Origin of the sequence: Ascidiaceihabitans sp. (assembly GCF_039986515.1) — a bacterium.
In the GTDB taxonomy this organism is placed as follows: Bacteria; Pseudomonadota; Alphaproteobacteria; order Rhodobacterales; family Rhodobacteraceae; genus Ascidiaceihabitans.
Map to the genome: position 1 here is coordinate 449,455 of NZ_JBDWQO010000007.1, position 113,710 is coordinate 563,164.

At 55.3% G+C, this 113,710-nt stretch carries 110 protein-coding genes, 2 tRNA genes and 1 pseudogene (2 of these 113 running past the window's edge); 69 read left to right on the forward strand and 44 right to left on the reverse strand.

What is annotated here, in order from left to right; all coding sequences use genetic code 11:
- The 11 genes and pseudogenes from soxX to ABJL60_RS04905 all read left to right on the forward strand — a co-directional run.
- Positions 1–155, forward strand: the 3' end of a protein-coding gene (gene soxX / locus ABJL60_RS04855; RefSeq protein ID WP_348289252.1) for a sulfur oxidation c-type cytochrome SoxX. It extends 322 nt beyond the left edge of the window; the window shows 155 of its 477 coding nt (coding positions 323–477); the start codon falls outside the window, past its left edge; the stop codon is at positions 153–155.
- Between the two features lie 33 nt (positions 156–188).
- Complete coding sequence (gene soxY / locus ABJL60_RS04860; RefSeq protein ID WP_348289250.1) at positions 189–611, forward strand: thiosulfate oxidation carrier protein SoxY; 423 nt, start codon at positions 189–191, stop codon at positions 609–611.
- 21 nt (positions 612–632) lie between these two features.
- Complete coding sequence (soxZ, locus tag ABJL60_RS04865) at positions 633–962, forward strand: thiosulfate oxidation carrier complex protein SoxZ (protein ID WP_108828574.1); 330 nt, start codon at positions 633–635, stop codon at positions 960–962.
- 25 nt (positions 963–987) lie between these two features.
- The gene (soxA, locus tag ABJL60_RS04870) at positions 988–1,833 is read left to right on the forward strand and encodes a sulfur oxidation c-type cytochrome SoxA (RefSeq protein ID WP_348375087.1); all 846 of its coding nucleotides are present in this window, start codon (positions 988–990) and stop codon (positions 1,831–1,833) included.
- 95 nt (positions 1,834–1,928) lie between these two features.
- Entirely contained in the window at positions 1,929–3,632 is a 1,704-nt protein-coding gene (gene soxB / locus ABJL60_RS04875) for a thiosulfohydrolase SoxB (protein ID WP_348375089.1), read from the forward strand.
- 27 nt (positions 3,633–3,659) lie between these two features.
- Positions 3,660–4,955, forward strand: a complete 1,296-nt coding sequence (gene soxC, locus ABJL60_RS04880) for a sulfite dehydrogenase (protein WP_348375090.1) — start codon at positions 3,660–3,662, stop codon at positions 4,953–4,955.
- Positions 4,939–5,985 (forward strand): c-type cytochrome, encoded by a 1,047-nt coding sequence (locus ABJL60_RS04885; RefSeq protein WP_348375092.1) that lies wholly within the window; start codon positions 4,939–4,941, stop codon positions 5,983–5,985. Before soxC ends, ABJL60_RS04885 begins: the two co-directional genes overlap by 17 nt.
- Positions 5,986–5,988: 3 nt before the next feature.
- A complete protein-coding gene (locus ABJL60_RS04890; RefSeq protein WP_348375094.1) occupies positions 5,989–6,693 on the forward strand; it encodes a c-type cytochrome in 705 nt (234 codons plus the stop codon).
- A gap of 27 nt (positions 6,694–6,720) precedes the next feature.
- Complete coding sequence (locus tag ABJL60_RS04895; protein WP_348375096.1) at positions 6,721–7,986, forward strand: NAD(P)/FAD-dependent oxidoreductase; 1,266 nt, start codon at positions 6,721–6,723, stop codon at positions 7,984–7,986.
- Positions 7,987–8,063: 77 nt separating this feature from the next.
- Positions 8,064–8,504: a DUF302 domain-containing protein gene (locus ABJL60_RS04900; protein WP_348375098.1), complete on the forward strand. Its 441-nt coding sequence runs from the start codon at positions 8,064–8,066 to the stop codon at positions 8,502–8,504.
- A pseudogene (locus ABJL60_RS04905) lies at positions 8,504–9,339 on the forward strand (aminotransferase class I/II-fold pyridoxal phosphate-dependent enzyme). Before ABJL60_RS04900 ends, ABJL60_RS04905 begins: the two are co-directional and overlap by 1 nt.
- 54 nt (positions 9,340–9,393) lie before the next feature.
- Here the strand turns inward: ABJL60_RS04905 and ABJL60_RS04910 are convergent.
- The 4 genes from ABJL60_RS04910 to ABJL60_RS04925 form a co-directional block, all read right to left on the reverse strand.
- On the reverse strand, positions 9,394–10,338 hold the full coding sequence (locus ABJL60_RS04910) for an MBL fold metallo-hydrolase (RefSeq protein WP_348375100.1): 945 nt from the start codon (positions 10,336–10,338) through the stop codon (positions 9,394–9,396).
- Entirely contained in the window at positions 10,338–11,252 is a 915-nt protein-coding gene (locus ABJL60_RS04915; RefSeq protein ID WP_348375102.1) for an MBL fold metallo-hydrolase, read from the reverse strand. The genes ABJL60_RS04910 and ABJL60_RS04915 overlap by 1 nt, the downstream gene beginning before the upstream one ends.
- A 116-nt stretch (positions 11,253–11,368) precedes the next feature.
- Positions 11,369–12,466 (reverse strand): FAD-dependent oxidoreductase, encoded by a 1,098-nt coding sequence (locus ABJL60_RS04920; protein WP_348375104.1) that lies wholly within the window; start codon positions 12,464–12,466, stop codon positions 11,369–11,371.
- A gap of 198 nt (positions 12,467–12,664) precedes the next feature.
- A tRNA-Ser gene (locus tag ABJL60_RS04925) sits at positions 12,665–12,754 on the reverse strand.
- Between the two features lie 143 nt (positions 12,755–12,897).
- On the opposite strand from ABJL60_RS04925, the gene ABJL60_RS04930 reads away from it, so the two are divergent.
- The 10 genes from ABJL60_RS04930 to ABJL60_RS04975 all read left to right on the forward strand — a co-directional run bounded on the left by ABJL60_RS04930 (position 12,898) and on the right by ABJL60_RS04975 (position 20,972).
- Positions 12,898–13,737, forward strand: a complete 840-nt coding sequence (locus ABJL60_RS04930) for a DUF2059 domain-containing protein (RefSeq protein ID WP_348375106.1) — start codon at positions 12,898–12,900, stop codon at positions 13,735–13,737.
- A complete protein-coding gene (locus ABJL60_RS04935; RefSeq protein WP_348375108.1) occupies positions 13,738–14,550 on the forward strand; it encodes a hypothetical protein in 813 nt (270 codons plus the stop codon). It begins immediately after the preceding gene.
- Between the two features lie 188 nt (positions 14,551–14,738).
- On the forward strand, positions 14,739–15,449 hold the full coding sequence (locus ABJL60_RS04940; RefSeq protein ID WP_348375110.1) for a 50S ribosomal protein L21: 711 nt from the start codon (positions 14,739–14,741) through the stop codon (positions 15,447–15,449).
- 26 nt (positions 15,450–15,475) lie between these two features.
- Positions 15,476–15,745 carry a 50S ribosomal protein L27 gene (rpmA, locus tag ABJL60_RS04945; protein WP_108828559.1) on the forward strand — a complete coding sequence of 90 codons (270 nt, stop codon included), beginning with the start codon at positions 15,476–15,478 and terminating at the stop codon, positions 15,743–15,745.
- A 93-nt stretch (positions 15,746–15,838) separates the two neighbouring features.
- Positions 15,839–16,336: a GNAT family N-acetyltransferase gene (locus ABJL60_RS04950; protein ID WP_348375112.1), complete on the forward strand. Its 498-nt coding sequence runs from the start codon at positions 15,839–15,841 to the stop codon at positions 16,334–16,336.
- Entirely contained in the window at positions 16,333–16,935 is a 603-nt protein-coding gene (locus ABJL60_RS04955; RefSeq protein WP_348375114.1) for a LysE family translocator, read from the forward strand. The genes ABJL60_RS04950 and ABJL60_RS04955 overlap by 4 nt, the downstream gene beginning before the upstream one ends.
- A gap of 2 nt (positions 16,936–16,937) precedes the next feature.
- A complete protein-coding gene (locus ABJL60_RS04960; RefSeq protein ID WP_348375367.1) occupies positions 16,938–17,474 on the forward strand; it encodes a GNAT family N-acetyltransferase in 537 nt (178 codons plus the stop codon).
- Positions 17,475–17,510: 36 nt separating this feature from the next.
- A complete protein-coding gene (obgE, locus tag ABJL60_RS04965; RefSeq protein WP_108828555.1) occupies positions 17,511–18,545 on the forward strand; it encodes a GTPase ObgE in 1,035 nt (344 codons plus the stop codon).
- Positions 18,533–19,639, forward strand: coding sequence for a glutamate 5-kinase (gene proB, locus ABJL60_RS04970; protein WP_348375116.1), 1,107 nt, complete (start codon positions 18,533–18,535; stop codon positions 19,637–19,639). The genes obgE and proB overlap by 13 nt, the downstream gene beginning before the upstream one ends.
- Before the next feature lie 67 nt (positions 19,640–19,706).
- Positions 19,707–20,972 carry a glutamate-5-semialdehyde dehydrogenase gene (locus ABJL60_RS04975; protein ID WP_348375118.1) on the forward strand — a complete coding sequence of 422 codons (1,266 nt, stop codon included), beginning with the start codon at positions 19,707–19,709 and terminating at the stop codon, positions 20,970–20,972.
- Positions 20,973–20,983: 11 nt separating this feature from the next.
- Here the strand turns inward: ABJL60_RS04975 and ABJL60_RS04980 are convergent, their stop codons facing one another.
- The gene (locus ABJL60_RS04980) at positions 20,984–21,586 is read right to left on the reverse strand and encodes a histidine phosphotransferase family protein (protein WP_348289215.1); all 603 of its coding nucleotides are present in this window, start codon (positions 21,584–21,586) and stop codon (positions 20,984–20,986) included.
- A 41-nt stretch (positions 21,587–21,627) separates the two neighbouring features.
- On the opposite strand from ABJL60_RS04980, the gene ABJL60_RS04985 reads away from it, so the two are divergent.
- From ABJL60_RS04985 to ABJL60_RS04995, 3 genes are all read left to right on the forward strand, one after another.
- Positions 21,628–21,816, forward strand: coding sequence for a DUF3553 domain-containing protein (locus tag ABJL60_RS04985; protein WP_108828551.1), 189 nt, complete (start codon positions 21,628–21,630; stop codon positions 21,814–21,816).
- 97 nt (positions 21,817–21,913) lie between these two features.
- The gene (locus ABJL60_RS04990; protein WP_348375120.1) at positions 21,914–22,687 is read left to right on the forward strand and encodes a GNAT family N-acyltransferase; all 774 of its coding nucleotides are present in this window, start codon (positions 21,914–21,916) and stop codon (positions 22,685–22,687) included.
- Positions 22,684–23,544 carry a lysophospholipid acyltransferase family protein gene (locus ABJL60_RS04995; protein ID WP_348289210.1) on the forward strand — a complete coding sequence of 287 codons (861 nt, stop codon included), beginning with the start codon at positions 22,684–22,686 and terminating at the stop codon, positions 23,542–23,544. The genes ABJL60_RS04990 and ABJL60_RS04995 overlap by 4 nt, the downstream gene beginning before the upstream one ends.
- Here the strand turns inward: ABJL60_RS04995 and ABJL60_RS05000 are convergent.
- A complete protein-coding gene (locus tag ABJL60_RS05000) occupies positions 23,520–24,404 on the reverse strand; it encodes an adenylate/guanylate cyclase domain-containing protein (RefSeq protein ID WP_348289208.1) in 885 nt (294 codons plus the stop codon). The genes ABJL60_RS04995 and ABJL60_RS05000 overlap by 25 nt on opposite strands.
- A 451-nt stretch (positions 24,405–24,855) precedes the next feature.
- Here ABJL60_RS05000 and rpsB point away from each other — a divergent pair, with 451 nt between their 5' ends.
- The 4 genes from rpsB (at position 24,856) to ABJL60_RS05020 (ending at position 28,786) form a co-directional block, all read left to right on the forward strand.
- On the forward strand, positions 24,856–25,641 hold the full coding sequence (rpsB, locus tag ABJL60_RS05005) for a 30S ribosomal protein S2 (RefSeq protein ID WP_108828547.1): 786 nt from the start codon (positions 24,856–24,858) through the stop codon (positions 25,639–25,641).
- Between the two features lie 73 nt (positions 25,642–25,714).
- The gene (gene tsf, locus ABJL60_RS05010) at positions 25,715–26,590 is read left to right on the forward strand and encodes a translation elongation factor Ts (protein ID WP_348289206.1); all 876 of its coding nucleotides are present in this window, start codon (positions 25,715–25,717) and stop codon (positions 26,588–26,590) included.
- A gap of 72 nt (positions 26,591–26,662) precedes the next feature.
- Positions 26,663–27,541, forward strand: a complete 879-nt coding sequence (locus tag ABJL60_RS05015; protein WP_348375121.1) for a DMT family transporter — start codon at positions 26,663–26,665, stop codon at positions 27,539–27,541.
- Between the two features lie 414 nt (positions 27,542–27,955).
- Positions 27,956–28,786, forward strand: coding sequence for a class II aldolase/adducin family protein (locus ABJL60_RS05020; RefSeq protein ID WP_348289202.1), 831 nt, complete (start codon positions 27,956–27,958; stop codon positions 28,784–28,786).
- A gap of 215 nt (positions 28,787–29,001) precedes the next feature.
- Here ABJL60_RS05020 and ABJL60_RS05025 read toward each other — a convergent pair whose 3' ends face one another.
- From ABJL60_RS05025 to ABJL60_RS05040, 4 genes are all read right to left on the reverse strand, one after another.
- Entirely contained in the window at positions 29,002–29,772 is a 771-nt protein-coding gene (locus ABJL60_RS05025; RefSeq protein ID WP_348289198.1) for a LuxR family transcriptional regulator, read from the reverse strand.
- A complete protein-coding gene (gene aroQ / locus ABJL60_RS05030; RefSeq protein ID WP_348289275.1) occupies positions 29,769–30,212 on the reverse strand; it encodes a type II 3-dehydroquinate dehydratase in 444 nt (147 codons plus the stop codon). Before aroQ ends, ABJL60_RS05025 begins: the two co-directional genes overlap by 4 nt.
- 89 nt (positions 30,213–30,301) lie before the next feature.
- Positions 30,302–30,772 (reverse strand): MaoC family dehydratase, encoded by a 471-nt coding sequence (locus ABJL60_RS05035; RefSeq protein ID WP_348375125.1) that lies wholly within the window; start codon positions 30,770–30,772, stop codon positions 30,302–30,304.
- 2 nt (positions 30,773–30,774) lie between these two features.
- Positions 30,775–31,785: an NADP-dependent oxidoreductase gene (locus ABJL60_RS05040; protein WP_348375127.1), complete on the reverse strand. Its 1,011-nt coding sequence runs from the start codon at positions 31,783–31,785 to the stop codon at positions 30,775–30,777.
- Positions 31,786–31,829: 44 nt separating this feature from the next.
- Between ABJL60_RS05040 and ABJL60_RS05045 the strand changes: the two genes are divergently transcribed.
- On the forward strand, positions 31,830–32,492 hold the full coding sequence (locus ABJL60_RS05045; protein WP_348375129.1) for a histidine phosphatase family protein: 663 nt from the start codon (positions 31,830–31,832) through the stop codon (positions 32,490–32,492).
- A gap of 5 nt (positions 32,493–32,497) precedes the next feature.
- Here the strand turns inward: ABJL60_RS05045 and ABJL60_RS05050 are convergent, their stop codons facing one another.
- On the reverse strand, positions 32,498–33,490 hold the full coding sequence (locus ABJL60_RS05050; RefSeq protein ID WP_348375131.1) for an NADPH:quinone oxidoreductase family protein: 993 nt from the start codon (positions 33,488–33,490) through the stop codon (positions 32,498–32,500).
- Between the two features lie 163 nt (positions 33,491–33,653).
- Between ABJL60_RS05050 and ABJL60_RS05055 the strand changes: the two genes are divergently transcribed.
- From ABJL60_RS05055 to ABJL60_RS05115, 13 genes are all read left to right on the forward strand, one after another.
- Positions 33,654–34,817, forward strand: a complete 1,164-nt coding sequence (locus ABJL60_RS05055; RefSeq protein WP_348289189.1) for an acyl-CoA dehydrogenase family protein — start codon at positions 33,654–33,656, stop codon at positions 34,815–34,817.
- 6 nt (positions 34,818–34,823) lie between these two features.
- Positions 34,824–35,939 carry an acyl-CoA dehydrogenase family protein gene (locus tag ABJL60_RS05060; protein ID WP_348375133.1) on the forward strand — a complete coding sequence of 372 codons (1,116 nt, stop codon included), beginning with the start codon at positions 34,824–34,826 and terminating at the stop codon, positions 35,937–35,939.
- 12 nt (positions 35,940–35,951) lie between these two features.
- Positions 35,952–36,776, forward strand: coding sequence for an SDR family NAD(P)-dependent oxidoreductase (locus tag ABJL60_RS05065; protein ID WP_348375135.1), 825 nt, complete (start codon positions 35,952–35,954; stop codon positions 36,774–36,776).
- Positions 36,777–36,779: 3 nt separating this feature from the next.
- On the forward strand, positions 36,780–37,697 hold the full coding sequence (locus tag ABJL60_RS05070; RefSeq protein ID WP_348289183.1) for an SDR family NAD(P)-dependent oxidoreductase: 918 nt from the start codon (positions 36,780–36,782) through the stop codon (positions 37,695–37,697).
- Between the two features lie 89 nt (positions 37,698–37,786).
- Complete coding sequence (locus ABJL60_RS05075; RefSeq protein WP_348289181.1) at positions 37,787–38,983, forward strand: acetyl-CoA C-acyltransferase; 1,197 nt, start codon at positions 37,787–37,789, stop codon at positions 38,981–38,983.
- 76 nt (positions 38,984–39,059) lie between these two features.
- Positions 39,060–40,052 carry a nitronate monooxygenase family protein gene (locus ABJL60_RS05080; RefSeq protein WP_348375137.1) on the forward strand — a complete coding sequence of 331 codons (993 nt, stop codon included), beginning with the start codon at positions 39,060–39,062 and terminating at the stop codon, positions 40,050–40,052.
- Positions 40,052–40,702 (forward strand): histidine phosphatase family protein, encoded by a 651-nt coding sequence (locus tag ABJL60_RS05085; RefSeq protein WP_348375139.1) that lies wholly within the window; start codon positions 40,052–40,054, stop codon positions 40,700–40,702. Before ABJL60_RS05080 ends, ABJL60_RS05085 begins: the two co-directional genes overlap by 1 nt.
- A 9-nt stretch (positions 40,703–40,711) precedes the next feature.
- Positions 40,712–41,737, forward strand: a complete 1,026-nt coding sequence (locus ABJL60_RS05090) for a phosphotransferase family protein (RefSeq protein ID WP_348375141.1) — start codon at positions 40,712–40,714, stop codon at positions 41,735–41,737.
- Between the two features lie 490 nt (positions 41,738–42,227).
- Positions 42,228–43,469: a branched-chain amino acid ABC transporter substrate-binding protein gene (locus ABJL60_RS05095; protein WP_108828528.1), complete on the forward strand. Its 1,242-nt coding sequence runs from the start codon at positions 42,228–42,230 to the stop codon at positions 43,467–43,469.
- Positions 43,470–43,562: 93 nt separating this feature from the next.
- Positions 43,563–44,519, forward strand: a complete 957-nt coding sequence (locus tag ABJL60_RS05100; RefSeq protein WP_108828526.1) for a branched-chain amino acid ABC transporter permease — start codon at positions 43,563–43,565, stop codon at positions 44,517–44,519.
- The gene (locus ABJL60_RS05105; protein WP_348375142.1) at positions 44,516–45,805 is read left to right on the forward strand and encodes a branched-chain amino acid ABC transporter permease; all 1,290 of its coding nucleotides are present in this window, start codon (positions 44,516–44,518) and stop codon (positions 45,803–45,805) included. The genes ABJL60_RS05100 and ABJL60_RS05105 overlap by 4 nt, the downstream gene beginning before the upstream one ends.
- A gap of 1 nt (position 45,806) precedes the next feature.
- Positions 45,807–46,565, forward strand: a complete 759-nt coding sequence (locus tag ABJL60_RS05110; RefSeq protein ID WP_108828523.1) for an ABC transporter ATP-binding protein — start codon at positions 45,807–45,809, stop codon at positions 46,563–46,565.
- Positions 46,562–47,266, forward strand: a complete 705-nt coding sequence (locus tag ABJL60_RS05115; RefSeq protein ID WP_348375369.1) for an ABC transporter ATP-binding protein — start codon at positions 46,562–46,564, stop codon at positions 47,264–47,266. Before ABJL60_RS05110 ends, ABJL60_RS05115 begins: the two co-directional genes overlap by 4 nt.
- Positions 47,267–47,335: 69 nt before the next feature.
- On the opposite strand, the gene ABJL60_RS05120 is transcribed toward ABJL60_RS05115, so the two are convergent.
- Positions 47,336–47,941, reverse strand: a complete 606-nt coding sequence (locus ABJL60_RS05120) for a 2-hydroxychromene-2-carboxylate isomerase (RefSeq protein WP_348375144.1) — start codon at positions 47,939–47,941, stop codon at positions 47,336–47,338.
- A gap of 149 nt (positions 47,942–48,090) precedes the next feature.
- On the opposite strand from ABJL60_RS05120, the gene ABJL60_RS05125 reads away from it, so the two are divergent.
- From ABJL60_RS05125 to ABJL60_RS05140, 4 genes are read left to right on the forward strand one after another with little or no spacing between them, the layout of a single operon-like run.
- Positions 48,091–48,834, forward strand: a complete 744-nt coding sequence (locus tag ABJL60_RS05125; protein WP_348375146.1) for an enoyl-CoA hydratase/isomerase family protein — start codon at positions 48,091–48,093, stop codon at positions 48,832–48,834.
- Between the two features lie 3 nt (positions 48,835–48,837).
- On the forward strand, positions 48,838–50,061 hold the full coding sequence (locus ABJL60_RS05130) for a serine hydrolase domain-containing protein (RefSeq protein WP_348375148.1): 1,224 nt from the start codon (positions 48,838–48,840) through the stop codon (positions 50,059–50,061).
- The gene (locus tag ABJL60_RS05135) at positions 50,058–52,016 is read left to right on the forward strand and encodes an acetoacetate--CoA ligase (protein ID WP_348375149.1); all 1,959 of its coding nucleotides are present in this window, start codon (positions 50,058–50,060) and stop codon (positions 52,014–52,016) included. Before ABJL60_RS05130 ends, ABJL60_RS05135 begins: the two co-directional genes overlap by 4 nt.
- Positions 52,013–52,882, forward strand: a complete 870-nt coding sequence (locus ABJL60_RS05140; RefSeq protein WP_348375151.1) for an acyl-CoA thioesterase II — start codon at positions 52,013–52,015, stop codon at positions 52,880–52,882. The genes ABJL60_RS05135 and ABJL60_RS05140 overlap by 4 nt, the downstream gene beginning before the upstream one ends.
- Before the next feature lie 80 nt (positions 52,883–52,962).
- Here ABJL60_RS05140 and ABJL60_RS05145 read toward each other — a convergent pair whose 3' ends face one another.
- The 19 genes from ABJL60_RS05145 to ABJL60_RS05235 all read right to left on the reverse strand — a co-directional run bounded on the left by ABJL60_RS05145 (position 52,963) and on the right by ABJL60_RS05235 (position 72,006).
- Positions 52,963–53,334, reverse strand: a complete 372-nt coding sequence (locus ABJL60_RS05145) for a VOC family protein (RefSeq protein WP_348289162.1) — start codon at positions 53,332–53,334, stop codon at positions 52,963–52,965.
- Between the two features lie 15 nt (positions 53,335–53,349).
- The gene (locus ABJL60_RS05150; protein ID WP_348375153.1) at positions 53,350–54,123 is read right to left on the reverse strand and encodes an SDR family oxidoreductase; all 774 of its coding nucleotides are present in this window, start codon (positions 54,121–54,123) and stop codon (positions 53,350–53,352) included.
- 3 nt (positions 54,124–54,126) lie between these two features.
- Positions 54,127–54,885: an SDR family oxidoreductase gene (locus ABJL60_RS05155; protein WP_348289158.1), complete on the reverse strand. Its 759-nt coding sequence runs from the start codon at positions 54,883–54,885 to the stop codon at positions 54,127–54,129.
- Between the two features lie 2 nt (positions 54,886–54,887).
- Positions 54,888–56,195 (reverse strand): acyl-CoA dehydrogenase family protein, encoded by a 1,308-nt coding sequence (locus ABJL60_RS05160; protein WP_181364465.1) that lies wholly within the window; start codon positions 56,193–56,195, stop codon positions 54,888–54,890.
- 12 nt (positions 56,196–56,207) lie between these two features.
- Complete coding sequence (locus ABJL60_RS05165) at positions 56,208–56,987, reverse strand: enoyl-CoA hydratase-related protein (RefSeq protein WP_348375155.1); 780 nt, start codon at positions 56,985–56,987, stop codon at positions 56,208–56,210.
- Entirely contained in the window at positions 56,984–58,273 is a 1,290-nt protein-coding gene (locus ABJL60_RS05170; protein WP_348289154.1) for a 3-hydroxyacyl-CoA dehydrogenase NAD-binding domain-containing protein, read from the reverse strand. Before ABJL60_RS05170 ends, ABJL60_RS05165 begins: the two co-directional genes overlap by 4 nt.
- Positions 58,270–59,967 (reverse strand): class I adenylate-forming enzyme family protein, encoded by a 1,698-nt coding sequence (locus ABJL60_RS05175; RefSeq protein ID WP_348375156.1) that lies wholly within the window; start codon positions 59,965–59,967, stop codon positions 58,270–58,272. The genes ABJL60_RS05170 and ABJL60_RS05175 overlap by 4 nt, the downstream gene beginning before the upstream one ends.
- Before the next feature lie 292 nt (positions 59,968–60,259).
- Positions 60,260–61,252: an IS30 family transposase gene (locus tag ABJL60_RS05180; RefSeq protein WP_348375371.1), complete on the reverse strand. Its 993-nt coding sequence runs from the start codon at positions 61,250–61,252 to the stop codon at positions 60,260–60,262.
- Positions 61,253–61,387: 135 nt separating this feature from the next.
- A complete protein-coding gene (gene phoB, locus ABJL60_RS05185) occupies positions 61,388–62,077 on the reverse strand; it encodes a phosphate regulon transcriptional regulator PhoB (protein WP_348375158.1) in 690 nt (229 codons plus the stop codon).
- Between the two features lie 12 nt (positions 62,078–62,089).
- Positions 62,090–62,791 (reverse strand): phosphate signaling complex protein PhoU, encoded by a 702-nt coding sequence (phoU, locus tag ABJL60_RS05190; protein WP_348291889.1) that lies wholly within the window; start codon positions 62,789–62,791, stop codon positions 62,090–62,092.
- An 11-nt stretch (positions 62,792–62,802) separates the two neighbouring features.
- Entirely contained in the window at positions 62,803–63,600 is a 798-nt protein-coding gene (gene pstB, locus ABJL60_RS05195; protein WP_348375160.1) for a phosphate ABC transporter ATP-binding protein PstB, read from the reverse strand.
- 11 nt (positions 63,601–63,611) lie between these two features.
- Positions 63,612–64,955 (reverse strand): phosphate ABC transporter permease PstA, encoded by a 1,344-nt coding sequence (gene pstA, locus ABJL60_RS05200; RefSeq protein WP_348375162.1) that lies wholly within the window; start codon positions 64,953–64,955, stop codon positions 63,612–63,614.
- Positions 64,952–66,430 carry a phosphate ABC transporter permease subunit PstC gene (pstC, locus tag ABJL60_RS05205; protein WP_348375164.1) on the reverse strand — a complete coding sequence of 493 codons (1,479 nt, stop codon included), beginning with the start codon at positions 66,428–66,430 and terminating at the stop codon, positions 64,952–64,954. Before pstC ends, pstA begins: the two co-directional genes overlap by 4 nt.
- A gap of 91 nt (positions 66,431–66,521) precedes the next feature.
- Positions 66,522–67,562 carry a substrate-binding domain-containing protein gene (locus ABJL60_RS05210; RefSeq protein ID WP_348375166.1) on the reverse strand — a complete coding sequence of 347 codons (1,041 nt, stop codon included), beginning with the start codon at positions 67,560–67,562 and terminating at the stop codon, positions 66,522–66,524.
- 141 nt (positions 67,563–67,703) lie between these two features.
- Entirely contained in the window at positions 67,704–68,741 is a 1,038-nt protein-coding gene (locus ABJL60_RS05215) for an ATP-binding protein (RefSeq protein WP_348291878.1), read from the reverse strand.
- Between the two features lie 5 nt (positions 68,742–68,746).
- Positions 68,747–69,931: an aminotransferase class I/II-fold pyridoxal phosphate-dependent enzyme gene (locus ABJL60_RS05220; protein WP_348375373.1), complete on the reverse strand. Its 1,185-nt coding sequence runs from the start codon at positions 69,929–69,931 to the stop codon at positions 68,747–68,749.
- A 3-nt stretch (positions 69,932–69,934) separates the two neighbouring features.
- Positions 69,935–70,459 (reverse strand): gamma carbonic anhydrase family protein, encoded by a 525-nt coding sequence (locus ABJL60_RS05225; protein ID WP_348291876.1) that lies wholly within the window; start codon positions 70,457–70,459, stop codon positions 69,935–69,937.
- The gene (gene gmk / locus ABJL60_RS05230) at positions 70,456–71,109 is read right to left on the reverse strand and encodes a guanylate kinase (protein WP_348291874.1); all 654 of its coding nucleotides are present in this window, start codon (positions 71,107–71,109) and stop codon (positions 70,456–70,458) included. The genes ABJL60_RS05225 and gmk overlap by 4 nt, the downstream gene beginning before the upstream one ends.
- A 6-nt stretch (positions 71,110–71,115) precedes the next feature.
- Complete coding sequence (locus ABJL60_RS05235; protein ID WP_348375168.1) at positions 71,116–72,006, reverse strand: YicC/YloC family endoribonuclease; 891 nt, start codon at positions 72,004–72,006, stop codon at positions 71,116–71,118.
- Between the two features lie 272 nt (positions 72,007–72,278).
- Between ABJL60_RS05235 and ABJL60_RS05240 the strand changes: the two genes are divergently transcribed.
- Positions 72,279–72,932 carry a PAS domain-containing protein gene (locus ABJL60_RS05240; protein WP_348291870.1) on the forward strand — a complete coding sequence of 218 codons (654 nt, stop codon included), beginning with the start codon at positions 72,279–72,281 and terminating at the stop codon, positions 72,930–72,932.
- Positions 72,933–73,009: 77 nt separating this feature from the next.
- Here the strand turns inward: ABJL60_RS05240 and ABJL60_RS05245 are convergent, their stop codons facing one another.
- Positions 73,010–74,377 carry a 3-deoxy-7-phosphoheptulonate synthase class II gene (locus ABJL60_RS05245; protein ID WP_348375170.1) on the reverse strand — a complete coding sequence of 456 codons (1,368 nt, stop codon included), beginning with the start codon at positions 74,375–74,377 and terminating at the stop codon, positions 73,010–73,012.
- A 219-nt stretch (positions 74,378–74,596) separates the two neighbouring features.
- Between ABJL60_RS05245 and ABJL60_RS05250 the strand changes: the two genes are divergently transcribed.
- Positions 74,597–75,601 (forward strand): GlxA family transcriptional regulator, encoded by a 1,005-nt coding sequence (locus tag ABJL60_RS05250; protein WP_348291868.1) that lies wholly within the window; start codon positions 74,597–74,599, stop codon positions 75,599–75,601.
- Positions 75,602–75,625: 24 nt separating this feature from the next.
- Positions 75,626–76,480 (forward strand): sulfotransferase, encoded by an 855-nt coding sequence (locus tag ABJL60_RS05255; RefSeq protein WP_348375172.1) that lies wholly within the window; start codon positions 75,626–75,628, stop codon positions 76,478–76,480.
- Here the strand turns inward: ABJL60_RS05255 and ABJL60_RS05260 are convergent.
- On the reverse strand, positions 76,470–77,570 hold the full coding sequence (locus ABJL60_RS05260; protein ID WP_348375174.1) for a PQQ-dependent sugar dehydrogenase: 1,101 nt from the start codon (positions 77,568–77,570) through the stop codon (positions 76,470–76,472). The two genes, ABJL60_RS05255 and ABJL60_RS05260, sit on opposite strands and share 11 nt — an antisense overlap.
- Positions 77,571–77,726: 156 nt before the next feature.
- Between ABJL60_RS05260 and ABJL60_RS05265 the strand changes: the two genes are divergently transcribed.
- From ABJL60_RS05265 to ABJL60_RS05285, 5 genes are all read left to right on the forward strand, one after another.
- Positions 77,727–78,920, forward strand: a complete 1,194-nt coding sequence (locus tag ABJL60_RS05265; RefSeq protein ID WP_108828484.1) for an ABC transporter substrate-binding protein — start codon at positions 77,727–77,729, stop codon at positions 78,918–78,920.
- A 116-nt stretch (positions 78,921–79,036) separates the two neighbouring features.
- Positions 79,037–79,819 carry an ABC transporter ATP-binding protein gene (locus tag ABJL60_RS05270; protein ID WP_348291861.1) on the forward strand — a complete coding sequence of 261 codons (783 nt, stop codon included), beginning with the start codon at positions 79,037–79,039 and terminating at the stop codon, positions 79,817–79,819.
- A gap of 67 nt (positions 79,820–79,886) precedes the next feature.
- A complete protein-coding gene (locus ABJL60_RS05275; RefSeq protein ID WP_348375176.1) occupies positions 79,887–80,600 on the forward strand; it encodes an ABC transporter ATP-binding protein in 714 nt (237 codons plus the stop codon).
- Between the two features lie 4 nt (positions 80,601–80,604).
- A complete protein-coding gene (locus tag ABJL60_RS05280) occupies positions 80,605–81,615 on the forward strand; it encodes a branched-chain amino acid ABC transporter permease (RefSeq protein WP_348291859.1) in 1,011 nt (336 codons plus the stop codon).
- The gene (locus tag ABJL60_RS05285) at positions 81,612–82,916 is read left to right on the forward strand and encodes a branched-chain amino acid ABC transporter permease (RefSeq protein ID WP_108828480.1); all 1,305 of its coding nucleotides are present in this window, start codon (positions 81,612–81,614) and stop codon (positions 82,914–82,916) included. Before ABJL60_RS05280 ends, ABJL60_RS05285 begins: the two co-directional genes overlap by 4 nt.
- 60 nt (positions 82,917–82,976) lie before the next feature.
- On the opposite strand, the gene ABJL60_RS05290 is transcribed toward ABJL60_RS05285, so the two are convergent.
- Positions 82,977–84,521: a helicase HerA-like domain-containing protein gene (locus ABJL60_RS05290; protein WP_348375178.1), complete on the reverse strand. Its 1,545-nt coding sequence runs from the start codon at positions 84,519–84,521 to the stop codon at positions 82,977–82,979.
- Positions 84,522–85,004: 483 nt separating this feature from the next.
- Between ABJL60_RS05290 and ABJL60_RS05295 the strand changes: the two genes are divergently transcribed.
- Positions 85,005–85,613, forward strand: a complete 609-nt coding sequence (locus tag ABJL60_RS05295) for an invasion associated locus B family protein (RefSeq protein WP_348291853.1) — start codon at positions 85,005–85,007, stop codon at positions 85,611–85,613.
- Positions 85,614–85,670: 57 nt separating this feature from the next.
- Here ABJL60_RS05295 and ABJL60_RS05300 read toward each other — a convergent pair whose 3' ends face one another.
- Genes ABJL60_RS05300 through ABJL60_RS05315 form a run of 4 tightly spaced genes read right to left on the reverse strand, consistent with a single transcriptional unit; the run spans position 85,671 to position 89,893 of the window.
- Positions 85,671–86,879, reverse strand: coding sequence for a beta-ketoacyl-[acyl-carrier-protein] synthase family protein (locus ABJL60_RS05300; protein ID WP_348375180.1), 1,209 nt, complete (start codon positions 86,877–86,879; stop codon positions 85,671–85,673).
- 3 nt (positions 86,880–86,882) lie between these two features.
- Positions 86,883–87,143: a phosphopantetheine-binding protein gene (locus ABJL60_RS05305; RefSeq protein WP_348291849.1), complete on the reverse strand. Its 261-nt coding sequence runs from the start codon at positions 87,141–87,143 to the stop codon at positions 86,883–86,885.
- 30 nt (positions 87,144–87,173) lie between these two features.
- Entirely contained in the window at positions 87,174–88,265 is a 1,092-nt protein-coding gene (gene lpxD / locus ABJL60_RS05310) for a UDP-3-O-(3-hydroxymyristoyl)glucosamine N-acyltransferase (RefSeq protein WP_348291847.1), read from the reverse strand.
- A gap of 59 nt (positions 88,266–88,324) precedes the next feature.
- The gene (locus ABJL60_RS05315) at positions 88,325–89,893 is read right to left on the reverse strand and encodes a L,D-transpeptidase family protein (RefSeq protein WP_348291901.1); all 1,569 of its coding nucleotides are present in this window, start codon (positions 89,891–89,893) and stop codon (positions 88,325–88,327) included.
- 366 nt (positions 89,894–90,259) lie between these two features.
- Here ABJL60_RS05315 and ABJL60_RS05320 point away from each other — a divergent pair, with 366 nt between their 5' ends.
- The gene (locus ABJL60_RS05320) at positions 90,260–90,829 is read left to right on the forward strand and encodes a DUF882 domain-containing protein (RefSeq protein ID WP_348291845.1); all 570 of its coding nucleotides are present in this window, start codon (positions 90,260–90,262) and stop codon (positions 90,827–90,829) included.
- 100 nt (positions 90,830–90,929) lie between these two features.
- Positions 90,930–91,006, forward strand: a tRNA-Arg gene (locus ABJL60_RS05325).
- A 21-nt stretch (positions 91,007–91,027) separates the two neighbouring features.
- On the opposite strand, the gene ABJL60_RS05330 is transcribed toward ABJL60_RS05325, so the two are convergent.
- Positions 91,028–91,975, reverse strand: coding sequence for a DMT family transporter (locus ABJL60_RS05330; protein ID WP_348375182.1), 948 nt, complete (start codon positions 91,973–91,975; stop codon positions 91,028–91,030).
- 213 nt (positions 91,976–92,188) lie between these two features.
- Here ABJL60_RS05330 and ABJL60_RS05335 point away from each other — a divergent pair, with 213 nt between their 5' ends.
- From ABJL60_RS05335 to ABJL60_RS05355, 5 genes are all read left to right on the forward strand, one after another.
- A complete protein-coding gene (locus ABJL60_RS05335) occupies positions 92,189–93,907 on the forward strand; it encodes an ATP-binding protein (RefSeq protein ID WP_348375184.1) in 1,719 nt (572 codons plus the stop codon).
- Positions 93,900–95,192: a sigma-54 dependent transcriptional regulator gene (locus tag ABJL60_RS05340; RefSeq protein ID WP_348375186.1), complete on the forward strand. Its 1,293-nt coding sequence runs from the start codon at positions 93,900–93,902 to the stop codon at positions 95,190–95,192. Before ABJL60_RS05335 ends, ABJL60_RS05340 begins: the two co-directional genes overlap by 8 nt.
- A 110-nt stretch (positions 95,193–95,302) precedes the next feature.
- Positions 95,303–96,313, forward strand: a complete 1,011-nt coding sequence (locus ABJL60_RS05345) for a C4-dicarboxylate TRAP transporter substrate-binding protein (protein ID WP_348375188.1) — start codon at positions 95,303–95,305, stop codon at positions 96,311–96,313.
- 71 nt (positions 96,314–96,384) lie between these two features.
- Positions 96,385–97,008 (forward strand): TRAP transporter small permease, encoded by a 624-nt coding sequence (locus ABJL60_RS05350; protein ID WP_348291837.1) that lies wholly within the window; start codon positions 96,385–96,387, stop codon positions 97,006–97,008.
- Positions 97,008–98,408 (forward strand): TRAP transporter large permease, encoded by a 1,401-nt coding sequence (locus ABJL60_RS05355; protein WP_348375190.1) that lies wholly within the window; start codon positions 97,008–97,010, stop codon positions 98,406–98,408. Before ABJL60_RS05350 ends, ABJL60_RS05355 begins: the two co-directional genes overlap by 1 nt.
- Before the next feature lie 24 nt (positions 98,409–98,432).
- Here the strand turns inward: ABJL60_RS05355 and ABJL60_RS05360 are convergent, their stop codons facing one another.
- Positions 98,433–99,797 (reverse strand): MATE family efflux transporter, encoded by a 1,365-nt coding sequence (locus ABJL60_RS05360; protein WP_348375192.1) that lies wholly within the window; start codon positions 99,795–99,797, stop codon positions 98,433–98,435.
- Between the two features lie 89 nt (positions 99,798–99,886).
- Positions 99,887–100,663 (reverse strand): transporter substrate-binding domain-containing protein, encoded by a 777-nt coding sequence (locus ABJL60_RS05365; protein ID WP_348375194.1) that lies wholly within the window; start codon positions 100,661–100,663, stop codon positions 99,887–99,889.
- Positions 100,664–100,780: 117 nt separating this feature from the next.
- Between ABJL60_RS05365 and ABJL60_RS05370 the strand changes: the two genes are divergently transcribed.
- The 5 genes from ABJL60_RS05370 to ABJL60_RS05390 all read left to right on the forward strand — a co-directional run bounded on the left by ABJL60_RS05370 (position 100,781) and on the right by ABJL60_RS05390 (position 105,711).
- Positions 100,781–101,524, forward strand: a complete 744-nt coding sequence (locus tag ABJL60_RS05370; protein WP_348291829.1) for an amino acid ABC transporter ATP-binding protein — start codon at positions 100,781–100,783, stop codon at positions 101,522–101,524.
- A gap of 11 nt (positions 101,525–101,535) precedes the next feature.
- On the forward strand, positions 101,536–102,297 hold the full coding sequence (locus tag ABJL60_RS05375; protein WP_348291899.1) for an amino acid ABC transporter permease: 762 nt from the start codon (positions 101,536–101,538) through the stop codon (positions 102,295–102,297).
- A 26-nt stretch (positions 102,298–102,323) separates the two neighbouring features.
- Positions 102,324–102,659, forward strand: coding sequence for a carboxymuconolactone decarboxylase family protein (locus tag ABJL60_RS05380; protein WP_348375195.1), 336 nt, complete (start codon positions 102,324–102,326; stop codon positions 102,657–102,659).
- 92 nt (positions 102,660–102,751) lie between these two features.
- Positions 102,752–105,043 (forward strand): molybdopterin-dependent oxidoreductase, encoded by a 2,292-nt coding sequence (locus tag ABJL60_RS05385; RefSeq protein ID WP_348375197.1) that lies wholly within the window; start codon positions 102,752–102,754, stop codon positions 105,041–105,043.
- Positions 105,044–105,117: 74 nt separating this feature from the next.
- Complete coding sequence (locus ABJL60_RS05390; protein ID WP_348291823.1) at positions 105,118–105,711, forward strand: gamma-glutamyl kinase; 594 nt, start codon at positions 105,118–105,120, stop codon at positions 105,709–105,711.
- Positions 105,712–105,753: 42 nt separating this feature from the next.
- Here the strand turns inward: ABJL60_RS05390 and ABJL60_RS05395 are convergent, their stop codons facing one another.
- The 3 genes from ABJL60_RS05395 to guaB form a co-directional block, all read right to left on the reverse strand.
- Positions 105,754–108,027 carry an ATP-binding protein gene (locus ABJL60_RS05395; protein WP_348375199.1) on the reverse strand — a complete coding sequence of 758 codons (2,274 nt, stop codon included), beginning with the start codon at positions 108,025–108,027 and terminating at the stop codon, positions 105,754–105,756.
- Between the two features lie 164 nt (positions 108,028–108,191).
- Positions 108,192–109,355 (reverse strand): RsmB/NOP family class I SAM-dependent RNA methyltransferase, encoded by a 1,164-nt coding sequence (locus tag ABJL60_RS05400; protein WP_348375201.1) that lies wholly within the window; start codon positions 109,353–109,355, stop codon positions 108,192–108,194.
- A gap of 40 nt (positions 109,356–109,395) precedes the next feature.
- On the reverse strand, positions 109,396–110,844 hold the full coding sequence (guaB, locus tag ABJL60_RS05405; RefSeq protein WP_348291817.1) for an IMP dehydrogenase: 1,449 nt from the start codon (positions 110,842–110,844) through the stop codon (positions 109,396–109,398).
- Between the two features lie 140 nt (positions 110,845–110,984).
- Between guaB and speB the strand changes: the two genes are divergently transcribed.
- Positions 110,985–111,950, forward strand: a complete 966-nt coding sequence (gene speB, locus ABJL60_RS05410; protein WP_348375203.1) for an agmatinase — start codon at positions 110,985–110,987, stop codon at positions 111,948–111,950.
- A gap of 194 nt (positions 111,951–112,144) precedes the next feature.
- Positions 112,145–113,710: the 5' portion of an ASKHA domain-containing protein gene (locus tag ABJL60_RS05415; RefSeq protein ID WP_348375205.1), read on the forward strand. The gene runs 486 nt beyond the window's last position; 1,566 of the gene's 2,052 nt are visible here — the first part of the coding sequence; the start codon lies at positions 112,145–112,147; the stop codon falls past the right edge of the window.

The following is a 113,710-nucleotide window of genomic DNA, read 5'->3' on the forward strand; positions in this document are numbered from 1 at the left end:
ACAGCATGATGCCGTCTTTCTACAAAACCGAAGGCTTCATCCGGCCCGGCAACGCATACACAGGAAAAGCGGCGGACGACACGTTTGGCCCACTTCTCAGCGCCCAACAGATCGAAGATGTTGTGGCATACCTTGCCACGCTCAAAGAAGAATAAGTCCCCTGATCGGGACAAAAAGGAGACACGTTTATGGAACTCACAAGACGTAGTGCAATCATTCTGGGCGCAAGTGCGCTGTTTGTGGCGGGGCTGCCAAAACAGGGTGCTGCAGCGGCAACAAGCGATGAATTGATCGCGGCCTTCACGGGTGGTGCAGAGGTTGGCGCAGGCGACATCAAACTGACGGCGCCTGAAATTGCCGAAAACGGCAACACAGTGCCAATCGAGGTATCCTCTGGCACGGCCACTGAAATTCTGGTGCTTGCGATGGGCAACCCAACGCCAAGCGTCGCAACATTCAAATTTGGCACATTGGCGGCCTCTCGTGCCGCGTCCACGCGTATCCGCTTGGCAGGCACACAAGATGTCGTTGCCATCGCAAAGCTGGAAGACGGGTCGTTTGTGAAAGCGTCCAGCACTGTCAAAGTAACAATCGGCGGCTGCGGCGGCTAAAAGCATCTAGGAGAAACAATCATGGCATCTGGTGTAAAACCCCGCGTCAAAGTCCCCAAAAAAGCGGCGGCTGGCGAAACGATCACGATCAAGACTTTGATCAGCCACAAAATGGAATCCGGCCAGCGCAAGGACAAAGAAGGCAACGTGATCCCGCGTTCGATCATCAACCGCTTCACCTGCGATTTCAACGGTGAGAACGTTGTCGATGTAAAGCTTGAGCCTGCGATTTCGACCAACCCGTATTTCGAATTCGAAGCGGTCGTTCCTGAAGCCGGTGAATTTGCGTTCACGTGGTACGACGACGACGGCTCTGTCTACGACACAACCAAAAAAATCGCGATCGAATAAGCGAAACAGTCTTGGGAGGGACATCATGAGAAAATTGACGGGCGCCATTCTGGCGACAGTTCTGACAACGACGGTCGCTTCAGCTGATCCAGTTGATGACAACCTTGTCCTGAACGAAGAAACGCAAATTGTGACGCGCACAGCCGCCCCTGCACATGTGTCCGACGCCTTGGACGAAGTGATGTCTGGCTGGTTGTTTCGCGGCACGGAAACCCGCGCGATGCAAGCAGACGATTTTGACAACCCCGGCATGATCTTTGTGGAACAAGCTATGGACGCATGGGCGGTTGCTGATGGATCCGAAGGCAAATCATGTGCGTCTTGCCACAACGACATCGAAAGCATGGCGGGCATCAAGCCAACCTACCCAAAGTGGGACGAGGCGGCAGGCAAGGTTCAAACGCTGCAAATGCAGATGAACGAATGTCGCACCGAACGCATGGGGGCCGAGCCTTGGAAATATGACAAAAGCGACGCCATCAACATGGAAGCTGCTTTGTCTTCTGTGTCACGCGGCATGCCTGTCAATGTCGCCATCGACGGCCCTGCGCAATCCACGTGGGAGCTGGGCAAAGAAATGTACTATACACGCACAGGTCAGCTTGAGCTGTCTTGCGCCAATTGCCACGAAGACAGCTACGGTATGATGATCCGCGCCGACCACCTCAGCCAGGGGCAGATCAACGGCTTTCCTGTGTACCGGTTGAAAAACACCAAACTGAACGGGGCACATTCCCGCTTCAAAGGGTGTGTGCGCGACACGCGTGCAGAAACCTACAGCCCGGGCAGCAACGAATTCACAGCGCTTGAGCTATATGTCGCGTCACGCGGCAACGGCCTAAGCGTCGAGGGTCCGTCTATCCGTAACTAACCTGAAAACGGCCCCGTCACCGGTTTGGTGCGGGGCCGTTTTTACAAGAAAATAATTCACAAATGCGCATACGTGCGCATGATCTGGAGCCTCCCATGATTTCTCGCCGCGACTTTCTACAGACCAGCATGGCCACAGCCGCCCTTTACGGGGCGTCGGGTTTTGGAAACTGGTCCCGTCTGGCCGCACAGCAAAGCCTGACGCAAGACAAGCTGCTTGAATTCGCCACCTTCGGGAACGTGTCCCTGATCCACATCACAGACATCCACGCCCAGTTGGTGCCGCATTACTTCCGTGAACCTTCTGTCAACATCGGCGTCGGGTCAAACACAGGGGCGGTGCCGCATGTAACGGGTGCTGATTTTCGCAAACTGTACGGGATCGACGACGGCAGCCATTCTGCTTATGCGTTGACTTACAACGATTTTTCTTCACTTGCTAAAGGTTACGGCAACATTGGCGGCATGGACCGCGTGTCGATCGTGATCAATGCGATCCGCGCCGATCGCCCCGATGCATTGCTGCTGGATGGCGGTGACACATGGCACGGCAGCTACACCTGTTACCAAAGTCAGGGTCAGGATATGGTCAACGTCATGAACGCGCTGAAACCGGACGCGATGACGTTCCATTGGGAATTCACGCTGGGGTCGGACCGCGTGGCCGAGATCGTCGAAGGATTGCCCTTTGCAGCCCTTGGTCAAAACATCTTTGACGCCGAATGGGACGAACCTGCAGAGCTGTTTCCACCCTACAAATTCTTTGAACGCGGCGGTGTGAAGATTGCCGTTATCGGTCAAGCGTTCCCTTACATGCCCATCGCCAACCCCGGTTGGATGTTCCCTGAATATTCCTTCGGTATCCGCGACGAGCGAATGCAAGAGATGGTGGACGAGGTGCGCAGCAAAGGCGCAGAGCTGGTTGTGTGCCTCAGCCACAACGGCTTTGACGTGGATAAGAAGATGGCAGGCAAAGTGACCGGCATCGACGTTATCTTGTCGGGCCACACACATGACGCGTTGCCAGAACCCGTTTTGATTGGCGAGACAATCATCGTGGCCTCCGGGTCCACAGGCAAATTCGTCAGCCGTGTGGATCTGGACGTGCGCGATGGCCGCATGATGGGGTTCCGGCACAAACTGATCCCGATTTTGTCGGACGTTATTGCGCCTGACCCGATTGTCACCAAAGTCATCGAAGAACAACGCGCACCACATATCGACAAACTGCGGGAAGTCATCGGCAGAACGGCAGACGATCAGCTTTTGTACCGCCGTGGCAATTTCAACGGGACATGGGACGATTTGATTTGCGATGCTTTGATTTCCGAACGCGAGGCCGACATCGCCCTGTCGCCGGGCGTACGTTGGGGGCCGTCTGTTTTGCCGGGCCAGGACATCACCCGCGAAGACATCTGGAACGTCACATCCATGACCTATGGTCAAGCTTATCGCACTGAAATGACTGGTGAATTCCTGCATGTGGTGTTGGAAGACGTGGCCGACAACCTGTTCAATCCGGACCCCTATTATCAGCAAGGTGGCGATATGGTGCGTGTCGGTGGTCTGGGCTACCGCATCGACATCTCCAAACCCCAAGGGGACCGCATCACCGAAATGACCTTGCTGAAAACCGGCGAAGCCATTGACCCTGCTAAGTCTTATCAAGTGGCCGGCTGGGCGTCGGTCAATGAAGACACTGAAGGGCCGCAAATCTGGGACGTGGTTGAGGCGCACATCGCCAAACAGGGGACAATTTCCCTTGATCCAAACAATAGCGTGAAAGTGGTTGGCGCTTAGGCGCACCACGAAAAGGAGGCATAAGCCATGTCAGAGAATGAAACAGGGAACGATTCATCCGCTCATCCGTCGCGGCGTGCTTTTTTGCGTGGTGCGGCTGCGGCAGGCGCAGGGGCGCTGACGGCCACGGGGGCAAACGCCGCAACGCCGGATCCGCTTATCACCGAAGTACAGCCTTGGGCGCAAGCCTTCGGGGAAGGGGTCGACGAGACGCCTTATGGCATGCCGATCAAGTTTGAAGATGACGTGGTACGCCGCAACGTCGAATGGCTGACAGCCGACACAGTAAGCTCTATCAACTTCACGCCCATCCATGCGCTTGATGGCACGATCACGCCCCAAGGCTGCGCGTTTGAGCGTCACCATTCCGGCGCAATCGAGCTGCGCAAGGAAGACTACCGTTTGATGATCAACGGGCTTGTCGACACGCCGTTGGTCTTTTCCTACGCCGATCTGGAACGTTTTCCCCGCGAAAACCACGTCTATTTCTGCGAATGTGCGGCTAACACAGGCATGGAATGGGCAGGCGCACAGTTGAATGGCGCACAGTTCACCCATGGCATGATCCACAACATGGAATACACAGGTGTGCCTTTGCGCACCTTGTTGGAAGAAGCGGGTCTGGATACGGCAGGCGACCTGAAGGACAAATGGGTCTTTGTTGAGGGGGCGGATGCGTCTTCAAACGGGCGCTCTATTCCGATGGAAAAGGCACTGGACGATGTTCTGGTGGCTTTCAAAGCCAACGGCGAGGCCCTGCGCAAGGAACACGGCTATCCTGTGCGTCTGGTTGTGCCGGGCTGGGAAGGCAACATGTGGGTCAAGTGGATCCGGCGCATCGAGGTCACCGACCAAGCCGTTGAAAGTCGAGAAGAAACCAGCAAATACACCGACGTTCTGGACAACGGTATTGCACGCAAATGGACATGGGCGATGGATGCCAAATCCTTGGTCACCAGCCCAAGTCCACAAGCCCCCATCACCCATGGCAAAGGGCCGTTGGTCATCACGGGCCTTGCGTGGTCGGGCCGCGGCGCGATCACCCGCGTTGATGTGTCCAAAGACGGCGGCATGACATGGGAAACCGCGCGTCTGGCCAAACCGGGCGAGAAAATGGCGCTGACGCGCTTCTATCTGGACACGGACTGGGACAGCTCAGAGATGATGCTGCAAAGCCGTGCAATGGACGACACAGGTTATGTGCAACCGACCAAAGCGCAGTTGCGCGAGGTGCGCGGGCTGAACTCAATCTATCACAACAACTGCATTCAAACGTGGTTGGTGCGCTCAAACGGCGAGGCGGAAAATGTCGAAGTTTCTTAGATCAACAGCTTTGGTCGCGGTGTTCGGGCTGGTTTCAAGTCCCGCGATGGCAGAGAAATTCGGACTTGGACGTGCGGCCCTTCCGGCTGAAATCGCGGCATGGGACGGTGACGTCAGCCCGGATGGCACGGGCCTTCCCGTTGGCTCAGGGGATGCGATTGATGGCGAAGAAATCTTTGCTGATCAATGTGCTGCCTGCCACGGTGATTTCGCCGAAGGCATTGATAACTGGCCAAAACTTGCAGGTGGTGCAGGGACATTGGACCATGAAGATCCTTTGAAAACAGTGGGGTCTTACTGGCCGTACCTCAGCACAACATATGACTACATCAAACGGTCCATGCCCTACGGCAACGCGGGCACATTGTCCGACGATGAGGTCTACGCAATCGTGGCCTATATCCTTTATTCCAACGACCTGATTGACGATGATTTTGTTCTGTCGAACGAGACATTCTTTGATGTGGAGATGCCAAACGCAGATGGTTTCATCCTCGATGATCGGGCAGAGGCGGAATACGCACAATGGACAGGTGCGCCGTGCATGGAAAACTGCAAGGACAGCGCAGTCCAAGTGACGATGCGTGCCATGGTTCTGGATGTGACCCCACAAGAAGAAGGGGAGGCCCCCAAAGCCGAACCCGCGGCTGTGGTGGAAGAAGCGGCAGTTGGAGAACCCGCGCCAGAGGTCGTTGAAGCCGCGTTTGATCCTGATTTGGCGGCCAAAGGCGAAAAGGTCTTCAAAAAGTGCAAATCCTGCCACCAAGTCGGTGAAAAGGCCAAAAACCGGTCTGGTCCTGTGTTGAACGGTGTTGTGGGCGGTGCTGCGGGTGTTGTGGGCGGGTTCAAATACTCCAAGCCTATGAAGGCCGCCGCCGAGGGTGGATTGATCTGGACCGAAACAGAACTGGCTGCATTTCTGGCAAAGCCGAAGGCGTACATGAAAGGCACAAAAATGTCCTTTGCCGGATTGAAAAAGGAAGCGGACCAGCGTGCGGTGATTGAATACCTCAAATCGGTGGGGGAATAACCCTTGTTGGGCCGATTTCGATTATTGCTAACCTGCGCAGCCCTTTTGGCTGCGGGGGCGGCTGTTGCAGAGGACCTTGGCGACCCTGAAAAGGGTGAAAAGATCTTCAAGAAATGTACCGGGTGCCACCAAATTGGCAGCGGCGCCGTCGATAAGATCGGGCCGCACCTGAACGGCATCTTTGGTCGTCAGGCCGCAACCCACGACGGGTATCGCTATTCCAAATCCATGAAACGCGCCGGCGACGACGGGTTGATCTGGACGGCAGGAACGCTGGACGCCTACCTTGAAAACCCTCGTGCCCTTGTGTCCAAAACACGTATGAGCTTTCGGGGTTTGAAAGATGCCGAAGACCGCGCCAACGTGCTGGCCTATCTACGCGGTTTCTCTGACAATCCCGCTGACATTCCCGAAGCTGAACCCACGGCGCTTGCGACGGATCACGACATCGATCCTGCGATCCTCGCCTTGGAGGGCGACCCGGAATACGGCGAATACCTCGCCAGTGAATGCCTGACCTGCCACAGGGCGGACGGCAGCGCGGACGGTATTCCATCCATCACGCTATGGGACACGGAAGACTTCGTGATCGCAATGCACGCCTACAAACGCAAACTGCGTCCTCACCCCGTCATGCAAATGATGGCGGGGCGCTTGAACGACGAAGAAATCGCAGCTTTGGCTGCGTATTTTAAGGACCTCGAATAAGAGGCCACACTCTGGGAGGAGAAAACGATGAAACTGAACAGACGCTTATTTTTAGGAACAGGGGCCGCTGCGGCGGCAACACTGTCCGCGCCAAAGGTTTTTGCCGATGGTCACAGTAAACCACGTGTTGTGGTTGTTGGTGGTGGAGCCGGAGGGGCAACCGCCGCCCGCTACATCGCCAAAGACAGCAAAGGCGCGATTGACGTCACCCTGATCGAACCCACGCGCATGTATTACACATGCTTCTTTTCGAACCTGTATCTTGGTGGCGTGAAAGAGATCGACGATCTGGGCCATTCCTACGGCGGTCTGGCCGCAGGCGGTGTGAATGTTGTGCATGATTGGGCCGTTGCGGTGGACCGCGACGCCAAGACTGTGTCGCTGGCCGGTGGTGGCAGCGTACCATACGACAAGCTGATCCTAAGCCCGGGCATCGACTTTGTTGAGGGCGCCGTGGACGGCTGGGACCTCTCTGCCCAAAACGCGATGCCCCATGCCTATAAGGGGGGATCACAGACCGAATTGCTGAAAGCACAGCTTGCCGCGATGCCCGAAGGTGGGACATTTGCGATGGTCGCCCCACCAAACCCCTATCGTTGCCCCCCCGGACCATATGAGCGTGTTTCCATGGTTGCGCATTACCTTAAGGCCAACAACCCGACGGCGAAGATCATCGTCGCAGACCCCAAGCCAAAATTCTCGAAAATGGCGCTGTTTCAGGAAGGTTGGGGCGAACACTACGATGGTATGATCGACTGGATCGGTGAAGACTTTGGCGGCGGCGAAGTGTCCGTTGATCCAAATGCGATGACCGTCACCATCGACGGCGAAGTCACCAAGGTCGATGTCTGCAACGTCATTCCTGCCATGAAAGCGGGCCGCATTGCAGAGCTGGCCGGTGTGACAGACGGCAATTGGGCGCCTGTGAATGCCGCTGATATGTCCACCAAGGCGGACGCGGATGTCTATGTGTTAAGCGATGCATCAAGCCAGGGCGACATGCCGAAATCGGGCTTCTCAGCCAACTCTCAGGCCAAAGTGTGCGCCAACGCGGTGCGTGGTGCTTTGACTGGCTCCAAGGTCTTTCCGGCCAAGTTCTCGAACACTTGCTGGTCTTTGATCGACACAAATGATGGTGTCAAAGTCGGTGCCACCTATGAGGCCACGGACGAAAAAATCGCCAAAGTCGACGGGTTCATCTCGGCCACAGGCGAAAGTGCCGAATTGCGCAAAGCCACCTATGAGGAATCCGAAGGTTGGTATGCAGGTATCACGGCGGACATGTTCGGCTGATACATCAAGGGGCCTTGATCTAGCGCAGGGCCCTTTGTTCCAATCCGACGCAAACTGCTCAACAGGAGGACAGCAGCATGTTGAAATCAATACTTTTGGGCGGAGTAATATCTGCGGCGTCTGTGACGCTGGCAGCCGCGCAAGACACCTCAACGACCTACATCTACGACGGCTCGTTTGATGACGCGGCGTTCAGCGTCGAAAGCGCCATCATCGGCAAAGGGCTGGTGATTGATTACGTCAGCCACACCGGTGAAATGCTGGAACGGACACGCGCGGACATGGGCAGTGACGTGACACTGTTTGAAGCGGCTGACATTTTCATTTTTTGTTCCGCGGCCCTATCCCGCAAAGTGATGGAAGCCGACCCGATGAACATCGCACACTGTCCTTATGGCATCTTTGTCGCAGAGCGCGACGGCAAGGTGATGATCGGCTATCGCAACTACCCCGAAGGCCCCATGCAAGAGGTGCAGGCGCTGTTGGACGACATTGTAAACGAGGCGATAGACTTCTGATGCACTACCAGACTTTCTTCAAAGACGCGCTTAATGACCTGCGTGACCAAGGCAACTACCGGGTTTTTTGCCGATCTTGAACGCCACCGTGGATCTTTTCCACGGGCGACGGCCCGTGGTGACAAGACCGCAGACGTTACGATCTGGTGTTCGAATGATTACCTTAGCATGGGCCAGCATTCGGATGTTTTGAACGCGATGCACGATGCGTTGGATCGCTGTGGGGCGGGGGCTGGCGGCACGCGCAATATCTCTGGAACCACCCATGACCACGTGTTGTTGGAAGGGGAATTGGCTGATCTGCACGCCAAAGAGGCCGCGCTTTTGTTCACGTCCGGTTACGTGTCGAACTGGGCCGCTTTGGCCACGTTGGCGGGGCGTATCCCTGATTGTGTCGTGCTGTCAGACGCGTTGAACCAAGCGTCGATGATTGAAGGTATCCGCCATTCCGCCGGCGGTGGCGGCGGGCGCTGCGGCTTCCATTCGGCATCTCAAGTCAAGCAGCATTGAGCGTGTAGCGCATCAAGCCAAAGTGGCACAGGTCCGTGCAGAGCTGGACCGCATTGGCATCCCGCATGTGGAAAACCCCAACCATATTATTCCGGTGATGGTTGGCGATCCGGTGAAATGTAAATTCATCTCGGATGTGCTGTTGAAGGACCACGGCGTCTATATTCAACCCATCAACGACCCGACCGTGCCCAAAGGCACCGAACGTCTGCGCATCACGCCGTCCCCTGTGCATTCAGACGCTGATATCGCGCATCTGATCGGGGCGTTGGGTGATCTATGGGAACAATGCCAACTGGCCCGTATCCCGATGGCCGCACAATAATCAGGCCAGTGCCCGAACCGCTTTGATGTGCATCAACGTCCTAAGGCAAACCAGCTATTCAAACTCCATTTGCTCATACACGCGGCCTGCGTTTTTCGTCGCCAGCTCTTCGAACGTGTCGAGATGGGCATAGGGCGATTGATCGACGTAATAGGCTTCGGCAAGGTCTCCGTCCGCATCCAGATGGTCCCCGATTTTGCCGCGCAGATAAACCAGATAGTCATGGGTGTACCGGCGCACCTGATCCATATTGGTGGGATGGCCATGACCGGGAATGACATAAGTCGCTTGCAACGGTTCAAAGGCGTCGTTCCACGTTGTGATCCAGTCGGCGGTCATCGTGTGATCGAAGATCGGCAATAACCGCTCGTGAAAGGCCATGTCTCCGGAAATCACTAGACTTTTTTGGGGCAGCCAGACGACAATATCGCCGGGGCTGTGGGCGGGCCCCAAAAACCGTGCTTCGATGTCGATCCCGCCCAATGTCACGGCGTAGGTGCCGTCAAAGGTGGTGGTGGGCAGCACAACATCTGTTTTGTCGGCTTTTTCTTTGACGCGGTTTTGGACGGCTTGCAGGGACCTGTCCCCGTATTCCTCAAATTCGTGAGCGGCGTCGATATGGGCCACAATGTCAACGCCCAGCGTTGCCCAATACGAATTGCCAAGCATGGCATGGCCTTGACCGTTTTCGTTGAACACCAGTTTGACAGGCTGATCTGTGATGGCTTTGATTTCGGCGTGCAGCGCCTCGGCCAGCGCATAGGATGCACCGCTGTTGATCACAACGACGCCTTCGTTTGTGACGATGAAGCTTAGATTGTTGTTGTGGCCCGCATTTTCATAGGTGGGCGGGGCGGTGGCGCCGATGGCGGAAAAGACGCCGGGGATGACTTCTACAGGTTTGGAATAGAGAACCGACGCCGGATATTGATCGGCAATATCTTCGCTGGCGGAACAGGGCAGGGCGGCAAGGCACAAGACAAAGGCAAGCGGTTTCATCACGTATCCTCCGGGACAAAAACATAGCCAGAGGTGGTTTTGTCGACATAGCCCGTGCCATCACCGGGCAAATGGTATCCGATGATGCGGGTCTTTTCCGCAGCCAGTTGATCCATCAGACGCAAACGGGTTTGTGCGGCACCTTCCTGATCCTGATCCGATCCAGAGTTCCATTCGGGCTTTTCGAACGCAACGTGATGATTGCCGATGCAGTCCCCCAAAATCATCACCGCTTCTGTGCCGTTACGCACTTCGATGGCCATGTGGCCAGGTGTGTGACCAAAAGTGGCACGCGCCGCGACGCCCGGCATGATTTCTTCGCCGTCGTTGAAGAAGGTGATGTTGTCTTCGATCATCTCAAGCCGCCGTTTGGCCCCAACCGCAAAAGACGCGCGGGCGTCTCCAATGCTGTCGACCGTGTTGGGGTCCATCCAGTAATCCCATTCCGCTTTGCCGATCTGATAGGACGCTTGCGTGAACAGCGGATCGTCAAAATCATCCAGCAGTCCCCACAGATGGTCGGGGTGCGCATGGGTGAATACAACGTCGGTGACGTCTTCGGGGGCCACACCCAAAGCGTCCAGCGACTTCAGAAGGACACCGGAATTGGGTGTGAAATCCGGCCCGGAGCCCACATCAAACAACACCGTGCGATCACCGTGGCGCATAAGCGTGACGTTGCAGGGTGGTTCAAGCACGTCGGCCGAAAGGCTGAATTTGTTTAAAATAGGGGCCAGTTTGTCCTTTGGCATAGGGTCAAAAATGAATCCGCCCGGCAAGGTCAACGACCCATCGCTGACAACATCCATCCGGATATCCCCCAAGGTCAATTCTGCATGGGCGAACTTTGGGTGCAATCCAAGCAAGGCCGCGGCGCCTCCGCCTGCAAGAAACGCTCTGCGTGAAGGTTTCACTGGCAAATCCACTTATAAATTCTTTTATAGGAATATGACGGATTGTTTTCCGCATCGCAAGCTTTTGGTTAAAGCGGGACGGGTGCGGGTAGATCGCAACCTGCCGTGGCCACCCTTCAGAATTGTTTCATAAAGCTGCGATCAATGTGGTCTTTGATCCGCCAAACAAGGTGTCCTGCAGCGCTCCAACCTCTTTTTTCGCCAAAGGCGCGTTTGCCGCCAAGCGAGACCAGTTTAAGATAGTCAGATTGTGGGTCATATTTCTGCAGCGCATCCCCAAGCAAAGAATTCCGTAGGTTTTGCAACAACACAGGTGCCTGCCGCACGGCGTAAACACCGGCCTTTGGGCGCGGAGCAAACCCCATATGTGCGCAGTCACCGACGGCAAACACGCCGGGTGCGCTGGTTTCAAGTGTGTCTGATACCTCAATAAACCCAGCGTCCAAGATTAGGCCGGTGTCCGTGATCCAATCATGTGGCGTGGCACCGGCAGCACCAACAACAAAGTTGGCCGTTGTTTCAGTCCCATCTGCAAAAACAACGCGGGCAGCTGTGACTTCGGCAACGTCCACACCCTCGCGCACATCCACTCCGTTTACCTTCAATTCCCGCCGGATGCGGTTTTGCGTTTGCGTGCTGTTTGCGGACAAAATTTTGCTGCGGTCCAAAAGTGTCACTGAAACGGTGTCGTCATGCTGCCGCAACGCCCAAGCCATCGCCATGGCAAGTTCCGCACCTGCGATACCACCACCAATAATGGCCACGTCTTTCGGGCCAGATTGGGTGCGAAACCTATCCCATTGGCGTGAAAAACGATCCAGTGGTTTTGCGGGCACGCCGTATTTTTGAAAACCGGGCAGGGCGTCCATCCGCGACGTGATCCCCACATCGACCGATGCCAGATCGTAGTTCACGTCGGTTCCGTCTTCCAGTTGAACAGTCTTGCGGGTCAGGTTCATTGCCACGGCTCTACCGTCAATCAAAGTTGCCCCGACGCGTCGACATAATGCCGCAAGGTCTATGTCCAGTTCTTGGCGCGTGTAGTGCCCCGCCACATATCCCGGCAACATGCCTGAATAAGGCGCCGTCGTGCCCGGATTGATCACCGTGACGTCAGCGTCTGCCAATGGGGCAGTTTTCAAGGCGTTCAGCACCAAAGCATGCGTATGGCCGCCGCCAATAAGAACGATAGATTTGGCAGCTGACCGGGGCATCATTTTTCCTGAGTTGCTTCCAGCATCACACAACATGACGCCAACGGCGCTTGCAATGGTCATTGTTTAGACAACGACACGGTAAAGCGGCGAACGTCGCGGACCACGCGCACTTTAGCAGTCATTGCAGGTTTTTTGTGCGCCCAAAACTGCCGTCTTGCACAGAATGAACAGGGGCAGTTTGCAGGAATAAGAATGTGGCGGAGAGACAGGGATTCGAACCCTGGGAACCCGTGAAGGCTCAACGGTTTTCGAGACCGCCCCGTTCGACCACTCCGGCACCTCTCCGCGGGGGTCTGGTGCGCGTCACTTAGTGCGCAATGCGTCATCACGCAAGCGTCAATGATATCCATCCTTACGAAAGGGGTTTTTAATTGCACATGTGCTACGAACACCTAAGTTGATGTCCAACCTATCAAAGGATTGAACCCATGCATCACGTCCGCCTTACACTTCACCGACTGTTTGCAGCCCTTGTCGCGTCATTGTGTGTTGCAGTTGCGGCCCAAGCTGCCGACCGCGCCCGATTGCAAGACTTTTTAGAGGTGACGGGGTTTGATGTTGCATTGGAAAGCATCAAGCTTTCGGCGGAAAGTGCGCCGCAAATGCTGGGCGCAGATGCGCAGGATTTCGGGTTTCAATGGACCGCTTTGACGGAACAGGTCTTTGACAAAAAGATCATGCATGGGCTTGCACTGGATATTCTTGGCGAAACGTTAAGCGATGATTTGCTGAACCACGCGGCGGCATTCTATGAAACGGATCTGGGCAAACGACTGGTCGCGGTGGAAAACGCATCACACTTGACGCAAGACGATGGATTGAAATCCGAAAGCGGTGAAGACATCGTGGCAGGCCTTTTGCGTATCGGCAGCCCGCGTTTGGAAATCCTGAAACGTATGAACCAGGCCAGCGACAGCGCAGGCACGGCCGTGCGTGCCATTCAAGAGGTGCAGGTGCGCTTTTTGATGGCGGCGGCGGCGGCGGGTGTGGTGGAATTGCGTATGGACGAAGCGGACCTGCGCGAAGCGTTCCGTGCAGATGAAGGCGAAATGCGCCGCAGCTTGCAAGTGTCTGCCTTGTCTGGTGCGGCCTATACCTATCAGGCGTTTTCAGATGCCGAAGTCGAAGCCTATACGCAAGCGTTGGAACATCCCGATATGCGTAAAGTCTATGATTTGATGAACGCCGTGCAATACGAAATCATGGCCAACCGCTTTGAGGCGCTGGCAGCCCGTATGAAGGGTTTGCAGCCCTCACAGGAGCTGTAAATGATGCGTCGTACGCTTCTGTCTGCCGCTATTTTGGTGTGGTCCGCACCTATGGCCTGGGCCGATGCACAGTTGACTGTGGCCCTCGACCGATTGCGTGTGGCGGACATGATCGGCATCATGCGCATCGAAGGGGCGGATTACGCGCAAGCGCTGAACACCGATTTTCTGGGCGGGCAGGGCGGCGGCCTTTGGGACGGGCAAATCCAGGACATCTACGATGCGGACCGTATGTATGAAACAGTACGCGGTGCGTTTGACGAAATGTCGGACCTGCATCTACAACAGATCAACCTGTTCTTCGGGTCTGAACTGGGATCGGAGATCATTGAACTGGAACTGGCGGCCAGACGCGCCATGATGGATGAAACCATCGAGGACATGGCAAAAGACGCGTATGAACAGGCTTTGGATGAGGATCCTATGCAAGTTAACCCGTTGAAAGACCTTGCCAGTGCCGGCGACATGATTGATCGCAATGTGACGGGTGCGCTGACGGCCAACTATCGCTTTTACCGCGGAATGGTCGACGGGGGGGCATTCGATATGACGGACGACGAAATGCTGGCGGAATCCTGGGCGCAAGAAGCAGATATACGCATTGAAACAGAGCTGTGGTTGATGGGGTATCTGATGCTAAGCTACCGGCCCTTGGACGAGCAGGATTTCCAAACGTATTTGGCGTTCACCCAAACGCCGGCAGGGCGGGCGTTGAATGCTGCGGTCTTTGACGGGTTCAACACGATGTATGCCGATATTTCCTATGCCTTGGGGCGGGCCGTTGCGTTGAACATGCAGGGCGCTGACCTGTAGGGGGATTTATAGGGGCAAAGCGCTTGACTTGGGGGGCGATCCGGTGCATTTGGCGGCTTCCATTGGGGGATACATCCCTCTTATTTATATGAACATCTCTAGCGGGATGCGCAGTCCGAGGCGGGTAAGTGCCCGAAAATGCTGGTGAAACAGCTGCCACAAGACGCGGTAAACACAAGGAAGACCCCATGTTCGCGGTCATGAAAACCGGCGGCAAACAGTACAAAGTTCAATCCGGAGATATTCTTCGCGTTGAAAAATTGGCTGCAAATGCTGGCGAAACAATCCAATTCAACGATGTATTGATGCTGGGCGGTGACAAGGTCACTGTTGGCGCACCTCTCATCGCTGGTGCAGGCGTGCAAGCCGAAGTGGTCGATCAGATCAAAGGCGAAAAGACGATCAATTTCGTCAAACGCCGTCGTAAGCACTCCTCCAAGCGCACCAAAGGCCACCGTCAAAAACTGACGCTTGTGAAAATCACCGAAATTCTCGCCTCTGGCGCAGACAAGTCCGGTGTTGCAGCAGCTGTTGGTGCAGGGTCCGTTGGCTCTGTTGCTTTGGCGGCAATCGACGCAAAATCACCTGCGGCCAACAAAGACCAGGTGAAAAAGCCATCCAAAGCAGCCCCCGCCGAAAAAGCTGAAGAGAAAAAGGCAGCGCCTAAGAAGGCCGCGCCCAAGAAAGCAGCCAAAGGCGCCGGCGACGATCTGTCCACCATTTCTGGTGTCGGTCCGGTCATCGTGAAAAAGCTGCACGCTGAAGGCGTTACAACATTCGCGCAAATCGCTGCGTGGACAGATGCCGACGTTGAAGCGATCGAAGAGAAACTGTCATTCAAAGGCCGCGTTGGCCGTGAAGAGTGGATCAAGCAAGCCAAAGAGCTGGCTCAAGGCTAAGGCCCCAAAATTCAGGAGAATTCCAAATGGCACACAAAAAAGCAGGTGGTTCATCCCGGAACGGTCGCGATTCAGCGGGTCGTCGTCTTGGCGTGAAAAAATATGGCGGCGAAGCTGTCATCCCAGGCAACATCATCGTCCGTCAACGCGGCACGAAGTTTTGGCCGGGCCAAGGCGTAGGCATGGGCAAGGATCACACGATCTTTGCAACAGTGGACGGCAACGTGACGTTCCACTCCGGCCTGAAAAACCGCAAATTCATCTCCGTGACACCGGTGGCCGAGGCCGCTGAATAAGCCGTACCCGGATTGAAAAGCATCAAAGGGATCGGCGGAAACGCCGGTCCCTTTTTCGTTTCATCCCTTTGTTGAATTTAGGATCTTTTCGTTGTGCAACACACCCTGACATCAGAACGCCTGATCTTGCGCCCGTTTGTGCCGCAGGATGCTGATGCTATCGTTGCAGCCCTCAATGATGCCGAAACCTGTCGCGGGCTGACAGTGGTGCCATATCCTTATACGAAACAGGATGCGGACCAGTTCATTTCAGAGGGTACGGCGCAGGCGTCTGCCGTGTGTTTGAAAGCCGGCCAGTTGATTGGTTGCATTGGGCTGGGTGCGCAATTGGGGTATTGGTTTGCAAAACCGCATTGGGGCAAAGGTTACGCCACTGAAGCCGCGCTTGCCGTTCTGGCAGATCATTTCGCCCACAGCGATACAGATGTGATGTCTGGCTATGTCGATGACAACTTCGCGTCGGCTGCGGTCTTGCGAAAATTGGGTTTTGTGGTTGTTGGCAACACAATGTTGCACATCCGCTCGCGTGGCATCGCGGTCCCGGCAAAGTCTGTATGCCTGACGCGAACACATTGGGAGGCACTGTCATGAGCGTGGCCATCGCATCCTTCGCCATTTTCGCGGCCAGCCAAGTGGGCACGCCCGGGCCTGCCAACATGGCGCTTCTGGCCACAGGGGCGCGGTATGGGTTTTACCGCGCGTTGCCTTTCATGCTGGGTGTCGCCTTTGGCAAACAGCTGATCATCTGGCCCATAGGGTTCGGTCTGATGGAATTGGCCGACCGTGCGCCGTTTGTTTTCACGGCCCTCAAATATGTGTCTGCCGCGTATATTATCCGGCTGGCGTGGAAAGTTGCAAATATGCGGTTGAACACGGCACAGGGACCGGGCAAGCCACCCGGTTTTGCCGCAGGGCTGATCGTGCATCCGCTTAATCCAAAGGCCTGGGCGATGATTGTGGGTGGCTTTACAGCATTTGTTGAGCCGGGCACGTCGGCCCTTTACGCGACTGCAACGATTGGGGCTGTATTGCTGGCGTGCCAGCTTTTGATGCATCCGTTCTGGACGCTTGGCGGGCATGTGATCGCGCACACCCTCGCAGGAACGCGCAGTGAACCCTATCTTATGTACACCCTTGCGGGCCTGACGGTCGCATCGGTGCTTTTCGTGCTGTTCGTAGGAGGAACATGACGATGGACGTTAATGAATTGGCGATGCAGCCGACGATAGAAACAGAACGCTTTGATCTGCGGCCTTTGCGGGTGTCGGACAAGGGGCTCATCGAGATGTACAGCAGCGACAAGCGTGTGGCGCATATGACAACCTCGATCCCGCATCCGTTGCCCCCCGGCACCACAGACGCCTTTGTGGCGCGGGCCATGAAAGACGACCGCGCCGAAGACATCTGGGTTATGGATGGCACCAAAGCGGATGGGGCCGAAGTGATGGGCGTGATTTCCTTGCAGCGTATGGATCGCAACCAGTCCGAAGTCGGCTATTGGGTGGCGCCGGCCTTTTGGAACACGGGGCTTGCGCGCGACGCAGTCGAGGCCTTGGTCAAAGCCAACCCGATGGGGCACGCCACAATGTTTGCATCCGTCTTCCAAGACAACGCAGCCTCCGCGCGCGTTTTGATCCATTGCGGCTTTGAATACCTCGGAGACGCCGAAAGTTTCTGCGTGGCGCGCGACTCGACTGTGCCCACATGGACCTACACCCATAAACTATAGATTGAGCCTGTGCGCGACACAGGTTAGGACGCATCCATGAAATTTCTTGATCTGTGCAAAGTATACATCCGCTCCGGTGCCGGAGGTGGCGGTTGCGTCAGCTTCCGGCGTGAAAAATACATCGAATACGGTGGCCCTGACGGTGGCGACGGTGGGACAGGCGGCTCGGTCTGGGCCGAAGCTGTGGATGGTCTGAACACGCTGATCGATTTCCGCTATCAACAGCACTTTTTCGCCAAGAACGGCATCCCCGGTATGGGACGCCAGCGCACCGGCGCTGATGGTGACGATATTATCCTGCGTCTGCCTGTGGGGACTGAGATTCTGGACGAAGATCAGGAAACCGTGATTGCTGATCTGACGGAACTTGGGCAACGTGTTCAATTGGCCAAGGGCGGCAATGGTGGGTTCGGCAACTTGCACTTTAAATCCGCCACCAACCAAGCGCCGCGTCGGGCAAATCCGGGCCAGGACGGGGTGGAACGTACGTTATGGTTGCGCCTGAAGCTGATTGCGGATGTGGGCTTGTTGGGACTACCCAATGCCGGCAAATCGACCTTTTTGGCAGCAACATCCAATGCACGCCCGAAGATTGCGGATTATCCGTTCACCACGTTGCACCCCAATCTTGGGGTCGTCGGCGTCGACAACACCGAATTTGTGGTTGCCGATATTCCGGGCCTGATCGAAGGCGCGTCCGAGGGGCGCGGGCTTGGGGATTTGTTCTTGGGGCACGTGGAACGCTGTGCTGTGCTGTTGCATCTGATTGACGGCACATCTGAATCCATCGGGCAGGACTATTCCACGATCATCAACGAACTTGAAGCCTATGGCGGCGAACTGGCTGACAAGCCACGCATCACGGTGCTTAACAAGATCGACGCATTGGACGATGACGAACGCGCCGAGGCCAAAGCCATTCTGGAAGCGGCCTCCGGTGGTCCTGTGATGATGATGTCCGGGGTCGCGCGGGAAGGGGTGACCGACGTGTTACGTGCCCTGCGCGGTGAAATTGACGACGATCGCTTGCGGCATCGTCCCGCGGAGGAGGCAGAGCCTTGGCGTCCGTAACATCCGCCAAACGGCTGGTTGTCAAAATTGGATCGGCCCTGCTGGTCGATAAAACCACCGGCGATTTGCGCCATGACTGGTTGCAGGGCTTGGCGCAGGACGTGGCGTGGTTAAGCGAAAATGGCACGCAGGTTGTGCTGGTGTCCTCGGGGTCTATCGCTTTGGGGCGCGGGGTTTTGGGATTGCCAAAGACTGACCTGCCGCTGGAACAATCACAAGCGGCAGCAGCGGTGGGCCAAATCCGGTTGGCACGCGCATATGAAGAAGCACTGGCACCTTACGGTATCACCGCAGCTCAGGTGCTGATGACGCTCGAAGACACCAGCGACAGACGCCGATACTTGAATTCGCGCGCCACATTCGAACAGTTGATTGGCTTTGGTGCAGTACCCATCGTGAACGAAAACGACACTGTGGCAACCGACGAAATCCGCTTTGGCGACAACGATCGTTTGGCGGCACAAATCGCCGCAACAATAGGGGCAGACCAACTTGTACTGTTGTCGGATGTGGACGGGTTCTATTCGGCGAACCCCGCCGATGACCCGACCGCTGTGCGCTACGATACAATTGACCATATCACACCCGAAATCGAGGCCATGGCGGGGGATGCCGGATCCGGGCTGTCTAAGGGTGGTATGAAAACCAAAGTTATGGCAGCCAAAACGGCAACGGCAGCGGGCTGCGCGATGGTGATTTGCGAAGGCTCTGCGCGGCGTCCGTTGACTGCGCTGGAAAATGGGGCGAACTGCACGTGGTTCACTGCGACACTGGACCCGCAAACGGCACGCAAACGCTGGATTGGCGCGATGAAGCCCAAGGGCAGCGTCATCTTGGACGCCGGTGCAGTAACGGCCCTGAAACGCGGCAACAGTCTTCTGCCCGCCGGCGTGCAAGGCAGTACAGGACGTTTCAAACGCGGTGACGCCGTGGCCATCCACGACGCGAACGGGCATCAGCTTGGCCTGGGATTGACCCGCTACACAGCTGAAGAAACCAATGTTATACAGGGCCATAAAAGCGCCGAAATCGAAACTCTGCTCGGCTATCCGGGACGGGCAGCACTCATTCATCGTGACGATATGGCACTGTGATCCCATCTTCATCTCGCCAAATAAACCTCCGCCGGAGGCTCCCCATGCCGGCAACAGGACCCAACACATGACCGACACTCAAGATATCAAAATCCTTATGGCGCAACTTGGCGCAGATGCGAAAGCGGCGGCTGGCGCATTGGCATCAGCCAGCGCGGAACGCAAACATGCTGCATTGATTTCGGCCGCAGACAACGTGTGGAATGCGCGGGCCTATATCATTACCGAAAACGCCAAAGACCTTGCATATGGTAAGGAAAAGGGGCTGTCGGATGCGATGATGGACCGGTTGATGCTGGACGAGGACCGCATTCAATCCATCGTCGACGGGCTGCGCAACATTGCCGAACAGGCCGATCCGGTGGGCGAGGTTATTGCCGAATGGACACAACCCACGGGGCTGAACATCAAGCGGGTCCGCACACCTTTGGGCGTGATTGGCGTGATCTATGAAAGCCGTCCCAATGTGACAGCGGATGCTGGCGCGCTGTGTCTTAAAGCCGGAAATGCGGTGATTTTGCGCGGCGGATCAGAAGGCTTCAATTCCTCACGCGCCATTCATGCGTGTCTGGTTCAGGGGTTGAAGGACGCGAACCTGCCCGAAGCGTCAATCCAGCTTGTGCCCACACGTGACCGCGCAGCCGTGCAAGAAATGCTGACCATGACCAACACCATCGACGTGATTGTGCCCCGTGGTGGAAAGGGATTGGTGGGACTGGTGCAAAAAGAAGCCCGCGTGCCGGTTTTTGCCCATCTGGAGGGCATTGTGCATATCTACGTGGATCAACACGCCGATCCCGCAAAAGTACTGAACGTGGTGTTAAACGCCAAAACGCGGCGTACAGGTATTTGCGGTGCTGCGGAATGTTTGTTGATCCATGAGGCTGTGGCCGACACAATCGGGCAGGGTATCGTGAAAGCGTTGGTCGATGCAGGTGTAGAAGTGCGCGCGGGCGCCAATCTGGCCAAGATCGCGGGAACTGTGCCCGCCGATGAAACGGACTGGGGCACAGAGTATCTGGATATGATAATCGCTGCGAAAACCGTAGGCAGCGTCGATGAAGCGATTGCCCACATCCGCCAGTATGGATCAAACCACACCGATTGCGTTCTTACCGAAGACCAAAACGTTGCGGACAGGTTTATGCAGCGTCTCGACAGCGCGATTTTGATGCACAATGCGTCGACCCAATTTGCTGATGGTGGCGAATTCGGTATGGGGGCCGAGATCGGTATCGCAACAGGTAAGATGCACGCGCGCGGCCCAGTGGGGGCAGCCCAATTGACCAGCTTCAAATATCTGGTGGTCGGAGATGGTACCACACGGGCGTGATGGCGTAAGCGTCAGAAGCTGATCTTGATGTCCTGATCGCCGATTGATGTGACCGGTGTGCGGTTTTCGTCCTGCGCCACCGCAGGAAGCAATGCGAACTGTACATGCGCAGGGGCCAAACTGTCTTCTGCGTCAGCGCCGTCCAGAAGACGCCACAGGGCCGTATCGATGTTCAGCTTGTCGGCTTTGCCGTGGATCATCCATTTGCCGTCGGTGCATGTGACTTCCAAACGTCCGCCGTAAGGCATGGCTGTCTCAGCGCATTGAATGGCCAGAAATGCCAAACGCACCATGCTGCGCGGTTGCGCATCCAATGGCCCCCAGGCCACTTTCATACGACTGCTGCGCATCACGTCATTCAAGACAGAAACGATTTCAGAGCGCCCTATTTCCTGATCGCTGGAGGCGCCATAAGCCACACGGAAAAACCGGATGCGTGCGCTGGCGTTGTCGACGCTTTCCGAGATCAAATCCAGCTCGGGGCCTTCATTGGCAGCAGCCCCTGTCATGCCCAACAATTCCAACCCATTGTTGATTGCCCCGATTGGCGATATGAGATCATGGCAAATGCGGCTGCCGATCAATGCGGCAAGGTTGACTGTGCTATGCCCCATTGGATGTTCCAATGCGAAACTGTGGGAGGCGATAAAGGGATATGGAAGATCTAAATGCCATTTTGGCTCCCGGTATGTTGGTCAGGCACCCTGATCATAGTGATTGGGGCACCGGGCAGGTTCAAAGCAACATCTCGGGTCGTGTGACTGTGAATTTTCGCCATCAAGGCAAAATCACAATCGACAGTTCCAGAGTGCCGCTGGTTCCCGTATTTGATGGATCAACATAGTTTCCGAAAGATTAACGGGACGTGTGATCTACAAGTTTATCCTAATTAATTCAGGTTGTGAACTATCTCTTATTCTACTTATACGCGAAATTCACAAATGCATACCCCTAAGTTTCGCACAGCGTTTGCTAAAACCCCCAACGACCTGCGCTTGGCGCAGAGATTGCGGTATGACGTGTTCGTGGCAGAGCTGGGCGGCACGGGCCCAATGGTCGATCATGACAACAAACTGGAAAAAGACGGCTTTGATCCGGTATCAGACCATCTTTTGCTGTTTGACGATGCTTTGGGGGGGGCCGTCGTGGGGGTGTACCGCTTGATGTCACGTGATCAAGCCCGCAGCGCCGGACAGTTTTATTCGCAGGCCGAATACGATCTTGCCCCGCTGTTGCGATCAGATCAGAAGGTGCTTGAACTGGGCCGATCCTGCTTGCACCCGGACCACCGCGGTGGTGCCGCGATGATCCACCTGTGGGGCGCACTGGCGGACTACATTGCACGTCATAGCATTGACATTCTGTTTGGTGTGGCCAGTTTCCATGGCATTGATGTCACCCGTCTTGCGGCGCCTTTGTCTTTGCTGCACCACCGCCATTTGGCACCACAAAAGCTGCGTGTGCGGGCGCAGGCAGACGCCTTTCAAACGATGAATCTGATCTCTGAACCTGCGTTGGACAGACGTGCGGCTATGGTTGATATGCCTGCGTTGATCAAAGCCTATTTGCGTTTGGGTGGCGTCGTCGGGGAAGGCGCGTATATTGACCGGCAGTTTAACACCACGGATGTTTTTATGATGATGGACACACGTAAAATCAATGCAAAGCACGCGCGTTTATATGCGCGCACAGATGTCAAAGGACCCGCATCATGACCGTCAGCTGGAGCGACGGGCAAGAGCCCGAGCCAAAGACCTTTGGCATGGCCGACAAGCTGCGTGTGGTGCGGCGCGGTATCCTCATTATTGCGGTGATTCTTGTGTCGTTGTTGGCCCTGATTGTCTTGCGCTTGCCGGAACGCGCGTTTTATGGCCGTCGTCGCCCGTTGACCCCTTACATTGTGCAGTTTGTGTGCCGCACGTCATTGTTTGTCCTTGGTATCAAAATCACGCAACACGGGCAGCCCATGACGCAGGCAGGGGCGGTGGTGTCAAACCACACCAGTTGGTTGGACATTCTGGTGCTAAACGCCGAACAACAGGTGTTTTTTGTCTCCAAGGACGAAGTCGCCAACTGGCCGGGCATCGGTGTTCTGGCGCGTGTTACGGGCACAATGTTTGTTGTGCGCGACCGTGCGCATGCGGACAAGCAAACCGCGATGTTGACGCGACGGCTGAAGGCAGGGCACCGCATGCTGTTTTTCCCTGAAGGCACCAGCACGGACGGGCTGCGGGTGTTGCCGTTCAAACCGACGTTGTTCGAGGCTTTTCTGGCACCTGGCCTGCCGGACGAGACCTATATCCAATGCATTTCGGCAGTGTTTCATGCGCCGCCGGGTGAAGATCCGCGGTTCTATGGCTGGTGGGGTGATATGTCGTTTGGCACGCATCTGTTGATGACTTTGGCGCAAAAGCAGCAAGGTTCGGTGGAAATTACCTATCACCCGCCCACCAAGGTTTGGGATCATGGGGGGCGCAAAGCGCTGGCTGCGTTCTGCGAAGCTGAAGTGCGATCGGTGCACCACCGCAAACACCGCGCGATCGAAGATCAGGCCGCAGTGATGTCGAAGTGAACACGCGGCAGGGCGGTGCCAACAGCGGCGCCCGCCATTTCGATACTGCCTTCACCTGTGAGCGCTACGGTTTGACGGCGGATGAAAAAATCGATCGTTGATCCGAAGGTCAACGAACACCCCCCCGCAGAACGGTCAGTAAATTCCACCAGACCACCGCGCACTGTCATTGTGGCATGCACCCGTGAAATCCACGGCTCTGCGATAACAATGGTGCATTCAGGGGATCGTCCGATTTTGATCTCTTCGCCTTCGCGCAGGGTGTGCGTTTTGCCATCAAACCGCAATGTCACAACGGCACCTGTTTCTGTGGCGCGGCGTTTCAGGTTCAGCATCTCGGGTTGTGCGACAAGGCGGGTCATGCCGTCTTCATCTGGGGCCAGCAGGGCGTAAATCTCTGTTGGCACTTCGGTGCCTTTCAACGTCATTTCCCCCATGGGGCGCAGCTCAGAGGCCTGACTGGGTGCGATCTTGTCGACAAATGTGCCGCTTAACAAAACTTCGTTGTCTTTGGACCGGCCAGACAAGCGGGCGGCCACATTGACAGCCCCCCCAAACAATTCGGTGCCACGCCACAAAACGGTGCCGTAATGCAAGCCACCATGGACAGACACAGAGCCCGCGGTGCCATAGTCCAGAATTTCTTTGGCCGCGATCAACGCACGATCCGCGTTTTCAAACAGGCACAGCACATCATCGCCTTTGGTGCGGACAAATTCGCCGCCACGGCGGTTGGCGATTTCCAGCATGCCCTCGACACAATCGTGGACCATCTGGCTGGCGCGTTCATCACCATGTTGTTCATAAAGCGGGGTGCTGCCTGACACGTCACACAGCAAAATTGCGCGATCCACACTCATTGCTCAAGCAATCCTTCACAGTTGTGGCGCAAAATACGCGCCCTAAAGTCATTAAAACCAATGCATCAACTATACGCGTCATGCAGGTTTTCGCCAAGATACAAGACTGGGACAAACAAGGGTTGCGACACAGGGTTTTCCATACCTTTTGACGCCTAAGGTGTGTTTGACCATGTACAGATGCTGATCCATGATGGGGAAAATTCGTATTTTCGGCCTGCGCCACAACCATAGCGCGTTGTTTTGGATGGCGATTCGCATAGGATCCGGTGTGTGGTGCTTTAAATCCCGCAATAACGCCTTGCCGTGCAGGCAAATCCCGCTTATACGCGCGGCACTTAAACCCGCAGTCGGGGTTATCGGGCCTTGGGACAGACATCCCCCAACGTCCACCGGTTGATGCAATCGCATCTTCCCCCGACGAGGCGAAAACCGGAAAGGTAAAGACAACATGGCTCTTCCTGAGTTCACCATGCGCCAATTGCTTGAAGCAGGCGTACACTTTGGTCACCAAACACAACGCTGGAACCCGCGTATGGGCACGTATATTTACGGCGCACGCAACGGCATCCACATCATGGACCTGACACAAACAGTGCCCATGCTGGACCAAGCGCTGGAAGTGATCCGCAACACAGTCGCCAAAGGTGGCAGCGTGTTGTTTGTTGGCACAAAACGTCAAGCGGCACAGCCTATCGCTGATGCAGCTGAAAAATGCGCACAGTACTACATGAACCACCGCTGGTTGGGCGGCACATTGACCAACTGGCAAACCGTGTCCAAATCCATCCAGCGTCTGAAAAACATCGACGAGCAATCCGAGATGGGCTTTGAGGGCTTCACCAAAAAAGAACGTCTGGGCATGGAACGTGACCAGGGCAAATTGCAGGCGTCTTTGGGCGGCATTCGCGAAATGGGCGGTCGTCCTGACCTGATCTTCGTGATCGACGTGAAAAAAGAGGCATTGGCCATCGCGGAAGCCAACAAACTGGGTATTCCGGTTGTGGCTGTTGTCGACACCAATTGCTCTCCTGATGGCATCGACTACATCATTCCAGGCAACGATGACGCGGCACGCGCCATCGCTTTGTACACAGACCTTGCAGCACGTGCGGCACTTGACGGCATGTCCGCTCAATTGGGTGCAGCTGGCGTTGATCTGGGCGCAATGGAAGAAGCACCTGTCGAAGAAGCCGTAGCTGAAGAAGCTGCAGCGGAAGCGCCTGCGGAAAGCTAAGCTTTCATACAGTTGATACATGAGACGGGCAGGGGTCCGTCTCAGACCCAAACTCTTATCTAGGAGAACATTGATGGCTATTACAGCAGCAATGGTAAAAGAACTGCGCGACAGCACTGGCGCAGGCATGATGGACGCGAAAAAAGCGTTGACCGAGAACGATGGCGACATGGAAGCGGCGGTTGATTGGCTGCGCACCAAAGGTTTGGCCAAAGCGGCCAAAAAATCTGGTCGTACAGCAGCTGAAGGTCTTGTGGCCGTTAAAGTTGAAGGCGGCAAAGGCGTTGCGGTTGAAGTGAACTCTGAAACCGACTTCGTTGGCAAAAACGCTGACTTCCAGAAGATGGTTGCAGGCATCGCAGACGTTGCGATCAACACATCCGACATCGACGCGCTGAAAGCGGCTGACATGGATGGCAAATCCGTTGAGCAGACCGTGACAGACGCTGTCGCAGTTATCGGCGAAAACATGTCCGTGCGTCGCATGGCCGTGCAAGAAGGCAGCACCGTGGTGTCTTACGTGCACAACGCGGCGGCACCCGGCATGGGCAAAATCGGCGTTCTGGTTGCCATGGACGGCGGCGACGAAGCGTTTGGCAAACAGGTCGCGATGCACATTGCAGCTACAAACCCTCTTGGCATGACCGAGGAGGACGTTTCCTCTGACATCGTCGCTCGCGAAAAGGCCGTGTTTGTTGGTCAAGCGACTGAAGAAGGCAAATCTGAAGCTGGCATTGAAAGCTGGTCGAACAAGCAGGTGGCAAAGTTTATCAAAGAGAATACTTTGGCGAACCAGAAGTTTGTAATCAATCCAAAGCAGACCGTGTTCGGTGCTGCCAAAGAGGTTGGAGCAACCATCACGGGTTACGTGCGTCTCGAAGTGGGCGAAGGCATCGAAGTTGTCAAAGAAGACTTCGCGGCTGAAGTTGCGAAAGCTGCTCAAGGGTGAGCTTCACCTGATAACGTATTGAAAAGGCGTCTCAATCACTGAGGCGCCTTTTTTCTTTTGTGCAGGCAGATTATGAAAACCAACCGTGATAATCTTGTTGGCAGTCTTTGGATGATCGCTGCGATGGCAGGTTTCGCCGTCGAGGACAGCTTAGTAAAAGCGGCCACGAAAACTTTGCCAGTGGCGCAGGTTTTGGTCCTTTTCGGGTTGGGCGGGGCGCTGGTGTTTGCGTTGAATGCCTTTCGCCTTAAAGATCCGTTGTTTTCCAAAGCTGTGATATCGCCGCCCATGTTGGTGCGGGTGTGCTTTGAAATCACCGGTCGATTGTTTTACGTGCTTGCCTTGGCCTATGCGTCCCTGTCTTCCGCAACAGTCATTTTACAAGCGACGCCATTGGTCGTCATTGCCTTTGCGGCTTTGTTTATGGGCGAAACGGTAGGATGGCGGCGGTGGACTGCTATTTTTATGGGGCTGTTGGGGGTGTTGGTGATCTTGAACCCCAGCGCTGACAGTTTCACATGGGCCTCCCTTTTGGCGGTGGTCGGCCTTTTGGGGTTTGCGGGGCGCGATCTGGCGTCACGGGCAGCCCCTGCGTCCCTAAGCACGTCGGTGTTGGGGGTATACGGGTTCATGGCTGTTGCCGTGGCAGGGGGGCTTTATTTCCTGTGGGAAGGGCGCGGTGCAGTGGCGCTTTCCTCCGTGGTTGCATGGACCATGACGGGCGCTGTCGGGGCTGGTGTTCTGGCATATGCGTGCCTGATGAAAGCCATGCGCACAGGTGAAGTTGCGGCTGTCACACCGTTTCGCTACACGCGGTTGTTGTTCGGGATCGCCGCCGCAGTGTTCTGGTTTGGCGAAACGATTACGGCCAACATGGTTGTTGGATCAGGTCTGATTGTGTTGTCCGGGCTTTTCATTTTGATGCGCGGCGCCAGTAAAAAGGCGGCGTAGTCATCGGGCGGCCAACGGCTGCGCGAACCGCGACACACAAAGGAAAAACGGCGGGGTCGCACTCACACAACCCCACCGTCCTTGCCCCGTTTTTGCACGTCCAAAGCCACGGGGATGAGACGCGGGACATGTGCAATAAATCGACCCAGATGCATACGTTACGCACATCTGGGCCGGGGTCCGGGATTTACCGGGCGAGGTAGATTAACTTGTAATTGCAAGCGTCTTCCCCAACGTCCCTCAGGCCAAAGCCTCCACTCAAGGAACGCTTTCAGAATGGTACTTAACCGTGATTAAGGAAAGTCAGGGAATCCTTACCAACTTATAGGTGTAGGATCTGATGACGTTAGGTCTGTGGGACTATGCAGGTTCATGTGTTGCGCCTATCCTACGTGCAAAGCGGAGGAGACAACGATGAAAGATGAAGCCCCACAAACAGGTTTGGGAACAGGGTTCAACATCCCAGACCCTATGGAAATTCAGTCCCTTAAAGGACATGTGTCTGATGCCGAATGGCAGGCGCGGGTTGAATTGGCAGCCACCTACCGCCTTTGCGCCATGCATGGTTGGACCGATCTGGTGTTCACGCATATTTCTGCAAGATTACCAGACGAGGACGGCGAAGAGCGGTTTTTGATCAACCCTTACGGGGTGATGTTTGACGAAATGACCGCGTCTTGTCTGGTGAAGATCGACACTGAAGGCACCATTTGTCAGGACACGCCGTACTTCATCAATCCGGCAGGATTTACCATCCATTCCGCCATTCACATGGCACGCGAAGACGCAGGGTGTGTGATCCATGTGCACACGCCTTATGGAGTGGCCGTGTCGGTGCAAAAAGACGGGCTGCGTCGGTACACCCAGTTTTCCATGATTGTGAACAATGACTTGGCTTATCATGACTATGAAGGCATTGCGCTGGATTTATCCGAACGGGACCGCATCGTGCAGGATATGGGCGACAAGAACCTGCTGATGTTGCGCAACCACGGCACCCTGACGGTCGGGCCAAACTGTGCGATTGCATTCTTGCGCATGTATTTCCTTGAAAACGCCTGCAAAACGCAAATTTTTGCGCAAAGCGTGGGATCCGAAGACAAGCTGATCGAAGAACCGCCAGCCATGGCTGACACCGTGGGCGGGCAGGCGGCTGCGGCCTTTACGCCGGGTTCTGGTGACAATCTTGTCTGGCCTGGTCTGATGCGCAAATTGAAACGGACCAATCCCGGTCATGATCATTAGCGGGCAACAGCCCCGATCGAAAACATGCCTTTTTACAGTGGGCGACCGCGAGGCGCTGGAAGCCAACCTGCAAGCCAAATACGGCAAGACCAAAGAGGAAGTGGACAGCTTCCTTGCGTCCCACTAAGACGCCGCACGCGACCATCGAAAAGGGCTGCCCTCGGGCGGCTCTTTTTGCGTTTATTGAGGGGACGTCTTCGCCTTGAGTCCTGACTCTAAACTTCTGCTTCCAGAATAAACATCTGGTTGGCAAACGCGGCTTTCAACACAGCCTGTGCCGTCGTCTCAACCGCCAGGTTTTCCCGTGCTAACCGCAGATGTTTTTCCACGGTCGCCGAGGTCAGCCCCATCAAAAGTGCGATATCTTGCATTGTTTTGCCGTCACCAACCCATTCAAGGGCTTCGCGTTGGCGCTTTGTCAGGTTCCGGTTGGGGCCGGAATAGGGCAGCGTCAGAATTTTCAAATGCGCAATATTGTTCATCAGGTGGATATCACGGCCGTGATTTTTCCATACGGCGTCAATGTCTTGCTGTGACAGACCGCGTCGCGCGGTCAAAGCGATTGCACCTTTTGATCGGGCCGAGATGGATTTGAAGCTGATAGTGTAGCCCGCCGTAACCCCCATCGACAGGTTGAAATCCAACACACGCGTTTCGGCAGGTGTCAGGTCTTTCAGGCGATTTTCTGCAGCCAGAATGCCCCAGCTGCTGGCACCTTCATGGGTCAACGCCCAATTGACCATTGGCGCATTGGCATAATGCTGTTCGCCCAAAAACGTGTCGGTGTAGTCTTTGTCGTGGTTGGTGAGGATTATAAAATCCTCGGGGTCGCCAAGGGATGTACCAGAGCGGTACCGCGTGAACCCGTAGATCAGCCGATCGAACCCGTAGTCGGCCATGCGTTCGGTGTGGGCTGTCCATAGCTCTTGCATGCTTTGGCAATTGGACAGGAAATGCAGGTAGCTTCGCATGTCGGCGCTGGTCATGATGTGGCCTGCAAATGGGTGTGCATGGCTGTTATGGCCAGGGGGTATCCATTCGCGCCAAAGCCGCAGATCACCCCAAGGGATGCTTTGGCAATATAGCTCGTGTGCCGGAACTCTTCGCGGGCGTGCACATTGCTCAGATGCAATTCGATGCACGGCAATTCCACGCTGGCGATGGCGTCCATCAACGCAATCGATGTGTGTGTGTAGGCCCCCGCGTTCAAAATCAAACCGCCAAACACCCCTTTGGCGGCATGGATTTCGTCGACCAATGCGCCTTCGTGGTTGGATTGCATGAAGCCTAGGTCAAGGTTCAGTGCTTTTGCATGTGCCCGGCACGTGGCCTCGATGTCGGCCAGTGTCGTGCTGCCGTAGACCTCTGGCTGGCGTGTGCCCAACAGGTTCAGGTTTGGTCCGTTCAGGATCAAGAGTGCGGTCATAACGATGTGTTCCGGCATGAGTGCGTCCCATCTGTGTTAGCTGGGACAGGGGGCGTATGTCTAGTGTATGCGTTGTGTCTGCAAACGCATTACGCCCCAAACACCGCCAGTCCTAGCCAATCTGCCACCAATGCGGGTGTGTCGGATCCTTCGATTTCAATGGTCAACGCATTTTCGCGCAACAGGTCTGTGGCGTTGCGTTGTGTGACCGAGGTCAGAACAAAGCGCCCCCGCAAGCGGCTGCCTGCTGTCACTGGTTTCAGAAAACGCAGTTTGTTGAAACCGTAGTTGATGCCCATCACCTGTCCTTCGGCCATGTCAAAGCAATCGTAGGCAAACCGCGACGCAAGGCTTAGGGTCAAAAACCCATGTGCGATGGTGCCCCCGAACGGGGTTTCGGCTTTGGCGCGTTCTGGGTCGATATGTATCCATTGGTCGTCATGTGTGGTTTTGGCAAAATCGTCGATCATGGCCTGATCAACGGTGATCCAGTTAGAGACGCCGACTTCTGTGCCGATTTGCGCCTCCATTGCTGCTTTTGCGGTTTCAATATGTGTCATGATCATTCTCCCTTTGGGTCGGCACCGACGCGGACCATGCGTTTTCCTTTGTTGTCGCCTGCCAAAAGCCCGATCAGCGCCTTAGGTGCGTTTTCAAGACCCTCAACGATATCTTCGGTGACTTTGATCTGGCCGTTTGCCACCCAGGTTTGCAGCGCGCGGATGGCTTTGTTGTCGTCTTTGGCAAAGTCCATCACGATGAAGCCTTCCATGCGCAGACGTTTGACCACCAAGGCGCCGGGCAGGTTGCGTGGCCCGGTGGGGTTGGCGCTGTCGTATTGGCTGATGGCACCGCAGCAGGCAATGCGGCCCCGTTCGTTCATCAGTGCCACGGTCGTTTCCAACACAGGTCCGCCGACGTTGTCGAAATAAACATCGATCCCGCCCGGGCAGGCGGCGCGCAGGGCTTTGAACAATCCCTTTTCGCGGTAGTCCACACAGGCGTCGAACCCAAGTTCATCAACCACCCATTTGCATTTCTCGGGTCCGCCTGCGATGCCAACCACATGACAGCCAAGGGCTTTGGCGATTTGCCCGACGTAGCCTCCGACCGATCCGGCAGCCGCAGACACAACAACCGTTTCGCCCGCCATAGGGTTTCCGACGCTGACCAGCCCGTGAAATGCTGTTTTGCCTGCGATGCCATAGACCGAAATAAGGTTGGACAACGTGTCGACCTTTGGCAACTTCTGCACAGCGCGAGCGGGGCGCGTGACATAATCAGCCCACACGCTTTCGGCAGCCACAATGTCCCCGACAGCGATTTTCGGGCTGTTGGATACCATGACTTCGCAAATTGAATAGGTGGCCATAACGTCGCCCGCTTTCACAGCGTCGCGGTATGTGGCGCCTTGCATCCATGACCGGTTGGCCGCGTCAATGGACATCAGGATCGTGCGAAGCAACACTTCGCCTTCGCCCGCCACAGGCATTTCGGCATCCTGAAGCGTGAAATGGTCTTCGGTCAATGTGCCTTGCGGCAGCTGTGAAACAATAATTTGACGGTTGGTCATGTTGGGATTTCCTTGTTAGGTTTCTTGGAAAAAGGAGTGTTGAGATGACGCAGGAATACAGGCAGCCAGTGTATCAACCGCCCAAAGGGTCGGCTGACATCATGTTGATCCGGCACGGCGAAAGCATGCCCGCTGTGGCTGGTGTGGATTTTCCGATGAAAGACGGACATGGCAACCCGGCGCTGCACCCCCAAGGGGAACGACAAGCCGTTGCGGTTGGGGAAAGGCTGAAAAACGACACGTTTTCTTGTGTTTACGTGACCAAGCTGCAGCGGACGCATCAAACCGCAGCGCCGCTGCTGGGGCATCTGGGGATGCAATCTGTCGAAGATCCCGACCTGCATGAAGTGCATTTGGGCGACTGGGATGGGGGACTGTACCGCATCAAAGCCGCGCAGGGTGATCCTGCTTTTGATCGCATGCGCGAAACGGGCGAATGGGGCGAAATTCCCGGGGCGGAAACCACGGCGCAGTTCCATGGACGGGTCAAACGCGGATTGGCCCGTGTTGCAGCGGCCCATGCGGACGAACGTGTGGCGGTCTTTGTGCATGGCGGCGTGATCGCGGCGGCGATGTCCATCGCCACAGGGTGTGGCCCGTTTACGTTCGGGGGCGCGGCAAACGGGTCGATCAGCCGGTTGGTCATTACCGGCGATCAGATGGCTGTGCGTGGGTTCAACGACATCAGCCATCTGGAAGGGTTGTAGCGGTTTCAAAGGGTCAGCGCGACTTTACCCAAGACTTTTCGATCCGATATATATTCCAATGCTTTACCGGCATCTTCTAAAGTGAATGTCTGGGTCACACGGGGTTTGATTTGCCCCTTGCTGTACATCGAAAACAGCTCGTTCATGTTTTCCATATGGCCTTTGGGATCCACCATTGTGGACGCCCCCCAGAAGACACCAACGATCTGGCAGGATTTCAGCAACGTCAGGTTTAAGGGGATGCTTGGAATGCCTGCGGGGAAGCCGACCACAAGGAAACGGCCTGCCCATGCCATGGCGCGGACAACAGGTTCCGCGTAATCGCCGCCAACCGCATCATAGGCCACATCCACACCTTTGCCGCCGGTCAAGGATTTGATCTGGTTTGAAAACTCCTTTTGGGCTGCGCGGTCCATGTCGCGGGGATAAATCAAGGTCTCGTCCGCGCCCAGTTCCTTGCAAAACGCCGCTTTGTCTTCGGAGGACACGGCGGCGATGACACGTGCACCGGCGGCTTTGCCCAGTTCGATCGCGGCGGCGCCGACACCGCCAGCGGCGCCAAGGATCAACAAGGTTTCGCCTTCCTTGATCGCAGCACGGTCTTTCAATGCGTGGTGCGACGTGCCGTAGGTCAGCACAAGGCAGGCTGCATCTTCAAACGGCATACCGTCCGGAATCGGCAAACACCGTGCTTCGGCGACACACAAATGCGTGGCAAACCCGCCAAAGCCGGTCATGGCGATCACCTTGTCACCTTCTTTCAGGCCTTTGACACCTTCGCCAACTGCATCAACAACACCTGCCACTTCGCCACCCGGTGCAAAGGGACGTGGCGGTTTCATCTGGTAGAGATCGCGAATGATCAAAGTGTCTGGAAAGTTCACGCCAGCCGCCTTGACTGCGATGCGGACCTCGCCTTTGGCGGGGCTGGGGTCTGGCAGTTCTGTCAGCTCAAGTGTTTCGGGCCCTCCGGCAGCAGTGCTCAACATGGCTTTCATTGTAATCTCTCCCCTAAAAGTTTTGACGTAACGGCATAGCTGCCAGACATCTTGTCAGGGGTAAGTTTGGCTGCAACACTTGGACCAGTAAATGCGAAATACGATTTTGCAGGGTGGAACGTAACGGCATAACCCGCAGCGTCACCTGTCTGGGAGGACAAACATGACCGATACAGATTTGGGTGCTTTCCGCACTGAAACCCGCGCGTGGTTGGAGGCGAATTGCCCCACTGAAATGCGCGATGGTATCCGCGACGAGGAAACGATTTGCTGGGGTGGGCGCAATTGGCAGTTCACGTCAGACGCGCAAAAGACGTGGCTTGAGGTTATGGCGGCCAAGGGCTGGACCGTGCCCACATGGCCCGTGGAATACGGTGGCGCCGGATTGGACCGTGCCCACGATAAGGTTTTGCAAGAAGAACTGGATGCCATCGGGGCGCGCTGGCCGTTGCAAAGCTTTGGCATTTGGATGCTTGGGCCTGCCTTGCTGGCCTTCGGGTCGCATGAGCAAAAACTGCAATATCTGCCGCCAATTGCACGCGGCGAGGTGCGCTGGTGTCAAGGCTATTCAGAACCGGGAGCAGGTTCGGATTTGGCAAGTGTTCAGACCAAAGCAGCCAGTGATGGCGACCATTATGTTGTGAATGGACAAAAGGTCTGGACATCCTATGCGGACAAAGCCGACTGTATTTTTGCGCTTGTGCGCACCGATCCGGACGCGAAAAAGCATCTTGGAATTTCCTTCCTTTTGATCGACATGGACACAGCCGGAGTGTCGACGAAACCCATTCGCTTGATCTCTGGATCGTCTCCGTTCTGTGAAACATTCTTTGATGATGTGCGGGTGCCCAAATCCAATGTGGTGGGCACTGAACATCGTGGCTGGGACGTGGCAAAGCACTTGTTGACCCACGAACGCGAGATGATTTCTGGTGGTGGTGCGGGTCTGCTTGGGACACGGTCTTTGGGGGCCGTTTTGGCTGAACACGACGGTGGCATGGATGCAATCACGCGCGCCGAAGCCCTGCAATGTGAAGTCGACCAGCTGGCCATTGGCCTAACATTGGAACGCTACAAGGATCAGGCCGAAACAGGCGGTGGTGTTGGCGATGCCTCGGCCATGCTCAAATATGAAGGCACGGAATTGAACAAACGCCGCCACGAACTGTTGATGTCTGCCGGTGGTGCAGATGCGCTGGAATGGGAAGGCACCCACGCAGGGCTGGCTGCCGACTGGTTGCGCACAAAGGCCAATTCCATCGAAGGCGGCACATCAGAAGTGATGTTGTCGATCATTTCACGCCGCATTCTTGGGCTTCCGGGGTAAGAACACATGACCACTTTGATGATGTCAGAAGACGAAACCATGTTGCAGGACGCCGCCCGCGGCTTCCTTGATGGCGCGGCCCCGGTGTCGCATTTGCGCGCGTTGCGCGATGCCGGCGAAACCCATGATGCAAATCTATGGGGCGAAATGGCGGCAATGGGCTGGACAGGCGTGCTGGTGCCCGAGGACGCAGGCGGCTCTGATATGGGGCATGCGGCGGCTGGTATTTTGGCGCAGGAAATGGGCAAGACGCTTGTCACATCGCCTTTTCTATCAACCGCAGTGATTGCGGCCACAGCCTTGCGGCAAGTGGCAACGGACCGCTCAAAGGCAGCTTTGGGGCAGATCGCTGAAGGTAAGGTTATTTATGCTTTGGCTATTGACGAAGGGCACAAACACGATCCCGACGCGACCGCGTTGCAAGCTGTGGCTGATGGAAATGGCTTTAAATTGACCGGTTCGAAAGGTTTTGTGGTCGATGGCGCCAACGCAGATCGTGTTTTGGTTTTGGCGCGCGCCGAGGCAGGGTTGACCCTGTTTGATTTACCCGCTGACCGTGACGGTATCACACGCACGGCCAACGCAATGATCGATGCACGCGATGCGGCTGCTGTTGATTTTGCTGATGTTGAGGCGACGGGCGATGATGTTGTCGGCACAGTGGGGGATGCGATGACAGTGTTGCAGCCCGCACTCAATGCGGGACAGGCAGCCCTTGCCGCAGAAATGGCGGGGCTTGCCGCGGGTGCTTTTGGCATGACGGTGGGATATCTGAAGGAACGCAAACAGTTCGGCATCGAAATCGGGCGCTTTCAAGCACTGCAACATCGCGCCGCACATTTGTGGTGCGAAACCGAGGTAACAGCGTCGGCTGTGCGCAACGCAGGTCGCGTGCTGGACGAGGACATCGACAATGCCACCATGGCGGTTTCTCTTGCCAAGGCGCGTGCCACAGACACGGCCAAACTGGCAGTGATAGAAGGGGTGCAGATGCACGGTGGCATCGGGATGACGGATGCTTTTGACATGGGCTTTTATATGAAGCGGGCCCGCGTCGCTGCGGAATGGCTTGGCGATTACGGTTATCATGCGGAACGCGTGGCTGCGGCCCGCGGGTTTTAAGGAACTTGAACTATGACACCTAACGATCTGTTTTCATTGAATGGTAAGGTGGCCCTGGTCACTGGCGGTGCCACAGGTATCGGGCGCATGGCAGCCACGGGTTTGGCGCAAGCGGGCGCACATGTGTTTATAGCGTCGCGCAAAGCGGACGCCTGCGAAGCCGTCGCGCAAGAAATCAACGACAGCGGTGTGCCGGGCCAAGTCACAGGCTTTGGCGGGGATGTGGGCAGCGCGGACGGTGTCGCGGCGATGGTTGAAGAGATCACCAAACGCACCGACACGCTCAACATCCTGATGAACAACGCGGGCATCACTTGGGGGGCGCCGCTTGGCCAGTTCCCGTTTGAGGCTTGGGCCAAAGTGCAGGGCGTCAACAACGCAGGCCTGTTCCATCTTACGCAATCTTTGCTGCCGATCCTGATCAAATCCGCCAGACCCGATGATCCGGCGCGTGTGGTCAATGTGGGCTCGGTCATGGGGGACGCGCCTTTGGGGGATGGGGCCTATAGCTATGCGGCGTCCAAGGCGGCCGTACACCAGATCACCCGGATCATGGCCAAGGAACTTGCAGGCCATCATGTCACAGTGAACGCGCTTGCGCCGGGCCCATTTGTCAGCCGTATGACGGCCTTTGCGACAGCAGATGAAAGTATGCGCGAAAAGGTCGGCCAAGATGTGCCTTTGGGACGCGTGGGACGGGACGAAGACATTGCAGGATGCATGCAGTTTTTGTGCGGCAAAGGGGGCAGCTTCTTGACGGGGGCCATCTTGCCCGTCTCAGGCGGTATACAAGTGATGAGCGGCCCAAATCTGTTCGGTTCAGCCTTGGAGGGCTAAAGAATGATACGTTTCGACGATCAAGTGGCGATTGTGACAGGTGCGGGTGTTGGCCTTGGGCGCAGCCACGCACTTGGGCTTGCGGCGCGGGGGGCCAAGGTCGTGGTCAACGATCTGGGCGTTTCGACCGACGGAAAAGGCAAATCCTCGGATGCCGCACGGGGTGTCGTGGCCGAGATTGAGGCCATGGGCGGCGAGGCGTTTGTGCATGGCGCCGATGTCACGGACCAAGGTCAGGTCAATGATATGATCGGCCAAACGATGAAGCGATGGGGGCGGATCGATATTCTGGTCAACAACGCCGGCATCCTTTTGGACAAAACATTCGCCAAGATGAGCATGGGGGACTTTCGCAAAGTTGTAGATGTGCATCTGATGGGCAGCGCCAATTGCTGCCATGCGGTTTGGCCCATTATGCGAGAACAAAAATATGGTCGGATTGTGCTGACCTCCTCCGCGTCAGGGCTTTACGGCAATTTCGGACAATCCAACTACGGTGCTGCCAAGGCAGCCATGGCGGGGTTGATGAATGTGCTGCACCATGAAGGTGGGCGTGATGACATCCGGGTCAACACGCTGGCACCGACAGCTGCGACGCGTATGACGGAACAATTGCTGCCGCCAGAGGCGCTGGAAGTGCTGCAACCGGAAACGATCACGCCAGGCTTGCTCTACCTTGTGAGCCAAGACGCGCCATCCAAGACCATCCTCAGCGCCGGTGCAGGGGTGTTTGCCCAGACCCGCATCTATGAAACCCAAGGGCAACTGATCGAAGGCGACATCACGCCTGAAGCCGTCGCAGCCCAATGGAGCAAGATCACCGATCCAACAGATCAGGAAGAACTGCAAGACGCGTTTTCCCAAACCCGCAAATACGCCAAACGCGCCGCAGAGGCCAAAGGCATCAAACTCGACTGGTAATCCCAGATCTATCTTCATTTCGCCCGATAAACCTCGGGGGTCTGGGGGCAGCGCCCCCGGTCCAAACCAAACCATAAGGAACCAAACCTATGCGTGACGCAGTTATCGTATCCACCGCCCGTACCCCCATCGGCAAAGCCTACCGGGGCGCTTTCAACGCCACCACGCCGCAACAGCTTGCAGCGCATGCGATTGAACACGCCGTGGCGCGTGCTGGCATCGACGGGTCCGAAATCAGCGATTGCGTCATGGGCGCGGCATTGCAACAGGGCCATTCCGGCGGCAACATCGCGCGTCAGGCCGCCATTCGCGCAGGCCTGCCCGTCACTGTGGCTGGCATGTCTCTGGACCGTCAATGCGCCTCTGGCATGATGGCGATTGCAACAGCGGCCAAGCAGGTTATCACCGATGGTATGGATGTCGTGATTGGCGGCGGTGTGGAAAGCATTTCTATGGTGCAAACCCCTGAAATGCGCGTGGGCGCGGACAAGTGGCTGAAAGCGAACAAGCCGGAAATCTACATGACGATGCTGGAAACCGCTGAAAACGTGGCAGAACGCTACAACGTCAGCCGCGAAGCACAAGACGAATACGCCGCTGAATCCCAAGAACGCACACATCAGGCGCAACAAGCAGGCCGCTTGGACGATGAAATCGTCGCCATGACCACAACCATGATGGTGCAAAACCGTGAAACCAAAGAAATCACATCACACGAAGTCACTCTGGACAAAGATGAAGGCAACCGTCCGGGCACATCCGCCGAAAGCCTTGCAGGGCTAAAGCCTGTCTTCAAAGACGGCATGAACTTGGCCGAAGGCAAATTCATCACAGCGGGCAATGCGTCGCAACTGTCTGACGGCGCCTCTGCCGCTGTGGTCATGGAAGCCTCTGTTGCCGAGAAAAAGGGCCTGCAACCTTTGGGCCGTTATGTGGGCGTGATGGCCGCAGGCTGTGAGCCGGACGAGATGGGCATTGGCCCGATCTATGCCGTGCCAAAACTGCTTGAAGCGCATGGGCTGAAAATGGACGACATCGGCCTTTGGGAACTGAATGAGGCTTTCGCCAGCCAAGTCATCGCGTCCCGTGACGTTTTGGGCATCCCAAACGAGATCCTGAACGTGAACGGCGGCGCCATTTCCATCGGCCACCCTTACGGCATGTCGGGCGCGCGTATGGTCGGCCACGCGTTGATCGAAGGCAAACGTCGCGGCGCGAAATACGTGGTCTGCACCATGTGCATCGGCGGCGGCATGGGGGGCGCGGGTCTCTTCGAAGTCCTGTAAGCCGTTGTTTACCAACAAGAGAGGCGGGTTTGCTGCCCGCCTCAATCTTTCCTCCTTTGATAAGGTGCTAAACCATATGCCCAGAGACGATTCACACCTTCCAAAAGCCCTACAAGGGCTGCGCGTGCCTTTGGTGGCCTCGCCGTTGTTTATTATCTCTGTTCCAGAACTGGTGATTGCGCAGTGCAAAGCGGGCATCGTTGGGTCTTTTCCAGCTTTGAATGCGCGGGAAGGCGAGGGTGAGCATCCGCTGCTCGACACGTGGCTGACGCAGATCAAAGAGGAATTGGACCGTCACAATCAGGCCAATCCGGATACACCTGCAGCGCCATATGCGGTGAACCAGATTGTGCACCGGTCAAACGGGCGGCTTGATCGTGATCTGGAGATTTGTGTGAAACACGAAGTGCCGATCTGGATCACGTCGCTGGGCGCGCGGGTCGAGGTCAACGAGGCGGCGCATTCCTGTGGCGGCATCGTTCTGCACGACATTATCAACAACCGTTTTGCCAAGAAGGCCATTGAAAAAGGGGCTGATGGGTTGGTTGCTGTGGCCGCGGGCGCTGGTGGTCATGCAGGTGAGCAATCGCCGTTCGCTTTGATCCGTGAGATCCGGGAGTGGTTCGAAGGGCCATTGTTGCTGTCCGGTGCAATTGCGACGGGTGAAAGCCTATTGGCCGCGCGCGCGATGGGGGCCGATTTGGGCTATACTGGCACGCCGTTTATCGCAACGGATGAAGCCAACGCCCAACAAGAATACAAACAGATGATCGTGGATTCCGGTGCAGAGGATATTGTGTATTCCTCTTTGTTTACAGGGGTTTGGGGTAATTACTTGCGCGGTTCTGTTGAGGCGGCAGGCATGGACCCCGACAATCTGCCACAGGCTGACAGTTCTTCTATGAACTTCTCGGAAGGCTCGTCAAAACCCAAAGCGTGGAAAACCATTTGGGGGTCCGGTCAGGGTATCGGCGCAGTGAAATCCATCGGTCCAGCTGGCGCGATTGTCGACAGGATGGCAGCAGAATATGCAGCGGCGGGCGCGAAATTGGCAAAGGAATTTTCCTGATGGCTGAGCTGGTCGTAGTGCGCCACGGGCAGGCGGCGTTCGGACAGGAAAACTACGATCAACTTTCAGATGTGGGCTTTGAACAGGCGCGGCTGGCGGGGGATATTTTACGCCAGACGGGCTGGGTGCCGGATCGTTTGGTGTCTGGCACGCTTGAACGGCAACGCGATACTTTGAGCGCGATGAAGTTTGATGGCAGCGCTGAGGAACATGCCGGTTTTAACGAATATGATTTTGTCGATTTGCTGCGCGCCAAGTACCATGGCAATGTGCCGGAACTGGTCAAAGGCGATCGCAAGGTCCATTTTCGCACGCTGCGCGAGACTGTTTTTGAATGGCAGGACGATCAATTGGACGATCCCTATGAAACATGGGGTCAGTTCGAGACCCGCGTGGCCGAGGCGCTGAAATTTGCGACAGACACGGACGCACGGCGCGTTTTGGTGGTGTCTTCGGGCGGTGTGATTGGCCAGTTGGTGGCCAGCACGATGCAAGCACCAAAACGGATGATGATGGAGGTGAATTTGCAGATCAAAAACGCATCCATCACGCGGTTTGTGTTTTCCAAAGGGCGCGTGTTTGTGACTGGCATGAACGCGACGCCGCATCTGGATCACCCCGACACTCAACATTTAATGACTTATAGCTGAGAGGCCGACATGGCGGACACGCAAACACTCGATCTGGACGCGGTTGGCGCATATCTAAAGAACCATCTGGACGGATTTGAAGGCCCGATCGAGGCCGAAAAATTCGCAGGTGGGCAATCCAACCCGACGTTTTTGTTGAAAACACCGGCCCGCAATTTCGTTTTGCGCCGCAAGCCGCCCGGAAAGCTGTTGAAATCAGCCCACGCCGTTGATCGCGAGTTTCGTGTGCAAAAGGCGTTGTGGGACACGGATGTGCCTGTATCGAAAATGCATGTGCTGTGTGAAGACGATGCGGTGATTGGGTCATCGTTTTACATCATGGATCAGGTGGTTGGTCGTAATTTCAATGAACCCACGCTGAACGGGCGAACGGTTGAAGAACGCACCGCGATCATTGGCGATATGAACCGTGTGTTGGCGGCACTGCATGATGTGGACATCGAAGCCGTCGGGCTTGGTGATTATGGCCCTCCCGGCAACTATTTCGAACGCCAGATCGGGCGCTGGACCAAACAATACAAAGCTTCTGAAACGGGTGATGTGCCAGCCATGGATCGATTAATGGATGCTTTGGCGGATCGCATGCCCACCGATGACGGGCAGCGCACGTTGGTACATGGGGACTACCGGATCGACAATATGATCTTCGAGGCCGACGGCACCAATTGTTTGGCTGTTCTGGATTGGGAGCTAAGCACGACAGGCCATCCCTATGCGGATCTGGCGTCGGTGATCATGCAATGGCAATTGCCTGCAGGCAAAGAAGGTCGCGGGCTGGCTGGTGTGGACCGCGCAGCATTGGGGCTGCCGACGGATCAAGAGTTTATCGACCAATACTGCATGCGTCGTGGCATTGATGGTATTGATAACTTTGGGTTTTATGTCGGTTTTTGCTTTTTCCGTATGGCCGCAATCATTCAGGGGGTGTTGAAACGCGCTTTGGATGGCAATGCGTCCAATCCTGAACGTGCGATGAAGGTGGGGGCCTTTGTTCCTGTGTTTGCACAGAACGGATTGAAGGCCCTGGATTTGTAACACCCTGACTTGCCTGCCTTTGTTTTCGGCAAAAGTCCAAGAATTGAGCATATCGCCTTTTTTGAATTTTGAGGGCCAGGGCACACACGCGCCTTGGCCCTTTTGCGTGTTCTTGTGCGCCCAAATGCCCTTGCGTCACTTTCAGTCGGTTTGATGACTGTAGAACGTGATATGAAAATCCGTCTGTCGGGGTGTTTTGCACTTGCAGAAAGTATTGAGTAGTTTGCATCTGTAAGAATTTCGAAAACTATACAATAATTTCAATATCATAAAGCATGACGTTCACGTAAATTGGTGCATGTGCAGCAATTTTTGGGTTAAAAAACAAGACAAATAGTCTCGTTTTTCTTAATCAATACCGCTTTAGTTTGGCAAAAGGGCGGTTTTTCAAAAGCTTGACTTATATCCTACGTGTGCGACGCTTCCTGCATACCGACACTAACGAAATACACGAGATGTATGTCGGATATTGTTCTAGGGAGGAACTTCTATGCGTAAATCCATTAAACTTGGTGTATCCGCGGCGCTGGCGCTGTCTGTCAGCTCTGTGGCGGTCATGGCCGACATCAAAGTCGCGTTTATTGACCCATTGTCAGGCCCTTTTGCCAGCACAGGCACAAACGGGCTGCACCAATTTGAATTCGCGGCGGACTACTTGATCAACCAAAACGGTGGTGTTCTGGGTGGCCAAAATATCGAAATCGTCGCCTTTGACAACAAGATCAGCCCGAAAGAGTCGCTGATCCAGTTGCAGGTCGCAATCGACCAAGGCATTCGCTTTATCGCGCAGGGCAACTCTTCGGGTGTTGCGAACGCAATCACGGAAGCCGTTGAAAAGCATAACAAACGCAACCCAGACGACCGCGTGTTGTTCCTCAACTACGCGGCTGTTGATCCGGCTTTGACAAACGACAAGTGCAACTTCTGGCACTTCCGTTTTGACGCCAACGCCGACATCAAGATGGACGCGTTGACGGATTCAATTGCCGCTGATGAAGGCATCAAAAAGGTCTACATCATCGGTCAGGACTATTCGTTCGGCAAAGCGGTATCTGCTGCGGCCAATCGTTTCCTTGGCGAAAAGCGTCCCGATATCGAAATCGTCGGTGACGAATTGCACCCGATCGGCAAAGTGAAAGACTTTACCCCGTATTCACGTAAAATCGTCGCGTCCGGCGCACAAGCGGTCATCACAGGTAACTGGGGTGCGGATATGTTGGGCCTTGGGAAGTCCATCGTTGAAAACGGTTATGACGGCCCGATCTACACGTACTATGCTGCGGGTTCCGGTATCACGGCGGCCTTTGGTGAAACAGGCGAAGGCGTGATCCGTCTGGTGTCTGAGGGTCAGATCAACCCGCCCGTGTCTGATGCGGCAGCTGACTACTACAATGCGTTCAAAGCGAAGTATCCTGACGGCAACGTGGACCAATCCCGCATCACCAACACCATTGGCATGCTGGCCGCGGCGATCGATGCGGCGGGCACGGCTGATGATGTTGTGAAAATTGCCTACGAGCTGGAAGGCATGACCTACGATTCACTCTGGGGTGGTCAGGTTATGATGCGTGAAAACGATCACCAGGCGATCCAGAACGTCCACATTCAGGCCCACACAAAAGAAGGCATCACTTTTGCCTACGACGGGTCCGAGTATGGTGTGAAAGCGATCAAAACGATCGAAATGGCATCTGCGGACTCTGAGTCCTCATGCAACATGAAGCGCCCATAAGCGCTTTTTGACTGACCCGTCCTGCCGGATCGGCGGGGCGGGTCATGCCGCACCTTTTCCAACCACCAACCCACAGTCCTTTGGGGGGCACCGATGGAACTCATCCTCGTCAATCTTATCGACGGGCTTGTGACCGGATTGCTGTTGTTTATGCTTTCGGCCGGCCTGACGCTTATTTTCTCAATGATGGGCGTTTTGAACTTTGCCCATGCCAGTTTTTACATGCTGGGCGCGTATTTCGGATACCAGATCAGTCTGGCGCTTGGCTTTTGGGTCGCGTTGCTGGTGGCGCCCGTCGTCGTGGGTGTGATGGGGGCAGGGGTTGAACGCTACGGATTGCGGCGTGTGCACCAATACGGCCATGTGCCCGAGTTGATTTTTACCTTCGGGCTTGCGCTGCTGATCGAAGAACTGGTGCAGTTCGTCTGGGGCAAGAACCAGATGCCCTTTGATATTCCGGATGTTTTAAACTTTACCGCCTTTGCCATCGCGGGCAATTCTATTCCCGCGTACAAGATTTTCATGATCTTCATATCGATCGCGATCTTCATCGGGCTTTTGTACATCCTGACCAGAACGCGCGTGGGCATGATTATTCAAGCCGCCTTGAGCTATCCCAAAACGGTTGAGGCCCTGGGCCACAATGTCCCGTTGATCTTTATGGGTGTGTTTGGTGTTGGCACCGCGCTGGCAGGTGTTGCGGGGGTCATTGCAGGGCCGGTTCTGGGCACGTTCCCGGGCATGGCGTTTGTGCTGGGCTCGATTGTGTTTGTAACAATCGTCATTGGTGGTCTTGGATCGCTTTGGGGCGCCCTTGTCGCGTCGTTGTTGATCGGTTGGATCACCACATTCGCCAAGGCGTACAACCTTGCCATGTCGGATGTGTTGAATGCCATCGGCATCGCCACACCAGAGAACCTGGATGACAATATTTTTAGAGACCTTTGGACGGTTACCAGCCCCCAGATCGCAGATATTCTGCCTTATATCTTGATGGTGCTGATCCTGATCTTCCGTCCTTATGGCCTATTTGGGAACCGTGACGCATGAGCAATCAAGCCACAAACACCGCTTCGCCGATGCGTGCAGGACTTCTGTCCATCACCTATATGCCATGGATCATCGCAGGTGTTTTACTGCTGATCTTGCCGTTCATTTTCACCAACAATTCGTCCATCACCATCATGAACCAGATGTGGATCACGGTGATCTTTGCACTGGCCTACAATATGTTGCTGGGTCAGGGGGGCATGCTTTCCTTTGGCCATGCGGTCTACATGGGGCTTGGCGGATTTTTCTGCATGCACGTCATGAACTACGTTGAAGATTTCGGGGTGGCCTTTCCCTTGCCGTTGCTGCCGCTGTTTGGCGGTCTGTTCGGCATGGGCTTTGCGATGCTTATCGGATCGTTTTCGACGACCGGGGCTGGCACACGCTTTGCCATGATCTCGCTTGGGGTCGGGGAATTGATTGCTGCCTGTTCGATCATCATCGTGGCCTTCTTTGGCGGTGAAGAGGGGATTTCGGGCGACCGGACGTATGGTCTGCCATTCTTTGGCATCGAGTTTCTGAAACAGATCGAGGTGTATTACCTGATTTCCTTCTGGCTGATGGTGTCTGCGGTTCTGATGTATCTGTTTTCACGCACACCTGTGGGGCGTATGGCCAATGCGGTGCGCGACAACCCCGAACGGGCGGCCTTCTTGGGATACTCTGCGCGCTGGGTACGCTTTTACAGCTTTGCGGCGTCCGGTTTTTTCTGCGGCATCGCAGGCGGGTTGTTTGCGATCAACTACGAGATCCTGACCGAAGAAAACCTGAACGCAGCGTCCTCTGGTGTGATCCTTCTGGTGACCTTTTTGGGCGGCGTCGGCTTCTTTTTCGGGCCGATCATCGGGGCGATTGCCTTCACGCTGTTGCAGACGGTCTTGTCTTTGGAAACAGAGCTTTGGGCGTTCTACGCAGGCTCCCTGTTCCTTGCCACGGTTATGTTCTTCCCCGGGGGCCTTGCAGGGCTGATGATGATGCATGTGCCTGCGATGCGCTTTGGAAAGCTTGGCACATTGACCATGCCATACGTGAAAACGCTTTTGCCTGGATTGATTGCGGTGTTGGGGTTGGCCTGCTTGGTCGAAATGACGTTCCACTATCGGCACGCGGCCACAGGAGACAATGAGATGACCCTGTTCTGGACCACCTTTGACAGCCACAGCATCGTGCCGTGGATCATCGTCTTTGCGGTGACGGCTGTGGCGTTCTGGATCACGCGTAAAACCGCGCCTGCCTTGAAAGAGGCATGGGGCGAAGCCAACACACCCCCAAAAGGAGGCGTTTGAAATGGCGGCTGCATTACATCTCAACGGGCTGTGTAAAGCCTTTGGAAAAACCGAAATTATCCGCGGCGTGGAATTGGAAATTGCAAAAGGCGAACGCCATGCGATCATCGGGCCGAATGGCGCTGGCAAGTCGACGCTGTTCAATCTGATCACGGGGCGTTTTCCGCAGACCTCTGGTACGATCTCGCTTCATGGCGCGGATCTTGCGGGCAAAGCCCCACATGAGATCAACCGCATGGGTCTGTCGCGGTCATTCCAGATCACCAACATCTTTGGCAACATGACGGTGTTTGAAAACGTGCGCTGTGCGTTGCTGTGGTCGATGGGGTACAAGTATTCCTTCTGGAACTTGTTGGATCGCAGCCGCGCTTTGACGGAAGGGGCCGAGGAAATCCTCGAACAGATCAACCTGACGGAGCGGCGCAATCTGCCTGCGGGGGTTCTGTCCTACGCAGAACAGCGCGCCCTTGAAATCGGGATCACCATTGCCGGTGGCGCTGACGTTATCATGCTGGACGAACCCACGGCAGGCATGAGCCATTCGGAAACCGACTACATTGTGGATCTCATCCGCAAAGTCACCGAAAACAAGACATTGGTGATGGTCGAACACGACATGGGTGTGGTGTTTGGTTTGGCGGACTACATTTCGGTGCTGGTTTACGGCGAAATCATCGCAACAGGCCGCCCCGAAGAAGTGCGCGCCAACCCTAAAGTGCAAGAAGCCTATCTGGGCGAAGTTTTGGAGGCAGACCACTGATGCTCGAAGTCACAGACCTGCACGCCTACTATGGCAAATCGCACATCCTGCAAGGGGTAAACCTGAACATAAAGGAAGGCGAAATCGTAGCCCTTCTGGGCCGCAACGGGGTTGGGCGTTCCACCACCTGCAAGGCGATCATGGGTGAAGTCGAACCACATGGATCGGTGAAGTTCAAAGGCCAGGAGATTGCCGGCAAAAAGGCCTTTGAAATCGCAAACATCGGTCTTGGGTATGTGCCTGAAAATCGCGATATCTTTCCAGGATTGACGACCCGCCAAAACCTGATTTTGGGTATGAAACCGGGCCAGAAAGAAGGTGTGGGACGTTGGAGCATGGAAAACATGTTTGATATGTTCTCGAACCTGAAAGAACGCGCCGATGTTGAAGCATCCGTGATGTCGGGGGGCGAACAGCAGATGCTGACCATGTGCCGCACTTTGATGGGCGATCCTGAACTTGTGATGATTGACGAGCCCACAGAAGGGTTAAGTCCGCAAATGGTGCAGCGTGTGGCCGACGTTTTGCAAGAGATCGCAAAGCGCGGCGTAGCGACGTTGCTTGTCGAGCAAAAGCTGTCGATTGCGATGGATATTGCCGATCGTGTGTACGTTATGGGACATGGCAAAGTTGTCTTTGAAGGTACACCTGACGAACTGCGTGGACGTGATGATGTTCGCAAAGAATGGCTAGAGGTCTAACAGGCCTTCGATAGTGAAAAGGTGCCGGACATTTAAGGTGTCCGGTAGCATGCCCATCGTGTGAAACGATTAGGGGCTTTGCGTGCCTAACCGCCATTCCAAATCACTTAATGAATCTTTGCCAAAAAACATCTCGTCTCCCACAAACATAGTAGGAGACCCAAAGCACCCGCGATCCACGGCACTTTGTGTCACATCTGCCAATTGTGACTTTATTTCAGTATCTTGAATTGCGTTGTTAATGTTGTCTAGCGGGGCATCTACATCGTTCAGGACCTTATCTACGACACCAGATTCAGCAAGGTTTCGGCCTTCGATCCACATCGCGTCAAACAGCCGATCAATATAGGCTGTTTCCCAGTGTTTGCCCTGTGCATAGACGGCACCCCGCATCAAATTCACGGTATTGACGGGAAAATGCGGGTTGAATTTTAACGGCACCTCAAAGCGTTCCAGAAAACGGGCCATTTCGACGCGCATGTAGTCTATTTTTCCCGTCACCTCACGAAACGCGACAAGCGGAGCTGCGTTGTTCGTGGTTTTGAACACGCCGCCCAACAAAAACGGTTTATAGATCAGCTTTGCGTCTGTGCGTTTCGCAATACCGGTCAACAGTTTGTGGGCGATATAGGCATTGGGGCTGCTGAAATCGTAATAAAATTCAATCGTTTGCATAGTGTTGGCTTTCTTGAAGTCGCAGGGGCTTTCCCCTTTCCCAAAGGCTACGCTTGGGGTGACGCTGCGGTCAATCGTGTCCCTGGGGCAGATTTCCCTTTCCGCGTCTTCCACTGTGCGGCAAACTTGATCGAAACAAGGGGCGCAAAATGACAGACACACAGTGGATCACGCAGATAAAACACGACGGCGGTGTTATAGAGCTTTCTCTGAACGCGGCCCCCGTCAACGCGTTGACGCCGGAAAAGTTGATGGGCTACCGCGATGTGCTGCACCAATTGGGCGCGGATAAAGATGTGAAGGCCATTGTGCTGACCAGCCCCTTGAAAGTCCTGTCTGCGGGGCTGAACTTGAAAGCCGCTCAGGACTTTGATGAAGCGCAACAAAAAGCGATTGTGCACGGGCTGAACGAAGGGTTTTTGGCACAATACAGTTGTCCCAAGCCTGTCATATGTGCAGTTAACGGCGCGGCGATTGCGGGGGGGCTGTTTTTTGTTCTGGCCGCAGATCATCGCGTCGCTGACACCCGCGCACAGTTTGGTTTGGCCGAGGTCCGTGTCGGTGTCGACTTCCCCGTTGGTCCGGTGGAAATCGCCCGTGCCACATTGGACACCAACACGCTGCGTCGTTTGATCTTACGTGGAAAACCCATCGGCGCCGAGGCCGCATTGGCGGCGGGCCTTGTGGACGATGTGGTTGAACCGGATGCCCTACATGCCTGCGCCCTTGAAGCGGCCCAAGAATTTGCACAGCTTCCCCCAAAAGCCTTTGCATCCATCAAGCACCAGATCAGGGGTGATGTGATTGCGCAAATAAAGGCGGCCACAACGGCAGAGCCCGATTTGTGGTTCACCGACGAAACCCGTCCCGCCATGCAAAAGATGTTGGGGTAGCCGATGTTCAATCTTGATGTAAACCGTTTGGATCCCGTGAAAGCGTGGATGCAATCCTACGTCGATGACGGGAAGTTTGCAGGTTGCGCCACGCTTGTTTTGGAAAACGGCCATGAACGGTTTTTCCATACCGCCGGGTATGCCGATCTTGCATCCGGGCGACCGTTTGAGCGCGACACAATCGCACGCATTTATTCGATGACCAAACCTGTGACGACTGTGGCTTTGATGATTTTGGTTGAACGTGGTTTGGTGCATCTGGACGCGCCGGTGTCGCGGTTTTTACCAGAATTCAAAGACTGTCGTGCCTTGCGTCCCGGGGCACAGGATATTGACGACACGGTGCCGTGCCCCAGTCCGACGTTGCACCAGTTGCTGACGCACACATCGGGTCTGAGCTATCCGTTCAACCCGGGTGTGCTGGCCGCCGAAATGGCTGAAGACGATCTTGTTTTTAAGCCTGATCAAGGCGCTTTGGCTGACATGTGCAAAGCGGTCGCCAAATTGCCGTTGTCCTTTGTGCCAGGCACACGTTGGGAATACTCGGTTGGTATTGATGTGATCGGACGGGTCATCGAGGTGATTACCGGCCAAGATCTGGCACTGACAATTCAACAAATGATCCTGGATCCGTTGGGCATGGAAGACACAGGATTTTCCGTGCGCACCGGTCACCAAGACCGTTTTGCATCCTTGTATACGCCCCTGACGGGCGATCCACTTGCCTTGAATACGACGCAACGGGGCAGCGATGCACCATCCTTGCGCTGTGTCGACACCAACAAAGGGTCGCCCTTTCTGGCGGCCTCTATGGCGTCGGGCGGTGGGGGACTTGTCGGCACAATCGACGACTACGCGCGTTTTTCTGAAATGCTGCGGCTGGGTGGAATATCTGGGGATGTGCGATTGCTGTCCACGGCGACAGTTGCCTTCATGATGCGTAATCATTTGCCGGGCGACATTGCATCCATGGGACCACAAAGCTTTGCGGAACAACCGATGGAAGGCATGGGGTTTGGACTGGGGGGCGCGGTTGTCCTTGATCCGGCCAGAGCGCGCTCTGCGGGATCTGTAGGCGATTTCAGTTGGGGCGGCATGGCGTCTACGTTTTTCTGGATTGACCCGGTTCAGGATCTTTCGGTGATCTTCTTCACGCAGCTCTCGCCGTCATCCTCCTATCCTGCACGCCCCGAATTGAAGGCCTTGGTTCACGGAGCATTGATATGACAAACCCTGTTTTATGGACCCCCAGCGAAGATCGCTACAACACGTCGACTATGGCGGAATTTGAACGATTTTTACATGAAAAGAACGGTCTAACATTTTCTGACTACAACGAAATGTGGGACTGGAGCGTCACTGGCCTTGACGCTTTTTGGTCTGCAATCTGGGCGTTTTTTGACATGAAATCCTCGACGCCGTTCGACAAAATGTTGTCCCGCTCCGTCATGCCCGGGGCGGACTGGTGCGACGGGGCACATGTTAACTATGCGCAAAACATCTTACGTCATGCAGATGTGCGTCCCGATGCGGACGCGCTGTGTGTGCAGTCTGAAACCTTTGGAACCCAGACGTTAAGCTGGACAGAGCTGCGCCAAAAAGTGGCCAATTTTGCGGATCATTTGCGGGGCTGCGGCGTTGTGAAAGGCGACCGCGTTGTTGCGATTTTACCCAATACCGAAACGGCGCTGATTGCGTTTTTGGCCACAGCCAGTCTTGGGGCGATTTGGTCGCTCTGCGCACCCGACATGGGCCATGTCGCGGTTCTGGACCGGTTTCGTCAGATCGAACCCAAAGTCTTGATCGCGCAAAACAGCTATGTGCATGCGGGCAAACACGTGGATCGCAGTGCCGTTGTGGCGCAAATCGCGGACGGTTTGCCATCGGTGCGCCACAAGCTGCTTGTGGCGGCTCACACCGATGGAGATGGCGGTGCACTGCAAGGTTGGGCCCAGTTTCAGGCCGCCTGTGATGGGCACGCGCAATTGGATTATGCGCAAGTGCCGTTCGATCATCCTTTGTGGATTGTTTACAGCTCTGGAACCACTGGCAATCCCAAACCCATCGTGCACGGCCACGGCGGCATCATGTTAGAAGCTGCCAAGCAGTCTTTGCATCACGATTTGACCCACAAAGACCGCTTTTCGTGGATCACGTCCTCGGGATGGATCATGTGGAACGCGCAGTGGATGGCTTTGGGGCAGGGCGCATGTGTGTGCCTGTTCGACGGCGCACCGCACCATCCCGATTTGATGGAGGTCTGGAAATTTGTGGCGTCGCAAAAGCTCACGTTTTTCGGGGCAGGGGCTGCGTTTTTCGACGGATGTCGCAAAATTGGTGTCATGCCGCGTGATGCTGTGGACTTGGACTGTCTGCGCTCCATCGGATCGACGGGATCGCCTTTGTCGTCGGATGCCTACGACTGGATTTACAAGGACGTGAAAGCGGACGTGTGGTTGGCGCCTATTTCGGGCGGCACGGACCTTGCAGGTGCGTTTGTGTTGGGGCACCCCGGCATGGCCGTACGTGCCGGCGAAATGCAATGTCGCGCGTTGGGCAATGCAGTCCATGCGTTCGACGGGGCGGGCAACGCGTTGACAGGGGAAGTGGGGGAATTGGTGTGTACCCAGCCTTTGCCCTCCATGCCGCTCTTTTTCTGGGGCGACGACGATGGCAGCCGTTTGCACGACAGCTATTACGATATGTACCCCGGCATCTGGCGACATGGCGATTGGATCGAAATTCGCGCCGACGGGTCTTCGGTGATTTACGGACGCTCTGATGCCACGATCAATCGCAAAGGCTTGCGGATGGGATCGGCAGAAATCTATCAGGCGGTTGAAGCTTTGGATGAGGTGCTGGATTCACTGGTCGTCGATCTTGAATTTTTGGGCCGCGACAGCTTCATGCCACTGTTTGTTGTCACACGAGGCGCTTTGACAGATACGACAAAGCAGGACATCAACGCAGCTATCCGCACGGCAGTGTCTCCGCGTTTTGTGCCAAATGAAATCGTCAGTGTTGATGAAATCCCGCGCACTCTCTCGGGTAAAAAGCTTGAAGTTCCTGTGAAAAAACTGCTGTTGGGGGGCAATCCGAACACTGTGGTAAACCGCGATTCCATGGCCAACCCGGACAGCTTCGATTTTTTCATCGCTTTTGCACAGGACCTGAATACATGACTGAAACGCACCAGAAGCTGTTGGATCTGTTGGCGCTTGAACCGCTTGAAGTCGATTTGTTTCGCGGCACGGGGCAGGGTGGTGAAACGCCAACCCGCATCTTCGGCGGGCAGGTGATCGGACAGGCGCTGGCCGCGGCTTATGGCACTGTGACAGACCGCTTATGCCATTCGCTGCACGCTTATTTCATTCGGCCGGGTGATCCGGAAATACCCGTCATTTATCAAGTGGACCGCGCCCGCGACGGCGGCAGCTTCACAACGCGGCGGGTTGTGGCCATTCAACATGGCAAACAGATCCTGAATATGTCCGCCAGCTTTCATGTGAAAGAAGAGGGCTGGAACCATCAGCATCCGATGCCTGATGTTTCTGCCCCGGAAAATTGGCCCGACCGTCGTGATTTGCGTGCAGAAGAGGCCGACAAACTTCCTGAAAAGTTCCGCAAAGATTTCTTGCGGCCCCGACCTATCGACATCCGTGAAGTCGCACCACGGGACTTCTTTGACCCAGCACCGGCAGACGACAAAAACCATCTGTGGTTTCGCATGTCTGAGGCAGCGGGATGCAGCCCCCAAATGCAGCATTGCCTGCTGGCCTACGCCTCTGACATGAACTTGCTGGGGTCCTCGTTGCGGCCACATGGCCTGACATGGTTCAAAGGCGAAGTGATGTCGGCCAGCCTTGACCACGCCATGTGGTTTCATGGAACACCGCAATTTCAAGACTGGCATCTTTACTCAATGGACAGCCCGTGGACCGGCAATGCGCGCGGCTTCAACCGCGGCAGCATATACGACAAAAATGGGACGCTGATCGCCTCAACCGCTCAAGAAGGACTGGTCCGCCCTATCAAACCCCGCAGCTGATCGGGCTTCATCTCGCTAAATAAACCTCGGGGGAGGCCAAAGGCCGGGGGCAGAGCCCCCGACATAATCAAAACTATGTTTTAGCCAAAGACATAGAAACACATCTTGTTGCCATCCGGATCACGCGCATACGCACCATAAAACCGATCAGGAATACGTTGCCCCGGAGGGCCATCGCACGTCGCCCCCAACTCAATCGCCTTGGCATAAAGCGCATCAGCATGGGCTTTGTCATCCGCTGGAAACGCCAGCATCACGCCATTTCCGGGCGTTGGATCTTCTTTGTCGTATGGCTCGCACACCGCCAGCATAGGTTGCCCGCGTTCGGTTCCGATAAAAGCAATGCGCCCGGAATCGATCACGACCTTTGCGTTCTTGCTTTCAAATACGCCTGTATAGAACGCTTTGGCGCGCTCCATGTCGTTCACACCAATGGTTGTGTACCCAATCATAGTAAGTCCTTCATATCAGGCGTCAAAGCCGCCATATTTCCTGTTAAGCTTGCGCATCCCGCCAATCCAACGGTCGTAGTTTTGCGCCTTAGCCTGCATATAGCCAATCACTTCCTTGTGGGGCAGAACCAAAAAAGTCTCGTCGCGGATGGTCTGCACGCAAGCCTCTGCGACAGGCTCCGGTTCCATCATCCCGTCAATGGCTGCGACATGATCTTCATGGCCGCGTGTCATTTCCGTGCGCACGGCTTGCGGGCACAGAACAGATACTTTGATCCCCTGATCGCCGTAGGTCATGGCCATCCATTCCGCCAAGCCGATCGCGGCATGTTTTGTGACCCCGTAGGGCGCACTGCCCACTTGGTTCAACAGCCCCGCAGCGGATGAGGTGTTCAGTAGGTAACCACCGCCACGTTCCGCCATCAGCGGCACCAAGGCACGGGCGGCCCAAACATGGGACATGACGTTGATGTCCCAAATGCGCTGCCAGTCATCATTTGGCACTTCGACGCCACCGGCCACCGAAATGCCCGCGTTTGAACAGAACAAATCAATCGGACCAATCTCGGCCTCGACTTTTTGGATCATCGCAACGATCTGATCCTCATGGGCCACATCAACGGTCATCGCTGTTCCGCCCATCTCTTTCGCGGTGGCTTCAGCGCCTGCTGTGTCGCGGTCTACGCAAACAATCGCTTTTGCACCTTCTGCCGCATAGCGGATGCACATGGCTTTTCCGATGCCACTGGCAGCCCCGGTCACAACAATGATTTTATCTTTAAGTTCCATATCTTACGCCCACATGCTCGACCCGCCACAGACAGTCAGCGCCTGTCCGGTCATGTATTTGCTGGCATCTGACCCAAGGAACACGGCAAGGCCCGCAAAGTCGTCAGGCTCGCCCAAACGACGCAGCGGGATGGATTTAGAATACTTCTCTTCCACACCCGGCTTGTCCCAAAGTTCGCGGGCAAAGTCGGTTTTGATCAGACCGGGGCAGATCGCATTAAAGCGGATGCCTTGCGGCCCGAATTCCGTGGCCAAGTTGCGCACCAAACCGATCAGGGCAAGTTTTGACATGCCATAAACCCCCAGCATATCGGACGCTTTGAACGCACCAATGGAAGATGTGAACATCATCGACCCGCCGTTTTCCATGTCTGGGGCGACCATCTTGGCCAACCATAGATTGGACTGCACATTTGCGTTCATCGTGCGTTCATAATCCTTGTTGGAAATGCCGCCAATCGGCCCAAAGTATGGGTTCACGCCCGCGTTTCCGACCACGATATCGATTTTGCCGGCAATCTCGTGGGTTTTGTCCACCAGCGCCTGCAAGCTGTCTTCATGCACGATGTTGGCCGCAACGCCGTGGGCGCACTCCCGCCCCACAGCTTTGTTGATCTCGGTCGCTGCCGCATCCAGATCCTCTTGCGTGCGCGACGAGATCACCACCGTGGCGCCATGTTCGGCCAATCCTTTGGCCATCTCAAACCCCATGCCTTTGGAGGCGCCAGTTAACAGCGCCACCTTGCCTGTCAGGTCAAACATGCTCATCCCATGAACCCCGCAGAGCCTGTCACTTTGGTTTCTTTTTTGGCCGCATCCTGACGGGCGTTGGATTCCGAATAGGTTTTGACTTCGTGGCGGGCGATCACGTGATGGTGCACCTCATCGGGGCCATCGGCATAACGCAATGTGCGTTGCTGCGCGTACATGTTGGACAGCGGCGACCACTGCGAAATACCGGTCGCACCATGCACTTGCATGGCTTGGTCGATGATGTCGCACACCTGCTCTGGAACTTTGGCTTTGATCATCGACACCCAGATACGGGCCTCTTTGTTGCCAAGCACGTCCATGGCCTTGGCTGCTTTCAGCACCAGAAGACGCATGGATTCAATCTCGATCTTGGCGCGGGACACGGTTTCCATGTTTTTGCCCAAGTCCATGATCTTTTTACCAAAGGCCACACGGGACAAGCCGCGTTCAATCAGCAAATCCAGCGCCTTTTCAGCTTGCCCGATAGAGCGCATGCAATGGTGGATACGGCCAGGCCCAAGACGGACTTGGGAGATTTCAAAGCCTTTGCCTTCGCCCCACAGAATGTTTTCCTCAGGCACGCGCACATTGGTGAAGCGGATGTGCATGTGACCGTGTGGCGCATCGTCGTGACCAAACACATGCATTGGTCCAAGAATATCAACGCCAGGTGTGTCGATAGGCACAAGGATCTGGCTTTGCTGGCGGAAGGGTTCCGCGTCAGGCGATGTTTTCACCATAACAATCATGATCTTACAACGCGGATCACCAGCGCCGGAGATATAGTATTTCTCGCCGTTCATGACCCATTCACCGTTTTCAAGCACGGCGGTCATGCCGATGTTCTTTGCATCCGATGATGCTTTGTCGGGTTCTGTCATCGCAAACGCACTGCGGATTTCACCCGCAAGCAAAGGCTTCAGCCAGGCATCTTTTTGCTGCTGTGTGCCAATGCGTTCCAACACTTCCATGTTGCCTGTATCAGGCGCAGAACAGTTCAGCGTTTCAGAGGCAAGGGGGTTCTTGCCCAGCTCTGCCGCGATGTAGGCATAATCGAGGTTCGCAAGCCCTTCGCCGGTTTCTGCATTTGGCAAAAAGAAGTTCCAAAGCCCGCTTTCACGCGCCTTTTGCTTGGCTGTTTCCAGCAATTCCAACTGGCCGGGGGCATAAGACCACCGATCGGCGCGACCTTCGCCAAGGCGGTGGAATTCTTCAGTGATCGGGTCCACGTTTTCGCGGATGTGCTTGATCACAGCGGCCAGAAGCGGTTTGGCCTTTTCGGACATTTCCAGGTTGTTCAGTTCCAATGGTTCGGACATATCAATGCTTTCTTATTTGTTTACCCAATTGGGTTTTCGTTTTTCAACAAAGGCTTGCACGCCCTCTTTAAAGTCATCTGTTTTCGAGAGATCCGCGATCACCTCACGTGAATGGGCGATGCTGGCGGCCATGCCGTCGCCCTCCATCATGGCGTTCAACACCCGTTTTGTGGCTTTGACGGCAGAAGGGGATACCGTACACAGTTCCTCGGCCTTGGCCATGGCACGGTCCATCAGGTCGGCGTGTGGTACCACCTCGTTGATGCAGCCCATTTTCAGCGCCTCGTCCGCCATGATTGTGCGGCCTGTGAACATCATTTCCTGCGCTGCGAGACGTCCGATGTAACGCGACAAACGTTGTACGCCGGAGGCAGCGGCAAAAAAGCCGACTTTAACTTCGGGCAGGGCGAATTTGGCGTTCTCTGAGGCGATCAGGATGTCGCATGACAGCGCCGTTTCAAAACCACCCCCCATGGCAAAGCCGTTGACGGCCGCGATGATTGGTTTTTCCAGATCAAAGCGCGATGACAGCCCGGCAAAGCCTGTGTCCGGCATTGGCTTTTTGTTGCCGCCCATGGCGGTGGCTTTCAGATCGTTGCCTGCGGAAAATGCTTTGTCACCAGCCCCTGTCAGAACAGCAACCCAAAGATCCTGATCTGCGGCAAACTCATCCCAGCACCGCGACATCTCAATATGCATGTCCACATGCACGGCGTTGTACACATCAGGCCGGTTCATGGTGACGACCAAGATGTGCCCACGTTTTTCTGTGGTGATAAATTCGTAGCTCATACCTTGAGGCCTCCAGTATTGATTTCTGTGAACTTACCGCCACTTGCGGCAAGGTCTTGAAGTGTTTTGGCGGGTGCAAAGGCGGGATCATCCGCGCCCAAACGCTCCATCGTGTCCAGCACAGCAGCGGCCCCTACCATATCACCATAGAGCATCGGCCCCCCTGTGTCGGGTGGCCAGCCGTAGCCATTGAGCCAGACCACATCGATGTCCGACGGGCGCTGCGCCTTGTTTTCCTCAAGGATTTTGACGGCCTCGTTGATCATCGGGTGAATACAGGCTTTTAGGATGTCGTCAGCGGACATTTGTGTCGGCTCTGCGCCGGTAATCTCGCTGATGATGCCTGTGGTCACATCGGACGGCACCGGGCGGCGGTTTTCGTCGTAATCATAAAAGCCCGCTTTGGTTTTCTGACCGCGTCGGTCCATTTCACACAAACGGTCGCGGATCGGGTTGTCGGTTGTAGCCCCTTTGGACCAACCGATATCAAGGCCTGCAAGGTCGGACATTTGGAATGGCCCCATCTTAAAGCCAAATGCGTTGAGGGCTGCATCCACATCCCACGGCAACACGCCTTTGTAGACCAGTTTGTTGGCTTGGATTTGGCGCGCAAACAGGATGCGATTGCCAACAAAGCCGGGGCAGACGCCAACAAGTGTGGCGATCTTGTTGATGGTTTTGGCCAGCGCCATGGAGGTGGCAACGACGTCGTCCGCTGTATCTTTGGCGCGGACAATTTCCAACAACTTCATCACGTTGGCAGGGGAAAAGAAATGTAATCCGATGACGTCCTGCGCGCGGCCCGTCAGGGGGGCGATTTCGTCGATGTTCAGCGCGGAGGTGTTGGTGGCAAGGATCGCGCCGGGTTTCATCACTTGGCCAAGCTCTGTGAAAATGGTCTTTTTCAGGTCCATGTTTTCAAACACAGCCTCGATTACCAGATCGCAATCGGCAAGGTCCGAGATTGCAAGGCAACCGTGAAAGCGGTCCATGCGGGCCTCGACCTCATCCTGCGGAAACCGGCCTTTGTCAGAGGACCGTTGATAGTTGCCGCGCACCACGGCCAAACCGCGATCCAGCGCCTCTTGCTTTTGCTCAACGATTTTGACGTCAAACCCAGCGGTTGCAAAGTTCATCGCGATGCCGCCGCCCATGGTGCCCGCGCCGATGATGCCAACAGTTTTGATGGCACGGTGTGGTGTTGCAGGGTCTAACCCCTCAACGTCCCAAGCTTTGGCCCCAGCGGCAGCGATATAGGCGCCGATGTCTTCGGTGGTCATGTTCATGTGTGATCCTTCAAGCATTGAGCCTGCAATGCGCGGCGGTCCGTTTTATCGGTGGCACCACGGGGCAGGGGCGTTGTTTGGAACCAGATGTGTTCCGGAATTTTGAATTTTGCGATGTGATTAGCAAGAAACGCCTGAATGTCTTCGCCCCGCGCTGATGTGCCGGATTTAAGCTGAATACCTGCGCCAACAACTTCGCCAAGCCGGTCATGCGGCACTGAAAACGCGCATGCCTCAGCCACTGCGGGATGCCGGTGCAAAGCTGCTTCAACGTCCAGACAAGCGATGTTTTCACCACCGCGAATAATGATGTTTTTCTTGCGATCAACGATAGACACATAGCCTTCATCGTCAATGCGCCCCAAGTCGCCAGTTTTTAACCAGCCATCTTCCAGAACCTCGGCCGTCGCGTCGGGTTTGTTTAAGTAACACCGCATGTTAGCAGGGCTTTTTACAGTAAGTTCGCCAATCTCACCGTGGGGTACATCTTTACCGCTGTCGTCCAGGAAACGCACATCCTGCAAAGGCCCGTGCGGTTTTCCACAGGCGTCGGGCCGGGCATTGTATTCGTCCCCAAGCATGCCGATCCCAAGGGCGTTGGTTTCGGTCATACCCCAGCCTGTTGCAACAGCCGCGTTGGGCAACATTTCCGAAAGCTCACCCACTTGGGCCGGAGGCCGCTTTGCACCGCCCGCACCAATGTAATCCAGCGTCGGAAGCGTTTCGCCCATCTCGCGCATGGCCACCATCAGATCGGCAGATTGTGTCGGCACACCCAGGAACCGCGTGATCTTTTCATCGCGGATGATTTCCACGGCTTTGCGTGCGTCCCATTTTGGCATCACAGCAACCTTGGCACCAGCCGGCAGGCTTAACAAAAACATCGGGTGCGTGGCAGTGACATGAAACAAGGGTGTCACGATAAGAACAGAAGGGCGCACAGGTGGCGCATCCGGATCGTGGTCGGGGTCCATCAAAGGCGCCATCACGGCAGTGATCAGCCATGAAAACACAGCGTTGACCGCACCGCGATGGGTTTGCACAACCCCTTTGGGGCGGCCCGTCGTGCCAGAGGAATACATGATTGCAAAATCATCGTCTGTGTCTATGTCCGCGTCCGGACGCTGATCAGACTGTGCGTTGGCCTTAAGCGCTGTAAAGCTATGGTGCGCTGTTGTTTCACTGTCACGCACACCCACAAGGGTCAGACCTAGATCATCCACCAGAGGCTGCATTCTGGCGACGCGATCGCCGTCTGCAAAGACAAGGCGCGCACCGCTGTCTTTTAACGCATACTCCAGTTCTTCTGTGGTCCACCATGCATTCACAAAGACCGTGACCGCGCCGATCGATGCACAGGCCATAACCATAATCATCAATTCCGGGCAGTTGCGCATCGCGATGCCAACTGGGGCGCCTTTGGTCACATCGAAGGTGTCACGCAGGACATGTGCCATGCGGTTTACATCAGATAAAAATTCATCAAACGTCCAGCGTTCGTTTTCAAAAATCAGATATTCAGCAGCGCCATTGCCTTGGGCTTCGTGGCTGGCATGCAGCAACGCGGCGACATGGGAGGGCACATTTTCGAACACACGAAAATCAACGCCGCGGATGTTGGCGTGGGTCACAGCGAACGCAGGGTTCGTCTGCATGACATGCGCCATGGCTTCGGTATCGGTCATGACAGTCATAGGCTGCGTCCAGTCAAAAGACGCGCGGCGCAAACAAGAAGCAAACGCATTCAAATCCTCCCAGATTTGGCAAGGTTCGGATCTGAAGATCAGTGCCTTGCACAAGGATGATGCTAAGCTGGAAAATTTGATGCGACAATCCCGAGGGACGGAACGTCATTTTACATTTAGCGCTTGGCAAACGGATTTTGCGCGATATTTGGCGCGTAGGCAGCGCAAGCCGATCACCGGCAGGTAGCGTATCTAAGCCGCGTATCTGATGGAATCTCAAGGGTCGTTGCGACTGTTTCCGCTATCTCAGTTTCTTCAGTTCTTCCCTGAAGGCTTCCGTTGGGGTGCGCCAGCCGAGACACTTTCTGGGTGTGCCGTTCAAGCGGTCACAAATCGACTTCATATCTCGATTTGAGAGCGTGGCTACTGGCGCGTCCCTTGGTAAGTAGCGACGCGCCCGTTTGTTCAAGTTTTCGACTGAACCCTTTTGCCACGGCGCTTGCGGGTCGCGAAACCAGGCCTCAGTGCCGATCCCGGGCTTCAACTTGCGCCAGTTCCTGAACTCGATGCCACGGTCAAAGGTGATGGACTTGCGGGCCGGTTGGGGCAGGGGTTCCATCACGCCCATCAGCCGGTTCATCAGATGCGTCGTGCTGCGACCGTTGTTGCGGAACAGCACGGCAAAGCGGGTTTTTCGTTCAACCAGTGAGGCGACATTCATCTTTCCCTGCGCACGCTCGAAGATCATCAGATCACCCTCCCATTCGCCAAATGTCTCGCGGGTATCAACGTAATCAGGCCGCTCATGGATGGAGCGATCCGGCGGGAATACAAGGCCGCAGGGCTTGTGCGAATGACGTGGCCGCCGTTTCTTACGTCGATTGGGCAGATAGCGTGCCAGTTCTCTGGATTGACCATCTGGGCCGTAAACATACGCGTAGATCGTCTCGTGGTTCACGCGCACGGATTGTCCTTCAAATTGCAATCGGCCTGCAATCTGTTCTGGCGACCAACCCTCCTTGAGCTGCTGGGTCACCGCTTTGCGCAGGCCAACGAGCCGTACCAATTTGCGACGTCGTGCGCGTCTTTGGGTTGCTGCACGTTGAGCGACAACGCCGTAGTACCCATTCAACTCTGGCAGTTCTTCGTCGCTATATCCGTTGCGTTTTATGTCTCGATAGATCGTCGAAACATGCCTGCCGATCTCCGTCGCGATCTCCCGCACTGGGATCTTGGCATTCAACATATCTTCAATCACGCGCCGTTCACGCAGGTTTAGCTCACTATGTGCTATCTTTCATTCTCCTTGCTTTCCAGCAAGATAGGGGAAAATTCGCAACCCAGTTTAGAATGTGCCAGACAGTACGTGTGTTTCTTATAATGTGAATTATGTTAAATATTGCGTGCAGAACATAACGCCCAAACACCCTTACCCAAGGCTGTATCCCGCACCCCGAACCGTTCTTACCGGATCCGAGCCCCCAAACTGGGTCAGCGCTTTGCGCAAGCGCCCGATGTGCACGTCGACGGTACGTGTGTCCACGTAGATGTCGCGGCCCCAGACACGGTCCAGAAGTTGTTCACGTGACCAGACACGCCCGGGCTTTTCCATAAATGTGCTGAGCAGCCGAAATTCAGTTGGCCCGAGTTTCACATCTGCAGATGCGCGCGTGACTTTGTGGCTTTCGCCATTCAGTATGATGTCGTCGAATTCCAACAGTTGACCGGATGCCGCTGGCCGCACGCGGCGCAGTTGGGCACGCACACGCGCCATCAGCTCGATCACAGAGTACGGTTTGATCACATAATCGTCCGCGCCAGTTTCAAGGCCACGCACACGGTCCACTTCCTCGGAACGCGCGGACAGCATGATGACAGGAATGCCTCGGGTCTCGGGTTTGATTTTCAAACGCCGACAGACTTCGATCCCGCTAAGCTGTGGCATCATCCAGTCCAAGACGATCACGTCCGGCGCGTCTTCTTCCACAAAAAGCAATGCCTCTTCGCCATTCTCGGCGCGGCTGACAGCAAAACCTTCGGCCTCAAGATTGTAAGCCAGAACCTCACGTTGTGCGGGTTCATCTTCGACGACCAAAACACGCGGCTGGACTGCGGACATGGTGACTATTCCTTAAAGTTTAACAGAAGTCGTGTCGGCCTTGGCACGGGCTTCATCGGGGTGCATCCCAGTGACCAGATAGACGACCTGTTCGGCAATCGATGTCACATGATCCCCCATGCGTTCAGTGTTTTTACCGATAAAATGCAAATGCATGCAGGCCGTGATGTTGCGCGGGTCTTCCATCATGAAGGTCAGGAATTCGCGAAACAGCGCATTGTACATCTGATCCACTTCAGCGTCGCGTGCGATGACATCCAGTGCCAGCTCCGCGTCGCGATTGATATAGGCATCCAACGCGTCCGTCAGCATCTTACCAACTTCTTTCGCCATACGGCGCAGCGCACCGGCACTGTCGTTAACCGGCGCCATTTGGGCCAGAACACCAGTGCGTTTGGCCATGTTTTTTGCATAATCCCCAATGCGTTCGAGGTTGCCGCTGATCTTCATGACGCTTAGGATCAGGCGCAGGTCAATGGCCGTGGGCGCACGCAGGGCAATCACACGGGCGGCTTCTTCGTTGATCAACTCTTCCAGTGCGTCGATCTGTTTGTCAGCGGCGCGGACCTTTTCGGCGCGTTCTTCGTCGCGGGCCTCAAGCGAGGATGCGGCTTCCAGAATGGCGGCTTCCACCAGCCCACCCATTTTCATGATTTGAGCCTGGATCGCTTCAAGGTCACGGTCAAAAGCGGATGCGATGTGTTGGTCGTTCATGTTTATGTCCCCTACCCGATCCGGCCCGTGATATAGCTTTCTGTGCGTGGATCTGTTGGATTGGTAAAAATTTGGCCCGTCTCGCCGTACTCTACAAGGTTGCCCAAGTGGAAAAACGCGGTTTTTTGGCTGACGCGGGCGGCTTGCTGCATCGAATGGGTGACGATCACCACGGAATAGTTCTGGCGCAACTCATCAATCAGTTCTTCGACCTGCGCCGTGGCAATTGGGTCCAGCGCTGAACAGGGTTCATCCATCAAAAGCACCTCTGGCGCCGTGGCGACTGCCCGTGCAATGCACAACCGCTGTTGCTGGCCACCCGACAGCCCTGTGCCGGGCGCATCAAGGCGGTCTTTAACCTCGTTCCAGATTGCGGCACTGCGCAGCGACCGTTCTACGATTTCGTCCAGATCGGCCTTGTTCTGTGCAAGCCCGTGGATGCGCGGCCCGTAAGCGACATTGTCAAAGATCGACTTTGGAAACGGGTTGGGCTTTTGAAACACCATACCCACTTTGGCCCGCAGTTGCACCGGATCGACGCGTTTGTCGTAGATGTCTTCGTTGTCGATCAGAATGTCACCTTGGACGCGGCACACATCAATTGTGTCGTTCATCCTGTTGATACAACGCAAGAAAGTTGACTTTCCGCACCCCGATGGTCCGATAAAGGCCGTGACGGTTTTGTCTCGGATCTCGACATTCACGTCCTTGATGGCGTGATTGTCGCCGTAATACACCTGCACATCTTTGGCGGTGATTTTCACATCATTGGTGTCCACGGTTCTCTCCGTCAGTCTCATATCGTTCATGTCTTTGCCCCCTACCAGCGGCGTTCAAAACGGCGCCGCAAAATCACGGCGATTGTGTTCATGGTCACAAGAAAGACCAGCAAGATGATGATGCCCCCCCATGCGCGTTCATAAAAGGCAGGGTCCGCACGTTTCGCCCATTCGTAGATTTGCGCAGGCATGGCCGAATTCGGCGACATCAACCCCGCCGCGATGCTGTCAGGTGGATTGGACGCGATAAAGCCCACCATCCCGATCAACAACAGCGGCGCTGTCTCACCCAAGGCCTGGGCCAGTCCGATGATAGTGCCTGTCAGGATGCCCGGCGCCGCCAAGGGCAGGACGTGATGAAACACCGACTGCATTTTGCTGGCCCCCACCCCCAACGCCGCGTCGCGGATGCTGGGGGGCACTGATTTCAACGATGCGCGGGTCGAGATGATGATTGTGGGCAATGTCATCAACGTCAGCACAAGGCCACCTACAAGCGGCGCAGAGTTTGGCAAATGCATGTAGTTGATGAACACCGCGAGACCGAGAATACCAAAGACAATTGATGGCACCGCTGCAAGGTTCGAAATGTTCACCTCAATGATATCGGTGATCCAGTTCTTGGGCGCGAATTCTTCCAGATAGATTGATGCTGCGACCCCGATGGGCAGCGCCAGCACCAGAACCACCATCATCATGAACAATGACCCGATCATCGACACACCCATTCCCGCGGCTTCGGGCCGCGCGTCAGAGGCATCGGCACCTGTGATGAAATCGAGGTTAAAGCGCTTTTCCAGACTACCATCCGCAATCAGTTGATCGACGAAGTCCAGCTGCGCGGGCGAGATGTTCTTGTCGTTGGCGATGCTATCGCGCGTCACACGGCCCTTCAGATAGCCATCCACACGGGAGGATGCCAAAAATTCAAACTCGACCGTTTCGCCGATCATATCGGGGTTGGCGATAACAAAATCGCGCAGATCCGCCGCAGCACTTTTAGACAGAATGCCCGCCATGGCCTTTGACTTTAGATCAGTTTCAAAGCCTGCGTCGGCCACCTTTGTCTCGAACGCGGTTTTCAACAAAGGCGCGTAGCCAAAGGTCGACACCTTCTTGATATCGGCCAGATCGCGGTTGCCTTTTTTATCAAGTTTGGCAGCCAACAGTTCGACTTCGAGTGTCACATATGTCTGCTGATAAGCCCCTGTGCCACGCGACACGATGTTGAACACAAGGATCAAAAGCATCAGTAATCCGATGCAGATGGCCCCGATGCCATAGGCTTTGAACCGTGCCTCGGCGGCATTGCGTTTTTTGGTGCGCCCGTCCAGCGTCAGCAATGAGGTCTTGCGCGGGTCAATGGGTTGGGTTGCGTCGGTCAATCGTACTGCTCCCGGTATGTGCGCACGATGTAAAGCGCGATGACATTCAGGCCGAGGGTCAGAACAAACAGCGTCAGACCAAGGGCAAAGGCGACCAGCGTTTCGGGGCTGGCAAAATCCGTATCCCCGGTCAACTGGCTGACGATGCGGGTGGTGATGGTGGTCATGGCCTCAAGCGGGTTGGCGGAAAACTTGGCGATGGCCCCTGCCCCCAGCACCACGATCATGGTTTCACCGATGGCGCGGCTGGCGGCCAGCAATACGGCACCTACAATGCCGGGCAAAGCTGCTGGCAATACAACCTGTCGGATGGTTTCTGACGGCGTCGCGCCCAACCCAAGCGATCCGTCGCGCATGGATTGTGGCACGGCGTTGATAATGTCGTCTGACAGCGAGGACACAAACGGGATCAGCATGATGCCCATCACAAGGCCAGCGGTCAGCACGGCGGTGGCCCCTGACATCCATTCCACGCCCAACAGCCCCTCATCGCCGCGTCCGAAAATCCGGACCAAGGCAGGCCCAACTGTGAGCAAAGCAAATAGACCGTAGACGATGGTCGGTATCCCCGCGAGGATTTCCAGCAATGGTTTGGCAATCGCGCGCACCTTGGGGCCTGCATATTCGCTTAGATAAATCGCGGCAAAGAGACCGATTGGCACGGCGACGGCCAATGCGATGATTGAAATATAAAGCGTGCCCCAAAGCAGCGGCAGGATCGACAGATCACTGTCCCCGCGAAAATTCGGCGCCCATGATCCGCCAAAAAAGAAGTCGGTCCATGGGTGAAGTCTGAAGAAGTTGATGCTTTCGAAAAGCATGGAAAAGACGATGCCGATGGTGGTTAGAATTGCCAGCGATGCCGCGACCATCAAAAGGGCCAGCACACCGCGTTCTACCGTGTTGCGGGCGCGAAAATCCGGTTTGGACATGGCGACGGAAAAGACAAACCCGATGGCGGCAAGGACCAGCACAACGGTTGTCATCCAAAGACGGCCCGTTTGCGCGGATGCGCGGTAGGTTTGGGCAGCGGCCAGCACTTCAGGTTTCACAGCCGATCCAAGGGCCACGCCCACATCGGCCAGCATCTTGCGCACGTCTGTATCCGCCGACAGGCTCAATGCGTCTTGTGGGGTCAATGCATCCTGCGCGACGGCCACATCCAACCCGTCAGAGACGCGGCGTACGTCACTCATGATAAGGCCGATATTGGATCCATCGCCAATGACGCTGGCAGGGATCATCGCGGACACGCGGTTATCGATCATCATCGGTTGCGCCAAAAGCCATATGGCCAGAACCCCAAGGGCCGGAACGGCCGTAAACATCGCAGCGTTGGTGCCGTAGTACGTGGGCAAAGAGTGCAAAGCGCGTCTGTCGCCTCCGGCCCCTGCAAGCGCGCGGGCACGGGCCACGATATACCCCAGGATCGACAAGGCAATGACGGCGGAAATAGTGAAACCGGTGATACCCATGGGGCTGCTCCGAGGTGTGGTAGAGGTGTGGTACGTGGCGCAAAGGCCGCCCCGATATGCGGGGCGACCTATATTTTTAGTGTCGTTGGATTTAGGAACCCGATCCCAGAACCGCTTCGTCCGTTACGGATGTTTGTGTCGCTTCCAGCTCTGGATCGGACACCAACCCGTATTCGGCCAATGGACCATCCGGGCCTGCAACTTCATCTGCCACGAAGAATTCTGCGAATTCCTTCAGGCCGGGAATGACGCCGATGTGGGCTTTTTTGACGTAGAAGAACAAAGGACGGGACACGGGATATTCGCCTGTGGCGATGCTGTCGGTTGATGGCACGATGTCGGCCATAGTCGCAACTTGCAGCTTGTCGGTGTTGTTTTCATAGAATGCCAAACCAAAGACGCCGATGCCGTCCTTGTTGGACTCAATCCGGGCCAGCGTTTCGGTGTAGTCGCCGTCGATGTCCACGGACTTGCCATCTGTGCGCAGCGCGATGCAGGCTTTTTCAGCCGCTTTCTTGTCACCGCCATTGGCCGCTTTCAACACGTCAAACGCACCTGTGGCTTCGCACCCTTCAAGGATCACTTTGTCCTCGAACACTTCGCGTGTGCCGTGTTTTGTGCCGGGCACAAAGGCCTGGATTGGTTGGTCGGGAAAAGACGCGTTCACCTGGTTCCAGTTGGTGTTGGGGTTGGCGACCATTTTGCCGTCGACCAAAATCTGCTCGGACAAGGCCAAGAACCAATCGGTCTGGGTGAAGGCAAAGGACGCGCCATTGATGTCAGAGGCAAAAACGATGCCGTCATACCCGATGCGGACTTCCATGATGTCGGTGACGCCGTTTTCAGCGCACACAGCGACTTCGCCGGACTTGATCTGGCGGGATGCGTTGGCGATGTCGATGGTGTTTTCGCCGACGCCTTCACAAAAGCGCTTGAGACCTGCGGATGATCCGCCGGATTCGACAACGGGTGTCGGGAAGTCAAAGTTTTCGCCAAAGGCCTCGGCCACGATGGACGCATATGGCAGAACGGTTGATGATCCGGCCACTTGGACCTGATCGCGGGCGGCGGCTGCTGTTGCGGAAAGTGCGGCAATGGCCAGCGCGGAAGTTGTGCATTTCACGAATGACATGATGTCTCCTGAACCTCGAAGTGATGGCCATCCCCTTGATGACCATGGCGCTGATCTAGGCACCTTTCGCTATGCTTTTGTGACAGTTGCGTAACAGTTTTATGACAGCTTCGGATCTATCGCGAAATTTGTGATAAAAAGTCAGGGGACCAACGGCAAAATCACTGAAAATGTGGCACCCTGCCCCAAGTCGGACGTCACGCGCATCCGTCCGCGGTGACGGTGGATGATGTGTTTGACAATGGCCAACCCCAACCCTGTGCCGCCCATCTCGCGGCTGCGGTGGTTGTCTATGCGGTAAAACCGTTCTGTCAGGCGGGGCAAATGTGCAGGATCGATGCCGGGCCCATGATCCGTGACATCGACGCGAACGCCTGCTGCGCGCAAAGCCGGGTCGCGGTCTGCGGCGGCCAGCGTCACCTGCACGGTGTTGTCTTCGCCACCGTATTTGATCGCGTTTTCAATGAGGTTTGTGAAAACTTGACGCAGTTGATCCGCGTCCGCGATCATCGTCGGGACGTGATCAGGTGGATCAAAAACCAGCGTCACTTTGGCCTTTTGCGCCACAGGTTGTAGCGCGTGAACGGTGCTGGACAGCACATCCAACAGGGAAATCTGAGTTGTGGGGCGCACGCGCTGGTCGCTTTCCACGCGGCTGAGCGACAGCAAATCCCCCACCAGACGGTTCATCCGGGCCGCTTCGCTTTGCATGATGCCCAAAAAACGCGTTTGGGCCGCTGTGTCATCTCGCGCGGGACCTTGCAGTGTTTCAATAAACCCCATCAAGGCCGTCAGCGGTGTGCGCAATTCGTGGCTGACATTGGCCACAAAATCGCGCCGCATCTGGCTGGCTTGCTCCAGCGCTGTGACATCATCAAAGCACACAATCACACATCCGGTATCGCCTGCGGCACGGCACGTCACGCGGTAGGTGGTGTCGTGATCCCCGTCATGGCCCAGATAGCGTGTTTCGCGGGGGGATGTGTCGCGCAATGTGCTTTCGATGCTATCGAGTAGCATAGGCTGGCGCAGCATCGTAACATAGTTGCGTGTTACGATGCCTTGACCCAGCAAAGACAAGGCATCAGCGTTGGCCGCTACGATTTTTTCGTCGGGGCCGACGGCCAGCGCAGGCAGGGACACCGCATCCAGTACAGATTGCAGCAGATGCGGGTCCATTTCTGTTACACCTTACATGCGGCGACAGCTTGGCTGAACACCGCGCACAGCGTGTCGGGGTCTTCGAGGCCAACCGACACGCGGAAGAATCCTTCGGACATGCCAAGTTCTGCGCGTTTTTCGGGCGTTAAAGCACGGTGGGACGAGGATGCAGGATGCGAAATCGTGGTGCCGACATCCCCCAAAGTGGGCGCGAAATTCAAACCTTCTGCACCACGCGTAAAGGCGTTGGCTTCTGCGCGTCCACCGTCCAACTCGAAGCTGACCATATTGCAAAACTGCCCCTTCAGCAAAGCCTGCGCACGGGCTTGGTCGGGGTGGTCGGTCCGCGACGGGTAAATCACGCGTTTGACGCCATCCAAGCCCCCCAAATGTTCTGCAAGCCGCAGTGCAGTCGCCTGTGCGCGGTCAAAGCGCAAATCAAACGACAACATGCCGCGTTCAGCCATCCAGCTGTCCCATGGGCTTGGTGTCATGCCTGTGGTCACCGAAAAGACACGGAGCCGCGTGTTGATGGCCTCATCACGCGCCGCAACGTAGCCCAGCATCACATCGGAGTGACCCGCCAGAAGCTTTGTGATCGAATGGATCACGATGTCTGCGCCCCAATCAAACGGCTGGAATGCACGTGGCGTTGTGAACGTGTTGTCCACCACCAAAAGCACACCCTTTTCACGGCACAGCGTCGCCAGTCCTTCGATGTCTGCCACACGCAGCGTCGGGTTGGAGACCGTTTCAACAAGGATCAACTTTGTTGCAGGGCGGATCGCGGCACGCACGGCTTCCACATCGCCCGGATCAACCATGGACGTGGAGACCCCCATACGCGGCAAGTCTTCGGCCATCAGCCGCAAGGACCGCCCATAAAGCTGGTTTCCGCCAATGACGTGATCGCCAGTTTGGGTGATACCCATCAATACCGCAGCCACAGCAGCCATACCGCTAGAGGTCACAACACCCGGATTGGGCGCGCCTTCCATGCGGTCGATCAACCCGCCCACAACATCGGCGTTGGGATGGCCTTCGCGGCTGTAGGTGTAGCCTTGCAACCCGCCTTCATATTGTTGATCCAGCATATCCGGCGTGTCCGAGGCATAGACCACGGACGTAGAAAGCGGTGTTACAACAGGACGGCTGGCACTGTCGGGCAGTGGAACGGGACGGATCAGGGATCCTTTTTCGTTACGCATCATTTACCCCACCACACGCATGTCGTCGCGAAAGCGGCGCATGTTGTCCTGATAATGCAAAGCAGACCCTTGCAGCATCTGGATGGCGGCATCGTCGAGCTGTCGCACAATCTTGCCTGGCGCCCCCATAACCAAAGACCCATCGGGAATTTCCTTGCCTTCGGTGATCAAGGCCCCGGCGCCAATCAGGCAATTGTTGCCGATTTTTGCTCCATTCAGGATGGTGGCCCCCATGCCGATCAGGGAATTGTTGCCGATGGTGCAGCCATGCAGCATGACTTTGTGACCGATGGTGCAGCCTTCACCGATGGTCAAAGGATAGCCCTTATCCACATGCATGACCGTGTTTTCCTGCACGTTGGACCCTTTGCCGATATGGATGATCTCATGGTCAGCGCGGATCGTGGCGCAAAACCAAACAGAGGCCGCTTCATCCAGAACAACCTGCCCGATGAGGTTGGCGTCGGCGGCCACCCAAGTGTCGGCGTGAATTTGCGGCGTCAAATCGCCCAAGGCATAGATGGTCATGATAGCTCCTCGAATTGCGATTGCAGCACACGAACGTGATCCAACAAATGCGGCTGTTGGGCCGCTTTCAGGCGTTCGGCGGCAATGATTGTTTTCAAACGATCTTCGGTCGTGTCCAGATCATCGTTAACCAACACATAATCGTATCCATCCCAGTGGCTGATCTCGTCCCAGCTTTTTTCCATCCGCTTGGTGATGACATCAACGTCGTCTTGCGCCCGTGTTTCCAACCGACGGCGCAATTCGGGAATGGAGGGCGGCAAAATGAAGATCGACAACACATGGTGGCGCAAAGCCGATTTGCCGATCTGTTGCGCACCCTGCCAGTCAATGTCGAACAACACATCGCGGCCTTCCTGAATTGCGGCTTCGACTGGTGGCTTGGGCGAGCCGTAGTAGTTGCCAAAAACCTGCGCATGTTCCAGCATTTCGCCGTCAGTGACCCATTTTTTAAAGTCGTCTTCCGCCACAAAATAGTAGTCTTTTCCGTCAACCTCTCCGGGGCGCGGGGACCGCGTGGTGGCGGACACAGAAAACCGCAGCGTCTCGTCCCACGCCATCAGGCGTTTGGCCAAAGTGCTTTTCCCCGCCCCCGAAGGAGAGCTGAGGATCACAAGCAGTCCAAGACGGTTTTTTTCAGTCGCTGACATCAGAGTTTACTCCACATTCTGCACTTGTTCGCGCATTTGATCGATCAACGCCTTCAACGCCAAGCCGACCTGCGTCAGATCGGTGTTTTGGGCCTTGGAACACAGAGTGTTTGCCTCGCGGTTGAATTCTTGCATCAAGAAATCCAGTTTTCGGCCCACAGAACCGCCTTCTGACAGCAGCGCACGGGCGGCTGTGACATGCGCTCCCAAACGGTCGATTTCTTCCCTGACATCAGCTTTGACGGCCAGCAAAGCCAATTCTTGTGCCAAACGGTCCGGATCAACGCCGTCCGCGGCATCCAGAACACGGGCCACGTTTCGTTTCAGAGTTGCGGCAACATCATCTTTACGCGCCTCTGCGATGGTGGCGGCTTGCGCTGTGAGCGCTTCGATTTCGGTCAATTGCGCGTGCAAAACGTCAGCCAAGGCGGCACCTTCGCAGAGGCGCATGGCATCGTAAGAGGCAACAAGCGCATCTGCTTGTGCCAGAAGGGCTTTGGCCAGTGCTTGTGTGTCTTGATCGGCGGCGCGCTGTTCAAGAATGCCGCGCATCGCCGCGATATCTGATGCCTTTGACGGTGCCAGCGACAGGCCCGCGTCCATGGCTTGGGTTTCGATGTCCGCCATGGCAACCAGAATGGCGCTCAGCTGGGCTTGGTTCACTGCCAAGGCCCCTGCCCCTTCGTCACGGTTCAATCGCAATGACAACGTGACGTTGCCGCGTTTGACTTGGGCGTTTAGTTTGGCCCTGAGCCCTGCTTCAAGCCCTTCGATCCAGTCCGGGACCCGCAAGCGCAGATCAAGACCCTTGCCGTTGACGCTGCGCAGTTCCCATGCCCAGCTAAAGGCATCTTGGGCACCCGTCTCAGAGGCGAAACCGGTCATGGATTTGAGCATTCTCGCCCCCTTGGTTGTTGCGTCTTTGCAATACGGCGATTGCAGGTGGCGGGGCAACCCCTGACCCCGGATTGTGGATCAATACGGGCTGCAAGATCCGGATCATGGCTTGAGCGATATTAACCATTTGTTAAGAAATGAGCGGATTTGACCGGTTCTGTTTGATATTAATAAAATTGTAACCTTTTTTTCCCGCGACGCGTGTTTTCGTGTAGCATATAGACACTGGATGACTGAAAATGGACCATGACCACGAACGGAATGTTTTATCTATGACCGATCACCGTACTGATATTGGATTTTCAGCACTCAACCAGGTGGAGTCCTACTGGGAAGCTCTGCGCGGCACGCGCATGATGCCCAAACGGTCCGAAATTGATCCTCGCGGCATCGAATCCGCGCTGGAATATACCTTCATTCTGGAACGCATCGCACCCGGCATGGCACGGTTGCGCATCGCCGGCAGTCATCTCAGCGATCTGATGGGAATGGAAGTGCGCGGCATGCCCCTGACGTCCTTTATCACCCCGACAGGGCGCCGCCAGATCAGTGATACACTTGAAGAGGTGTTCCAGCGCCCTGCTGCGTGTGAAGTGCGTATGTCTGCTGAATCCGGAAGCGGCAAACCGCATATGGACGCACGCATGCTGCTGCTTCCGCTTAAAAGCGATTTGGGGGATGTCAGCCGCGTTCTGGGCTGTTTTGTGGCACATGGCGAAGTCGGGCGCAGTCCGCGTCGCTTTGATGTCGTTGGCGCAAAAATTCGCCCCATTATGGCACCGGCCACATTGCCGCAAGCGACATTGGAAGAACCTTTGGAAGTCATTACAAAGATCCAAGGCAGCACAGACACATCTATGCCGATGGACCGCCCGAAGGACTTTAAAGAAGTGTCTTATCTGCGGTTGATTAAGACTGACGACTAAGACTTTGTTTCAGAATGTAAAAAAGGCGTCGCATTGCTGCGGCGCCTTTTTTCGTTTCAATGCTGGTGTCCGGCAGATCAGCCCGCTTTGGCCTGACGTTCGGTGCGCAAGGCAGATAGTTCCTCGGCGACGAGAAACGCCAATTCAAGCGATTGGCTGGCGTTCAGGCGGGGGTCACAAGCTGTGTGGTAGCGATCTGACAGGTCTTCTTCGCTGACGGCACGTACACCACCGGTGCACTCAGTTACGTCTTGCCCGGTCATCTCGAAATGCACGCCGCCCGGGACGGTGCCCTCTGATTGGTGCACGCCAAAGAATTCGCGCACTTCGCGCAGCACTGAATCGAAAGGCCGCGTTTTGTATCCGGTGGACGATTTGATCGTGTTGCCGTGCATCGCGTCACAGGTCCAAAGCACATTTGCGCCCTCTTCCTTCACCGCTTGAATAAGACGTGGCAAATGATCGCCAACCGCCCCCGCACCAAAGCGCGCGATCAGGGTCAAACGGCCCTCTTCGTTTTCAGGGTTCAGTTTTTGCATCAGCACTTTCAGGTCCTCGGCGGTCGTTGTTGGACCGCACTTCAAACCGATGGGATTTTGCACGCCAGAGGCGAACTCGACATGGGCGCCATCAGGCTGACGGGTGCGATCCCCGATCCAGATCATGTGGGCAGACCCCGCCAACCACTTGCCAGAAGTCGAATCAATTCTAGTCAAAGCTTCTTCATATTCCAGAAGCAGACTTTCGTGTGATGTGTAGAAGTCGACGGTAGAAAACTCGTGGGTTGTATTTGCCGTGATCCCTGCTGCAGCCATGAAATCAATTGTGTCCTGGATCCGGTTGGCGATCTCGCTGTATTTCGCCGCCTCACCCCCGTCTGCGAACCCCAAAGTCCAGGAATGGACGCGGTTCATATCGGCAAAACCACCCGTGGAAAATGCACGCAACAGGTTCAATGTCGCGGCCGATTGCGTGTAGGCGCGTAGCATGTTTTCCGGGTTTGGAATGCGGGCTTCGGATGTGAAATCCAGACCGTTGATGATGTCGCCGCGGTAGCTTGGCAATTCCACGCCATCGACAGTTTCCGTGGGCGCGGAACGCGGTTTGGCAAATTGGCCCGCCATACGACCCACTTTGATAACCGGCACTTTCGCGCCATATGTCAGCACCATCGCCATTTGCAGCATCACTTTAAACGTGTCGCGGATGCTGTCGGAATTGAACTGGTTGAAGGCTTCGGCGCAATCACCGCCCTGCAACAAGAACGCATCGCCACGGGACGCCGCAGCCAGTTGTTGCTTTAGACGCCGGGCTTCGCCTGCAAACACCAGCAATGGATAAGATGACAATTGGGCCTCGACCGCGTTCAAAGCGGCTGTGTCTGTATACTCCGGCATCTGAATCCGCGGTTTTTTGCGCCAATCCGATTTTGTCCAAGTGCTCATCGTTTTTCTCCGTTGTTGGGGCATACACTTACAGTCGCCCCTGATGAAGTATGAGCTATACAAAAGGTTTAGCGCAATCACCAGTATATTTGCATCTTGACGGGGCCAGCGTGGCGTGACCATGGTTTTTGACGGCTTTTGAGGCCGCCATGAAGTTTTCACAGACAGGCGTTTACTGAAACCAATCGCCTTTCTGTACGCCCATAAGGAAAAGCCGCGATGTCAAACCCGCGCAGACCCATCCGAGATGCCGCTGGTGGCGCAGGAACGAGACGCTTTGTTTTCGTTTTGATGGAAAATTTTTCGCTGCTTTGCTTTGCCACAGCCATTGAAAGTTTGCGCATCGCCAACCGTATGGCAGGCCGTGAGATATATGTATGGCACTTGATCGGAGAAGGCGGTGATGTCGTCAGTTGCTCTGCGGGTACGGCTTTCAAGCTGGATGCCGATCTCGAAGACATGACGCGTGATGACACGATCATGTTATGCGGTGGCATTGATGTGCAGGCTGCCACGACCAAACGCTTGATGAACTGGCTGCGCCGCGAAGCCCGCAAGGGCCTTACGGTCGGGGGCCTGTGCACCGCGTCTTATTCATTGGCCAAAGCCGGTTTGCTGGACGGCAAACGCGCCACCATCCACTGGGAAAATCAGGACAGCTTCGCGGAAGAATTTGAAGACGTCGAGCTGACAAAATCCGTGTTTGTGGTCGATGGTAACCGTCTGACCACCGCTGGTGGCACATCGTCTATCGATCTGATGCTGAAGCTGATTGCGGATGATCACGGTGAAGATCTGGCCAATGCTGTGGCGGATCAGCTGATCTATTCGTCCATTCGCACCGACCAAGACACCCAGCGCCTGTCGGTTCCGACGCGCATCGGTGTGCGCCATCCCAAGCTAAGTCAGGTCATCCAGATCATGGAGACCAATATCGAAGAACCGATCAGCCCTTCGATCCTGGCGAAAGATGTGCATATGTCTACCCGCCAGCTCGAACGCTTGTTCCGGCGCTATCTCAACCGCTCGCCCAAGCGTTACTATATGGAACTGCGGTTGCAAAAAGCGCGGAACTTGCTGATGCAAACCGACATGAGCGTCATCAACGTCGCGTTGGCCTGTGGGTTCGCCTCCCCGTCACATTTTTCAAAATGCTACCGTGCCCATTACGACACAACCCCTTACCGCGAAAGAGGCAGTCACGCGGCGCGATTGTCAATCTGATAAAATTCATTACGGTACACGTTTATGGGGAACGGAAATTACGTCGCTATCATCGGGCCGCCACGCAGCGGCACCACGTGGTTGTTTCGCTTTTTGCGCGAACATCCGGGCGTGTTTGTGCCATTCATCAAGGAAATAAACTGGTTCAACATTGCGACAGGCAAAGCCAATGAGAATCAGGTGGCCAACGTCCAGCGCCAATATGAATTGATCCGTGACCGCCGTGCGGCGCAGGGTTTGGATTTGGGTATTCAGGGGCAAGAACGCAAAGAACGTGCAGAGATGCGCACGGACGCCGATTTTCGGGCGTTCTTTGAAAAACGGGCTCACGGCGACACCCCCTATTTCGATATTTCCCCCGGATATGCTGGGTTGGATGTGGATGGCTTCAAACGTATGAACGATACGTTTTCAAATGCCAAAATCGTTTTGTTGCTGCGCAACAAGCCGGATCGCGCATGGTCTGTGGTGCATCACGTTAAAAAACGCCGCTTTCCCGAAGCTGATTTGCAGTTTGTGATCAACTACTTGAGTTCCGCGGCAGATGGACCGATGACAAAACTGCTGTCTGAAATTTATGCAACGGTTTTGCAGGCCTTTACGCCATCGCATGTGCATTGCATTTACACTGAAGAACTTTTTGATCCCCAGGCCCAACAAAAGGTGCTGGACGATCTGTGCCATTTCGTGGGTGCCCGTCCGCATCTGGTTGGAGATTTCGAATACTCGCAAAATCGCGGTTCCTATGACCAGATGTCATTCGGATTCCGCAAAGAGGCCACCCTGAAAGGGGCTGCGGATTATGCGTGGGCCGAGAAAATCATGGGATATTTGCCGCCGCTTTGGCAAAAAGACCGGGATCGTTACCTTAACGACTGATCCGGTAGATCGCCCCGTCGGCTGCACTTACAAAATAGATTGAGCCATCAGCCCCCTGTTGGATGTCGCGCACGCGGTTTGTGTCCTTGGATTTCAGGATCTCGACCTCGGACGCACGTCGCCCGGACAGGTCCAAACGTGAAATGTGGTCAAACTTCAGGCTGCCCACAAACATGTCGCCTTTCCATTCCGGAAACATGGTCCCTGTGTAGATCAGCAAGCCAGAGGGGGCGATGGAGGGATCCCAATAATGGGCGGGCTGTTGCATGCCGTCCTTTGTGGTGCCTTCGCCGATCTTCTTGCCGGAATAATGCACACCGTAGTTGATCACGGGCCAGCCGAAATTGGCACCTTTGCGTATGGCGTTGACCTCGTCGCCGCCCTTGGGGCCATGTTCTGATGTCCAAAGCTGGCCTTTTGCATCCAGTCCGGCCCCTTGCGGGTTGCGGTGGCCGAAAGACCAGATGTGTGGCTGTGTCGTGTCAGATCCGACAAAGGGGTTGTCGGCTGGCACTGTGCCATCGCGTGTGATGCGCACGATGGATCCGTTGTGATTGCTACGGTCTTGGGCAGAAGGTCGGTCCCCGCGGTCGCCGATGGTGACAAATAGCGTGCCATCGCGGGCTTCGACGACGCGGCTGCCGAAATGGCGGCTGGTTGTTCCGCCCGGGGCACTGACGAACAGGTCACGTAATCCTGTCAATTGCGCTCCATCGGCGCTTAGTTTTCCAACGGCGAGTGCCGTGCCTGACCCGCCGCGTTGCGGTTTGGAATAGGTCAGAAACACATCGCGGCTTTGGGCAAAGTCACGCGGTAGGGTGACATCAAGCAAACCGCCCTGCCCCTTTGCTTTCACTTTCGGCGTACCGCGCACCGTTTGGGGGACCCCGTCGCGCACAAACACCAGTTTGCCGCCGCGTTCCGTGACCAACATGCCTGCAGATGGTCCCGGCAAGATCGCCATGCCCCAGGGTTGATCGAAACCGTCAGCAACCCGCGCGACTTGCAGCTGTCCGGACGACGTGTCCAGCGCATGTGCTGCCGATGTGATTCCCATTGCTGCGAGGGTGGAAAGTAGAAGCAGACGCATATTGACCTCCTGTGACCTAAAACAGGACATAGGCATAGTTTTGATGCATTCCAGAGGACAATGGCCCGCATCATGGTAATTTATGGGACTTTTCTTTTAGGAAACACCACCGTAATCTGCCCGCCAGAACGCAAGTTCCAACTAGGGAGAGTAAGAATGAAAAAACTACTTATGGCGACTGCAGCCACAGCTTTGATGGCGGGCACAGCGTTTGCTGGCGGTCACGGCAAAGAAGTCAAAATCGGCGTTATCTTGGGCTTCACTGGTCCAATCGAATCCATGACACCTGCAATGGGTGCGGGCGCTGAATTGGCAATGCAAGAAGTCACAGACAGCGGCCTGCTTTTGGATGCGGCCAAAGTGATTCCTGTTCGTGCAGACAGCACATGTGTTGACGCTGGTGCCGCAACAGCTGCGGCGGAACGTCTTGTCACATCTGACAAAGTCGACGGAATCATGGGCGCGGATTGCTCTGGTGTGACCGGTGCGATCTTGTCCAACGTGGCCTTGGCAAACGGCGTTGTGATGATTTCACCATCCGCAACATCCCCCGGCCTGTCCACAGCTGAAGACAACGGTTTGTTCTTCCGCACAGCACCATCTGACGCGCGTCAAGGCGTTGTCATGACAGAAGTGCTGATGGAAGAAGGCATCAAATCTGTTGCTGTGACTTACACAAACAACGACTACGGCAAGGGTCTGGCCGACGCATTCCAAGCGGCGTTTGAAGCGGCTGGCGGCACAGTCACAATCAACGCATCCCACGAAGACGGCAAAGCGGATTACTCTGCTGAAGTTGGCGCATTGGCCTCTGCTGGCGGCGACCGTTTGGTTGTTGCAGGTTACGTGGACCAAGGCGGTTCGGGCATTGTACGTGCGGCTTTGGATTCGGGCGCGTTTGACACGTTCCACTTCCCAGACGGCATGATTTCCGACAAGCTCGAAGAAAACTTCGGCGACGAAATCGACGGCTCTACTGGCCAGCATCCCGGCACAGACAGCGACGGCGCGTCCAAGTATCTTGAACTGGTCGGCGACGCATTTGACGGAACAGGCGCGTTTTCTCCTGAATCCTACGACGCTGCTGCATTGATCATGTTGGCGATGCAAGCCGCAGACAGCAAAGACAGCGCAGACTACAAAAACAAAGTCATGGATGTTGCAAACGCCCCGGGCGAGCAAATCTTCCCTGGTGAGCTGGCCAAAGGTCTGCAGATCCTGCGTGATGGCGGCGAAATCGACTATGTTGGCGCAACAGCGGTTGAGCTGATCGGCCCCGGTGAATCTGCGGGTAACTACCGTCAGGTTGTCATCAAGGGCGGCAAAGTCGAGACAGCGAAGTATCGCTAAGACGTCTGATTGAAATTGAACGGCCCGGTGGAAACATCGGGCTGTTTCAGTAAGATACAACGCTTACCTAAAGTGAGCATGTCTGCATCCAACGCGGTGCAACGGGGGAATTGCCGATGATCGTCGTAGATGACGTTCACAAAGCCTTTGGCGGGTTTAAAGCCGTTGATGGTGCCAGCCTAACGATTGCCGAAAAATCAATTACCGGACTGATCGGACCAAATGGCGCAGGAAAAACGACTCTTTTCAATGTGATCGCTGGAGTTCTTAAACCAACATCCGGCACCGTGACCATGACTGGCGAGGACATTACAGGTCTGCCGCCCCATGAGCTGTTTCACAAAGGTCTTCTGCGCACTTTCCAGATTGCACACGAATTTTCGTCCATGACCTGTCGCGAAAACCTGATGATGGTGCCCGGCGCACAGTCTGGCGAGACGCTTTGGAACACATGGTTTGGACGCAAGCGTATCGCTGACGAAGAACGTGCTTTGGCTGCCAAAGCGGATGAGGTTCTTGAGTTCCTAACTGTTGAGCATTTGTCCAATCATAAAGCCGGACAAGTTTCAGGCGGGCAGAAAAAGCTGTTGGAACTTGGCCGTACCATGATGGTCGATGCAAAGATCGTATTTTTGGACGAAGTCGGCGCCGGTGTGAACCGCACTTTGCTAAACACCATTGGCGACGCAATCCTGCGCCTGAACAAGGAACGCGGATACACGTTTGTTGTGATCGAACACGATATGGATTTCATCGGTCGCATCTGTGATCCGGTGATCTGTATGGCTGAGGGCAAAGTCTTGGCCGAAGGTACATTGGATGAAATCAAAGCCAACGAGCAGGTGATCGAGGCCTATCTAGGCACGGGTTTGAAAAACAAAGAACAGGTTGGGGCGTGATGTTTGATTTGATTGGGGCTCTGCCCCAAACCCCGAGGTATTTTTGCCAAGATGAAAGGCCGATGACATGAGTGTTCCGTTTTTGATCGGCGACACCATGACGGGCGGTTATGGGGCTGGTCCCGATATTTTGCATGACTGCACAATTGCTGTGAACCCCGGTGAGATTGCTGTGATTGTTGGTCCCAATGGTGCGGGTAAATCCACGGCGATGAAGGCTGTGTTCGGCATGCTGGATGTGCGTCAAGGCAAGGTTATGCTGGACGGTGAGGATATTACGTCTTTGTCGCCGCAAGACCGCGTTGTGAAGGGCATGGGGTTTGTGCCGCAAACCTCGAATATCTTTACCTCTATGACGGTTGAAGAAAATCTGGAAATGGGCGCTTTTATCCGCCGTGATGATATATCCGGAACGATGGCGCAGATTTATGATCTGTTCCCGATTCTGAAGCAAAAACGCAATCAGGCCGCCGGTGAGCTGTCTGGTGGGCAACGTCAACAAGTGGCCGTAGGGCGTGCTTTGATGACCCAGCCCAAGGTCTTGATGCTGGACGAACCAACGGCGGGTGTGTCGCCTATCGTCATGGATGAGCTGTTCGACCGCATCATTGAAGTGGCGCGCACCGGCATTCCGATTTTGATGGTGGAACAGAACGCGCGTCAGGCGCTGGAGATTGCCGACAAAGGCTATGTGCTGGTGCAGGGCCGAAACGCATTCACGGGGACGGGCAAGGAATTGCTGGCGGACCCCGAAGTGCGCAAATCGTTTTTGGGGGGCTGAGGTCTTGGATTTACTGAACGCCCTTGTGGCCTTTTCAAACTTCGTTCTGATCCCTGCCACTGCCTATGGCGCGCAGCTGGCGCTTGGGGCGCTTGGGGTGACGCTGATCTATGGTATCTTGCGCTTTTCCAATTTTGCACATGGTGACACCATGGCATTTGGTGCGATGATCACAATCCTGTTCACATGGCTGTTCCAAAGTTGGGGCATCTCGCTGGGACCGCTTCCCACAGCCTTGCTTGCCCTGCCCTTTGGCATCCTTGGCTGTATGGCTTTGGTTTTGTTCACCGACCGTGTTGTGTACAAATTCTACCGTGCGCAAAAAGCAAAACCCGTGATCCTGGTCATTGTTTCGCTTGGGGTCATGTTCATCATGAACGGTTTGGTGCGCTTTATCATCGGGCCGGATGATCGCCGCTTTGCGGATGGGGAACGCTTCATCATTTCTGTGCGCGATTTCAAAGCGCTCACAGGTCTGAAAGAAGGTCTTGCGATCAAGACGACCCAAGGTATCACTGTGATCACAGCCGTGATCGTTGTGGCGCTTTTGTTCTATTTCCTGAACCGCACGCGCACGGGAAAATCCATGCGGGCCTATTCCGACAATGAAGATCTGGCCTTGTTGTCGGGTATCAACCCAGAGCGTGTGGTCATGGTCACATGGCTGATTGTAGCGACATTGGCGACGATTGCGGGGACGCTATATGGTTTGGACAAGTCCTTTAAGCCGTTCATTTTCTTGCAACTGTTGTTGCCGGTTTTTGCCTCGGCCATCGTTGGCGGCCTTGGCAGCCCTATCGGGGCCATCGCAGGCGGGTTTGTGATCGCCTTTTCGGAAGTCACAATCACATACGCGTGGAAAAAGGTCGCGACCTATGTGGTGCCGGAGGCTTGGGCGCCAGACACATTGGTCCAGCTTTTGTCCACCGATTATAAATTCGCGGTCAGCTTTGTGATCTTGTTGATCGTTTTGCTGTTCCGCCCAACAGGCTTGTTCGCGGGGAAATCGGTATGACTGATACAGTACGCAATACCATCTACTTTGCATTTGTTGCGGCGCTGATCATCGGCACGGGCTTTGTCCAAAGCTGGAACACAGCGTTGTTTGTCCTGAACTTTGGTCTGATTTCGGCAATTATGGCTTTGGGTGTGAACCTGCAATGGGGCTTTGCGGGCCTGTTCAATGTGGGCATCATGGGGTTCGTGGCTTTGGGCGGGTTGGCGACGGTTCTTGTGTCGATGCCTCCGGTTCCGCAGGCTTGGAATGATGGTGGCATGGGGATCATCGCGTCTTTGGCATTGGGGGCTGCGACCATCGTTGGTGCTGTCATTGCCTATGCCAAGATGAAGCCGGGGCGTGTGCGCGGGCTGGTGATTGCCGCGATCCTGATTGTCGGGTTCTTTGTTTACCGTGCGGTGTTCGATCCTGCGGTGGCTGCCATCGAAGCTGTGGATCCTGCCGCGACGGGTTATCTGGGCGGGCTTGGATTGCCTGTGGTTGTGGCATGGCCTGTTGGTGGGTTGCTTGCGGCTGGTGTGGCTTGGATGATCGGTAAAACGGCGCTTGGCCTGCGGTCTGACTATTTGGCGATTGCCACACTTGGGATTTCGGAAATCATCATCGCCGTCATGAAAAACGAAGACTGGATGGCACGGGGCGTAAAGAACGTGGTCGGCTTGCCGCGCCCTGCCCCTTACGAGATCGACTTGCAAAACAGCGCAAGCTTTGTTGAGCGTGCTTCGGGGTTGGGCCTTGATCCAGTCACGGCGTCAACGCTGTGGGTCAAAGTGATCTATGCCGGGCTTTTCACAACCGTTCTGGTGGTTCTGTTTGTGATGGCGCAGCGTGCGTTGCACAGCCCGTGGGGCCGCATGATGCGCGCCATTCGCGACAATGAATTTGCCGCCGAAGCGATGGGTAAGAACGTCACTGCGCGGCACTTGCAGGTCTTTGTTCTGGGGTCTGCCATTTGTGGTATCGCAGGGGCAATGATGACCACGTTGGATGGCCAGTTGACGCCGGGCACCTATCAGCCTTTGCGGTTCACTTTCCTGATATGGGTGATGGTGATCGTGGGGGGATCTGGCAACAATCTGGGTGCGGTTCTGGGTGGTTTTCTAATCTGGTGGCTTTGGGTGATGGTCGAACCTATGGGATTGACGGTCATGAATTTCATCACTGCGGGTATGCCAGACGGGTCTGCCTTGAAAGATCATCTGATCGACAGTGCAGCCCATATGCGGTTGCTGACGATGGGGCTGGTTTTGTTACTGGTGCTCAGGTTCAGTCCGCGAGGACTTATCCCCGAGAAGTGAGACAGGGACCGGAAACTTTCAAAGTTTCCGGTCTGTTTTCTTTGTAAGAAAACAGCGCTTTCAGCGCCCCTTGAACAACCCTCCCAAGATGCCACGCACCATGCGCCGCCCTGTGGTGCCTGTCAGTTCTTTGACCACCATTTGTGTCATCGCTTGCCCAAAGCTTTTGGTGCGGCGCGCAGGCTTGGATGTTGATCGGCTGACACGCGCCCCTTGATAGCGCCGGCCGGCATTAAATTCGCGCAACGCAGGGCGGGTTTCCTGCTCTGCTTCTTCTTCGGCCTTTTCGGCTTCAGCAGCGGCTTTGGCGGCACGTTTGGCTAGGATTTCAAACGCAGAGGTCCGGTCCAATGTGGTGTCGTATTTGCCGGACATCTCGGACGCAGCCATGACGTTTTCGCGTTCGGTTTTGGTGATTGGCCCCAATTGCGAAGATGGCGGACGGATCAACGTGCGCTCGACGATGCCGGGCACCCCTTTCTTTTGCAACATCGAAGTGACGGCTTCGCCGACACCGACTTCACGGATGGCTTCTTCGGTATCGAAACGCGGGTTTTCGCGGTAGGTTTCGGCAGCCAAACGCAATTCTTTGCGATCTTTGGCCGTGAAGGCGCGCAAGGCGTGTTGGATGCGATTGCCCAATTGCCCCAGAATGTCTTCGGGCACGTCAGCCGGGTTCTGGGTGATGAAATATACTCCAACGCCTTTAGAGCGTATCAAACGCGCCACTTGTTCAACTTTATCGACCAAGGCTTTGGGCGCGTCATCGAACAGCAGGTGGGCTTCGTCGAAGAAAAACACCAGCTTGGGTTTTTCTGGATCACCAACTTCGGGCAGTTCTTCGAACAACTCTGAAAGCAGCCACAACAAGAATGTGGCGTATAGGCCCGGCGCCGACATCAGTTTGTCAGAGGCCAGAATGTTGATCATGCCACGTCCCGCGGCGTCGGTGCGCATCAGGTCGGACAGCTCTAGCGCAGGCTCACCGAACAACTTGGTGCCCCCTTGATTTTCCAGCACCAGCAAGCGGCGCTGAATGGCCCCGATAGAGGCCGCAGATACATTGCCATATCGCAGTGACAGGTCTTTGGCGTTTTGACCGATCCAAACCAAAAGCGATTGCAGGTCTTTCAAATCCAACAACGGCAAGCCTTCTTCATCGGCCAGGCGAAACGCGATGTTGAGGATGCCTTCTTGCGCCTCGGTCAATTCCAACAAGCGCGACAGCAACAAGGGGCCCATTTCGGAGACAGTGGTGCGCACCGGATGCCCCTGATCGCCAAAAAGGTCCCAAAAGGTGACGGGGAACGCATCATAGGTGAAATCGTCGAAACCAATGACGCCAGCACGTTCCATAAACGGGCCATGCAGCTTGTGATCGGGTGTGCCGGATTTGGCCAAACCGGATAAATCGCCTTTGATGTCGGACAAAAAGACAGGAACACCCGCGGCAGAAAACCCTTCAGCCAAGATCTGCAAAGTTACGGTTTTGCCCGTGCCAGTGGCGCCTGCAATCAATCCGTGACGATTCGCATAGCCCAACGACAGTCCTTGTTTGTCACCGTAGTCTTGGCCACCGCCGCCAATGAAAAGCTCTGTTGTCATTTTGTTAACCTTTTGATCACGCCTTTATTCGGCACGACCATACAAACTTAACCTTTGAGAGCCATAGTGATTTTGTCTCGCATCGCATGTCCTCGCAGTGCGGGACACTTCCTCCCTGTCAGACTGGCCGTGCCCTTTGTGGTGCGGCCCTTTTTTTACCAAAAGATTTGATTTTGTTCGGGCTGAAAAAGTGATCAGATAGCTGTTGACGCACAGTCGCCTGTTTCGTAACCTCTAAACAATAATAAGTCGGCCAGTCCGACGGGGAGAAGACATAGAAAAAGAGCACCGTTAGAGTGCTCTTTTTTTATTTCCAAAGCGGTTTTATGAAATTTCCCGCGCCAGTTTGTCGTAAGCGTGCGTTTGGCTTTTTTCGTGTCTTCAAAAAACGAAACTATCCACTACATTCATACTTAATCGCCCCTGACATGCCTGCAATCGCATGTTAGCGTGCGGACAAAAGCAAAGAGTGGTGGACCCAATATGCCAAAGTTATTTCACAGCGCCTTGATCGGTGCGACCCTGACAGCGACCCTGCCTTTCGTGGCTTTGGCGCAAGACACAACGCCCAAGCAGGGCAATGCCGCGGAAATTGAATCGCAACTCAGCCTTGGTGAAGACGCCAACAAAGACCCGGATCTGGGCCAGCCTTACACAAAAGAAGAAGTTGGCGCCTGGGAAATCCGGTGCATCAAGACCGAACAAGAAGTCGACCCTTGCCAAATGTATCAGTTGATGGACGACGGCGAAGGCGTGCCTGTTGCCGAATTTTCGCTGTTCCGCTTGCCAGAAGGCAGCAAAGCCGTGGCTGGTGCTACAGTGGTTGTGCCTTTGGAAACCGCCCTGCCCCCGCAGCTTACGATCACCGTCGATGGCGGATCGGCACGTCGTTATCCTTATGCGTTTTGTAACGCTGTCGGCTGCTATGCCCGCATCGGTTTGACCGAGGCAGATGTGAATGTGTTCAAACGCGGTGCCGACGCTGTTTTGACGATTATTCCAGCATTGGCCCCAGACCAGAAAGTGGAATTGGCACTTTCCCTGAAAGGCTTTACAGCCAGCTTCGAAAAAGCATCTGTGATCGATCCGTAACAACGGCGCTGAGATATCAATCTGAAAGGTCGCGCCTGTGTCGCGACCTTTTTTGTTTTAGATTTTGCGCAAGGCAATCACTGCATTCATGCCCCCAAAGGCAAAGGCATTGGACAACACCACATCCACTTTCGCATCCCGCGCTTCATTGGGAACAACATCCAATGCGCATTCAGGGTCGGGTTCCTCATAGCCAATGGTGGGCGCAATCACCCCATCGCGCAGGGCCATAATGCAGGCCAGTAATTCAACCGCGCCTGTGCCGCCAATCAAGTGACCATGCATGGATTTGGTGGATGACATCATAAGCTTATCGGCGTGTGGTCCGAACACATCGGCTACAGCGGCACATTCGGTCTTGTCGTTCGCGGCCGTGCCCGTGCCATGCGCGTTGATATAGCCCACGTCTTCGCGGTTAAGTCCTGCGTCCTGCAACGCGCCTTGCATCGCCCGTGCCGCGCCGTTTTTGGACGGCATCACAATGTCGGCGGCGTCCGAGGACATGGCAAACCCTGCCACCTCACATAAAATATCCGCGCCGCGTGCCCGCGCGTGTTCATATTCCTCGAACACAAAGACGCCTGCACCTTCGCCTTGGACCATGCCGTTGCGGTTGGCTGAAAACGGGCGGCACGCGTCCTTTGACATGACGCGCAACCCTTCCCAGGCTTTGACGCCGCCAAAGCACAACATGGATTCCGATCCCCCCGTCACCATCACAGGTGCCATGCCAGAGCGCACCATTTGAAAGGCTTGGGCCATGGCATGGTTCGAGGATGCGCAAGCCGTGGATACGGTGAACGAGGGCCCCTTCAAGTTATGTTCCATCGACACATGGCTGGCCGCGGCATTGTTCATCAATTTGGGTACAACAAACGGGTGCACCCGATTTTTGCCGTCTTCATAAACAGACCGGTAATTGTCGTCCCATGTGCTGACGCCACCGCCTGCTGTGCCCAACACAACACCCGATTTTGCTGCATCTTCCCCGCTTAGGGAAAGGCCGGATTGCGACAATGCCTCATGGGCGGCGGCAAGTGTAAATTGGGTAAAGCGATCATAAAGGCTGATTTGCTGTCGGTTGTAGCGGCCTTCAGCCTCAAAGCCACGCACCTGCCCACCAATTTGGATCGACAAACGGTCCACATCGCGCAACTCCAGCGGACCAATGCCGCATTTGGCATCCCGCATTGCAGCCATTGTGTCATCGACACAATGCCCCAAGGCGTTGATGGTTCCGGCCCCTGTGATCACGACCCGTTTCATGGGTCAGCCTGCTTTTTCCGCAATCAGGCTTTGAATGCCTTGAATGATCTTATCCACGGACGAAATGTCGAAATCCCCGCTTTCGGGGGCATTTGCGTTGAAAGGGATTGTGATGTCGAACTCTTCTTCGATGGCGAAAATACATTCTACCAGCCCCAAGCTGTCTATACCGATATCCGCCAAAGTGCTGTCGCGTGTGACATCGCCGGGTTCAAGCAAGGCTTGTTCCGAAATGATTTCGATAACTTTGGTTTCGACCGTCATGGTAAAACACCCCATTGATACAAGGCTGATTTAGTCATTGGAGGGCGTCTTGAAAACAGCTTTCTTCAGGTCTGCGACATCGCGCAACAGGCGCGGGAGACGGCGAATGGACTTGTAGGTCTCGACTTGTTTGTCCATTTGGGTTGCAGGATAGCCCAACATCACGCGGCCCGCAGGCACGTTGGACAGCACTTTGGTGGCGCCGCCCGTGATCACGCGGTCACCGATGAAAATGTTGTCGGAAATCCCGGTCATACCGCCAAGCACCACATTGTTGCCCACACGCGCAGATCCCGCGATGGCGACATGGCCACAAATCAGGCAATCGCGTCCCATAACGACGTTGTGGCCCACTTGGGCCATGTTGTCGAATTTGCATCCATCCCCAATAACCGTGTCGCGGATCGTGCCGTTGTCGATTGTGGCGTTGGCGCCTATTTCAACGTCATGGCCGATCTGTACGGCCCCCAAGGAATGGATACGCGCATAGGGCTGGCCATCTGTGTCGTCTTGGCTTCCCAGGCTTTCGCGCACAGCTTCGATGCCGGATTTTTCCGCTGTGACAAAGCTAAAGCCGTCGCCACCGATACGTGCGCCCGGTTGGGCAATAAACCTGTCACCAATCTGTGCGCGGGCGCCGATAGTGACCTGTTCGCGCAAAAAGGTGTTGGCCCCAAGGGTGACATCCGCGCCGACAAAGCATTGTGCGCTGATCACGCTGCCTGCGCCGATGGTGGCACGGGCGCCGATCACAGTGAACGGTCCGATGGAAACATCAGCGGCAATCTGTGCCGTTGGGTCAATAACGGATGTTGGGTGGATGCCGGCATCCGTGCCTTGGCCAGGATCCATCATGCGTGTCAAAGCAGACATTGCGTAGCGCGGACGCGATGGGATAATGGCCGCTTTCAAGCCAAGAGCCTGCCAATCGGCCCCTTCCCAAAGCAGTGCGACCCGGGCGCGCCCGTTTGACAAGTCTTCTGCATATTTGGGGTTGGTGGCCAGCGCCAGGTCGCCGTCTTTTGCATGACCGGGTTCACTGACACGTTCGATTAAAAGGTCAACGGCGCCAAAGGCTTGTGCCCCCAGCGCCGCTGCAATGTCTTTTACACTATGGCTCATGTCCGCATCCTTGTGGGCAAAAGGTGTGATGCACCTTTGCGCTTGGGTTGCGGCCAGAATTACCCTTGAACGGCGCGTAATGCCACCCCTGCTTTGGCCAGCGCACTCCAGATGCGCCCATCACGGCCGTAGATATCACGGCGGTACTGTGTGTGACCTTTGGCCGTTGTAAATGCAGTGCGGTAAATGATGTGCACCGGCACTGGGTCTTTCAGGTTCACACGGGCTTCTTTTCCAGTTTTCAGTTTGGACTGGAAAAAGCCTTTCGGGTCATTTGTTTGCTTGGCCAGCAAGGCGTAAGCAAAATCAAACGGATCCGCCAACCGCACGCACCCGTGGCTGTAGGCGCGGACTTCACGTCCAAACAGGTTCTTGGCCGGTGTGTCATGCAGATAGATGTTGTAGCGGTTCGGGAACATAAACTTCACCAGACCCAAAGCGTTGCCCTTGGAGGGGGGTTGACGCATCGAGAACGGAAAGGTCTTTTCTGTGTACTTCGAGAAGTTTACAGCGCTGCGGTTGACCTTGCGGCCTTTGCTGTCTGTGATCTCGATGTGGCGTACCGCATTGCTGTTGCGCTTCAACGCGGGCAAGTATTCTTTTGTGACGATAGAACGCGGCACATACCAGCTTGGGTTGATGACCATAAATTCCATAACATCGGAAAATTCCGGTGTCGGACGGTCCGATTTATTGGCGCCCACGACCGAACGCGTTTCAAACGTCACTTTGTTGTTGTCGATGACCTTTGCAGTAAAGTCGGGAATGTTCACCAGAATGTGGCGACGGCCACGTTCTTGGTTGACCCAGCGTTCGCGTTCCATTGCCACAATAATCGACTGCAAACGCTGTTGAACCGTTTTATTGATTTCCGAAACGGTACCAGGACCTGCAACACCGTCAGCTGACAATCCATGCGCCAACTGAAACTGTTGGACTGCGGACTTCATAGTGTCATCGTAGGTTTGGCTGGCACTGCGACGCATATAGCCTTGGGCAATCAAGCGGTTGCGCATGGCAACAACGGCGTTGCCCGACTGGCCGGGTTTCAGCGACTTTGATGGTATTTTTGCACCCCATCCGCCTTTGGCCAACAGCCGTTCCATACGCAGCTTTTCTTTCATCAGCGCATTGTATTCCATGGTTTTTGGAGCCAACGCCTTGAAAAAACCGTTCGGAGAAGATTTCGAGAAATTCACCAGATAGGACGTGCGGTCGCGGTATGGCACCTGACGCACAATGGCACTGTCCACGCGGCTTGGGATCAGAACGCCGGTTTGCAAATCACGCGCGTATTGCAAGAAGACACGGCTGATTTCGACTTCCAATGCGCCGCGTTCGCGGGGGCCTTTGGCGGATTTCATTTTGGCTTGCAGGCCCTTTGCATCATAGCGTGCGGCTGGCAGGCCGTGCGCAGAGGCATTGGACAGTGCTTTCATCAAGGACACACGCCGCGAACGGTCGCGACCGGCGCGGCCTGTCCAGATGCTTTTGTAGCCGTTGGCCTGATAAAATGCAGCGATGTCTTTGTCGCGCGCAGCAGCTTCAGCGACGGCTTGTTTGAATGCCGTGACTTGTGCATGCGCTGTGTTTGGCTGTGCAAAAAAGGCTGTCACCAAAGTTAGCATTGCCAGCAAAGGTGTGAACCTTCGAACCATTGACGTCATAGTCGTCCCCCACTCGGATTTTTTAATCGTAAATTTGGCCTGCAATTTGTCTGCGTGCGCACAAAAAGTCTAATCACAATCGCCCAATTGCCTGAACAAACTGTCAACCGATGCAACTGGGTCGCGTTCATTCGCGTGGCAAGCGGACAAAAGACACATTGGTCAAAATTTGCGCAAAATTTCGCCTAAAAATGTTGATACTTTGACTGTGGCAGATTCAACACTTGGTTCACGATTCGTGATATGTCATAGAAGAGTTGCATCTGGGGATGAGATGAACGGACCCGTGTAACATCACGGGTACACAGGCTAATGGGACGGCTGACGATGACAAAGACAGGCACACCGGGTATTACCCGCCGCTCCGTATTGGGCGCTTTTGCAGCGACGATGGTGACGGCAGCCCCTACTTTTTCCAATGCAGCGGGATTTTTGCGCGGCTCTGGCGACATTCGCCGCATCCGGATGTATTCTGGCCGCACCGGCGAACGCATCGACATGATCTATTGGATCGAAGGCAACTACATCAAAGACGCTGTCAAAGAAGTGAATCACTTTATGCGGGATTGGCGCACTGATGGCGTCAAGTCGATGGACTTGCGCACAGTCGACATCATGGCGGCGGCCCACAATTTGATGGATGTGAACGAACCTTACATGTTGTTGTCCGGTTACCGCAGCCCGAAGACCAACGCCATGTTGCGGTCCAGATCGCGTGGCGTTGCAAAGAATTCTTTGCACATGAAAGGCCAAGCCGCGGATTTACGCTTGTCTACGCGCTCTGTCGGTCAAATGTCGCGTGCAGCGGCTGCATGCCGTGGTGGCGGTGTTGGGCGATATTCCGGATCCAACTTCGTGCACATGGACTGTGGTGTCGTGCGGACGTGGGGCAGCTAAACACAAGCTGTCTTTTTGGTGTAATGGGCGCAGGAAACTGCGCCTTTTTTGTTTTTCGCAATTGCAGGCGCTTGGCGTGCTGACTATACCCAATGCAAGTGGACCATTAGCTCAGCTGGATAGAGCGCTGCCCTCCGAAGGCAGAGGCCAGAGGTTCGAATCCTCTATGGTCCGCCACTTTTCTTAAATACCCGTGGTCTAGATTGGTGGTGCGGCGCGTTCGGTCATCAATTGCCGGGCAGTGACCCTTTCGCGGTGGATCATATACAGCCCTGCCCCGATGATGATGGCGATGCCTATCAGGCTTAGAACATTGGGAAAATCCTGAAACACCAGATATCCAAATAACGTCGCCACCGGCAATTCAAAATACTGCAACGGCGCCAGTGTTGCGGATGGGGCCAATGACAGCGCGTAGGTCACCATCATATGGCTCAGGGTCGCGAAAAAGCCGACACCCAACAACCAAACCCATGCGATACCGGTGGGCCAGACCGGATCAAACTGTTCAGATCCGCTGCCTTGGGCCACAATCAAGATCGGGATACAAAGCAGGCTCGCGATCAGCCCTGTATGAAATTGCAAAGTCACAGGGTGCATCCGGCGTGACAGGCCACGTGTCAGAAGAATGTAGAATGCAAAGGCAACGGCTGTGCCCAACGGAATGAACGCAACGGCCCCAAAAGCTGCAAAACTGGGCTGAATGACAAACAGTACCCCGACAAACCCGACCACAGCCGCACCGACACGGCGTGGACCGACGTCTTCGCCAAGGTAATATTTTCCCACTAGCAAAACAATAAACGGCGCCACAAAGACAATTGCCAACGCATCAGCAAGCGGCATAACGCGGATTGCCGTTATAAAACAAAATGTTGCAACAAGTAGTAGGATGGCGCGAAATAGCAGCGCCAGTCTGTGTCCCGGCGCCACGCGCAATGATAAACCCATAAACCAGATAAACGGTGCCATCAAAATGCACTGCACAACAAACCGTGCGGCCGTAATCTGCCCCACCGGCACGCTTGACGATGCAAGCTTAGCCGCCACGTCCAGAAGTGGCGCGGTCAAACAGAACCCAAGCATCAAGGCGACACCAGCAAGAATTCGGTCAGTGGGTTGGGACGTTTCGGGTGTGACTGTCATGGCCCCACATAAGGACATCAACCGATACGCGTCCATCCCCCCAATCTACATTCCTACCCCAAGGCTTTTTGATTTCGGCCAGACACGATAAATTCAGCTGATGTGGCGTTTCCCCATCGAAGTTGGCTTTTGCATTCGACGTATGGCACGCCGTTACCTTGGCACAGATGGGACACGGTTGATTTTGCGGCGCCTTCGCGTCACTCATGCGCCATGCGTTTCACAAAGCTTCTTTCGACGTTTTTGGTATTTCTGCTTGCTGCCGGGCTGTATTGGGCGTCCTTCAGCCTGTTCAAATCGCAAGAAATCGAAAAGGCGCAAGCGCGGCTAACACTGTACCGAAGTACGCTGGAAACCGAATTACGCCACTTTGCGCATCTGCCTTTTTTATTATCGCTCGATCCTGTGGTGACGCGTACTTTGGCGGGTGGTCCCACAAAACCTTTGGATTACCGACTGGCACGATTTGCCCAAAGCGCGGGGCTTGATGCGATTTATTTGATGGACGACACGGGCGATACGATCTCAGCGTCGAACGCGAAAGGACCCAACAGCTTCAAAGGGCAAAATTATGCCTTTCGACCCTATTTCCAAGCGGCGCAACAAGGTGAATTGGGGGAATTTTATGGGATCGGCGTGACGACAGGCATTCCGGGGTACTTTTATGCGATGCCAGTGCGCCCGCCTGAAACGGATTTGGACGGTGTCATTGCAATCAAAATCGATTTGTCCGCGGTGCAAGAAACCTGGCAGGCTTCGGGAGAAAGAATTATTCTTGCCAACAATGACGGTGTGGTCTTGTTGGCCTCGGACCCTGACTGGCGGTACAAAACGATGGCGCAGTTGTCCGCGCAACAACGCAGCCGCATTCTGACGTCTCGTCAATTCGGGACAGAACATTTGAACCCGTTGGATTGGACCTTCGATAATGCCCGCCAAACCGCCACAGTCGGGCAAGAGCGGCTGCTGTATCTCAGCACATCGGATTTGCCCAACAGCTGGACGTTGCATTTCTTTGTGCCGGGCGATCAAGCTGTGACGCGGGCCTGGCTGGTGACGGGTGGGTTTTTGACGCTTGCATTGATGCTTTTCAGCTTGGCTCAGGTCAACCGGCTGCGGCGTGTGCGGTCCGCTTTGCAAAAATCCGAACGCGAGGAAACAGAATTGCGGTCCGCAAATGCCCGTTTGGCCATAGAGATCGAAGACCGCCGCGCAGCACAGCGCAATTTGCAAAAAACCCAGGCCGAGCTTGAACGCGCAGGTCGTTTGGCCGCTTTGGGACAATTGGCATCGTCGGTCACGCATGAGCTTGGCCAACCGATTGCTGCCATGAAAAACCAGTTGGTGGCATCGGAGATGACGGTGGGTCCCTCACCGTTAAGCAACAAGATGCAGAACCTTGTGGACCGGATGGAAAGCATCACACGTCAGCTCAAGTTCTTTTCGCGCAAAGGACGCGACAGCTTTGAACGGTTTGATCTATGCGAGGCGATGGACGCAGCCCTGGAATTGCTGGAACCCAGCATTAAAGACAGGCAGGCCTACATTGATTTTGTGCGGCCGGTTGAAGCCACCACCGTGATGGCCAACAAGCTGCGCATTGAACAAGTCATGACAAACATCGTGCGCAACGCGCTGGACGCGGTATACGACGCTGATGTGCGCCGGATTGAGATTGCGATGGGACAAACATCACGCGATGTGTGGTTTACAGTGGCCGACACAGGGCACGGGTTGCGGGGCAAAACACTGGATGATTTGCAAGAACCCTTTGCGACAACACGCGAAAGTGGTGAGGGTATGGGGCTTGGCCTGACCATCACCGCAGGCGTTGTCACCGATCACGGGGGCACAATACAGGCGGATGACAGATCAACAGGCGGCACCGTGTTTTGTGTGACTTTGCCAAACAAGGAACATTCCGGTGACTGATCAAAAAGTTCTGATCATTGATGATGATCGTTTGATGCGCAATTCGTTGGTGGATCTGATCGAGGCTGCAGGATGGACGACAAAGGCTTTGGCCCGTGCGACGGATGCGGAACGCTGGATCGACCAGTTTCAGCCAGACGTTATACTGTCCGACGTTCGCATGCCGGAAACTTCGGGCCTTGATTTGCTGAAATCTCTGAATGCGGCACCTCCGGTTGTGTTAATCTCGGCCCACGGTGACATCCCCACAGCCGTAGACGCAATGAACAACGGCGCTTACAGTTTTGTGGAAAAGCCGTTTGATCCCAAAAGGCTGCTTTTGATCCTGTCGCACGCTGCCGAAAACTATCAAATGCAGCAAAGCAATCTGCGCCTTAAGGAACGCTTGCGTGAGCTATCGGGTGTGGATCGCATTTTGCTGGGGCAATCCCCGCAGATGCACCGGTTGCGCGATATGATTGCAATGGTGGCTGGCGCAAACAGTGCCGTGTTGGTGCGGGGGGAAACCGGAACCGGCAAAGACCTTGTGGCGCGCATGATCCATGATTTGTCGTCGCGGTGCGATGGTCCTTATGTTGCGGTGAATGCGGCGCAAATAACGGCCGCCAACTTGCCCCATATTGTGCACAAAGCATCGGGCGGTACGATTCTTTTGGATGAGATTGGCGCCTGCCCGCCCGATGTGCAGCCCGTTTTATTGCGCATGATCGACACAGGCGAGGTTCTGCCCGTAGATCAAGGGGGGCCGGAACAGGTTAATCTGCGCATCATAGCTGCCACAAACGAAGACACGGATGCGGCGGTCAAAGCCGGCACCTTACGCGCGGATCTGATGTATCGCTTGGACGGGTTTTCTATCAACTTGCCGCCTCTGCGCGAACGCCGAGACGATATCGCGTTGTTGGCGACGCGCTTTCGGCAGGAATTTGCGACACAATATGATTGTGTGCCACCGCCGTTAGAAGAAGACGAATTAAGTGCGTTGATGGCCCATGAATGGCCTGGAAATGTCCGCGAATTGCGCAATCTTATGGACAGGCGTGTCATGATGGCCCGTCACGGCATGACGGTGCCCCAAGACACGGCGCAGGATACCAAACCCGGCGACACGCACAAAACCGGTCTGCGCACTGCCGTCGCCGCCTTTGAGCGACAAATGATCGGCAAAGCGCTCCATGCCCATGCGGGGCGCATGGAGGACGTGGCCCATGAACTTGGCATTGGCAGGCGCACATTGAACGAAAAGATCGTCAAGCTTGGCCTTGATAAAAACGCCCTTTTGTAGCTCTGCGGAAATCCGCAGGCCACGCCCTTTTGACCACGCAGTTTTCTTCATAAGTGCCGCCTTTGAATTCGTGCTCAATAGCCGCACGATTTTCTTGGGAGGAAAACAAAATGAAAAACCTTACAACATCCGCGGCTTTGGCGGTCCTTTCCATTGGTGCGGCAGCGTCCGCACAAGCGGAAGAATGGAACGTGTCTTTGTGGGGCAAGCAGCGTGCCTTTACAGAGCATGTTGAAAAGCTGGCCGAACTGGTGTCTGAAAAGACGGACGGCGAATTCACGTTGAACATCAGCTATGGTGGTTTGTCCAAAAACCGCGAAAACCTTGATGGGATCGCCATTGGTGCCTTTGAGATGGCGCAATTCTGCGCAGGCTATCACCGCGACAAAAACCCATCCATCACCGTTCTGGAATTGCCGTTCTTGGGGGTGTCATCGCTGGAACAGGAAATAGCGCTGTCGATGGCTGTGTACCAGCATCCTGCGACTGTCGCGGATCTTGCACGCTGGAACGCCACGCTTTTGATGCCATCGCCATTGCCGCAATACAACATCGTCGGTGTGGGCGACGCCCCCGCCACTTTGGCTGATTTCGACGGGCTTAGTGTGCGGGCCACGGGTGGTATCGGTGCGGCGATGGAAACGGTGGGTGCCGTGCCCACATCCATGTCGGCATCAGAAGTCCGTCAGGCCATGGATTCAGGCGTGGTGAAGGCCGTCGCCTTCGCGCCACACGCGCATATGTCTTTTGGCACCATCGAAAATGCAAAATGGTGGACCAAGAACCTGAACCCTGGCACGGTAAATTGTCCGGTTGTTGTCAATTCCGATGCATTGGACAGCCTGTCGGAGGCGCACCGCGACGCCTTGTTGGGGTCCGTTGACGCGGCTTTGGATCACTATGTGGCAAACTACAACGGGGCGACGATGGACGCATGGGGCCCCGCATTGGAAGATCGCGGCATAACAGTTGTGACTTTTCCGGACACCGAACTGGCCAGCTTTAAAGACGCCGCTGCGGTGCCTGCGGCGACCGCCTGGATCAAACAAAGCACATCTGCGGGGCTGCCCGGCCAAGAGCTGTATGATCTGGTTACAGGCATGATTGCCAAAAACAAGTAACCGCACAACAGCCCCGCGTCGTTTGGATGCGGGGCTATTTTCTATTTCTGCAAAAATTTTAGGGGGCCATTATGGCAACGGCGTCACTTGTGCTGTCTGACGACAGCGCACTTAGCAAATGCGACCACGGGCTTTTGCGCCTTGAACGCATTTTTGCGTTGGTCAGCGGGATCAGTGTCTTTGGGCTTATGGTTTTGGCCGTGATTTCGGTGACGGGACGCAATGCGATGAACACGCCGTTGCCGGGTTATGTCGACTGGATTGAACAGGCCATGCCGCTGATCGCCTTCATGGGGGTGTCTTACGTGATGCGCGAAGGCGGCCACATCCGAATGGACATTGTGGTGGGCAAATTGCGGGGGCGTCTTTTGTATTCGGTCGAACTGATCACCACGCTGTGTGTGCTCATGTTGATGATCCTGCTTGTTTGGGGCAGTTGGTCGCATTTTGATCGAAGCTTTGATTTTGCCGCCCCCCTTTGGAGCCGCGACAGCTCTATGGATATTTCGGTGCCTTTGTGGCCCGCCAAACTGATGGCACCTTTGGCCTTCAGCGTGTTGTGCGCCCGGCTGTGTTTGCAGCTCTGGGCCTATGGTCGCGCCATCATCACAGGCGCTGCGATCGCGGTGCCACTGATTGCGGACGCCGCCACGCAGGCCCGCATGGAAGCAGATCAATTGGAAGGACAAGACTGATGGAACCGATTGATATTGGGCTTTGGGTCACTGGCGGCATGCTGGTGTTGGTCATTTTGGGGATGCGCGTGGCATTTGCGGCTGGGCTGGCCGGAATGTTGGGATTGATTTGGATATTCTGGGCCAAGAAAGACTATGGGCTGGACGAATTTGGCTGGGCTTTGGGGGTTGCGGTCAAAACCGCGGGTCAGGTGCCGCATTCAAAAGTTTCAAGTCAGGCGCTGTCCCTGATCCCGACGTTTATCCTGATCGGGTATCTGGCGTATTACGCTGGTTTGACAAAAGCCCTGTTCGAAGCGGCCAAGCGCTGGATTGCATGGGTGCCGGGCGGTTTGGCGGTGTCGACTGTGTTTGCCACGGCCGGTTTTGCCGCCGTTTCCGGCGCATCCGTGGCGACCTCTGCGGTCTTCGCACGCATCGCCATCCCGGAGATGCTGAAGATCGGTTACAACAAACAATTCGCGGCAGGCGTCGTGGCCGCAGGTGGCACTTTGGCGTCGCTTATTCCGCCCTCTGCGATCCTTGTGATCTACGCGATCATCGTGGAACAGGATGTGGGCAAGCTGTTGCTGGCGGGTTTCATTCCCGGTGCGTTTTCCGCTTTGGTGTATGCAGGCTTGATCATTGGCATTGCGGTGACCTTCAAAACCGTAGGCCCGCCGGTGCGGGGCTTCACATGGCGCGAACGTTTTGCGGCCCTGCCCCCGGCCTTGCCGATTGTTTTCGTGGTCGTGACAATCATCTGCTTTGTCTACAATCCGTTTGGCGGAGATGCGTGGGGTACGCCCACAGAGGGCGGCGCGATCGGGGCCTTTGTGGTGTTTCTGATGGCGCTTTGGCAGGGCATGCGCTGGCCTCAACTGAGTGATGCGTTGTTGGAAACCGCGAAGCTAAGCGTGATGATCTTCACCATCATATGGGGTGTACTGATCTATGTGCGTTTTTTGGGCTTTGCGGACTTGCCAAGTGCGTTTTCGGATTGGATCACGTCGCTGACGATGTCGCCCATGTTGATCCTGATTTGTATTCTGCTGGCCTATGCCGTGCTGGGCATGTTCATGGATGCCATCGGTATGCTGCTTTTGACGCTGCCTGTGGTTTATCCTGCTGTCATGGCCTTGAATGGCGGTGAGGCAGTCAGCGCTGCAGACAGCGCATTCGGAATGTCAGGCCCGATGTGTGCGATCTGGTTTGGTATTTTAGTGGTCAAAATGGCAGAGTTCTGCCTGATCACGCCGCCCATTGGCCTCAACTGCTTTGTTGTGGCAGGTGTGCGGGACGATCTGAGCGTACAAGATGTGTTCAAAGGTGTGACACCTTTCTTCTTGGCAGACGCCGTGACCATTGCCTTGCTGGTGGCCTTTCCCGGCATCGTGCTGTGGTTGCCAAGTTTAGCCTAGCCGCTTGGGGATACGGGGTGGATGTCAATTGGCGCCCCCCAACCCCTCAATGCGGTCACGCGCGACCTGCCGGGCGATGGTCCATGACATGGCCAACCCGGTGATTACAGCCAATGCAATCGCGTAGCGCACACCTGCCAAGCCGAAGTCGAACACAGATGTAAGCAACCAGATGAACAGCGCTATGCCGATGATTTGCCGGTAAATTCCGATCCACATGGTCCAATGAGCCTTCTTCAATGCCTGCAACAAGGAATTGACGGAAAACAGCACCACATAAAGCGGCAGGATCACGGCCTCGACTTTCAAGAACAACGCACCGGCCGCAATCACATCAGGATCACTTGAGAAGAAAGCCGTCGCATAGCCACCGCCAAACCACAAAAATGGAAAGGCGAGGCCTGTGGCGATCACACCAAGACCCCAGCACCGCCGAAAGGCGTCTCGGACCCGGTCGTGGTGCCCTGCCCCGTAGTTTTGTGCGGCAATTGGGACCAAAGCAGCCGTTATCCCCAAAGCTGGCAACAAAAATATCTGCTCAACGCGCAAGGATATGCCGTATGCGGCTAACGCGTCCGGGCCGTAAGCCTTAAGCGCAAACTGGACGATAAAGCCGCTGGCAAAGGTCACAAGCAACGCAAAGCCTGCTGGAAAAGCTTGTGCTGCAATGGCGTTGTAGGTGGCAAAGTTTGGACGGAAGTCGGATATGATCACATCATCCATCACACTGCGCCCAAAGACTTTGTGTAGCAAAAACAATGCCACACCGGATTGGCTGACAGCCGTGGCCAACGCGATGCCATTGAACCCCAGCCCGGATACAACACCGGGAATTCCGTACATCAACAAAGGGTTCAGGCCGATGTTGGCAAAAAATGCCACCATCAAGGCGCGTTGCATCGACACCGTATCGCCATGGGCTTGCAACACACCGTTGCAGGCATAGGCCAGAATAAATGCGGGCAGCGCCAGCAGCAGCCAGTTGAAATAATCCTGGCCTGCGTCGCGGTAGGCACCTGCCTCAGAGACAATCGCGATCAATGATGACCCAAGGCTTAGGCCGATTGCGATCATCGCTATGACGGCCAGAACCGCAAAGCTGATCCCCTGCGCCACCAGTCCTTTGGCTTCTGCGTTTGCTTTTCGGCCTTTTGCGTTGCCGACAAGCGCGCTCATGGCGGACCCAAGTCCGAACCCCACAGCCACCAGAATGAAAAAAGCTTGAAACCCAACAGTTTGCCCCGCCTGAGCCTGCGTGCCGAAATAGCCTGCATAGAACGTGTCCACGACGTTATAGAGGGTCGCAAACAACATACCCATCGCAGCGGGCCATGCCACACGTCGAAAATGCCCCGAAATCGGGCCAGTTGTCAGGTCTGCGTCGATCATGGAACAGCAATCATATCAAAGGTGTAGAAACGAAAAAGCGGCGCCCGAACAGGACGCCGCTTTGGACAATCAATCAAGCGTCAAACGCGTTAGAGACCCCATTTTTCAGCAGTGGCCTTGAAAAACCCTTGGGCTTTTTTCAATTCGACCCAGCTGTTGATGTAATTGATCCAAACCTGATCGGATTGGGGCAGCAACATCGCGATGGGGGTTGGTGCACGCGCTTCAGACACGTCGATCTGGCGCAGGTCTTGGAATTTCTCAAGCAGGGTCGCACCTTCGATGTTAGATGTGATGAAGGCGTCTGCGCGGCCCGACAAGACCTCTTGGTAGCCACGTGCAGGCGCTTCCACGACGATGATTTCCGCATTCGGGAACCATTCGCGTACGTTTTTCTCAAAGCTGGTGCCAAGTGTCGTGGCCACTTTCACATCGGCTTGGTTGATGGAGTCCCAGCTGTCGAAACGGTCGGCTTTGTCGGCCATCGTAAAGGGCAGCATTTCAACCGAGATATAGCTGTCGGAATAACCGGCTGCTTTCAGACGCGCCGGGCTGATCGAGGCAGAACCCGTCATGTGGTAGTTGCCTGCCACAACGCCGTTCACCAGTGTCTTCCAGTCCGTGGGCACCATTTCCAGTTCAACCCCCAAATCGGCGGCCAATTGCGTCATGATGTCGATGTCATAGCCTTTGTAGGAATTCGTTGCCGGATCGCGCACCGACATCGGGTTCCAGTCACCCGTTGTGCCGACTTTCAAGACACCGCCGCTGAGGATTTCGTTCAATGCCGATTGCGCAGTGGCAGGCACAGCCAGCACTGACATGGCAAATGCGGCTACAAGCCCAAGGCTTTTGATGATTTTCATAATGTCGTCCCCGTTGGTTGACGTTAAGGTGTCTTCTGTTTGCTCAACTGAGCGTGTTAAGGCGTGGTTGGAATAGCAAGTAAGGGTAGTTTTATCAAACATTTGGGGGAAGGGTCCATGTCACAAACAGGTCCCGCAATAGAAATTACCGGCCTAAACAAGTGGTACGGTGACTATCAGGCGCTGAAAGACATCGATCTGACGGTGGCGCATGGTGAACGTATTGTGGTCTGTGGGCCATCAGGCTCTGGCAAATCAACGTTGATCCGCTGCGTGAATTCATTGGAGGCACATGATCACGGAAATATCACCGTGGACGGTATCGAAATGCAAGATACTGCATCCATTGACGCGATCCGGTCCGAAGTTGGTATGGTTTTTCAACAATTCAACTTGTTTCCGCATTTGACAATTCTGCAAAACCTGACCCTCGGTCCCATCAAAGCCCGTGGCTTGTCCAAGCGCGACGCCGAAGACCGTGCGATGCAATATTTGGAACGCGTGCGTATTCCCGATCAGGCCCACAAACGCCCCAACGCTTTGTCTGGTGGCCAACAGCAGCGTGTGGCCATTGCCAGATCGCTGTGTATGGAACCCAAGATCATGCTGTTTGACGAACCAACGTCTGCGCTGGACCCTGAAATGATATCTGAGGTTCTGGATGTGATTGTGGATTTGGCCGAAGATGGCATGACGATGATTTGTGTCACCCATGAAATGGGCTTTGCCCGCCGTGCCGCGGATCGCATGATCTTTATGGACCACGGCGAGATCATCGAAACCGGCACGCCTGAACAGTTTTTTGATGCGCCCAAGACTGAGCGATGCAAGAAGTTCCTAAGCCAGATTTTGCAGCATTGAGGCCCGCTATGATGAAACGCTTTGCTTTGCTGTCTGTGTTTGTGGCGCTGACGGGATGCGCGGCCACGCCGGGCACTTGGGGCTGGTATGTGATCGACCCCAGCACGCCCAAAGGCATGTCCAACATCACCTTTCTTCTGAACGGATTTGGCGCGACCATTTTGCTGTCGGTCACTGCTGCGGTTCTGTCGATGGTGATCGGCCTGATGGTCGCCCTGCCTGGCATGTCCGACAACAGATGGATCAGATTGCCGTCGCGCATCTATATCGAATTTGTGCGCGCCATCCCGCTTTTGCCGATGCTGTTCTGGGTGTTTTATGGCCTGCCCGTTGTGCTGAAATCCATGGGCATCAGCGTCAGCATTGATGCGTTTTGGGGGGCAATCATCACCTTGGCCATTTCTGATAGCGCGTTTACGGCGGAAATCTACCGGTCCGGCATCCAGTCCATCAGCAAAGGACAAACCGAAGCGGCCAAAACCGTCGGGCTGAACTATCGCCAAACCATGCGTTACGTGATCTTGCCACAAGCCATCAAACGCATTTTGCCGCCACTTGCGAACCAGTTTATCTACATCGTGAAAATGTCGGCTTTTGCATCCGTTATCGGAATGCAAGAATTGACACGCCGTGCGAATGAGCTGGTGGTTACCGAATATCGGCCTTTGGAAATCTATACGTTGTTGATCCTGGAATACCTTGTGCTGGTCCTGATCATCAGCTTCTTTGTGCGTTGGCTGGAACGGAAAATGGGATCAGACGAAAGCCGCTGATCGGTGCAATTTCGAAGGGAAAAGGCATGAGCTGGACAAAATTCATGGGTGAAACAGTTGACCGCATCGGTGCGTTGCAAAAACAGACACCGGGTATGTTTTCGGGTTTCAATGCAATGGGACAAGCGGCCAAACGGTCTGGCGCTTTGGACGAGAAAACCAAAGAACTCATTGCCCTTGGTATCGCAATTTCCACCCGCTGTGACAGTTGCATTGCCTTCCATGTCAAATCGCTGGTGCGTTTGAAAACCACCCGTGAAGAACTGTGTGAGGCGCTGGAAATGATCGGGTACATGGGCGGCGGCCCCTCTATCGCATATGGGGCAAAAGCACTGGAAGCCTACGACGAATTTACCGCTTAAGCGCCCAAGCCTTGTGTCGAAAGTTTTGCGTCAAAAAGATTGCGACGCAGCCCCAACCCTGTTCTGAATAGATCACCGGACATATGGGGCACATGATGCAAAAATATACGGCTGCGCATTGGGGCGCTTATGAAATCCACGGGGTCGGTGATACGACTAGGCTAAAGCCCCTGCCCCGTGATCCTCATCCCTCTACCATCGGCGAAGGTTGGCTGGATGCCGTGCGTGACACAAACACCCGCATCGCGCGTCCCGCTGTCCGCGAAGGCTGGTTGAAACATCGTGACCGGGCGCGATCGGGCGATGCGGCCTTTGTCGAAGTGCCTTGGGATGAGGCGCTGGATTTGGCGGGTGACGCGCTGAAATCTGTGATCGAGACCTATGGCAATCAAGCGATTTACGCGGGGTCTTACGGTTGGTCCGCCGCCGGCCGCTTCCATCATGCACAAAGCCAAATGCGGCGTTTCTTGAACACCATTGGCGGCTTTACCGGATCGGTGAATACCTATTCCTACGCGGGTGCAGAAGTGCTTTGGCCGCATATCGTTGGTCAATCCAACATGCATTTTCAAAACGACATGACCAGTTGGCCCGTGGTGGCCGAGGAATGCGATCTATTTGTAGCTTTCGGAGGCATCGCCAAACGCGCAGCCCAAGTCACATCCGCGGGCACAACAGCCCATGAAACGCAAGTTTGGCTGGACCGCGCTGTGGCGCGGGGATGTCGGGTGGTGAACATTTCGCCATTGGGGACAGACACCGAAACCCAAACCCGGGCCGAATGGATGGCACCCCGGCCCGGCACAGATTGTGCACTGATCTTGGCGCTTGCCTTCGAGGTATTTCGCAATGGCCACGCCAATTCAGATTTTCTAAACAGATGCACAACCGGCGCCCAACGTTTCGAAGACTACGTCAAAGGGTCGGATGGCATCCCCAAAACATCGGAATGGGCAGCGCAAATTTGCGATGTTCCTGCGCAGGACATACGTGATCTTGCGCATCGCATGGGCACATCAAAAACGATGATCAACATGGCATGGTCCATGCAACGTGCCGAAGGCGGCGAAATTACAATCTGGGCGGGCTTATGTCTGGCGTGTGTATTGGGACAGATCGGATTGCCAGGTACCGGTTTCGGATACGGGTATGGATCAACGGAATCCGTCGGTCGCCCGCATAAAGTCTACAATTGGCCATCAGTGCCGCAAGGACAAAACCCGATAAAGGATTACATCCCCGTGGCGCGTGTGACAGACATGTTGGAAAGCCCAGGCGGTGCATATTCCTACAACGGGCAAGCGCGGACATATCCGGATGCCAAACTGGTGTGGTGGTCGGGCGGCAATCCGTTTCACCACCATCAGGATTTGATCCGTTTGGATAAGGCGTGGCGCAACCCGCAAACTGTTGTTGTTATGGACCACAGCTGGACGGCGACGGCCCGCCGCGCTGATATCGTTTTGCCAACGACCTCTGCGCTGGAACGCGATGATATCATGATAAACCGTCTGGAAACTGCGATGCTGTATATGTCCTGTGCAGTGTCACCTTACGGCCAGTCGCGTGATGACTACGATATTTTTTCAGACCTCTCACAGCGTTTTGGAACGCAGGCGGCGTTTTCGGAAGGTCAATCAGCTGAGGAATGGCAGCATACATTGTGGCAAGCCTGCCAAACCGCCGGATCATCGCAGGGTATCGAATTGCCCGATTGGACATCGTTCAAAACACAAGGCCTGTTCGATTTTTCTGGGACAGACAGACGACAAATCCAGATGGAGGCGTTCCGGAAAGACCCGGATACGCATCGCCGCGCCACGCACAGCGGGCGTATCGAAATGGAAAGTGCGACCATCGCGGCAATGCAGCTTGACGATTGCCCCGCGTCGCCGGAATGGCGCATGCCTGTGGAAAGCCTGTGCGATGCGGTACACGGGCAGTTCCATTTGCTTTCAGGGCAACCCGACACCCGCCTGCACAGTCAGAACGATACAGGCGGTCCGTCAAAGCGCAGCAAATCGCAGGGACGTGAAGTTTGTACGGTGCACCCCGACGCCGCTAAGGCGCATGGGGTGGTGGATGGGGACACCGTAAAGCTGTTCAATGGTCGTGGCGCCTGTCTGGCAGGGGTTAGGATCAGCGCTCATATGCGCCCCGATTGTATCTCTTTGCCCACCGGGGCTTGGTTGGATTTGCGCGACGTGGATGGCGAAATGATGTGTGTGCACGGTAATCCTAACGTGTTGACGCGCGATGTCGGGTCAACGCACCTTAGCCAAGGCAATATTGCACATTCGGCTTTGGTGCGGATGGTCAAATGGGACGGTGAACTGCCTGAAATTCGGGTACACAGCCTGCCGCGATTTGTGTCAGCTACCTGAAACAAAAGATTGCGTTACAGGGCCAAGCAGGCAATGTTGCACGCCACTGATCACGCGCCGCATATAGGTCCCCGATGTTGATATTTTTCAAAGAACGCTTGGCGTTTCTATCTGTTCCCAAAACGGGAACAACGGCTTACGAGACGGCATTGCGCGGGCGCGCGGATATGGTGATTTCTGAGCCACCGATGCTGAAACACGCGCCGGTGTATCGCTACAACCGTTTTGTGCGGCCGATGTTTTTGAAGGTATGTGATGTTGAACTGGAACTGATGGCTGTGATGCGCGAACCTGTCAGCTGGTTGGGCAGTTGGTGGCGCTACCGCCAACGTGACTTCATGAAAGGCAAGCCCAATGCAACGCATGGGATCAGCTTTGACGATTTCGTTTTGGCCTATATGAAAGGCAACAAGCCGGGATTTGCCGATGTTGGGGCGCAGTCGAAGTTTTTGGAAGCGCAACCAAACGGTACCGGCATCACGCATTTGTTCAAATATGAAGACCAGCCCAAGCTACAAGATTTTTTGACCGACCGTCTTGGGGTGACGTTCGATCTCGCGCGCGAAAACGTGTCGCCTGCGGTGCCTCAAGACCTGTCTGCCGATGTTGAAATGCGGTTCAAGCGTAAATTCGATGCTGAATTTGCGCTGTATAACAGCATTTCTTGATAGGAAATGCCGGTGTTTGGCGTCCTTGATGTCCTGAATTTGTTAATGCAATTGGCGATGCACCGTTTCCGTCAAATCGTTTAGCGAAAACGGTTTGGGTAAGAACACTGAGTTGGGAATTTTGTTTTTAGCATCACTGAATTTGTCCTCAGCATAACCAGATACAAAGACGACACGCACATCGGGGCGGTCTTGTAAGGCTTCACGGACCCAACTTGGACCGTCCTTGCCCGGCATCACAACATCCGTCACGAACAAATCGACATTCAATGACTGGTCTTCCAATGTCTTCAATGCCATTTCGGCGGAATCTGCTTCTAGGACCGTGTAGCCGCGCAAGCGCAACGCGCGGCTGGCAAAGGCACGCACAGGGGCTTCGTCTTCTACCAGCAGAATGACACCATCGCCGTGATTCGGCACCTCTTTCGGTTTTGCGCGGCGCGCCACTTTGGGTTTGGTTACGACTGCGTCAAGCACAGGGAAATAAAGCGTAAAGCACGTGCCCTGCCCCAACTTGCTATCGACAAAAATATACCCGCCTGTCTGTTTGACGATGCCATACGCCGTGGACAGGCCCAATCCCGTGCCTTCCCCTGTTCGCTTGGTTGTGAAAAACGGCTCAAACACTTTTTGCAGCTTGTCTGGCGCGATACCGACGCCTTCATCATTGACGCGAACGGTTACATAAGAACCCGCTGGCACACTGACCTGCCCGCGATCCAACGGTTGCGTTAGTATTTCGCATTCAGTGACGATGCGAATTTCTCCGCCGTCTGGCATTGCGTCGCGCGCGTTGACCACAAGGTTCATAAGCACCTGTTCTAACTGGCGTTTGTCAGCGCGGATGGATTGCAGCACCGGATCGTGGCTTAGGGTCAGGGTCACTGTTTCCCCCACCAAGCGGTTCAACAAATGGGTGAGATCTGCCAAAGTGTCTCGCATATCCAAAACTTCGGGCCGCAAGGTTTGTTTGCGCGAGAATGCCAACAGCTGCCCAACCAAGGCTGCAGCACGATTGGCATTCTGATTGATCTGAATAAGGTCGCTATAGTCGGCGTCGCCTTGGTCATGGCGCAAAAGCAACAAATCGCAATGCCCGGAAATCGCGGTCAGAAGGTTGTTGAAATCATGCGCCACGCCCCCGGCCAATTGTCCGATGGCTTGCATTTTCTGGCTTTGCACGAATTGCGCTTCCAAAGTCTTAAGTTCGGTGGCATCCGTCAAAACGGCAATCAACGAAGCCTCACCATCTTCGGTGACACGGTTCAAAGCGACCTGAACAAACATTTCCTTGTCAGCACGCTTCAGACGCAAAAATTCGGAATGTTGCACCGCACGGCCTGATAATGTTTCCGACAACCAGTCTGAAATCGGGCGACCCAACCCTTCCATCAGCTCCGACAGGTGGACGTCTTCATCCAAACCGACCCCGATCAAAGCATAGGCAGTCTTATTAAAAGCGCGGACTTGCCCGTCGGCTGCCACCCGCAAAAGTGGCACTGGCAAAGCTTCAAAGGATGACCACAATGGGTCATTCTGAGGCGCATCTGCAACGGGTAAAATATACAAAGCGCGACGTCCCGCGCCAGCGTCCACACAGGCAAATTGCACATCGACGGGGCCAGAACCAGTCGTCAAAACCGCCGGTGTCCCAAGGGTCAGTGGCGTTTCGCCTATCAGATCATTCAGGGATTTGACGCGTTGTCCGACCAAACGGCGTGCGGCATCGTTCATGAATAAAATCGCGTTGCTTCGACCTACCATAAGCATTGGCAAAAGCGGACCGTCGCTGCCACGGCCTGCTGCTGGTTCGGGCACGTTTTCCATGCGCCACAAAAACGCATCGGTGCCCATTTGATGCACAGATAGGCGCACATGGCCTTTGCGGGTCACTATATCTTCTCGCGCGGCCCCATTGGCTTCGGCCAAAGCCTTGAGACGAAAAAGAATACCGCCGGGATTTGCAAATGTGTTACGAAGGGTTCCGGCAAGTGTTTCGCCTTCTACAGCCCCGAACTGCTTACGTCCCGCTTCATTTATGCTGCGCACTTCGCCGTCTGGACAGACTACAAAACTGGGTGACGCGTCTTTTTCGATAAAATCCGCAATCGTTCCATAGGCCGACTTGCGCGACCGTTGCCGCTTGAAGGATAAGGCGAACATCACGATGCCCACCACCGCCAAAGTGGCTGATGCCGTGACCAGCCCAAGCTGGATGCGGCCCAATGGCGCCAAAATACCCATCGCCCCAAGCAACACAGACGCGACCAAAAGGCTGCGCAACCGGCCTTTGGCACTTTCAGAGAACTTGCTCATTGATCCTGTCGTCAGTGTGCTGTCGTACAAAGGATGCCCTCACATTGGTCGAATCGTTCCTACATTTGTTGCGCAGAAACGGTTAATCTGGTCTTAACCAGTCCATTGGCCTTTGCCATTTGGGCCAGAGCAGACGCTGATTTACCGCAATTGTTACTATGAGGTTAGACTAGCTTGGAAAATGTCGCGTGAAAGAACCCATCTGAGGCATCGCTGACGCTAATGCGCGTCTGATCGGTGCAGTTCCATGCCGGATTTCGCGCCACAAAGGCGTCCGCCCTGTCTTCGTTTTCGCAGCGCAAAACCGAACACGTCGCAAAGACCAACTGCCCGCCCGGTGCCACATGCTGTTGGGCTTGGTCCAGAATCTCATCTTGGGTATTGGTCAACCCTGACAAAGCATCCTGCGTCAAAGTCCATTTGCCCGCAGGGCTGCGCCGCCATGCACCGCTGCCTGAACAAGGCGCGTCGCACAAAACAACATCGAACACTGCATCGGGCGAAAGCGTATCTGGCGTTTCCACCATAATCTGCACGCCTGCGCGAACGGCACGGTCCGGCAGATCAGACATACGCGCAACATTCAGATCATGCGCTGTGACCTGATGTCCAAGAGCCGCAAGCGCCAGGGCTTTGCCACCGCCCCCCGCACAGTAGTCCAGAATTTTCAGGGACGCCCCTTGCACATTGCTTGCGATCGCTTGGCTCGCCGCGTCTTGAAGTTCGACCATCCCATGCAAATAGGGCTGTGAATTTCGCAGTTTTCGCGGGCCTTCGGTGATGGTCAGTGCCGTGTCGCACACCGGGTTCGGTTGTGTTTCAATGCCCTCAATTGCCAATTGAGCAGCGACATCGGACGGCTTGGCGCGTGCAACATTCACACGCAACGTGATGGGGGCACGGTTTTGCAATTGAAGCGCCGCGGCTTCGGCTTTGTCCCCCAAGGATCGCTCAAATTCCGGAATGACCCATTCGGGCAGGTTCCACTGATCGCTTTGGGCTTCAGGGACGTGACCGGCCGTGCGTTCTGCGTCGCTGAGCGGTGATGGGGCGTGGCCTGCGGCATTGAAAATTTGATCAAGATCCGCGTCTTGCGCGCGCAACCGGCCCAGCATCAACTGCCGCCCGGATGCCCCGCCGCCGCGCACCCTGTCGCTTGCCAAATTGCGCTGCACGTCAAAAACATGGTCCCGCACTGCCGCGCGGTCTTTAGATCCGGCAAACCGCGATCCCCGTGCCCAATTCGTCAGGGCCCGTTCCACTGGGGTTCCTTCCGCGATCATATCCAGAATTTCAATCGCAGCAGAGACGCGGGCGCCGGGGGTCATGGTGATTTACCTTAAGTTTTTAATTTAATGATTTCTAATATCACATAATTCTGTAGTTGGGGCTTTCGCGGGTGATCTGAACATCATGCACATGGCTTTCTTTCAGGCCCGCCCCTGTGATTTTCACAAAGTTGCAGTTCTGGCGCATGGCTTCCACGGTGCCGTTGCCGGTATAGCCCATTGCCGCGCGCAAACCGCCGACCAATTGGTGCAAGACCGCTGCCGCAGATCCTTTGTACGCCACTTGCCCTTCGATGCCTTCTGGCACCAGTTTGTCGCTGGCGGCATCTTTTTGGAAATAGCGGTCAGCTGATCCGCTGGCCATAGCGCCCAGCGATCCCATGCCGCGGAAAGATTTGAACGACCGGCCTTGGTACAAGATAACTTCGCCGGGGGATTCATCTGTGCCCGCAATCATTGAACCGACCATCGCGCAAGACGCGCCCGCAGCAATGGCTTTGGCGAAATCACCGGAAAACTTGATGCCACCATCAGCGATAACAGGAATATCGCCTGCTGCTTTGGCACAATCCATGATGGCCGTCAGTTGTGGAACGCCAACCCCTGCCACCATGCGTGTGGTGCAGATTGATCCGGGGCCGATGCCCACTTTGATGCTATCGGCGCCTGCGTCGATCAAAGCGCGGGTTGCTTCACCGGTGGCCACATTGCCCGCAACAACTTGCACTTCGTTGGATAGGGCTTTGGCACGGCGCACAGCCTCTGCAACGCCTTCGGAATGTCCGTGGGCCGTGTCGATCACAACCATATCGACGCCTGCATCCACAAGTGCCGCAGAGCGTTCAAAGCCTGCGTCGCCCACGGTTGAGGCAGCTGCCACGCGCAAGCGGCCCAATTCGTCTTTGCACGCCGTCGGGTTCAAAACGGCCTGTTCGGTGTCTTTCAGCGTCAAAAGCCCCGTCAGGGTGCCCTTGCCATCCGTCACCAACAGTTTTTCGATGCGGCGTGCCTTCATCAGGCTGATCGCTTCGTCGCGGTCTGCAGGTTCTTGCAAGATAGCGAGGTTTTCATTCGTCATCATCACAGACACAGGCGTTTTGTCGTCAGAGGCAAAACGCATGTCGCGGTTGGTCACGATGCCCAGAACGCGCCCCTTTTCGTCAACCACGGGAAAGCCCGTGACGCGGTAGCGTTCTTGTAGGGCTTTTGCGTCCGCCAGAGTTTGATCCGGGGTCAAGGTGATCGGATTGTAGACAATGCCTGATTCAAAGCGTTTGACGCGGCGAATTTCACGGGCTTGCTCTTCGATGGTGAGGTTGCGGTGCACCACGCCGATGCCGCCCGCCTGCGCCATTGCGATGGCCATGCGCCCTTCGGTCACCGTGTCCATCGCAGAGCTTAGAAGCGGGATGTTCATTGCGATGGATTTGGTCACCCATGTGCGGGTATCAGCTGTGCTGGGCAGCACATTTGACGCCCCCGGCACCAGTAAAACATCATCAAAGGTCAGAGCCTCACGAATTTCCATATCGCACCTCAACAGGAAGGGTTCACTTGGCGGTTTCCTATCTCATGGGTTGGGATGAATGAAAAGGGGCAAAGGGAAGATTGCATCAAGACGCCGCTTGACGCAAAGCTGGGCGCAAACGCGCCAAACAGGAGACCGAGATGAGCGGACATGGATACGAGAGTGGACGGCTTGATTTGCCATTTGTCGGCATTTCTACGTTTGGAAAGCGCCCCTTTGTGGCGGATTGGGATGCAATCGACGCTGACGTTGCAATATTGGGTGCGCCGTTTGATGCAGGCACCCAATTTCGCAGTGGTGCGCGTTTCGGGCCGCGTGGGGTGCGTGAGGCCTCGACGCTGTTCAGCTTCGGCCATGCAGGCGCTTACGATCATGAAGACGACGCCACCTATTTGCCAGCCTCGGTGCGCATCGTGGATATGGGGGATGCCGATATTGTGCACACCGACACGGACCGCAGCCATGCCAACATCGAAACAGGTGTGCGTGCCGCTTTGAAAGCAGGCGCCCTGCCCGTCACGATTGGCGGTGATCATTCGATCAACATTCCCTGCATTCGCGCCTATGACGGCCCGGAATATAACGGGGGTGACATTCATATTCTGCAAATCGACGCGCATCTGGATTTTGTCGACGAACGCCACGGGGTGCGGCATGGCCATGGCAACCCCATGCGCCGCGCTGCAGAGCAGCCCTATGTGACGGGCCTGACCCAAGTCGGTATTCGCAATGTCAGCTCTACGGCCAAAGAAGGCTACGATGATGCGCGTGCCATGGGGTCTGATATTTTGTCTGTGCGGCAGGCCCGTGCATTGGGTGCATTGCAACTGGCCGCCCGTATTCCTGCCGGCACCCGCCTGTACATCACGATCGATATTGACGCGTTTTGCCCCTCTATCGCGCCGGGTACCGGCACCCCCAGCCACGGCGGATTTCTATATTACGAGGTTCTGGAGCTGCTGCAACAGGTGGTTCAAAATCATGACATTGTGGGTGTTGATCTGGTGGAAGTGGCACCGGATTATGATCCCACCGGGTCTACTTCTATTCTGGCCGCACAGCTTTTGTTAAACTTGCTTGGGTTTATCTTTCACAAAGGCAGTTGAAGGGCACGGACCAGACGGGGGCGCTGCCCCCCGCCCTCTGGGCGCCCCCCGGGATATTTTTGGCGAAAAGAAACGGTATCTTCATGAAGTTTATGAAGATTTATGACGCCATCGGAATGGATTTTGCCGCTGATAGGCTTTCGCTTTGTGTGGGCCGATCTATGCTTTGGGAAAATAACTTTTAGGCGTTGAAAATGAGCACTGATCCTCTTGTTGTCTTTACCCCTTCGGGCAAGCGTGGCCATTTTCCCAGTGGGACCCCCATTTTGACTGCAGCCCGTCAGTTGGGCGTGGACTTGGACAGTGTATGTGGCGGTCGCGGCATTTGTTCAAAATGTCAGATCACTCCAAGCTATGGTGAATTTTCCAAACACGGTGTGACTGTCGAAGATGGCGCGTTAAGCGAGTGGAATTCTGTCGAGCAACGCTACAAAGACAAGCGCGGTTTGATCGATGGCCGCCGTCTTGGATGTCAGGCTACGGTGCAAGGTGACATTGTGATTGATGTGCCCCCCGAAAGTCAGGTCCACAAACAAGTCGTTCGCAAACGGGCCGAAGCGCGTGACATTGTCATGAACCCGTCCACCAAGCTGTACTATGTCGAAGTGCAAGAACCCGACATGCATGACCCGTCGGGCGATCTGGAACGGTTGCGCATGGCCTTGAAGGATCAGTGGGCATTGGAAAATGTGCATGCCGACTTGCACATTTTGCAATCCATGCAGCCGATTTTGCGCAAAGGGGCGTGGAAAGTGACTGTCGCTGTGCATTTGGGCGATGACGAAAACGCGCCGCGCATTATGCATATCTGGCCAGGCTACTATGAGGGCACGGTATATGGGTTGGCCGTTGATCTTGGATCGACCACAATCGCGGCCCACCTGTGTGATTTGCAAACCGGTGATGTTGTTGCTTCCAGTGGCATTATGAACCCGCAAATCCGGTTTGGCGAAGACCTGATGAGCCGCGTCAGCTATTCCATGATGAACGCGGGCGGATCCGACGAGATGACGCGCGCTGTGCGTGAAGGTATGAATGCGCTGTTCACCCAGATCAGCATCGAAGCCGAAATCGACAAAGCCCTGATCGTGGATGCTGTGTTTGTCTGCAATCCGGTTATGCACCACTTGTTTCTGGGCATTGACCCGTTTGAGTTGGGCCAGGCCCCGTTTGCTTTGGGCACATCTGATGCGCTGCGTTTACGGGCCGATGATCTGGATCTGAACATTCACCCCTCTGCCCGTGTTTACCTGTTGCCCTGCATCGCGGGCCATGTTGGTGCAGATGCGGCGGCCGTTGCCTTGTCCGAGGCCCCCGACAAATCCAAAAATCTGGTTTTGGTTGTGGATGTTGGCACAAATGCTGAAATCTTGTTGGGCAACACCGATAAGGTTCTGGCGTGCTCATCGCCCACGGGACCGGCCTTTGAAGGTGCGCAAATCAGTTCGGGCCAACGCGCGGCCCCCGGTGCCATTGAACGCGTCGAGATTGACCCCGCCACTAAAGCCCCGCGTTTTCGCGTTATCGGATCAGACGTCTGGTCGGACGAGGACGGCTTTGACGAGGCCATCGCCACAACCGGCGTGACCGGCATTTGCGGGTCTGGCATCATCGAGATGGTTGCCGAAATGCGCATCGCGGGCATTGTCGATGCCCCGGGCTTGATCGGATCGCCCGAACAAACCGGATCGCCCAACTGTTTTCTGGACGGGCGCACCTATTCCTATCTTGTGTATGACGGCACGGCGAAAGGTGGACCA

Excerpts from the sequence above, each read along its gene's own strand:
- gmk (WP_348291874.1), bottom strand. The coding sequence starts at position 71,109 with ATGTCAGCGACTGAAAAAAACCGTCTTGGACTGCTTGTGATCCTCAGC.
- soxC (WP_348375090.1), top strand. The coding sequence starts at position 3,660 with ATGTCAGAGAATGAAACAGGGAACGATTCATCCGCTCATCCGTCGCGG.
- ABJL60_RS05020 (WP_348289202.1), top strand. The coding sequence starts at position 27,956 with ATGAAAGATGAAGCCCCACAAACAGGTTTGGGAACAGGGTTCAACATC.
- ABJL60_RS05085 (WP_348375139.1), top strand. The coding sequence starts at position 40,052 with ATGGCTGAGCTGGTCGTAGTGCGCCACGGGCAGGCGGCGTTCGGACAG.
- ABJL60_RS05375 (WP_348291899.1), top strand. The coding sequence starts at position 101,536 with ATGAAACGCTTTGCTTTGCTGTCTGTGTTTGTGGCGCTGACGGGATGC.
- ABJL60_RS05110 (WP_108828523.1), top strand. The coding sequence starts at position 45,807 with ATGGCGGCTGCATTACATCTCAACGGGCTGTGTAAAGCCTTTGGAAAA.
- ABJL60_RS05370 (WP_348291829.1), top strand. The coding sequence starts at position 100,781 with ATGTCACAAACAGGTCCCGCAATAGAAATTACCGGCCTAAACAAGTGG.
- ABJL60_RS05155 (WP_348289158.1), bottom strand. The coding sequence starts at position 54,885 with ATGTTTGACCTGACAGGCAAGGTGGCGCTGTTAACTGGCGCCTCCAAA.
- ABJL60_RS05260 (WP_348375174.1), bottom strand. The coding sequence starts at position 77,570 with ATGCGTCTGCTTCTACTTTCCACCCTCGCAGCAATGGGAATCACATCG.
- aroQ (WP_348289275.1), bottom strand. The coding sequence starts at position 30,212 with ATGACCGCACTCTTGATCCTGAACGGACCAAACCTGAACCTGTTGGGC.
- ABJL60_RS05210 (WP_348375166.1), bottom strand. The coding sequence starts at position 67,562 with ATGTCATTCGTGAAATGCACAACTTCCGCGCTGGCCATTGCCGCACTT.
- ABJL60_RS05350 (WP_348291837.1), top strand. The coding sequence starts at position 96,385 with ATGGCAACGGCGTCACTTGTGCTGTCTGACGACAGCGCACTTAGCAAA.
- ABJL60_RS05090 (WP_348375141.1), top strand. The coding sequence starts at position 40,712 with ATGGCGGACACGCAAACACTCGATCTGGACGCGGTTGGCGCATATCTA.
- ABJL60_RS05215 (WP_348291878.1), bottom strand. The coding sequence starts at position 68,741 with ATGGACCCGCATCTGCTGCAATCTGTACTGGATGCGGTGTCCCTGCCT.
- ABJL60_RS05390 (WP_348291823.1), top strand. The coding sequence starts at position 105,118 with ATGTTGATATTTTTCAAAGAACGCTTGGCGTTTCTATCTGTTCCCAAA.
- ABJL60_RS05270 (WP_348291861.1), top strand. The coding sequence starts at position 79,037 with ATGATCGTCGTAGATGACGTTCACAAAGCCTTTGGCGGGTTTAAAGCC.
- ABJL60_RS05245 (WP_348375170.1), bottom strand. The coding sequence starts at position 74,377 with ATGAGCACTTGGACAAAATCGGATTGGCGCAAAAAACCGCGGATTCAG.
- ABJL60_RS05075 (WP_348289181.1), top strand. The coding sequence starts at position 37,787 with ATGCGTGACGCAGTTATCGTATCCACCGCCCGTACCCCCATCGGCAAA.
- ABJL60_RS05170 (WP_348289154.1), bottom strand. The coding sequence starts at position 58,273 with ATGAACATGACCACCGAAGACATCGGCGCCTATATCGCTGCCGCTGGG.
- ABJL60_RS04940 (WP_348375110.1), top strand. The coding sequence starts at position 14,739 with ATGTTCGCGGTCATGAAAACCGGCGGCAAACAGTACAAAGTTCAATCC.
- tsf (WP_348289206.1), top strand. The coding sequence starts at position 25,715 with ATGGCTATTACAGCAGCAATGGTAAAAGAACTGCGCGACAGCACTGGC.
- lpxD (WP_348291847.1), bottom strand. The coding sequence starts at position 88,265 with ATGAGCCATAGTGTAAAAGACATTGCAGCGGCGCTGGGGGCACAAGCC.
- ABJL60_RS05220 (WP_348375373.1), bottom strand. The coding sequence starts at position 69,931 with ATGCGTAACGAAAAAGGATCCCTGATCCGTCCCGTTCCACTGCCCGAC.
- ABJL60_RS05240 (WP_348291870.1), top strand. The coding sequence starts at position 72,279 with ATGACCGATCACCGTACTGATATTGGATTTTCAGCACTCAACCAGGTG.
- ABJL60_RS05255 (WP_348375172.1), top strand. The coding sequence starts at position 75,626 with ATGGGGAACGGAAATTACGTCGCTATCATCGGGCCGCCACGCAGCGGC.
- ABJL60_RS05305 (WP_348291849.1), bottom strand. The coding sequence starts at position 87,143 with ATGACGGTCGAAACCAAAGTTATCGAAATCATTTCGGAACAAGCCTTG.
- ABJL60_RS04960 (WP_348375367.1), top strand. The coding sequence starts at position 16,938 with ATGGACGTTAATGAATTGGCGATGCAGCCGACGATAGAAACAGAACGC.
- ABJL60_RS05275 (WP_348375176.1), top strand. The coding sequence starts at position 79,887 with ATGAGTGTTCCGTTTTTGATCGGCGACACCATGACGGGCGGTTATGGG.
- soxA (WP_348375087.1), top strand. The coding sequence starts at position 988 with ATGAGAAAATTGACGGGCGCCATTCTGGCGACAGTTCTGACAACGACG.
- ABJL60_RS04920 (WP_348375104.1), bottom strand. The coding sequence starts at position 12,466 with ATGCCCCGGTCAGCTGCCAAATCTATCGTTCTTATTGGCGGCGGCCAT.
- ABJL60_RS05095 (WP_108828528.1), top strand. The coding sequence starts at position 42,228 with ATGCGTAAATCCATTAAACTTGGTGTATCCGCGGCGCTGGCGCTGTCT.
- speB (WP_348375203.1), top strand. The coding sequence starts at position 110,985 with ATGAGCGGACATGGATACGAGAGTGGACGGCTTGATTTGCCATTTGTC.
- ABJL60_RS05050 (WP_348375131.1), bottom strand. The coding sequence starts at position 33,490 with ATGAAAGCCATGTTGAGCACTGCTGCCGGAGGGCCCGAAACACTTGAG.
- ABJL60_RS05105 (WP_348375142.1), top strand. The coding sequence starts at position 44,516 with ATGAGCAATCAAGCCACAAACACCGCTTCGCCGATGCGTGCAGGACTT.
- ABJL60_RS05140 (WP_348375151.1), top strand. The coding sequence starts at position 52,013 with ATGACTGAAACGCACCAGAAGCTGTTGGATCTGTTGGCGCTTGAACCG.
- rpsB (WP_108828547.1), top strand. The coding sequence starts at position 24,856 with ATGGCTCTTCCTGAGTTCACCATGCGCCAATTGCTTGAAGCAGGCGTA.
- ABJL60_RS05365 (WP_348375194.1), bottom strand. The coding sequence starts at position 100,663 with ATGAAAATCATCAAAAGCCTTGGGCTTGTAGCCGCATTTGCCATGTCA.
- ABJL60_RS04985 (WP_108828551.1), top strand. The coding sequence starts at position 21,628 with ATGGAAGATCTAAATGCCATTTTGGCTCCCGGTATGTTGGTCAGGCAC.
- ABJL60_RS05120 (WP_348375144.1), bottom strand. The coding sequence starts at position 47,941 with ATGCAAACGATTGAATTTTATTACGATTTCAGCAGCCCCAATGCCTAT.
- phoB (WP_348375158.1), bottom strand. The coding sequence starts at position 62,077 with ATGTCCGCAGTCCAGCCGCGTGTTTTGGTCGTCGAAGATGAACCCGCA.
- ABJL60_RS05040 (WP_348375127.1), bottom strand. The coding sequence starts at position 31,785 with ATGACCAACCGTCAAATTATTGTTTCACAGCTGCCGCAAGGCACATTG.
- ABJL60_RS05345 (WP_348375188.1), top strand. The coding sequence starts at position 95,303 with ATGAAAAACCTTACAACATCCGCGGCTTTGGCGGTCCTTTCCATTGGT.
- ABJL60_RS05025 (WP_348289198.1), bottom strand. The coding sequence starts at position 29,772 with ATGACCAGCGCCGACATGCGAAGCTACCTGCATTTCCTGTCCAATTGC.
- ABJL60_RS05055 (WP_348289189.1), top strand. The coding sequence starts at position 33,654 with ATGACCGATACAGATTTGGGTGCTTTCCGCACTGAAACCCGCGCGTGG.
- ABJL60_RS05355 (WP_348375190.1), top strand. The coding sequence starts at position 97,008 with ATGGAACCGATTGATATTGGGCTTTGGGTCACTGGCGGCATGCTGGTG.
- ABJL60_RS05060 (WP_348375133.1), top strand. The coding sequence starts at position 34,824 with ATGACCACTTTGATGATGTCAGAAGACGAAACCATGTTGCAGGACGCC.
- ABJL60_RS05100 (WP_108828526.1), top strand. The coding sequence starts at position 43,563 with ATGGAACTCATCCTCGTCAATCTTATCGACGGGCTTGTGACCGGATTG.
- pstC (WP_348375164.1), bottom strand. The coding sequence starts at position 66,430 with ATGGGTATCACCGGTTTCACTATTTCCGCCGTCATTGCCTTGTCGATC.
- ABJL60_RS05065 (WP_348375135.1), top strand. The coding sequence starts at position 35,952 with ATGACACCTAACGATCTGTTTTCATTGAATGGTAAGGTGGCCCTGGTC.
- ABJL60_RS05265 (WP_108828484.1), top strand. The coding sequence starts at position 77,727 with ATGAAAAAACTACTTATGGCGACTGCAGCCACAGCTTTGATGGCGGGC.
- pstB (WP_348375160.1), bottom strand. The coding sequence starts at position 63,600 with ATGAACGATATGAGACTGACGGAGAGAACCGTGGACACCAATGATGTG.
- ABJL60_RS04910 (WP_348375100.1), bottom strand. The coding sequence starts at position 10,338 with ATGAAACCGCTTGCCTTTGTCTTGTGCCTTGCCGCCCTGCCCTGTTCC.
- ABJL60_RS04895 (WP_348375096.1), top strand. The coding sequence starts at position 6,721 with ATGAAACTGAACAGACGCTTATTTTTAGGAACAGGGGCCGCTGCGGCG.
- ABJL60_RS04900 (WP_348375098.1), top strand. The coding sequence starts at position 8,064 with ATGTTGAAATCAATACTTTTGGGCGGAGTAATATCTGCGGCGTCTGTG.
- ABJL60_RS05315 (WP_348291901.1), bottom strand. The coding sequence starts at position 89,893 with ATGCTAACTTTGGTGACAGCCTTTTTTGCACAGCCAAACACAGCGCAT.
- ABJL60_RS05250 (WP_348291868.1), top strand. The coding sequence starts at position 74,597 with ATGTCAAACCCGCGCAGACCCATCCGAGATGCCGCTGGTGGCGCAGGA.
- ABJL60_RS04955 (WP_348375114.1), top strand. The coding sequence starts at position 16,333 with ATGAGCGTGGCCATCGCATCCTTCGCCATTTTCGCGGCCAGCCAAGTG.
- ABJL60_RS05135 (WP_348375149.1), top strand. The coding sequence starts at position 50,058 with ATGACAAACCCTGTTTTATGGACCCCCAGCGAAGATCGCTACAACACG.
- ABJL60_RS05130 (WP_348375148.1), top strand. The coding sequence starts at position 48,838 with ATGTTCAATCTTGATGTAAACCGTTTGGATCCCGTGAAAGCGTGGATG.
- ABJL60_RS05320 (WP_348291845.1), top strand. The coding sequence starts at position 90,260 with ATGACAAAGACAGGCACACCGGGTATTACCCGCCGCTCCGTATTGGGC.
- soxZ (WP_108828574.1), top strand. The coding sequence starts at position 633 with ATGGCATCTGGTGTAAAACCCCGCGTCAAAGTCCCCAAAAAAGCGGCG.
- ABJL60_RS05290 (WP_348375178.1), bottom strand. The coding sequence starts at position 84,521 with ATGACAACAGAGCTTTTCATTGGCGGCGGTGGCCAAGACTACGGTGAC.
- ABJL60_RS05380 (WP_348375195.1), top strand. The coding sequence starts at position 102,324 with ATGAGCTGGACAAAATTCATGGGTGAAACAGTTGACCGCATCGGTGCG.
- ABJL60_RS05015 (WP_348375121.1), top strand. The coding sequence starts at position 26,663 with ATGAAAACCAACCGTGATAATCTTGTTGGCAGTCTTTGGATGATCGCT.
- ABJL60_RS05125 (WP_348375146.1), top strand. The coding sequence starts at position 48,091 with ATGACAGACACACAGTGGATCACGCAGATAAAACACGACGGCGGTGTT.
- ABJL60_RS04990 (WP_348375120.1), top strand. The coding sequence starts at position 21,914 with ATGCATACCCCTAAGTTTCGCACAGCGTTTGCTAAAACCCCCAACGAC.
- ABJL60_RS05035 (WP_348375125.1), bottom strand. The coding sequence starts at position 30,772 with ATGACACATATTGAAACCGCAAAAGCAGCAATGGAGGCGCAAATCGGC.
- soxY (WP_348289250.1), top strand. The coding sequence starts at position 189 with ATGGAACTCACAAGACGTAGTGCAATCATTCTGGGCGCAAGTGCGCTG.
- ABJL60_RS05045 (WP_348375129.1), top strand. The coding sequence starts at position 31,830 with ATGACGCAGGAATACAGGCAGCCAGTGTATCAACCGCCCAAAGGGTCG.
- ABJL60_RS04995 (WP_348289210.1), top strand. The coding sequence starts at position 22,684 with ATGACCGTCAGCTGGAGCGACGGGCAAGAGCCCGAGCCAAAGACCTTT.
- ABJL60_RS05295 (WP_348291853.1), top strand. The coding sequence starts at position 85,005 with ATGCCAAAGTTATTTCACAGCGCCTTGATCGGTGCGACCCTGACAGCG.
- rpmA (WP_108828559.1), top strand. The coding sequence starts at position 15,476 with ATGGCACACAAAAAAGCAGGTGGTTCATCCCGGAACGGTCGCGATTCA.
- ABJL60_RS05300 (WP_348375180.1), bottom strand. The coding sequence starts at position 86,879 with ATGAAACGGGTCGTGATCACAGGGGCCGGAACCATCAACGCCTTGGGG.
- ABJL60_RS04935 (WP_348375108.1), top strand. The coding sequence starts at position 13,738 with ATGATGCGTCGTACGCTTCTGTCTGCCGCTATTTTGGTGTGGTCCGCA.
- ABJL60_RS05400 (WP_348375201.1), bottom strand. The coding sequence starts at position 109,355 with ATGACCCCCGGCGCCCGCGTCTCTGCTGCGATTGAAATTCTGGATATG.
- obgE (WP_108828555.1), top strand. The coding sequence starts at position 17,511 with ATGAAATTTCTTGATCTGTGCAAAGTATACATCCGCTCCGGTGCCGGA.
- ABJL60_RS05160 (WP_181364465.1), bottom strand. The coding sequence starts at position 56,195 with ATGTCCGAACCATTGGAACTGAACAACCTGGAAATGTCCGAAAAGGCC.
- ABJL60_RS05395 (WP_348375199.1), bottom strand. The coding sequence starts at position 108,027 with ATGAGCAAGTTCTCTGAAAGTGCCAAAGGCCGGTTGCGCAGCCTTTTG.
- guaB (WP_348291817.1), bottom strand. The coding sequence starts at position 110,844 with ATGGAAATTCGTGAGGCTCTGACCTTTGATGATGTTTTACTGGTGCCG.
- ABJL60_RS05360 (WP_348375192.1), bottom strand. The coding sequence starts at position 99,797 with ATGATCGACGCAGACCTGACAACTGGCCCGATTTCGGGGCATTTTCGA.
- ABJL60_RS04980 (WP_348289215.1), bottom strand. The coding sequence starts at position 21,586 with ATGGGGCATAGCACAGTCAACCTTGCCGCATTGATCGGCAGCCGCATT.
- ABJL60_RS05165 (WP_348375155.1), bottom strand. The coding sequence starts at position 56,987 with ATGAGCTACGAATTTATCACCACAGAAAAACGTGGGCACATCTTGGTC.
- ABJL60_RS04930 (WP_348375106.1), top strand. The coding sequence starts at position 12,898 with ATGCATCACGTCCGCCTTACACTTCACCGACTGTTTGCAGCCCTTGTC.
- ABJL60_RS05285 (WP_108828480.1), top strand. The coding sequence starts at position 81,612 with ATGACTGATACAGTACGCAATACCATCTACTTTGCATTTGTTGCGGCG.
- ABJL60_RS05175 (WP_348375156.1), bottom strand. The coding sequence starts at position 59,967 with ATGACTGTCATGACCGATACCGAAGCCATGGCGCATGTCATGCAGACG.
- ABJL60_RS05145 (WP_348289162.1), bottom strand. The coding sequence starts at position 53,334 with ATGATTGGGTACACAACCATTGGTGTGAACGACATGGAGCGCGCCAAA.
- ABJL60_RS04885 (WP_348375092.1), top strand. The coding sequence starts at position 4,939 with ATGTCGAAGTTTCTTAGATCAACAGCTTTGGTCGCGGTGTTCGGGCTG.
- ABJL60_RS05150 (WP_348375153.1), bottom strand. The coding sequence starts at position 54,123 with ATGGAACTTAAAGATAAAATCATTGTTGTGACCGGGGCTGCCAGTGGC.
- ABJL60_RS04975 (WP_348375118.1), top strand. The coding sequence starts at position 19,707 with ATGACCGACACTCAAGATATCAAAATCCTTATGGCGCAACTTGGCGCA.
- soxB (WP_348375089.1), top strand. The coding sequence starts at position 1,929 with ATGATTTCTCGCCGCGACTTTCTACAGACCAGCATGGCCACAGCCGCC.
- phoU (WP_348291889.1), bottom strand. The coding sequence starts at position 62,791 with ATGAACGACCAACACATCGCATCCGCTTTTGACCGTGACCTTGAAGCG.
- ABJL60_RS05235 (WP_348375168.1), bottom strand. The coding sequence starts at position 72,006 with ATGCTCAAATCCATGACCGGTTTCGCCTCTGAGACGGGTGCCCAAGAT.
- ABJL60_RS05335 (WP_348375184.1), top strand. The coding sequence starts at position 92,189 with ATGCGTTTCACAAAGCTTCTTTCGACGTTTTTGGTATTTCTGCTTGCT.
- ABJL60_RS05070 (WP_348289183.1), top strand. The coding sequence starts at position 36,780 with ATGATACGTTTCGACGATCAAGTGGCGATTGTGACAGGTGCGGGTGTT.
- ABJL60_RS05080 (WP_348375137.1), top strand. The coding sequence starts at position 39,060 with ATGCCCAGAGACGATTCACACCTTCCAAAAGCCCTACAAGGGCTGCGC.
- ABJL60_RS05385 (WP_348375197.1), top strand. The coding sequence starts at position 102,752 with ATGATGCAAAAATATACGGCTGCGCATTGGGGCGCTTATGAAATCCAC.
- ABJL60_RS05225 (WP_348291876.1), bottom strand. The coding sequence starts at position 70,459 with ATGACCATCTATGCCTTGGGCGATTTGACGCCGCAAATTCACGCCGAC.
- ABJL60_RS05000 (WP_348289208.1), bottom strand. The coding sequence starts at position 24,404 with ATGAGTGTGGATCGCGCAATTTTGCTGTGTGACGTGTCAGGCAGCACC.
- ABJL60_RS05330 (WP_348375182.1), bottom strand. The coding sequence starts at position 91,975 with ATGACAGTCACACCCGAAACGTCCCAACCCACTGACCGAATTCTTGCT.